At 37.7% G+C, this 115,343-nt stretch carries 102 protein-coding genes, 2 pseudogenes and 1 other annotated feature (1 of these 105 only partly in view); of the genes and pseudogenes, 73 read left to right on the forward strand and 31 right to left on the reverse strand.

Annotated features, from left to right (window positions below; genetic code table 11):
• The first annotated feature begins 281 nt into the window (after positions 1-281).
• The 4 genes from ACIQAA_RS23030 to ACIQAA_RS23045 all read left to right on the forward strand — a co-directional run bounded on the left by ACIQAA_RS23030 (position 282) and on the right by ACIQAA_RS23045 (position 2,828).
• Positions 282-572: a DUF5316 domain-containing protein gene (locus ACIQAA_RS23030; RefSeq protein ID WP_402624181.1), complete on the forward strand. Its 291-nt coding sequence runs from the start codon at positions 282-284 to the stop codon at positions 570-572.
• Between the two features lie 451 nt (positions 573-1,023).
• A complete protein-coding gene (locus ACIQAA_RS23035; RefSeq protein WP_402624183.1) occupies positions 1,024-1,344 on the forward strand; it encodes a hypothetical protein in 321 nt (106 codons plus the stop codon).
• A gap of 219 nt (positions 1,345-1,563) precedes the next feature.
• Positions 1,564-2,157, forward strand: coding sequence for a YdeI/OmpD-associated family protein (locus ACIQAA_RS23040; protein ID WP_402624186.1), 594 nt, complete (start codon positions 1,564-1,566; stop codon positions 2,155-2,157).
• A 155-nt stretch (positions 2,158-2,312) separates the two neighbouring features.
• The gene (locus ACIQAA_RS23045; RefSeq protein WP_402624188.1) at positions 2,313-2,828 is read left to right on the forward strand and encodes a hypothetical protein; all 516 of its coding nucleotides are present in this window, start codon (positions 2,313-2,315) and stop codon (positions 2,826-2,828) included.
• A 176-nt stretch (positions 2,829-3,004) separates the two neighbouring features.
• Here ACIQAA_RS23045 and ACIQAA_RS23050 read toward each other — a convergent pair whose 3' ends face one another.
• A complete protein-coding gene (locus ACIQAA_RS23050) occupies positions 3,005-3,460 on the reverse strand; it encodes a LysR substrate-binding domain-containing protein (protein ID WP_402624190.1) in 456 nt (151 codons plus the stop codon).
• A gap of 556 nt (positions 3,461-4,016) precedes the next feature.
• Between ACIQAA_RS23050 and ACIQAA_RS23055 the strand changes: the two genes are divergently transcribed.
• Positions 4,017-4,574, forward strand: a complete 558-nt coding sequence (locus ACIQAA_RS23055; protein WP_402624193.1) for a CBO0543 family protein — start codon at positions 4,017-4,019, stop codon at positions 4,572-4,574.
• 306 nt (positions 4,575-4,880) lie between these two features.
• Here the strand turns inward: ACIQAA_RS23055 and ACIQAA_RS23060 are convergent, their stop codons facing one another.
• Positions 4,881-5,849, reverse strand: coding sequence for a DMT family transporter (locus ACIQAA_RS23060; RefSeq protein WP_402624194.1), 969 nt, complete (start codon positions 5,847-5,849; stop codon positions 4,881-4,883).
• Positions 5,850-5,995: 146 nt separating this feature from the next.
• Between ACIQAA_RS23060 and ACIQAA_RS23065 the strand changes: the two genes are divergently transcribed.
• The 5 genes from ACIQAA_RS23065 to spo0A all read left to right on the forward strand — a co-directional run bounded on the left by ACIQAA_RS23065 (position 5,996) and on the right by spo0A (position 11,747).
• A complete protein-coding gene (locus tag ACIQAA_RS23065) occupies positions 5,996-6,847 on the forward strand; it encodes a LysR family transcriptional regulator (RefSeq protein WP_402624197.1) in 852 nt (283 codons plus the stop codon).
• A 417-nt stretch (positions 6,848-7,264) separates the two neighbouring features.
• Positions 7,265-8,407, forward strand: coding sequence for a formate-dependent phosphoribosylglycinamide formyltransferase (gene purT, locus ACIQAA_RS23070; RefSeq protein WP_402624481.1), 1,143 nt, complete (start codon positions 7,265-7,267; stop codon positions 8,405-8,407).
• A gap of 47 nt (positions 8,408-8,454) precedes the next feature.
• Positions 8,455-9,723 (forward strand): L-lactate MFS transporter, encoded by a 1,269-nt coding sequence (locus tag ACIQAA_RS23075; protein ID WP_402624199.1) that lies wholly within the window; start codon positions 8,455-8,457, stop codon positions 9,721-9,723.
• A 191-nt stretch (positions 9,724-9,914) separates the two neighbouring features.
• Positions 9,915-10,568, forward strand: coding sequence for a DsbA family oxidoreductase (locus ACIQAA_RS23080; RefSeq protein WP_402624484.1), 654 nt, complete (start codon positions 9,915-9,917; stop codon positions 10,566-10,568).
• 393 nt (positions 10,569-10,961) lie between these two features.
• A complete protein-coding gene (gene spo0A, locus ACIQAA_RS23085) occupies positions 10,962-11,747 on the forward strand; it encodes a sporulation transcription factor Spo0A (RefSeq protein ID WP_402624201.1) in 786 nt (261 codons plus the stop codon).
• 69 nt (positions 11,748-11,816) lie between these two features.
• Here spo0A and ACIQAA_RS23090 read toward each other — a convergent pair whose 3' ends face one another.
• On the reverse strand, positions 11,817-12,257 hold the full coding sequence (locus tag ACIQAA_RS23090; protein WP_402624204.1) for a DUF192 domain-containing protein: 441 nt from the start codon (positions 12,255-12,257) through the stop codon (positions 11,817-11,819).
• A 244-nt stretch (positions 12,258-12,501) separates the two neighbouring features.
• Between ACIQAA_RS23090 and ACIQAA_RS23095 the strand changes: the two genes are divergently transcribed.
• Positions 12,502-12,804, forward strand: coding sequence for an MTH1187 family thiamine-binding protein (locus tag ACIQAA_RS23095; protein WP_402624206.1), 303 nt, complete (start codon positions 12,502-12,504; stop codon positions 12,802-12,804).
• A gap of 155 nt (positions 12,805-12,959) precedes the next feature.
• Positions 12,960-13,871, forward strand: a complete 912-nt coding sequence (locus ACIQAA_RS23100) for a WD40/YVTN/BNR-like repeat-containing protein (RefSeq protein ID WP_402624209.1) — start codon at positions 12,960-12,962, stop codon at positions 13,869-13,871.
• A gap of 83 nt (positions 13,872-13,954) precedes the next feature.
• Here ACIQAA_RS23100 and ACIQAA_RS23105 read toward each other — a convergent pair whose 3' ends face one another.
• Entirely contained in the window at positions 13,955-14,776 is an 822-nt protein-coding gene (locus tag ACIQAA_RS23105; protein WP_402624211.1) for an MBL fold metallo-hydrolase, read from the reverse strand.
• Positions 14,777-14,986: 210 nt separating this feature from the next.
• Here ACIQAA_RS23105 and ACIQAA_RS23110 point away from each other — a divergent pair, with 210 nt between their 5' ends.
• Positions 14,987-15,856 carry a glycoside hydrolase domain-containing protein gene (locus ACIQAA_RS23110; RefSeq protein WP_402624214.1) on the forward strand — a complete coding sequence of 290 codons (870 nt, stop codon included), beginning with the start codon at positions 14,987-14,989 and terminating at the stop codon, positions 15,854-15,856.
• A 773-nt stretch (positions 15,857-16,629) separates the two neighbouring features.
• Here ACIQAA_RS23110 and ACIQAA_RS23115 read toward each other — a convergent pair.
• The 5 genes from ACIQAA_RS23115 to ACIQAA_RS23135 all read right to left on the reverse strand — a co-directional run bounded on the left by ACIQAA_RS23115 (position 16,630) and on the right by ACIQAA_RS23135 (position 23,002).
• The gene (locus tag ACIQAA_RS23115) at positions 16,630-17,904 is read right to left on the reverse strand and encodes an IS110 family RNA-guided transposase (RefSeq protein WP_402624217.1); all 1,275 of its coding nucleotides are present in this window, start codon (positions 17,902-17,904) and stop codon (positions 16,630-16,632) included.
• Between the two features lie 139 nt (positions 17,905-18,043).
• Positions 18,044-19,135, reverse strand: coding sequence for a Ger(x)C family spore germination protein (locus tag ACIQAA_RS23120; protein ID WP_402624219.1), 1,092 nt, complete (start codon positions 19,133-19,135; stop codon positions 18,044-18,046).
• Positions 19,132-20,217 (reverse strand): GerAB/ArcD/ProY family transporter, encoded by a 1,086-nt coding sequence (locus ACIQAA_RS23125; RefSeq protein WP_402624222.1) that lies wholly within the window; start codon positions 20,215-20,217, stop codon positions 19,132-19,134. Before ACIQAA_RS23125 ends, ACIQAA_RS23120 begins: the two co-directional genes overlap by 4 nt.
• A gap of 13 nt (positions 20,218-20,230) precedes the next feature.
• A complete protein-coding gene (locus ACIQAA_RS23130; protein ID WP_402624224.1) occupies positions 20,231-21,727 on the reverse strand; it encodes a spore germination protein in 1,497 nt (498 codons plus the stop codon).
• A gap of 375 nt (positions 21,728-22,102) precedes the next feature.
• Positions 22,103-23,002 (reverse strand): LysR family transcriptional regulator, encoded by a 900-nt coding sequence (locus ACIQAA_RS23135; RefSeq protein ID WP_402624227.1) that lies wholly within the window; start codon positions 23,000-23,002, stop codon positions 22,103-22,105.
• A gap of 396 nt (positions 23,003-23,398) precedes the next feature.
• On the opposite strand from ACIQAA_RS23135, the gene ACIQAA_RS23140 reads away from it, so the two are divergent.
• The 5 genes from ACIQAA_RS23140 to ACIQAA_RS23160 all read left to right on the forward strand — a co-directional run bounded on the left by ACIQAA_RS23140 (position 23,399) and on the right by ACIQAA_RS23160 (position 28,136).
• Positions 23,399-24,343 carry a M15 family metallopeptidase gene (locus ACIQAA_RS23140; RefSeq protein ID WP_402624230.1) on the forward strand — a complete coding sequence of 315 codons (945 nt, stop codon included), beginning with the start codon at positions 23,399-23,401 and terminating at the stop codon, positions 24,341-24,343.
• Positions 24,344-24,427: 84 nt separating this feature from the next.
• Positions 24,428-24,934, forward strand: a complete 507-nt coding sequence (locus ACIQAA_RS23145) for an RNA polymerase sigma factor SigV (RefSeq protein WP_402624233.1) — start codon at positions 24,428-24,430, stop codon at positions 24,932-24,934.
• A 1-nt stretch (position 24,935) separates the two neighbouring features.
• Positions 24,936-25,811 carry an anti-sigma-V factor RsiV gene (gene rsiV, locus ACIQAA_RS23150; RefSeq protein ID WP_402624235.1) on the forward strand — a complete coding sequence of 292 codons (876 nt, stop codon included), beginning with the start codon at positions 24,936-24,938 and terminating at the stop codon, positions 25,809-25,811.
• Positions 25,812-26,028: 217 nt separating this feature from the next.
• A complete protein-coding gene (locus ACIQAA_RS23155) occupies positions 26,029-27,354 on the forward strand; it encodes a D-alanyl-D-alanine carboxypeptidase family protein (RefSeq protein ID WP_402624237.1) in 1,326 nt (441 codons plus the stop codon).
• A gap of 242 nt (positions 27,355-27,596) precedes the next feature.
• Positions 27,597-28,136: a helix-turn-helix domain-containing protein gene (locus tag ACIQAA_RS23160; RefSeq protein WP_402624238.1), complete on the forward strand. Its 540-nt coding sequence runs from the start codon at positions 27,597-27,599 to the stop codon at positions 28,134-28,136.
• A gap of 203 nt (positions 28,137-28,339) precedes the next feature.
• On the opposite strand, the gene ACIQAA_RS23165 is transcribed toward ACIQAA_RS23160, so the two are convergent.
• Positions 28,340-29,560 carry a helix-turn-helix domain-containing protein gene (locus tag ACIQAA_RS23165; RefSeq protein ID WP_402624241.1) on the reverse strand — a complete coding sequence of 407 codons (1,221 nt, stop codon included), beginning with the start codon at positions 29,558-29,560 and terminating at the stop codon, positions 28,340-28,342.
• Positions 29,561-30,014: 454 nt separating this feature from the next.
• Between ACIQAA_RS23165 and ACIQAA_RS23170 the strand changes: the two genes are divergently transcribed.
• From ACIQAA_RS23170 to ACIQAA_RS23180, 3 genes are all read left to right on the forward strand, one after another.
• Positions 30,015-34,157: a S8 family serine peptidase gene (locus ACIQAA_RS23170; protein WP_402624244.1), complete on the forward strand. Its 4,143-nt coding sequence runs from the start codon at positions 30,015-30,017 to the stop codon at positions 34,155-34,157.
• 373 nt (positions 34,158-34,530) lie between these two features.
• Positions 34,531-34,809, forward strand: a complete 279-nt coding sequence (locus ACIQAA_RS23175) for an ArsR/SmtB family transcription factor (RefSeq protein WP_402624487.1) — start codon at positions 34,531-34,533, stop codon at positions 34,807-34,809.
• A 71-nt stretch (positions 34,810-34,880) separates the two neighbouring features.
• The gene (locus tag ACIQAA_RS23180; protein ID WP_402624245.1) at positions 34,881-35,264 is read left to right on the forward strand and encodes a VOC family protein; all 384 of its coding nucleotides are present in this window, start codon (positions 34,881-34,883) and stop codon (positions 35,262-35,264) included.
• Positions 35,265-35,651: 387 nt separating this feature from the next.
• Here ACIQAA_RS23180 and ACIQAA_RS23185 read toward each other — a convergent pair whose 3' ends face one another.
• The 3 genes and pseudogenes from ACIQAA_RS23185 to ACIQAA_RS23195 form a co-directional block, all read right to left on the reverse strand.
• Positions 35,652-35,924: a hypothetical protein gene (locus ACIQAA_RS23185; protein ID WP_402624248.1), complete on the reverse strand. Its 273-nt coding sequence runs from the start codon at positions 35,922-35,924 to the stop codon at positions 35,652-35,654.
• Between the two features lie 269 nt (positions 35,925-36,193).
• A pseudogene (locus ACIQAA_RS23190) lies at positions 36,194-36,670 on the reverse strand (CBO0543 family protein).
• 205 nt (positions 36,671-36,875) lie between these two features.
• A complete protein-coding gene (locus tag ACIQAA_RS23195) occupies positions 36,876-37,793 on the reverse strand; it encodes an AraC family transcriptional regulator (RefSeq protein ID WP_402624249.1) in 918 nt (305 codons plus the stop codon).
• A gap of 176 nt (positions 37,794-37,969) precedes the next feature.
• On the opposite strand from ACIQAA_RS23195, the gene ACIQAA_RS23200 reads away from it, so the two are divergent.
• The 3 genes from ACIQAA_RS23200 to ACIQAA_RS23210 all read left to right on the forward strand — a co-directional run bounded on the left by ACIQAA_RS23200 (position 37,970) and on the right by ACIQAA_RS23210 (position 40,146).
• A complete protein-coding gene (locus ACIQAA_RS23200; protein WP_402624251.1) occupies positions 37,970-38,251 on the forward strand; it encodes an HPr family phosphocarrier protein in 282 nt (93 codons plus the stop codon).
• Positions 38,252-38,288: 37 nt separating this feature from the next.
• Positions 38,289-39,269, forward strand: a complete 981-nt coding sequence (locus ACIQAA_RS23205) for an aldo/keto reductase (RefSeq protein WP_402624254.1) — start codon at positions 38,289-38,291, stop codon at positions 39,267-39,269.
• Positions 39,270-39,582: 313 nt separating this feature from the next.
• Positions 39,583-40,146 (forward strand): class I SAM-dependent methyltransferase, encoded by a 564-nt coding sequence (locus tag ACIQAA_RS23210; protein ID WP_402624256.1) that lies wholly within the window; start codon positions 39,583-39,585, stop codon positions 40,144-40,146.
• A 257-nt stretch (positions 40,147-40,403) separates the two neighbouring features.
• On the opposite strand, the gene ACIQAA_RS23215 is transcribed toward ACIQAA_RS23210, so the two are convergent.
• The gene (locus tag ACIQAA_RS23215) at positions 40,404-40,796 is read right to left on the reverse strand and encodes a YybH family protein (RefSeq protein WP_402624259.1); all 393 of its coding nucleotides are present in this window, start codon (positions 40,794-40,796) and stop codon (positions 40,404-40,406) included.
• A gap of 206 nt (positions 40,797-41,002) precedes the next feature.
• Here ACIQAA_RS23215 and ACIQAA_RS23220 point away from each other — a divergent pair, with 206 nt between their 5' ends.
• Both ACIQAA_RS23220 and ACIQAA_RS23225 read left to right on the forward strand, forming a co-directional pair.
• On the forward strand, positions 41,003-41,410 hold the full coding sequence (locus ACIQAA_RS23220; RefSeq protein ID WP_402624262.1) for an HIT family protein: 408 nt from the start codon (positions 41,003-41,005) through the stop codon (positions 41,408-41,410).
• 108 nt (positions 41,411-41,518) lie between these two features.
• Positions 41,519-42,145, forward strand: coding sequence for an RraA family protein (locus tag ACIQAA_RS23225; protein ID WP_402624490.1), 627 nt, complete (start codon positions 41,519-41,521; stop codon positions 42,143-42,145).
• A gap of 157 nt (positions 42,146-42,302) precedes the next feature.
• Here ACIQAA_RS23225 and ACIQAA_RS23230 read toward each other — a convergent pair whose 3' ends face one another.
• Entirely contained in the window at positions 42,303-44,804 is a 2,502-nt protein-coding gene (locus ACIQAA_RS23230; RefSeq protein WP_402624264.1) for an NEW3 domain-containing protein, read from the reverse strand.
• Between the two features lie 379 nt (positions 44,805-45,183).
• Between ACIQAA_RS23230 and ACIQAA_RS23235 the strand changes: the two genes are divergently transcribed.
• From ACIQAA_RS23235 to ACIQAA_RS23280, 10 genes are all read left to right on the forward strand, one after another.
• Entirely contained in the window at positions 45,184-46,389 is a 1,206-nt protein-coding gene (locus ACIQAA_RS23235) for an ROK family transcriptional regulator (RefSeq protein WP_402624267.1), read from the forward strand.
• Between the two features lie 102 nt (positions 46,390-46,491).
• Positions 46,492-47,580 carry an extracellular solute-binding protein gene (locus ACIQAA_RS23240; RefSeq protein WP_402624270.1) on the forward strand — a complete coding sequence of 363 codons (1,089 nt, stop codon included), beginning with the start codon at positions 46,492-46,494 and terminating at the stop codon, positions 47,578-47,580.
• A 148-nt stretch (positions 47,581-47,728) separates the two neighbouring features.
• On the forward strand, positions 47,729-48,799 hold the full coding sequence (locus ACIQAA_RS23245) for an ABC transporter ATP-binding protein (RefSeq protein WP_402624272.1): 1,071 nt from the start codon (positions 47,729-47,731) through the stop codon (positions 48,797-48,799).
• Positions 48,800-48,809: 10 nt separating this feature from the next.
• Complete coding sequence (locus ACIQAA_RS23250; RefSeq protein WP_402624275.1) at positions 48,810-50,537, forward strand: ABC transporter permease; 1,728 nt, start codon at positions 48,810-48,812, stop codon at positions 50,535-50,537.
• Positions 50,538-50,550: 13 nt separating this feature from the next.
• Positions 50,551-51,279, forward strand: coding sequence for a creatininase family protein (locus ACIQAA_RS23255; RefSeq protein ID WP_402624278.1), 729 nt, complete (start codon positions 50,551-50,553; stop codon positions 51,277-51,279).
• A 25-nt stretch (positions 51,280-51,304) separates the two neighbouring features.
• Positions 51,305-52,828, forward strand: coding sequence for an argininosuccinate lyase (gene argH / locus ACIQAA_RS23260; RefSeq protein ID WP_402624280.1), 1,524 nt, complete (start codon positions 51,305-51,307; stop codon positions 52,826-52,828).
• A complete protein-coding gene (locus tag ACIQAA_RS23265) occupies positions 52,821-53,762 on the forward strand; it encodes an N-acetylglucosamine kinase (RefSeq protein ID WP_402624283.1) in 942 nt (313 codons plus the stop codon). Before argH ends, ACIQAA_RS23265 begins: the two co-directional genes overlap by 8 nt.
• Before the next feature lie 155 nt (positions 53,763-53,917).
• Positions 53,918-54,301, forward strand: coding sequence for a VOC family protein (locus ACIQAA_RS23270; RefSeq protein ID WP_402624286.1), 384 nt, complete (start codon positions 53,918-53,920; stop codon positions 54,299-54,301).
• 313 nt (positions 54,302-54,614) lie between these two features.
• Positions 54,615-56,114, forward strand: coding sequence for a malate:quinone oxidoreductase (locus ACIQAA_RS23275; protein WP_402624289.1), 1,500 nt, complete (start codon positions 54,615-54,617; stop codon positions 56,112-56,114).
• 186 nt (positions 56,115-56,300) lie between these two features.
• Positions 56,301-57,269: an NAD(P)-dependent alcohol dehydrogenase gene (locus ACIQAA_RS23280; RefSeq protein ID WP_402624291.1), complete on the forward strand. Its 969-nt coding sequence runs from the start codon at positions 56,301-56,303 to the stop codon at positions 57,267-57,269.
• Between the two features lie 147 nt (positions 57,270-57,416).
• On the opposite strand, the gene ACIQAA_RS23285 is transcribed toward ACIQAA_RS23280, so the two are convergent.
• Complete coding sequence (locus tag ACIQAA_RS23285) at positions 57,417-57,680, reverse strand: hypothetical protein (protein WP_402624294.1); 264 nt, start codon at positions 57,678-57,680, stop codon at positions 57,417-57,419.
• 107 nt (positions 57,681-57,787) lie between these two features.
• Here ACIQAA_RS23285 and ACIQAA_RS23290 point away from each other — a divergent pair, with 107 nt between their 5' ends.
• The 6 genes and pseudogenes from ACIQAA_RS23290 (at position 57,788) to ACIQAA_RS23315 (ending at position 61,562) form a co-directional block, all read left to right on the forward strand.
• Positions 57,788-58,543, forward strand: coding sequence for a class I SAM-dependent methyltransferase (locus ACIQAA_RS23290; protein ID WP_402624297.1), 756 nt, complete (start codon positions 57,788-57,790; stop codon positions 58,541-58,543).
• A gap of 238 nt (positions 58,544-58,781) precedes the next feature.
• Positions 58,782-60,050 (forward strand): MFS transporter, encoded by a 1,269-nt coding sequence (locus tag ACIQAA_RS23295; RefSeq protein WP_402624299.1) that lies wholly within the window; start codon positions 58,782-58,784, stop codon positions 60,048-60,050.
• 56 nt (positions 60,051-60,106) lie between these two features.
• Positions 60,107-60,565, forward strand: a complete 459-nt coding sequence (locus ACIQAA_RS23300; RefSeq protein ID WP_402624302.1) for a GNAT family N-acetyltransferase — start codon at positions 60,107-60,109, stop codon at positions 60,563-60,565.
• Positions 60,566-60,603: 38 nt separating this feature from the next.
• Positions 60,604-60,723: pseudogene (locus tag ACIQAA_RS23305) on the forward strand (GNAT family N-acetyltransferase); the annotation flags it as partial.
• 16 nt (positions 60,724-60,739) lie between these two features.
• A complete protein-coding gene (locus ACIQAA_RS23310) occupies positions 60,740-61,216 on the forward strand; it encodes a GNAT family N-acetyltransferase (protein WP_402624305.1) in 477 nt (158 codons plus the stop codon).
• 208 nt (positions 61,217-61,424) lie between these two features.
• Positions 61,425-61,562 carry a hypothetical protein gene (locus ACIQAA_RS23315; RefSeq protein ID WP_402624308.1) on the forward strand — a complete coding sequence of 46 codons (138 nt, stop codon included), beginning with the start codon at positions 61,425-61,427 and terminating at the stop codon, positions 61,560-61,562.
• Between the two features lie 90 nt (positions 61,563-61,652).
• Here the strand turns inward: ACIQAA_RS23315 and ACIQAA_RS23320 are convergent, their stop codons facing one another.
• Positions 61,653-62,006: a DUF1516 family protein gene (locus ACIQAA_RS23320; RefSeq protein ID WP_402624310.1), complete on the reverse strand. Its 354-nt coding sequence runs from the start codon at positions 62,004-62,006 to the stop codon at positions 61,653-61,655.
• 208 nt (positions 62,007-62,214) lie between these two features.
• Positions 62,215-62,435: a binding site (T-box leader), on the forward strand.
• 55 nt (positions 62,436-62,490) lie between these two features.
• Between ACIQAA_RS23320 and ACIQAA_RS23325 the strand changes: the two genes are divergently transcribed.
• From ACIQAA_RS23325 to ACIQAA_RS23335, 3 genes are all read left to right on the forward strand, one after another.
• Positions 62,491-64,197 carry a 2-isopropylmalate synthase gene (locus ACIQAA_RS23325; protein WP_402624312.1) on the forward strand — a complete coding sequence of 569 codons (1,707 nt, stop codon included), beginning with the start codon at positions 62,491-62,493 and terminating at the stop codon, positions 64,195-64,197.
• 200 nt (positions 64,198-64,397) lie between these two features.
• On the forward strand, positions 64,398-66,212 hold the full coding sequence (locus ACIQAA_RS23330; RefSeq protein ID WP_402624314.1) for a LysM peptidoglycan-binding domain-containing protein: 1,815 nt from the start codon (positions 64,398-64,400) through the stop codon (positions 66,210-66,212).
• Between the two features lie 173 nt (positions 66,213-66,385).
• Complete coding sequence (locus ACIQAA_RS23335) at positions 66,386-67,156, forward strand: NADPH-dependent oxidoreductase (protein WP_402624317.1); 771 nt, start codon at positions 66,386-66,388, stop codon at positions 67,154-67,156.
• Between the two features lie 67 nt (positions 67,157-67,223).
• On the opposite strand, the gene ACIQAA_RS23340 is transcribed toward ACIQAA_RS23335, so the two are convergent.
• On the reverse strand, positions 67,224-67,925 hold the full coding sequence (locus ACIQAA_RS23340) for an AIM24 family protein (RefSeq protein ID WP_402624318.1): 702 nt from the start codon (positions 67,923-67,925) through the stop codon (positions 67,224-67,226).
• A gap of 134 nt (positions 67,926-68,059) precedes the next feature.
• Positions 68,060-68,302: a hypothetical protein gene (locus tag ACIQAA_RS23345; RefSeq protein WP_402624321.1), complete on the reverse strand. Its 243-nt coding sequence runs from the start codon at positions 68,300-68,302 to the stop codon at positions 68,060-68,062.
• A gap of 178 nt (positions 68,303-68,480) precedes the next feature.
• On the opposite strand from ACIQAA_RS23345, the gene ACIQAA_RS23350 reads away from it, so the two are divergent.
• From ACIQAA_RS23350 to ACIQAA_RS23375, 6 genes are all read left to right on the forward strand, one after another.
• Positions 68,481-69,233, forward strand: a complete 753-nt coding sequence (locus ACIQAA_RS23350) for a hypothetical protein (RefSeq protein WP_402624323.1) — start codon at positions 68,481-68,483, stop codon at positions 69,231-69,233.
• Positions 69,234-69,494: 261 nt separating this feature from the next.
• Entirely contained in the window at positions 69,495-71,717 is a 2,223-nt protein-coding gene (locus tag ACIQAA_RS23355; protein ID WP_402624325.1) for a vWA domain-containing protein, read from the forward strand.
• Positions 71,718-71,743: 26 nt separating this feature from the next.
• Entirely contained in the window at positions 71,744-75,103 is a 3,360-nt protein-coding gene (locus tag ACIQAA_RS23360; RefSeq protein ID WP_402624327.1) for a tubulin-like doman-containing protein, read from the forward strand.
• 25 nt (positions 75,104-75,128) lie between these two features.
• Positions 75,129-77,297 (forward strand): hypothetical protein, encoded by a 2,169-nt coding sequence (locus tag ACIQAA_RS23365; protein WP_402624330.1) that lies wholly within the window; start codon positions 75,129-75,131, stop codon positions 77,295-77,297.
• Entirely contained in the window at positions 77,294-81,127 is a 3,834-nt protein-coding gene (locus tag ACIQAA_RS23370; RefSeq protein WP_402624333.1) for a hypothetical protein, read from the forward strand. The genes ACIQAA_RS23365 and ACIQAA_RS23370 overlap by 4 nt, the downstream gene beginning before the upstream one ends.
• A 191-nt stretch (positions 81,128-81,318) precedes the next feature.
• Positions 81,319-82,269, forward strand: a complete 951-nt coding sequence (locus ACIQAA_RS23375; protein ID WP_402624335.1) for a ribose-phosphate diphosphokinase — start codon at positions 81,319-81,321, stop codon at positions 82,267-82,269.
• 50 nt (positions 82,270-82,319) lie between these two features.
• Here ACIQAA_RS23375 and ACIQAA_RS23380 read toward each other — a convergent pair whose 3' ends face one another.
• Positions 82,320-83,147 (reverse strand): formate/nitrite transporter family protein, encoded by an 828-nt coding sequence (locus ACIQAA_RS23380; protein ID WP_402624338.1) that lies wholly within the window; start codon positions 83,145-83,147, stop codon positions 82,320-82,322.
• A 196-nt stretch (positions 83,148-83,343) separates the two neighbouring features.
• Here ACIQAA_RS23380 and ACIQAA_RS23385 point away from each other — a divergent pair, with 196 nt between their 5' ends.
• The 5 genes from ACIQAA_RS23385 to ACIQAA_RS23405 all read left to right on the forward strand — a co-directional run bounded on the left by ACIQAA_RS23385 (position 83,344) and on the right by ACIQAA_RS23405 (position 88,033).
• Positions 83,344-84,489 (forward strand): glycosyltransferase family 4 protein, encoded by a 1,146-nt coding sequence (locus tag ACIQAA_RS23385; protein ID WP_402624341.1) that lies wholly within the window; start codon positions 83,344-83,346, stop codon positions 84,487-84,489.
• 239 nt (positions 84,490-84,728) lie between these two features.
• On the forward strand, positions 84,729-85,226 hold the full coding sequence (locus ACIQAA_RS23390; protein WP_402624344.1) for a hypothetical protein: 498 nt from the start codon (positions 84,729-84,731) through the stop codon (positions 85,224-85,226).
• 87 nt (positions 85,227-85,313) lie between these two features.
• A complete protein-coding gene (locus ACIQAA_RS23395) occupies positions 85,314-85,994 on the forward strand; it encodes an NUDIX hydrolase (RefSeq protein WP_402624346.1) in 681 nt (226 codons plus the stop codon).
• A gap of 38 nt (positions 85,995-86,032) precedes the next feature.
• Positions 86,033-86,785, forward strand: a complete 753-nt coding sequence (locus tag ACIQAA_RS23400) for a GNAT family N-acetyltransferase (RefSeq protein ID WP_402624348.1) — start codon at positions 86,033-86,035, stop codon at positions 86,783-86,785.
• A gap of 135 nt (positions 86,786-86,920) precedes the next feature.
• Positions 86,921-88,033, forward strand: coding sequence for a phosphatidylglycerol lysyltransferase domain-containing protein (locus tag ACIQAA_RS23405; RefSeq protein ID WP_402624349.1), 1,113 nt, complete (start codon positions 86,921-86,923; stop codon positions 88,031-88,033).
• A 137-nt stretch (positions 88,034-88,170) separates the two neighbouring features.
• Here ACIQAA_RS23405 and ACIQAA_RS23410 read toward each other — a convergent pair whose 3' ends face one another.
• Together ACIQAA_RS23410 and ACIQAA_RS23415 are read right to left on the reverse strand one after the other, a co-directional pair.
• Positions 88,171-88,407 (reverse strand): hypothetical protein, encoded by a 237-nt coding sequence (locus ACIQAA_RS23410; protein WP_402624351.1) that lies wholly within the window; start codon positions 88,405-88,407, stop codon positions 88,171-88,173.
• Between the two features lie 100 nt (positions 88,408-88,507).
• Entirely contained in the window at positions 88,508-89,659 is a 1,152-nt protein-coding gene (locus ACIQAA_RS23415; protein ID WP_402624353.1) for an SLC13 family permease, read from the reverse strand.
• A 188-nt stretch (positions 89,660-89,847) separates the two neighbouring features.
• Here ACIQAA_RS23415 and ACIQAA_RS23420 point away from each other — a divergent pair, with 188 nt between their 5' ends.
• The 5 genes from ACIQAA_RS23420 to ACIQAA_RS23440 all read left to right on the forward strand — a co-directional run bounded on the left by ACIQAA_RS23420 (position 89,848) and on the right by ACIQAA_RS23440 (position 94,612).
• The gene (locus ACIQAA_RS23420; protein WP_402624354.1) at positions 89,848-90,351 is read left to right on the forward strand and encodes a DinB family protein; all 504 of its coding nucleotides are present in this window, start codon (positions 89,848-89,850) and stop codon (positions 90,349-90,351) included.
• Positions 90,352-90,587: 236 nt separating this feature from the next.
• Positions 90,588-90,968: a hypothetical protein gene (locus ACIQAA_RS23425; protein WP_063251846.1), complete on the forward strand. Its 381-nt coding sequence runs from the start codon at positions 90,588-90,590 to the stop codon at positions 90,966-90,968.
• Entirely contained in the window at positions 90,958-91,431 is a 474-nt protein-coding gene (locus ACIQAA_RS23430) for an aminodeoxychorismate lyase (protein ID WP_402624357.1), read from the forward strand. Before ACIQAA_RS23425 ends, ACIQAA_RS23430 begins: the two co-directional genes overlap by 11 nt.
• A gap of 115 nt (positions 91,432-91,546) precedes the next feature.
• Complete coding sequence (locus tag ACIQAA_RS23435) at positions 91,547-93,100, forward strand: DUF4145 domain-containing protein (protein ID WP_402624360.1); 1,554 nt, start codon at positions 91,547-91,549, stop codon at positions 93,098-93,100.
• A 165-nt stretch (positions 93,101-93,265) separates the two neighbouring features.
• Positions 93,266-94,612, forward strand: coding sequence for a multi antimicrobial extrusion protein MatE (locus ACIQAA_RS23440; protein WP_402624362.1), 1,347 nt, complete (start codon positions 93,266-93,268; stop codon positions 94,610-94,612).
• Between the two features lie 150 nt (positions 94,613-94,762).
• On the opposite strand, the gene ACIQAA_RS23445 is transcribed toward ACIQAA_RS23440, so the two are convergent.
• Together ACIQAA_RS23445 and ACIQAA_RS23450 are read right to left on the reverse strand one after the other, a co-directional pair.
• Positions 94,763-95,596 carry an aldo/keto reductase gene (locus ACIQAA_RS23445; protein ID WP_402624492.1) on the reverse strand — a complete coding sequence of 278 codons (834 nt, stop codon included), beginning with the start codon at positions 95,594-95,596 and terminating at the stop codon, positions 94,763-94,765.
• A 78-nt stretch (positions 95,597-95,674) separates the two neighbouring features.
• Positions 95,675-96,490, reverse strand: a complete 816-nt coding sequence (locus ACIQAA_RS23450) for a S1C family serine protease (protein ID WP_402624365.1) — start codon at positions 96,488-96,490, stop codon at positions 95,675-95,677.
• 114 nt (positions 96,491-96,604) lie between these two features.
• Here ACIQAA_RS23450 and ACIQAA_RS23455 point away from each other — a divergent pair, with 114 nt between their 5' ends.
• Positions 96,605-97,528, forward strand: coding sequence for a ketopantoate reductase family protein (locus tag ACIQAA_RS23455; RefSeq protein ID WP_402624368.1), 924 nt, complete (start codon positions 96,605-96,607; stop codon positions 97,526-97,528).
• 333 nt (positions 97,529-97,861) lie between these two features.
• Positions 97,862-99,106 carry an MFS transporter gene (locus ACIQAA_RS23460; RefSeq protein ID WP_402624495.1) on the forward strand — a complete coding sequence of 415 codons (1,245 nt, stop codon included), beginning with the start codon at positions 97,862-97,864 and terminating at the stop codon, positions 99,104-99,106.
• A gap of 79 nt (positions 99,107-99,185) precedes the next feature.
• On the opposite strand, the gene ACIQAA_RS23465 is transcribed toward ACIQAA_RS23460, so the two are convergent.
• The 3 genes from ACIQAA_RS23465 to ACIQAA_RS23475 all read right to left on the reverse strand — a co-directional run bounded on the left by ACIQAA_RS23465 (position 99,186) and on the right by ACIQAA_RS23475 (position 102,696).
• Positions 99,186-100,661 carry an alanine/glycine:cation symporter family protein gene (locus ACIQAA_RS23465; protein ID WP_402624370.1) on the reverse strand — a complete coding sequence of 492 codons (1,476 nt, stop codon included), beginning with the start codon at positions 100,659-100,661 and terminating at the stop codon, positions 99,186-99,188.
• Between the two features lie 229 nt (positions 100,662-100,890).
• The gene (locus tag ACIQAA_RS23470; RefSeq protein ID WP_402624372.1) at positions 100,891-102,216 is read right to left on the reverse strand and encodes an NAD(P)/FAD-dependent oxidoreductase; all 1,326 of its coding nucleotides are present in this window, start codon (positions 102,214-102,216) and stop codon (positions 100,891-100,893) included.
• 84 nt (positions 102,217-102,300) lie between these two features.
• The gene (locus tag ACIQAA_RS23475; RefSeq protein ID WP_402624374.1) at positions 102,301-102,696 is read right to left on the reverse strand and encodes a hypothetical protein; all 396 of its coding nucleotides are present in this window, start codon (positions 102,694-102,696) and stop codon (positions 102,301-102,303) included.
• Positions 102,697-102,920: 224 nt separating this feature from the next.
• Between ACIQAA_RS23475 and desA the strand changes: the two genes are divergently transcribed.
• The gene (gene desA / locus ACIQAA_RS23480; RefSeq protein WP_402624377.1) at positions 102,921-103,955 is read left to right on the forward strand and encodes a Delta(5) desaturase DesA; all 1,035 of its coding nucleotides are present in this window, start codon (positions 102,921-102,923) and stop codon (positions 103,953-103,955) included.
• A 78-nt stretch (positions 103,956-104,033) separates the two neighbouring features.
• A complete protein-coding gene (locus tag ACIQAA_RS23485) occupies positions 104,034-104,543 on the forward strand; it encodes a response regulator (protein ID WP_402624379.1) in 510 nt (169 codons plus the stop codon).
• Positions 104,544-104,616: 73 nt separating this feature from the next.
• Here ACIQAA_RS23485 and ACIQAA_RS23490 read toward each other — a convergent pair whose 3' ends face one another.
• A complete protein-coding gene (locus ACIQAA_RS23490; RefSeq protein ID WP_402624382.1) occupies positions 104,617-104,985 on the reverse strand; it encodes an SET domain-containing protein in 369 nt (122 codons plus the stop codon).
• Between the two features lie 108 nt (positions 104,986-105,093).
• On the opposite strand from ACIQAA_RS23490, the gene ACIQAA_RS23495 reads away from it, so the two are divergent.
• The gene (locus ACIQAA_RS23495; protein ID WP_402624385.1) at positions 105,094-105,936 is read left to right on the forward strand and encodes a dimethylarginine dimethylaminohydrolase family protein; all 843 of its coding nucleotides are present in this window, start codon (positions 105,094-105,096) and stop codon (positions 105,934-105,936) included.
• Positions 105,937-105,986: 50 nt separating this feature from the next.
• Here the strand turns inward: ACIQAA_RS23495 and ACIQAA_RS23500 are convergent, their stop codons facing one another.
• The 3 genes from ACIQAA_RS23500 to ACIQAA_RS23510 form a co-directional block, all read right to left on the reverse strand.
• The gene (locus ACIQAA_RS23500; RefSeq protein ID WP_063251859.1) at positions 105,987-106,181 is read right to left on the reverse strand and encodes an alpha/beta-type small acid-soluble spore protein; all 195 of its coding nucleotides are present in this window, start codon (positions 106,179-106,181) and stop codon (positions 105,987-105,989) included.
• Between the two features lie 86 nt (positions 106,182-106,267).
• Positions 106,268-107,395, reverse strand: coding sequence for a CAP-associated domain-containing protein (locus ACIQAA_RS23505; protein ID WP_402624388.1), 1,128 nt, complete (start codon positions 107,393-107,395; stop codon positions 106,268-106,270).
• A 199-nt stretch (positions 107,396-107,594) separates the two neighbouring features.
• Positions 107,595-109,265, reverse strand: a complete 1,671-nt coding sequence (locus ACIQAA_RS23510) for a ribonuclease J (protein ID WP_402624390.1) — start codon at positions 109,263-109,265, stop codon at positions 107,595-107,597.
• Positions 109,266-109,634: 369 nt separating this feature from the next.
• On the opposite strand from ACIQAA_RS23510, the gene ACIQAA_RS23515 reads away from it, so the two are divergent.
• The 7 genes from ACIQAA_RS23515 to ACIQAA_RS23545 form a co-directional block, all read left to right on the forward strand.
• A complete protein-coding gene (locus ACIQAA_RS23515) occupies positions 109,635-110,117 on the forward strand; it encodes an RrF2 family transcriptional regulator (RefSeq protein ID WP_402624393.1) in 483 nt (160 codons plus the stop codon).
• Complete coding sequence (locus tag ACIQAA_RS23520) at positions 110,068-110,262, forward strand: YezD family protein (protein WP_402624396.1); 195 nt, start codon at positions 110,068-110,070, stop codon at positions 110,260-110,262. Before ACIQAA_RS23515 ends, ACIQAA_RS23520 begins: the two co-directional genes overlap by 50 nt.
• Positions 110,263-110,400: 138 nt before the next feature.
• Positions 110,401-111,444, forward strand: coding sequence for a sulfate ABC transporter substrate-binding protein (locus tag ACIQAA_RS23525; RefSeq protein ID WP_402624398.1), 1,044 nt, complete (start codon positions 110,401-110,403; stop codon positions 111,442-111,444).
• Positions 111,445-111,463: 19 nt separating this feature from the next.
• Entirely contained in the window at positions 111,464-112,300 is an 837-nt protein-coding gene (cysT, locus tag ACIQAA_RS23530; RefSeq protein WP_402624400.1) for a sulfate ABC transporter permease subunit CysT, read from the forward strand.
• A gap of 45 nt (positions 112,301-112,345) precedes the next feature.
• Positions 112,346-113,164, forward strand: coding sequence for a sulfate ABC transporter permease subunit CysW (gene cysW, locus ACIQAA_RS23535; protein ID WP_402624498.1), 819 nt, complete (start codon positions 112,346-112,348; stop codon positions 113,162-113,164).
• Between the two features lie 36 nt (positions 113,165-113,200).
• Positions 113,201-114,265: a sulfate/molybdate ABC transporter ATP-binding protein gene (locus ACIQAA_RS23540; RefSeq protein WP_402624403.1), complete on the forward strand. Its 1,065-nt coding sequence runs from the start codon at positions 113,201-113,203 to the stop codon at positions 114,263-114,265.
• Positions 114,266-114,395: 130 nt separating this feature from the next.
• Positions 114,396-115,343, forward strand: partial view of a MalY/PatB family protein gene (locus ACIQAA_RS23545; protein ID WP_402624406.1) — the 5' portion only. 246 nt of this gene lie beyond the right edge of the window; the window shows 948 of its 1,194 coding nt (coding positions 1-948); the start codon lies at positions 114,396-114,398; the stop codon falls past the right edge of the window.

Here is a 115,343-nt window from a genome sequence, read left to right on the forward strand (position 1 = left end):
GAAAGGCTGAAGCAGTTGTTTTATCAGGCAGACAAGCCTATCATCCCCACAGACCCAGAAAGGACTATGTTTGTTAACGTTAATGACTATAAATACTTACTGTAGATAATGCTTCTACAAAGATAGTAAACTGACATTTTTCGTATCTTTGCTTGTTGTGCAAACGGGCCGGTTTTTAACGAAGTTATGAAGGAATTCTGTATTTATAAAATTTTGGAAATGTTATAATAAAAATGTAACTAATTGGAATTTTACAAAAAACACATAGGGACGTGTTAATTATGAAGAATTTAATTATCGGACTTAGTATCGTGGTGATCGCTTTTTTAATTTCTATGTTTTCAAGCAATTACACTTTATTTTATAAAATAACAGGGGCTGTCGGAATTATCTCACTGATATTAGGTGCTTTGTTATCTGGAGCATTCTTGGATGGGGATAGGTTAGGTAGAAATCTACAATCTGAATCAAAAGAAGATAGAAAACAAAGATTTTCACAAACTAATTCTATATTGTTAATAGGATTACCTAATTTATTAATTGCAGCGGTTTGCTTTTTTCTAATGAAATAGATTAATGAAAAACAGTTAAATAAATCTTTCGTTATGGACCAAGAGTTAATTGTATATTAATCGTAAAGGGAGTGGAGAAATATAAAAAAGAATTTTACAGTAATGTTTTTGTTCCTATTTATGGCATTTATTGCTGGTGGATTAGCATTAAAGAATACTTTTGACTATTCAATGATAGTTGGAGTTGGGTTAGGAACCATCTTTCTATTATCCTCCGCATTTTTTGCAGGAAAAAGTAAAAGCCAATTAAAGGCACAGTAATTCAAATCGCTGTGTCTTTTAGTTTGTTGTGATCCACTCTGTAAAATTTTTACGTGTGTATAAATAAATTCCCTAAAGCCTGGAAATAAAGAGAAGGAGCTTTAACTAATCAAGAAGGTTAATGGAATAATAATATTTCAAGTCAATTAAAGATAATTCAATTTAAGGAATTCAATAGGGAGATTAATATATGATTGATTTCGGTTGGCTTAACATAGGCAGTCTCGTGCTTGGACTAATTGCTTGGGTACTTCCTGTTGTGAATCTTCTGCGAAACAAAAAGCAGGAGAATAAGAAATGGGTTGTTCTTTCCTTCATAAGCAGCAGTGCTTGCGCTATTGCGATATGTTTTCAGATTTTCTACAACTATTATTTGGTGAAAATTGAGGATTGGTCTGCTCTTATGGACACAATAGGTGCTGTGGCATTCGCCTCAGCAGTGCTTATTATCGTAACAATCTTTTTAAATGCACTTACTTTTACTTTAAATCGTGAAAGAACTGCAAAGTAAGTTCTCATACATGTGAATGCAGGCTATTGTTGATTTCACTCCTTCATCTATTTAGGGTAATACTAAATATACATTTGGGTTTGGAGTAACCTCTTCCAATTTAGGCAAAAGTCTGATGAATATTCAGTAATGGGGAAAAATGACAGAGAGGATTGAAAAAATTAAAAATCATATTCTTGACTGTCAATTGGTTGGAAATGAAAAGAGAGGGGTCCCTATTTGATAAATAGTAGAATAAATCTAAAGGTTGATGAATTTTTAAGTAATGCAAAAAAGTGGCAGGAAGAAATGGAAAAATTGAGGACGATCATTCTTGACTGTGGGCTGACAGAAGAATTGAAATGGCGCAAACCATGTTATACGTTTCAGGAAAGTAACATTGTTATCATCCAAGATTTTAAAGAATATTGTGCGCTTATGTTTTTCAAAGGTGTCTTATTAAAGGACACAAAAGCGATTTTAACCAAACCTGGGGAGAATTCGCAGACGCAACGCCAGATTCGGTTCACCAATGTTCGAGATATAGATGAGATGGAACCCATTTTGAAAGACTATATTTATGAAGCCATTGAAGTGGAAAAAGCCGGTTTGGATGTGAATGTTAAAAAGAGCACAGAATTAATAATTCCTGACGAACTTCAACATAAATTCGCTGAAATCCCTGCCTTGAAAACTGCTTTTGAAGCATTAACACCTGGACGGAAAAGAGCATACATTCTTTATTTTTCGCAAGCCAAACAATCCAAAACTCGAGAGTCCAGGGTAGAAAAATATATGCAGCAGATTCTCGATGGAAAGGGATTAAATGATTAGTAACGCGTTCGGTTATTATCGGGAAAATATTAAATAACTACATAATCGTGGGCAAGTGTTGTGATTCTAAGGTAGTTTGCAATATAGCTAGTTACCTATTTAAGCGAAGGGAATTGGAAAATTTATGCTATAACATTTTAAGGGGGAGAGTTATTTTGAAAAAAAGAATGTATACATTTTTAGCAGCAGTTTTATTCGCTTCGCTTTTTTTAGTTAGCTGTACGGAAAAAACAGGAACGAAAACTCAAGATGAAAATATACGGACCATTGAAGCTGTATTACAGAATAGTCTAAACGGCCCAAGTGATGAATTGAATCGAATGTTGGAAGGTGAGGGGTTTGGAGATTTAATAAAATATGAGGAAGACCTGTATAAAGATTATTTTGCAAATGAGGCGTCTTACCTGGAGTTCGTAAATAATTACGCTTCAACATTAATGATTGAACCGAGGAGAAATGATTACAAACTAAAGGTCAAAAACATCGAATATGAGAAAACGGAATCAAAAGAAATCATTTATAATTTCTCAGTAGTATTACAGTACAAAAAAGAAGGCAGTGAAAAATCACAAGTTGAAATAGTGACTGGGCAAGCGAATTTAAATGAAGAACATAAAATAGAAGATATGTTAATTCGGATTAACGACTTTTTGGGTTCTTTGGATAATTAGGTAAATTCTAAAGTCAGTCAAAAAACGCTCAGATTCAATTCTGAGCGTTTTTATATTAGATTGATAATTCGCTGTTGAAATATTGTTTTTGAGGAATTATTGCCGGCTTGACCAAATCAAAAACCACGAAATTTTTATTCGTTATATACATATACCTCTTCCTGGAATCTTTTTTTTTATAATTTAATAGGTAATTGTGCTGAAATATACTGGATAAATTCACGTACTGCAGGTGAAGCATGTTTTCTTTTTTTTGATATAAATCCTAAATTCCAAGGGATGCTAGGATTTTTAATGGAAATCACTTTGATCAAATCTTGATTCATTTTTTTTGCGATGGGTTTTGGACAAATCGAAATGCCTATGTTTTCGCCAATCATTTCACTAATAAAACCCCACTCTGCAATTTCATAGGCAATTTTCGGACGAAAACCTGCTTGCAGGCACTCTTGAATAATGAGGTTATAAATAAGTTCTTGGTTAAATAATATAAAATTTTCATTTTTTAATTCTCTCAATTCAACTTTTTCCCTTTGTGCGAATGGATGGGTAGTATGGACGAAAAGCGACAGTTCTTCATAAACAAAGGGAGTCACATCAAACTCCTTTTCATCCACCGGCAGCATGACCACACCAAAATCCTATATTCCGTCTCTGACATCCCGTTTAACACTATTTGAATCATCTTCAAAGATATTTAGTTTTATATCAGGGTACAGATTATTGAACCCTTTAATGAACAAGAGATATTAAACTTATTAAAAGTAAGTACTGGTGATAGCTGGGTAGTTAGAAATTGGAGTGATGTTTCTGAGTGGACCGTAGACACTGCCTTGGCTGTTTTACTTAAAGACTTAAAAGCAGCTTACAACGAAGGGCTTAAACACAATGTAAACTTACCATTCAATGCCTTATCATCTACACAATTATTTGACTCTATGGGTAAAGAGAAACCAAAAGCCTGGTAATGGAATAAAAATTCATTATACAATCTCTCTAATAGGAAAGTGTTCTGTGTTGAACAGAATGCTTTCCTTGTTTATTTTGCGTGAACTTTCATGAAGGGAGAGGTGATATTGACGTCCTCTCTTCAGATTGTGAAAATAACTAAAATGAAAGAACAGTAAAAAACTCCAACTTCACATAAGTTCATTTTGTTGAAGCATACTGAAATAGAAAGGAGGCGACATGGATAAGTTTCAAGAAATAGAAAAGCACTATGTACAGTTACGAAAGTTGTGGTTAGATTACTGGACTCAAGAAGTTGTTTTTACTTATCAATGGTGGATTATGATTTTTACTGTAATTATTCCTTTTTTCCTGTGGTGGAAATTGGTAGATAAAACTCGAATAAGAGAAATAAGTTTGGTTGGACTCATTGTATCTTGTATTGCATTCACATTAGACCAAGTTGGTTCCTCACTAGGTTTTTGGACTTATCCATTCACCTTAACACCTTTAGAAAGAGACTTATGGGCAGTTGCTGATTTTTCTGTGATGCCATTTTTTTATATGATGCTTTATCAGTGGTTCCCAAAGTGGAAAACATACATAGTAGGGTTGATCATATTTTCATTTTTCGCTGCATTTGTCGGGGAAACAATTTTCCAATGGCTGGGGATTTATGAATTGTTAAAGTGGAAGCACATATACTCTGTGCCACCCTATATTTTACTGGGCGTTTTTGTAAAAGCCATACTACAAAAGCTCAAAACCATTGAGACAATTTCGAAAGGTAAAGAATAACATCCTTGTTTGAATAAAGGGCAGCTATAATACGTTAAGGGATATAATGAATGAGCCGAAACTATGCAAGTATTTTTTGCATAGTTTCGGTTTTGAAATTCATTTAATGGCCAATTATAGACAATAGAAGAGGGAAGTAATTTTGAAAAATTTAGAGGCAATAATACTGAAAAAGACATGATTAGATATAAAGATATGGTACTACAGAGATAAATATCATCTCTATTCGCAAAAAGACCAAAGCCGTGTAAGCCTTGGTCTCTTTAAGTTTGTTTAATTAGCAAATTGGCATATCCAAACTTTCCGTTATGATGCACGTTGATGTAAATATGTTTGAAAATGATGATTAGATTCTTTCCTTTGTAACATCCGTACAAAAATATTATTAGCCAAAAGTGAAACGATGATAAATACCGTACCAAAGAGATCAAACATGGTGACAGGATTCCCTTGAAAAATCGAAATTAAAAGTGTTGTAACGGGAACAAAGTTAATGAACAACAGTCCATTTAATGGTGATAATATACTCACACCGATATTCCAACCAAGCAGCGCAATGACGCCAGGGAATATAATCATAAACAATAAATGCGGGCTTACTGCTTTAATGTTACTTTCTAATGGAAGTGATATATATCCGAAGAGCGTTGCCCCTACTACAAGAACAACGGCAGTAATTGTTCCAAGTAAACAGCTTAATGTAGAATACCGTAAAACGGACCAACCGCTAAACTCACTACCACCCATCGTGTAAATCACCCATCCAATAACTGCCATTAATATGAGTATGAAAGGTATAATATGATCTGTTGCACCAAGAAATGCTTGAATATTACCCTTCGTAATCACTAACATGGCACCTATAAATGACACGAGCACACAGATTAATGTGAATAAATGGGGGCGTTTTTTTAAAATCGCCCATACAATCACAATGGAAATCATAGGCATAAGTGACTCCATTATGGAGGCCACCATCACTCCTGATTCACCTAATAAATCTTCTCCCCAGAAGATGAATAGATTATAGACTGTAAACGCCATTGTACCAAAAAACCACAACTTAAGACCTTTTCCTTCCAATCGAAAAGCCTTCTTTCCTTCTTTCCAAAGCAGTATTGGCAGTAAGATAAGTGTTACAGCTCCATAACGAATGATTGTAAAATAAAAAGGATCAATATATTTAAAAGCTGCATGTGCGACAGGAAACATTGCTCCCCATGAAGCTGCAGCAATAAAACATAATATAGCTCCTACTAATACATTGTTTTTCAATTTCTATTACCTCTCCTTCGCCAAAAATAACTTATTTATCATCTATCTTTTTGGTAATCTTGTAAAATGAATGTTTATAATGATTTCCATCATTTTTTTTGATATCATAATAATGAGTATGAATACGTTAAAGGCGTTGAGGAATAGTGGAATTTAAGGACTTAGAGATTTTTCAGATGGTGGCGGAAAAAGGAACAATCACAGAAGTGGCAAAAGAGTTTAGATATGTGCAATCCAATATTACCTCGAGAATTCAAAAACTCGAAACTGAGTTAAATACCCCGTTGTTTAACCGGCATCGCCGTGGTATGAGTTTGACACCTGAAGGAAAGAAACTCCTAACTTATAGTAAAAAAATATTATTGTTAACAGATGAAATGAAAAAAGCCGTTCAAAATAAAGAGGAACCGCATGGGAAATTAGAAATTGGAACGATTGAAACAGTCATTCATTTACCTGATATATTATCCAGGTACATTAAGAAATATAAGAATGTTGATTTATCACTATTTACTGGAGTCACCGAAACATTAGAGGAAGAAGTATTAAATCATAAGTTGGACGGAGCGTTTGTGACAGAATCAGAGTTTCATCCCGATCTTGTATCGCATGAAGTGTTTCAAGAGGAGCTTGTCTTAATCTCCGATATGCGCGCCTCCACATTAGAAGAGTTAAATGGGCAGCCTATTTTATGTTTTAGCGAGGGTTGTGGATACCGTGCACGTCTTAAAGCGTGGTATAAAGACCAAAACATAACACCTCAAAAAATAATGGAGTTCGGTACATTAGAAACTATCTTGCGTAGTGTTGCGATGGGTCTTGGTATTACATTTGTTCCAAAGTCAACTGTCACCCATATGGAACAAAGTGGACTCATCCAATGTCATTCACTTCCGGATCAATACAGTAAGATTAAAACCGTTTTTATAAGAAGAGCCGATACGTACTTAACTTCAACCATTGAAAAATTCATCGAAACAATTGAAACGAATAAATAAGCATTGAATAACTGAAAAAATAGGAATGTTTAATAAATCCCTAAATTTTCCACACACATACGAATGGTATCATTTAACAACGATTAAGGTGACAGGCACCGTCCAGCAAAATGGATGGTGCCTGTCACTTTTTATGCTAAATGGTGGATAATCGGGGGGGTTTTTCCAGGTGTTTAAAAAGATATGGACCATTATTTTTAAATACTATTAAGTTGGACGTGTTCAGCGAATCTGTCAACAAATAACCATTACGATATCGCTTTCATTCAAAATACGAATAATAAATAAATATTTATATAAATTGTTCGTATTTTGGTGAAAATATTTGCTTGTCACCGGTAAAAATATAGGATATTATAATCAAAAGACAAACGATAGGGGTTGTGTTAGGTGTTTGGTACCCAGACAAAAAAGATTATGTTACTTGGTTCAGGAGAACTTGGAAAAGAAACGATTATTGAGGCTCAGCGTCTTGGACTTGAGACGATTGCTGTTGACCGTTATGAAAATGCTCCGGCCATGCAGGTGGCCCATCGTTTTTATGTGGTGGACATGCTTGATGGCGAAAAACTTCGTAGAGTGATAGAACAAGAGAAACCAGATTTGGTGGTTCCTGAAATTGAGGCGATTGCAACAGAAACACTAGTGGAACTCGAAAAAGAAGGTTTCCGTATCGTTCCGACAGCGAATGCCGTGAACTTAACGATGGATAGGGAAGGCATCCGCCGATTGGCTAGCGAGGAACTGGGGCTTCCAACCGCGAAGTACGCTTTTGCGGACACACTTTACGACCTAAGGAATGCCGTACAGAAAATTGGGACTCCCTGCGTTATAAAACCCATTATGAGTTCTTCTGGAAAAGGGCAAACGATTTGCCGTTCCATGGAGGATGTAGAATGGTCTTGGAATGAGGCGATGGCAGGTGGAAGAGGTAAGAAAGCCCGTATGATTGTGGAGGAATTTATCCATTTTGAATCTGAAATCACGCTGTTAACTGTACGCTCCGCTTCCGGCACAACCTTTTGTGCACCTATTGGACACGTGCAAAAAGATGGTGACTATATTGAATCCTGGCAGCCGCATGACATGTCAGAGGCACAAATCCTAGAGGCGCAGGATATCGCCAAAAAAATCACCGATGCGCTTGGCGGCTACGGAGTTTTTGGAGTGGAATTATTCCTTTCGGCTCAAGGTGTCTATTTTAGTGAAGTGTCCCCACGGCCGCATGACACGGGGATGGTTACAATGGTAACCCAAGATTTATCGGAGTTTGCCTTACATGTAAGGGCGATTTTAGGCTATCCGATTCCAGATGTTCAGCTAGTGAAACCAGGTGCAAGTCATACGATTAAGGCCACACAAGAAAGTAAGACGTACCAACTAACTGGAATCGCGAACAGCTTAGCTGTTCCACATACTCAGGTTCGGGTATTTGGAAAACCAGAAACAAAAGTGGGACGACGGATGGCGGTTGTGTTAAGCAACGGAGAATCTCCAAATGAGGCTAGAGAACGAGCGCAGATAGCAGCTTCTAAATTGATGTTAACCTATGAAGAATAACTTTTTAGAATCAACAAGACAATACAATATGGAAAGAGGGATGGTTGATGCATACAAAAAATCGTTGGTTAATCGCTCTTTCAGCGGTTGGCATACATATTTCGATTGGTTCGGTTTATGCATGGAGTGTTTTCACAAAACCACTTCAACAAGAAATGGGCTGGGGATTAAAGCAAATATCCTTTACATTTAGCTTGGCTATTCTTTTCTTAGGATTATCTGCAGCCTTTTTAGGGCATTTTGTCGAGAAGTTTGGTCCAAGAGCAGCCGGAACACTAAGTGCTGTGTTTTTTGGAACTGGAGTAGCTGGGGCAGGTTTTGCGATACAAGTAGAATCATTGCTATTACTGTATTTATTTTATGGAATGATCGCAGGTATTGGGTTGGGAGTTGGATACATTACACCGGTTTCTACGCTGGTAAAATGGTTCCCAGATAGAAGAGGTCTTGCTACTGGACTAGCGATTATGGGATTTGGATTTGCTGCCTTACTCAGCAGTCCGATTATGAATCATTTAATCGTACAATATGGAATTTCTAACACCTTCTATTTACTAGGAGCGGCTTACTTCATTATTATATTTTGTTCTGCCCAATATCTTGCACCTCCGAAAGCGGGCTGGGTACCTAAAGGGATGGAGGCAGCTCAAAAATCAGGTGGTATGAAAGTAAAAGAGGATTTGCGTCAGTTAACCGCCAATCAGGCAGTCAAAACAAGACAGTTTTGGGCTTTATGGTTGATGTTGTTTATCAATGTTACCTGTGGAATTGCGATTCTTTCTGTTGCATCGCCGATGGCTCAAGAACTAGTAGGAATGTCTGCAGCAGGGGCAGCAACAATGGTTGGGATTATGGGGTTATTTAATGGAGGCGGAAGGATTGTTTGGGCGACCATCTCTGATTATATCGGAAGACCAAATGTCTACACATTATTCTTTGCTTTTCAAATTGTTGCCTTTTTTATGCTTCCAAATATAACAGTGGGAATCCTGTTTTCAATAATTGTTTATATGATTATGACCTGTTACGGAGGAGGTTTTTCCTCGATACCTGCCTATATCGGCGATTTGTTTGGAACCAAGCAGCTTGGGGCGATTCATGGGTATATTTTGACTGCATGGGCAGCAGCCGGTTTAGCGGGACCGATCTTTGTATCCTGGGTCAGGGAAACAACCGGAAGCTATCAGGGGACATTGGTCATTTTTTCAGGAATCTTTATTGTCGCTCTAACGGTTTCGCTCCTTATCCGTCTTGATATCAGGAAAATAAGGGCTATGAGCGAAAATCAACTGATGAAAAATGCGGGGAATTTTTAGGAAGTGATGTTAGCAAAAAGCTGCCAATTAAGGCAGCTTTTTCTGTACAACTAGGAAATTTGAAGCGGCAGACTCTGAAGCATATTACGTGTAAAATACACGCATAACTCCTATACTATACGAGAAAACGAATTGGAGGGACTAGTATGCATATAGAAATGTGGACTGACTTTGCTTGACCATTTTGCTATATTGGCAAAAGGCGTCTGGAGGACGCCATTAAACAGGTTGACCATCCGATTGAAGTGACGTATCGATGCTACGAATTGGATCCTACAATGGGCCGTGATAGTAAAGAAAACATGTATGAATTATTAGCCAAGAAATATGGCATGAGTATTGCTCAAGCCAAAGCAAACACGGAAAGAGTTGTACAAATGGCAAAGGAAGTTGGATTGGATTATCAAATGGATACCGTAATCTTAACCAACACTTTCGATGCGCATCGCTTGACCATGTATGCGAAAACACAGGGGCTCATGAAAGAGATGACGGAAAGGATTTTACGTGCGTATTTTACCGAATCCAAACATATTGGGGACCACGAAACCTTAACGGAGCTTGCCGTAGAAGTAGGGTTGAATAGGGAAGAAGTGGAAAAAATGCTCGAAAGTGATGACATGAGTGACGTTGTTCGTACCGATGAGCAAACAGCCAAACAATATGGGGTAACAGGTGTCCCATTCTTCCTGATTAATAAAAAATATGCCCTTACGGGTGCCCAGCCTGCTGAGACGTTTGTTCAGGTATTGAAAAAAGTAATGGCTGAGAATGAAATCACCGTTTTAAACAGCGAAGATGGACTAAATTGTGATGAGGGTGGCTGTGAAATTCCTAAAAAGTAAATAGTCGATTGTGTGAGTTTTCGATAAACACTATCCTTATTTTTTCATGTTTTTTACAATCATCTTGATTTATATGAAAAGGTGAGGTAATATTTACCTTGGAAAAGGTAAACATAGTAATTAAATATTCCCTTTTGGAAGATGATTTAGACAATATTTTATTGAGCTCATACATAAGCCAAAATAGATTCACCCTTGCAATAGGGTTATTCTATTTTGGCTTTTTTTTATTATCGAACTAATGTTGAATCATATTCCACTTAAACTATATCAAAACATTGTGGAGCTGGGAATTGAACCGTACGAAAAAGCAGCTACAAAGGGTAAATTAAAACAGGCAATCCATGATGACAACCAGAAGCAATTCTGATAATAAAAAGGAGGATTAGTAATATGATAAAAATCGGAATAATTGATGATAATGTACAATTCACAGAAATACTGAAAGATTTTCTCTCGACGTTCAATGATATGGATGTGATTGGAGTTGCGCATAATGGCATGGAGGGGATGGAGTTAATAGAGAATCAGAAACCAGACCTTATCATATTAGATTTGATTATGCCATATTCCGATGGTCTGTCTTTATTAAAAAATATTTATGAGGAAAACATAACTACAAAAGTTATAATACTTACCGCTATAGGAACAGAGGATATCATAACACGAGCAAAGGAGTTAGGCGCATCCTACTTTTTGATGAAACCTATTGAACTAAGCAATTTATCAAACATGATCATGTCTATTTGTTCAGAAAGTGTTTCAATGAAAACAATTTTAGAAAAGAAAATACATAACACAAATAATGATGAAAAATTAGAATTAAAAATTTCCGATATTTTACGTTCTATGGGAATTCCGGCAAATCTAAAGGGATATTTTTTTTTAAGAGAAGCTATTCAAATGATAAATAATGGCTGTGAAAGTAGTTTTTCAAAAGTAATTTATCCGGCTATTGCATCCAAATATCATACCACACCAAGCCGCGTAGAAAGAGCTATAAGACATGCAATTGAAGTGGGATGGAATCGAGGGAATATTGAGCAGTTAGATTTTGTATTTGGAAACACAGTAAGTCCATTAAAAGGGAAACCAACTAACGGTGAATTCATAGTTTTAATTGCTGAGCATTTAAGGCTGCAAAAAGGGATGGAAATCGGAAGTTTCACCTCTGTATAATTCGTACAGATACATTTTGTCCTAACAATAGCTCAGTCCTATTTCGACTGAGCTACTTCAAGAATTTATTTAAAAGCTTCTTTCAAGCAATATAAAATCACCTTCTTTGATTTGATTCTTTTTAAACCATCCAAGATTGACTTCTAGAGCATAATGATAAGAAAGTTCCGGATCGTAAGTAGGGCAGATATCCTCTTTACAAGGCAACATATCTAGTATTTTTAGAATCTTACCATCTGAATCAAGAAAAGCAATCGATAAAGGAATTAACGTGTTTTTCATCCAAAAACCACCATATGTTTCTCCTGAAAACACAAATAGCATGCCCTCGTTTTCGGGTAAGTTTTCAACAAACATTAAGCCCTTGTCTCTTTTTTGGGGAGTATCCGCAACTTGCACGGTTAAGTGGATTGCCCTTTCTCCACTGAACACTTTAATCATTTTTGTTTGAAGACTGGTTTCTTTTTTTTGACGAAACAGAAAACCGATAAATTTTAATCCTTTTATCATTCTACTCACTCACCTTGTCTTTTCCCTTCAACACAATAAAAATGATTAGTAAATTAGTTTACTATTATATAGTCACTTTGGTTACATTTTTTATGTTTGCGATAGGGAAGGACTTCGTTGGTTGGTTCTGTTTATTTTGGTATCTGTACCGGTAACAACTAGTGTTTAATCATTTCCATAAGATTTTTGTCTTTCTAATTTTCATGATATCCTTATGAAGAATGTAGAAGGAGGAGGATATAAAATGGCAATTGTTGATATTACGGTGATTCCAGTTGGGACAGGGACACCTAGTGTAAGTGAGTATGTCGCTGAAATACATAAAGTACTGCAACAATATGAAGGTCAGGTGAAGTATCAATTAACCCCGATGAGCACGTTAATCGAAGGTGATTTAAAACTATTGCTGGAGATTGTTCACGAACTACATGAAGTTCCGTATAAGAAAGGATTACAGAGAGTATGTACGAACGTTCGAATTGATGACCGGCGCGACAAGGAAAACACCATGGAACGGAAGTTACAATCGGTGCAATCAAAATTATAGGCATACCAATCGTGTTGTATGTAATAATATTATGTTAACTAAAAACCAAAGTCAGGAACTATCCTAATAAAAATGGTTCCTGGCTTTTTTATGTCTTATTCTCTCATTTCTAGTAGAATGGTAAGAGGATGAGCATGAAAAAGGAGTAATTCAGCGTGAAAAATTATATCATTCGTACAATAATTATGTTTATTATTTGTGTAACGGTGGCCACATATTTTCTTGAAAAGCACCCAGAATTAACTACGCCAGGTCAGAGTCAACCCATTGAGAAGCAGGAAGCCCACGAACCAGAACCACCACTACCGAGTCCATTGCAGCCAATCTATGAAGACGATTCAATAGTATACTCGCTTCAAAACGACCAATTACAGGTTACCTTCAATAAAGGAAGAGATTGGATCCTGGTCCCGGTTGAAAAAGTGAAATTATTTGCAGGAGAATACAATGGGAACGAACAAGAACTTATAGAGAATAGCTATATCCTGACGCAAAATCGTGCTGCCTTTTTATATTCAGAAGGAGAGAGCATCAAATTGAAATATTCTCTAAATCAAGGAAAAACATGGGAAGATAGTGTAGTTAGTGCTCAATATCCGCCCATCCGTTTTCGTAAGGTTGAATTTTTAAATGACAGGTTTGGTTATGCGATCATCTCAGGTGATCGAACCATGTCACAAGAATGGACAACCGTTTATATTACCAATGATGGCGGTAAGCAATGGAAAGAGACAACTCATTCTGGTGTTACTCGATTAATTTATGAAGGAGGTTTTGTTGATGAAAACACAGGCTTCTTATCATTCGGAATCCTTAATCCTGTAGGACCTGATCTATACGTCACACAAGATGGAGGGAACTCCTGGAGTAAAGCAACTGTTGTGATTCCAGAGAAGTATCATGAAATCTTTGTGATGGCTGAAGTCCCTTTTAAAGAAGCAAATCACTTGGCTGTTTTTATCAATCAAGGACCTAATGGCGACTACGAAGGCGGGAAAGTGAAGGGGAAATTTATTTCAAATGATAACGGGAAGAATTGGGAGTTTTCCTTGGAGGTACGCTTCTGATTATTCTGTTCCTATTTAATAGTAGTTGAGAAATATGAGATTGTCAGCAGCCGAAATCGTATGTGGATTTCGGCTTTTTTTTATTAATTTATAAACTTATGTTCTTGAATAATTGAGTTAATAATATGCAAAGATTCCCATTCTCCTGAAGAAAGAAAGGTGATGGGATATTTTTTTGGAAAAAGGGCTTTGCTAATTTGACTAGGGGACAAGCCACCTTCGTAGAGCTTGATAATTTTTCCTTGGAGTTCTAACAAATAATTTAGCTTTCTCTGTAAAGCAGCACGTCCATCCTTTAAAAAGCCAGCATGGCAGCAAAATACATCTCCAAAATCATAGGTTAATACTCTTCTTAACGATTCGATAATGGTTGGAATGCTTTCTTCTCGTAAAATAACCTTTGTTTTTTCCTGGCAATACAAATCCCCAGTAAATAGCTGTCCCGTTTCACGATTTAAAAAAGCTACATGATCGATGGCATGACCTGGTGTGTCAATTACGTCCCAAGTGGCATTTCGGGATGTAAAAGTTTTTCCAATGGCGTTTGCTTGAAATGGCCGGCGCTTCCCCCAGAAAACCTTTCGATACATTGGATAATCAGGCTTCTTTTTACAATAATCCAGCTTCAAATCATTCATATAAATAGGAAGATTCAGCTCTTTTTGTAAAAAAGCTGCACACCCTGTATGATCTTCATGAAAATGTGTGATGACCACTTGATCGATATCTTGTTGTCTAAAAAATGGTTGAAACTCCTTTTCTAATGAAGCGGAACCCGTATCAATGAGAACACCGTCCACAACAAAGCAATGAACATTTAATTTTACCCCTTGAAATGCTACCGTACCGTTTCCAGCTTGAACACCATTTATCGTCTGCTGGCTGAAATTCTTCTTAAGCAACATAAAATAAAACCTCCCCAAACCTTCCTTTGTCAAATTTTAACACAAAATGAATAGTTATTCATTAAATTTAATAATTAAAAATAATAATATTATGTTAACTAAAAAACAAATAGGCGTTTTTCATTCAAAAGGCGGGGGTACAAATCCTCACGCTTCCATACGACTGTCCGAATAAATTGACATAGAAGTCAGTCGTATGGAGGCGAAAAAATGAAAACAGGAAAGTTGTTTTGGGTTATATTGTTAAGTGCTTTTCTAGTTCTTTCAATCCTCCTTGTTTTTATCCGTCACGATTCCACGCCAACAACTACAGAACCTGTGAAAGAACCACAAACTGTAACAGAGACCGGTAAAGATGGGGAGGCGTCAGATAAACCACCTCAGCCACAACCAGAACCAGAGCCTCAACCTGCACCGCCGCCACAAGAGCCGCCTCAAATCTTATGGGGAGTCGATACCGCTAGTCCTCTAGACCAAGCTTTTTTACAATGTGTAGTGGATAACTATGGGAAGCCTTCAGTCTTTGGAAGATATCTTGAGACCAAAGAAGGGGTATCGGCTGGTTTGACACCTGAAGAAGTGGAGCTTCTTCATCAACAAGGGATTAAGATTATCCCCATTTACAACCACTTCACAAACGCTACAACTTATGAAGCCGGGGCACAAGAGGCACAAGCGGCCATTGCATATGCACAACAGATAGGAATCCCGGAGGGGAAGGCGATTTTCGCAGATATCGAACCGACTTACCCAGTGGATGAAGCGTTTATCCGTGGTTGGGTAGACACTTTACTTGGTTCACCTTATAAGCCTGGTATCTACGGGGTGTTTACCAACGAAAGTGCCCTTACTGCCGCATACCAAGCCGCTATCTCTTCCAATCAGAATGTTCAATCCCAGACGATCATCTGGAGTAGTAACCCGGATCCTGGCGTAACTCCCCAGGCCGATGCCCCAGAATTCCAGCCAGGAGCACCCGAAAACGTACCAGTCTCGATTTGGCAATATGGAATTGATGGAGAAACCTGTAACATCGATACGAATCTTATACAATCCAATATCTTAGATTTTTTATGGTAGTGAATGGTGGTTAAAAGAGAGTCTTAGACCCAAAAGACAAATAGGAAATTTCATTAATGGTAAAAATAATTCCGGAGTTATTTTGGTCTTGAGGCAAATGTAGAATTTCGATTGGGAAAGATGGTTGGAGATACATTATTTCAACCAAATCTAAAAGGAGAATTGTTTGTCTCTATACGTACATGTAAGAGTTATTTCACATGCAAACGAAATAAGATTTGTAGTTAAACAAGACCGTAATGAGGTTTTAAGAACTACTTCTTTCGTATTAAAGCAAAAATAAACCTAAACATATACCAATCAAATATTGGGTGCCTTAATCCAGAAGGATTAGGGCACTTCTTGTTGAACTTCTTGAACTCCCTCAGTTTAATACGAATATCTCTCGAATGCTCACTTATTCGCAGGATTCCATAACCCTTGTAATTGGATTTACGGTTAATTGAAATGAGTTCTGATCATCTTGGCTTCGTGAAGGCATAGTTAAATAAAGGAGTCAGCTACCACTCCATATTTTACCATATAATGCACATCTCCACGCCGCCCCTGGAGGCTTTCCCTCCCATGTCTCAACGGGTCAATTGCCCTCTCATTCCTTCGTCATGCCTATCCAAGGGGTGGAGGCCAGTTATGCTAACCTGATGGGTCACAGTGCCCTTTTGTTCAAGAAACCTGGTACTCCGTACATATTTGAAATCCTACGAATAAGACAACATTCAAAATTTAAAGTTAACTATTTTAGATAGTACATCCATTTAACTAATGTTTTATTTCTATGCTGCTAAAGGGATCGATACTTGGATTTTACTTGGACAATAGGACTCATTTCGTCGTGCTATACCTACAAAAATCCTTGCTAGTTTACCGATCAGTTTCATTATTGATTTCATTTTCTTTATCTTTTTAACCTTCACATTATGGTAATGTAGGGCTTTAAATTCGGGGTTATTCATCACTAGGCTCATAGTTGCTAAGTAGAGGAAGCGTCGTAGTCTTGACCTTCCACGCTTTGAAATCACAATCTGACCTTTCCATTTTCCTGAACTTGCTTCAGCTAGATGTAATCCCGCATGTCGTAATAGAGAGTTTCCGTGAGAGAATCCACTTAGATCTCCTGACTCGCCTAGTATCCCAGCTAATGAAATTTCACTTATTCCTTTAATCATAAGTAGTTTTTTTGCAAAAGGTATTTTGTTGAGAACTTCTTTTACTTGTTGTTCAACTCTTTCGAGTTGTTTTACAGCGAGGTCATATTCTTCTAATAATTGCTCTAGGTGGAATTTATAAGCATCAAGTGCTTGTCCAGTTCCAATAGAAGATTTTGCTAGATTGATCAATAAATGAGCTTTTCTAGGTCCTGGTTGTCTTTTCATTAATGACTTCCATCCCCTCTGGACATCCAGTGAATCCAATAAAGATATTTCATCTGGAGTTGGAAACAAACGAAGGGTTGCGATGGCTCCTTTGCACGAAACATCGTTAAACACTTGTCGCAACTCAGGAAAGACAACATCCACCCATCGATTTATTTGATTTATTGACATTACGAGACGTTTTACAATAGCATCACGGTTAGACATTAGAACTCTAAGTTTTTCAAATGATTCTGAAGATGGACGAATATAAGAATAGTAGCCGTTTTTGACCATATCTGCGATAACTAGTGCATCTTTTTTATCACTCTTAGATTGAGTATTATCACGATTCTCTTTATTCCTTTTTACTAAGTAGGGATTGACTGTTACTACCTCAATGTTTTGGTTATATAACCAAGTTGATAGGTTAATCCAGTAATGGCCTGTAGGCTCCATACCTACTATTGCTTCATTTAAGTTTTTTAATCTTTTTAAACCTTGTATCCAGTTTAATAGTTTAAAGAACCCTTCTTCATTATTTTCAAATGAAATAGGATCTCCGACTACAATTCCACGAAAATTAACTGCTCTTGCAACATGTAGTTGTTGAGCAATATCTACACCCACAATTAGATGTGTATCGGAAATTCTTTCTATTAGTTGATTTTGTTTGTCTTGCATTTTAAAATTCATAGTAGGGTTCCTCCTAATGTTGTGAGTTAGAGTGGTGTCTATACTCATATCTTACTGAGGAGCCCTATTTTTTTCAAAGTTGAAATATAGCGATCTACAGGAATGCTAAAGGGGCAGGATAGTTTATTTATCTGGTTTTTTATTCACTGATTCCGGTTTGGATAACGTGTACCTTTACATCCAATTGAACAGGAACATTGGGATAGATGCCCTTCCATTTATCTGAGTCAAACGCTCTGTAATGTGCTTCATATTTGGCGCCAAGCCCTAAGGGATCAACCATTTCTTTCTGAAATTGGGTGATAAGTCTTAATCCGTCCCTTTTTAGTTGGGATTCCAATTGTTTTTCAATATTCTCTACAGAAAGAAGACGTGATCCGTGAGCATGAGAAGAATACTCCATAATTCTCACTTTCATATTTATGGAAATAGTAAATGTAGGATCTTTGCCATTCATTTTAATTTGATAAGCCGGTTTTGACTTGATGCTCTCAAGAGAAATTTTATCTCCATTTGCCATGGTTGCTTGGTGAAAACCGTTTTTCTGTTTTTCAACCAAACTTAGAAAGATAAAAGTGTCGGCTTTGCTTACTTCCATTACCAATTTGTCATCTTTCATAATCCCTAAGCTAGAAATGATAATTTCATCCCCTTTTACAGAGATGATGGGCAGATATGGGTCATAGCCGTCCTGATAATATTGATACATGAACGAATTAAAATCAATGTTCGGAATGGTCTCACTTCTAATGCTCTGTTCCACCATTTCCTGCAGATGTAACGCGATATTTTCTACTTCCTTAAATGGCTTATTGAACACTTCTTTCGTTTTACCATCCACGATGGCTAATTGAGAAATCCTCCCAATGGACGGGTCACGATTGTAGGTGTCAAGAATAGGAAATATCCCTTTTTCGGAAAGACTTTTGCTGAAAAGTATTATCCGGATTTGTCCGCTGACCAGATGAAAACGTGTTTTTCGGCTTGCATCCTGCCTAGATTCCTTGCTGCTATCTCCGATTCCCGAGATAGTCTTTGCTGTAGGAGGCTCTTTTCCGCCTTTGAAAATGGGAAAGACAAAATAGCTTTGAATTAAATCACCTTCGCCTTCATCATACCCTGCTCCCTGAATGATATCCAATTCATTCAGTTCTTTAGTCGGAAGAAGTGGTTCACATCCTCCAAGCAAGAACAATGTTATGACAAAGACGTATATTTTATGCCTTTTCATGCTACCTTGCTCCTTTTCCATATTAAAAAAATCAACCATAATATGGGGATATATACATAAAAGAGCCCTAAATGAACATAGCTCACCCATTTCTGATAGGCAGTAATACTCTCGCTATCTGTTAGAAATTGACACCCTGCAATGTTAAATAAAAGCAAAAACAAAAGCGGATACTTTTGTTTGACTCCGAATACCAATTTCAACCCCCTGCTGCCGCACCATAAAAATGTAGCAAGAATGGCTATTATGACGAGCATATACATTGAAATATATATATATTCAAAACGTTCAAGAAATGAATAATGGATGAGTTTCGATAGAGTCAGCTCCGGCCATATCAGCTTACGAATCTGATTTTCACTGAAAAACAGGAAATTGTTGAGAACAGACATTGTATACAACACTGTTGTCAGAAGAATACCTAAATGAGCATATCTTTGAGATACTTGATTTTTTCGTATAAAAGGATAAATCATTAAAATTACTTCAAACCCCGCCATCGTATAAATGCTCGCTTTTATTCCACTGATGATGTCCGAAAAGGAATGATCCAAGACCGGAAGCAGATTATCGATGTGGTAATAAGGAATTGGAAAAATAAACAGAGGTAATTGGCCAAGCATCGGAAAAATTACCGACAAGAAGCAGATCCCGACTACTACTCGAAAACCTCTTGAAATTATATAATAGACAAGTAGCATTAATATGCTGGAGATTATCCAGCTGGGAAGGGAGGGAAACATCCATACCTGAACAATTTCAATATACGAGCGTAAAACTGAAAGACTGATTAACGCGAAATAGAATATGATAATTAAACTAAACAATCCCCCCAAATATTTTCCCCATACTTTTTGATGAATATGAATGATATCCCCATCTGCAGCACTGACCAGTTTATACATTACAAACATCAATATTTGTATTCCCATACCGGCAAGCAGTACAGAAATCCATCCGTCGTAACCGGCTTCTTTTGCTACGTTGCGTTGAAAACTTAACATTCCTACTCCTACCTGAGATGCAATAATAATAAATAATAATAAATAAGGAGACACCTGAAATTTTGTATCTATTTGCATGGAATCCTCCTTACTATTCATTAAAATCAGTTATCTTTTTTGGGTAAGTGATATTTCGTGTTGACTTCTTTTTCTTTTCTGGCTTCAGGTTCTGAGGATTTTGCTGCTGTCTAGAAAAGGGGAGCCTAAACCATAAATCTTGAAAAGATGTTTTACGAATCGGGTACATTCCCGCAAACGGACTCCCGAAGGAAGATAAACTAATCACATGAACGAGCGTAAACAAAAAACCGATATAGACTCCAAAAAGTCCTAAAAACTGGGCTAATAACAAAAGGGGAAATTTGATAAAGCGAACACTGTTTCCTGTTTTGTAAATAGGTGTAATATAATTGGATAGAGTGCTAAAGCACACTAAGATAACGAGAATATTACTCGTTAAACCTGCCTCCACAATAGCCTGTCCAATGACAATCCCGCCTACAATCCCCAGTGTTTGTGCCACTCTGAAGGGTAGATGGGCTCCAGCTTCTTTAATTAATTCAATTATTATTTCCAACAGTAAGACTTCCAAAAATGGAGGAAATGGAACCGTAAACCTTGAGGAAGCCAAAGTTCCAAGAAGCCGTGAAGGAATTAGCTCATAATGGTAGGTTAATATCGCAACATATAAAGGCGTAATGAATATGGCTAGGTAAAATGTAAAAAAACGCAAAAAACGATAAACACTGGCAATAATCCATGGATAACTGTAATCCTCCATAGAAATAAAGGCTTCAATTAAAGTAACCGGCAGGATAATTACATCAGGTGAGCCATCTACAACCAGGACGATTTTACCCTCCGATAACCCTCCGACCACCCTGTCGCATCTTTCTGATATAATTGTTAATGGAAATATAGTGGCAGTATGATCACTAATCATACTCTCAATATAAGAGCTGTCAGATATATGATCGTATTTGATATTACTAACCCGTTCTATTATTTCATTTACTAATTCGGTATTAGCGGTTCCATCCATATATAAGATCGCAACCTTGGTTTTAGATAAGTCTCCAACCGTAATTTCCGTAGAGCACAATTCCGGTACGGGAAGACGTTTTCTAATTAGGTTGACATTAGTATCGAGTTCTTCCACAAATCCAACCTGTGGTCCTAATACCGAAGGCTCTTTTTGTGGAGGACCAACTGTTCGAAATTCCGCGTTAGCAACATTCACCAAAAGACATTGTTTGTCCTGTTTTTGCAATCGAATGGCAACATGACCATTTAGTATCTTTTCAATTATTTTTTTTTCATCGTCCGTTGATACAATTTCTTGAATTGGAATCTTAGTAACTAATTGTGCGAGAGATAGTGCAGTATCCAGATATGGAAGAACATCTCTGTTTAAAATCTCAGTCTTTATTAGTGTGCGATAATAAGCAATCCAGAATGGTTGGGATGACTTTAGCGATGAATGATAGTCAACAAAATCATTTGACTTAGATAGTTGGAAACTCCAGTGATGTTTATCAAGTAAATGACCTTTAGGTTCATCTTTATTTTTCATGCCAATTTTTAGCATAATTATATTCCTCAGTTACTTTTTTACATTATTTTTTTCGTTAATTGAAAATTTATTCATAGAAGAGATCAAAAAGGTAAATTATTAAACAACAACAGGATTAACTTTCTTGATAAGTCTCAGATAAAAACTATCGGTAAGAAATAATTGAATATAAGAGTGTAAATAAACTAAAGTGCATTACTCCAAGAAGGAGTAATGCACTTTAGTTTATTTTACAGATAACTTTGAAGAGTTGAGCAAGTTGAGCTTTCTAGGTTCAAGTTAACACAAAATCCTACCCGAGCCATATCGTAAATCAAACGCTTAAGTTGAATGAACATGGTGAGAATGAAAGAATTATTTTCTGGCCCAACCCTTTGTAGACTCTCCTTTCTAATAATCTGTTGAGACGGTTTGCAAATATTTAATAAATTCCTTTTCTAGATAGCTAAAATATTGATTATTTAATCGAATCCATCCGAATGGAATTGTTGTAATTCCACAATCTATTAATGGAATAAGAACAATGCTTCCATTCTTTACATAGATATCATCATTTAATGCCAAATCAATAATAAAGGTAATCGCTATGCCATCAACAACCGCTCTTTTTACGGTCTCTGAATTATTCGACATAAACAGAACTTCCATTTCCCCATAATCATTGAAAAACTGTTCAATAAATTTTTTCATATTAACCCCATTAAACATGGCAAGGGGTTGATCTAAGATTTCCTTTGGAGATAACGTGTGATGTAAAGATAAAGGGGAGTTTTTATTGACACAGACATTTAATTTTCCAGATACTAAGGTCCCATATTTTAAATCATTCGAGTTTTGAATATTTTCATTAATGTAGACTAAACCAATATCGATCCTATTATTTCTAATATCATCAATAATTTCATTTTCTGGTTGTTCCGTTATTTCCAGTTTAACCCCGGGATAATCTTTTTTAAAAAGCGGAATTACTTTTAATAATAGGGTCATTACACTCGGACTTGATGAGATTTTTAATTTCCCATGGATACTGGTCGTTATTTCTTGAGCCTCTTCTTTTAACAGTTGAAGCTTGGAAACAATTTCAAAAGCTATTTTTACAATTTTTTCACCATCTTCTGTGAGTAGGGTTCCTGATTTTGATCTGTTAAATAGTTTCATACCTAATTCATTTTCTAAATTACTAATGGATCGGCTAATTCCAGACTGTGATATCTTTAGATTTTCAGAAGCAATGGAGATGGATTTCGTTTTCGCAACTTCGACAACATACTCTAATTGCTCAATATTCATAGTAAACTCCTTTGTATGAGTTTTAATCAAGTATACATGACTAAGGGATGTTTTACATGCTATAGAATCAATAATAAAATATAAAAAGTTGAGTCAAAAGCTAGTTATTAGAAGGAGGCTATATAAAAAAACTAAGCTCATAATCAAATGATTGTCAAAGAAATAGATGAGACTACTCTTTTTCAGGTGAAAAGGAATCAAAAAATAATGAACTCATATATTTTTCATTTCTTGTTCTGAATTATTAATGATTATGTTTACTAACCCATGGTTTCATCTTCTAATGAAATAGTAATCAAATCATTAGAATATCCTCTCAGGTAAAAATTATTATGCATTTATTATTTACTTGTATGATAAATAGAAAAAGGAGTGTCTGTTCTGAGAAACCTATCAATGAAAAAATACACTATCATCGTTCTAGCATTATTAATCATTTCAGGTTGTCAGGGTCGATACTATGTTGTTGAAGAAAGTACAAAAATTTCAAATCAGCAAACTAAAAAAGATGATAAAGAAATGAACACCCATCATAATCTAGATGATCAAAAAACTTCAAGAGATAAAGTTTCAACTAACGAAAAGCAATCCAATACGAAAAAACCCGAACAAATTAAACAACCAAACATCGAGATTTCACAAAATCCATCTTCATCTGTAAAAGAATCACCAATTGTTGTTAAAAAGGAACCATCTAAATCAATCAAAAAACCAGTAGAAAAACCAGTCGAAAATAAAGATTCTATACAAGTAGTTGCTCAACCGAATAGTATTCCGGTAGTGGTTAATAAATCATTATCTTTGCCTGAAAATTTTGTGCCACAAAATCTCATGTACCTTAATGTTCCTTTTATCTTTTCAGGTAATAGTGAAAAACGAATGATGAGAAAAGAAGCAGCTATTGAGCTAGAACGTCTATTTGCAGGGGCAAAAAAAGATGGAGTGACTCTTTTAGGAGTTTCAGCATATCGCTCTTATCGAACTCAAAAAGCTCTTTTTGAACGTTATGTAGCAATTGATGGGTATGAAAAAGCAAGGACATACAGTGCAGTTCCTGGTACAAGTGAACATCAGACAGGACTAGCTATTGATGTAACAGGAGGAAATGGCAAGTGTCCTGCAGAAGATTGCTTTGCTGGAACGATAGAGGCTGCCTGGTTAGAGCAAAATGCAGCTAAGTACGGTTTTATTATCCGATATCCAAAAGGAAAAGATATGATTACAGGGTATAAATATGAACCCTGGCATTTGAGATATGTAGGTAAAGATGTTGCGGTAGATGTTTCAACTAAAGGGATTACTCTTGAAGAATATTTTAATACACTTCCAGTCTCTAAATAACGAAAAGTCCTGGATCACCAGGGCTTTTTTATATGTTTACTGATAGTAAGACAAAGGATTCGTATAGAAAAGGAGTTCTAAGCTATGAAGAATCATATTAAAGAACAAGCGCTTGTTCAATTAATCATAGAAAATAAGGAGAATTTTTATAGGTTAGCTTTTAGTTATGTGAAGAATAAAGATGATGCATTAGATATTGTACAGGAATCTATTCATAAGGCGCTTTTATCAATTGGCAATTTAAAAGAAGAACAGAAACTAAAAAGCTGGTTTTATAGGATTGTTGTAAATAAATCTTTAGACTTCTTAAGAAAACACAGAAGAGTCAATGTGATGGATGATACAATTCTGGAGCTTTATAGTAATGGAAATTATGATGACTATCAGAATATTGATCTTGAAAGATGTTTAGACGATTTACCAGAGAAGTTTCGAACAGTGATAGTACTTCGCTATTTTGAGGATTTAAAAATTGAGGAAATTGCTGAGATATTGAAGGAAAATCAAAATACTGTAAAAACTCGATTATATAAAGCATTATCTATGTTAAGAATTCAGCTGGAACAAACCAAGTTATTAAAGGAGAGATAGAATGGATAAAAATCTAGAAAGGTTAAAATCTAAATATATGGATATAGAAATTCCTTCAGATCTCGATGATGTAGTTAATAAAGCTTTAAATAGTCCTCGCAAAAAGAACAGAACACCAATAAAATTACTTGTCGGCTCAGGAGCTGCTGCACTACTATGGGTAGTATTAAATACCAATCCAGTACTAGCTAAAAGTTTATCAGATGTTCCAGTGATTGGGAATGTAATTAATGTCATGACTTTCGTAGAATTTAAGGTGGACGAAGAAAAACATCATGCAAACATAAAAGTGCCGATTATTTCGAATTTAAAGGATAAAGATTTAGAAATAAGCCTAAGTGAAAAATATTTAAAAGAGAACAAACAGCTTTATCAAGAATTTATGCAAGAAGTGGAACCCTTGAAGAAACAAGGAGATGGCCATATTGGAGTGGAAAGCGGCTATGTAGTAAAGACAGACAATGAAAAAATATTGTCTATAGGCAGATATGTCGTAAATACTGTAGGATCTTCTTCAACCACATTTAAATACGATACAATTGATAAGAAGAAACAAGTGATATTAACATTACCTATTTTATTTAAAAATCAAAATTACATTGAAACTATTAGCGAAAATATTAAAGATCAAATGAAACAGCAAATGAAGGAAGATAAAACTAAGGTATACTGGATCCTTGATGAAGGAGTGGAAAATCCTATAGACCCGTTTGAAAAAATAACAGCAAACCATAACTTTTATATAAACCAGGATAACAAATTAGTTATTTCCTTTGATAAATATGAGGTGGCACCAGGGTATATGGGGGTTGTAGAATTTATTATTCCTACTGAATTACTTTCTGATGATTTATTAGGTAGTGAGTATATAAAGTGAAAATATTGGTTTTTAAATTTATTTTAATAAGGGAAAAGGAAGGAAGTTAACTTTTCTTGTAATTTATCTTGTAAAGCAATCATGATTTCTTGAATGAAAAATAAGGATTTCCGAAACTGAGTTAAAGAATTGAAATATTACTCATTTATTGCAAACTTTTCTCATCCTTTAGTACGTCTTAGTATGGTGAGACAACAACAAAAGGGGAGAATTAGGGATGCAACAATTTAAAAAGAAGGTTTCTATATTATTCATTGTTTTTATTCTATCGTACGCCGGGTTTAGTGAAACGTCCTTTATTCAAAAAGCAATCGCAGGAGAAAACAACTATGTAACAACCGCTAATTTGAATGTACGAACAGGACCTTCCACGAAATACGTCATTTTAGGGGTTATCCAAAAAGGTGAACGAGTAGACGTAAAGAGTGCAGCAGGTACAGGATGGTACCAAATCCTTTATAAAGAGAAAATAGCGTATGTAAGCAGTCAGTACGTGAAAATCATGATAAACGAACAATCGGAAGAAAAAAACTATGAAACAACCGCTAATTTGAATGTAAGAACAGGACCTTCCACGAAATACGCCATTTTAGGAGTTATCAAGAAAGGTGAACGAGTAGACGTAGTGAGTGCAGCAGGAACAGGATGGTACCAAATCCTTTATAAGGAGAAAAAAGCGTATGTAAGCAGTCAGTACGTGAAAATCATGATTAACGAACAATCGGAAGAAAAAAACTATGCATCAACCGCTAATTTGAATGTACGAACAGGACCTTCCACGAAATTCGCCATCTTAGGGGTTATCCAAAAAGGCGAACGAGTTGACGTAAAAAGTGCAACAGGGACAGGATGGTATCAAATCCTCTATAAAGAGAAAAAAGCGTATGTAAGCGGTCAGTACGTGAAAATTATGAATAAGGAACAATGGAAAGAAGAAGTGATTCCTGTGGTGGCAAAACCGGATGATCTTGCCGTATTAATTAATAAACTGAACAAATTGCCGGAAAATTTTGTGCCGAAAAACTTAATTGATTCAGGAATCTCATTTCCGTTTACGAATAGCACAGAAAAACAGAAATTACGAAAAGAAGCGGCCCTTGCTATTCAAACATTAGTGCGTGATGCAAAAGAAGCAGGGTATACGATTGTTGGTGTTTCTGGTTACCGTTCGCACAAGACACAAGTCTCGGTATTTGAATCATACGTAAAACAAGATGGGTATGAAAAAGCTCGTATGTATAGTGCGATCCCTGGCACAAGTGAACATCAAACCGGACTCGCAATTGACGTGGGAAACAGTAGTGCAACATGTGCAGCAACATCTTGTTTTCAGAACACACAAGAAGCGAAATGGTTGCAACTTCATGTAGCTGAATATGGGTTCATTATTCGGTATCCAAAAGGAAAAGAATCCATAACTGGGTATCAATATGAACCATGGCATCTTCGATATGTCGGAAAAGTTGTCGCAACAGAAATTATGAAACAGGGAATCACATTAGAAGAGTTCCACAAGGGACTATTGGTAAAACAAGGTTCATAAAAAGTCCCTTCAATCGCTAAATAATATTGGAAAAAGCCGACTTTTTAATCAATTGTTAAGACGACAGACGTGCGAAACAGGTTTTCATTGAAATGAGTTGTTTCCATTCTTCTGCATAGCCAGGTGGTGAATGTGAATAATTAACTTAAACTACCGGGTGCTTTAGTTAAAATAAGTTTTAGGTATTCCTAATAAAAAAACTCGCCCAATTTGATCTGCCCCGTAAATGTTAGACACCATTCATGGCTAAATTTAGTACGGAGGATAAATTTGCGGCTGTTCAGTGCTATTTACAAGGCAATGATAGTTATCGTACGATAGGGGCTTCCATTGGAGCACACTCTTCACTAGTAAAAACTTGGGTGAAGCAATACGAGAAAAACGGTGTAGAAGCGTTTCAAAAATCCTATACAAGTTTGTCAACAGAGTTTAAACTAAACGTACTAAAATATATGAATGATTACGGGACGTCACCGAATGAAACAGGTGCTATTTTTAAGATAGCTGATCCTTCTACAATTCGAAAATGGAGAAGGCAGTTAGAAGAACATGGAATTGATGCCCTTAAATCAAAGAAAAAGGGGCGTCCATCCATGAAAAAAGATACAACGAAAACAGAAACACAAAAACCAAAAACCAACCAACCAATACCGGGCCAAGAATCTGTGGAGGCTTTACAATCAAAAGTTGAACGTTTAGAAATGGAGATTGCCTACTTAAAAAAGTTGAATGCTTTAGTTCAAATGCAGGAAAAATTACAAACAAAATCAAAGCGCAAGTAATTTTTGAACTAAAGCATAAGTATGAGATTGTGGACCTAGTTGAAGTCGCTGACATGAAACGCAGCACTTATTATTATTGGGAAAAACGATTAAATCAAGCTGATAAATATGACAAGGTAAAAGAGGCTATTAAAGAGATTTTCACCTTGTTACAATAATTTGATAAAAGAGGCATGTCTCTAAATGAGACATGCCATTTCTATTTATTGATTAATTAATGTATGTGCCATCTTTAATGCCCTACGAGTTTTTTTCTGATTAAAACAATAATTAAATAATTCTTTTTCGGAACGTTTAACTAAATAAACAAAACCAAATTTTTTAAACAAAGGTAATGAATATTCGGACAGGTATTGATGGTATTCCTGTTCTTTATTTTGAATTAAATAACGGAGTAAGGTAAATAAGTTTATATATAATAGTTCACTATTCTTTTGAGCTTTTTCAAGTCCTTCATTCGTAAGCTGCAATAATTCATCTTTTGGAAGTAAACTCCCATAGTATGCACTGCGTATATACCCTTCTAAAGAAAGTGAATAAGGGATTGAATCACTATTTTTCAGACTCATAGACTCTTTATAGTATTTATTGGCTAGTTCATAATTTTTTCTTCTAAAGTATTCAAAAGCCAAGTTGTGTAATACCTTAGCCTTTCGATCAGGTGAATGACAAATTTCACAGCTTTTAATTAAGCTTTTAAACCTCTGAATGGTTTCTTTAAAATCTCCATCATCTTTTACTTGAATCGCCATAAGCATTTCTGCATCGATAACTCTAAGATAGTTATTAATTTCTTTAAAAAATTGTCGCGATTTATCTGCAAAAAAATAAGCCATAACTGGTGATTCATTTAAATGATACGCGACAGCTAAATGATATGTATATTCCTTGTTATTGTAATCTGTATCATTTATTGATTTTAATACTTGAATGGCTTTGAGATTTTCATGTTTCGCTAAATAGTAAACTCCTAAAACATGTTTGAATAGATTAGTTTCATAGGATGATAATTTAGGTTCTTTCTTTTGGAGTTCATTGATGATTTGTAATGCTTCCTCGGTCAAATTATGCATAAGTAAATACCTAACCCGAAGTAATTTGTAAAGATTGATATAATCAGAGATTTGAATAAAATCTTCTTGCTCAAGTTCATGATTAATAAGATTCATTTCATCAAATAATTGCATAACAATAACATCATGCCAATGATTTAAACGATTTTTAATATTATTCAGCTTAATTAATTCAGTTTCGATATTTATCCCTAGTCTCTTGGATAAAAGAGTGATAATTTCAGGAGCATATTCAGTATGTAAACGCTCAATTTTACTAATATGTGTTCCAGAACAAATCCCTTTTCCTAATTGCTCCTGAGTCATTTTGTATTTTTCTCGATAAAACTTAATGATTTTCCCCTCATTCATATTGAATTTCTCCTTTTAGAATAATAGTTGGAAGTGATTGAGTATTAGGAAAACCAAGATTCCCCCAAGTACAAAATGATTTTTTCGATATAGTTTAACAAACATCATTTGCTAGAAATCTAACGGCTAAAGATTTTACAAAAAATCGTTCACATTCTTCTTGGTTTGACAATATTCTACAAGGATTTAGACGCATTCTGCAGTGGAAGTAGGACAACTTGGAGAACAATTCCCCCAATTTACCGCAAATAAAAGCTCCAGTACAATATGAATTAATAGAGTTGTCTAATTATTCATACTCTTATTTTACACTATCTATCTTTCGGGAGGAATGAGGTGCTCATAGGAATATGTAATCATTTTAAAAAGGGAAAATTTGCTGGATTATTATTGTTAAAAAGTAATAGATTTAAAATTTGCAGCAGAAATCAAATAGTAGAAGGAGCGTTACTTAATGAAAAATCGAAAGAAACAATGTCTAAATGTTATGGTATCAGGTGTAATAGCCTCTGGCCTTCTTACATCTTATTTAATGCCTCAGCAAAAATCTTATGCGATTTCAAATTCTGCTGAATCAATCTTAAAAGGACTATCTGAAGAGCAACGACAGTCTATAAAACGATTAACCCCACAAGAAGGATTCATCATTGATCCAAGTTTGTTGTCACTTAAAGATAAAACCGCCAATGTCATTGTTGAGTTCAAAACAACTCCGGTCGAAAATGCTCAGCAATCAAAAACAAAAGGTACATCAAAAAATAAAGCAGAAAAGATAAAAGGGGAACAAGAACATTTTAAACAACGATTAACGGAAATTTTTAAGAAGAAGGAGGAGTTAAACCAAACATTAAAAGAAAATTCGATTCAATATCAAATTAAACAAACTTATCAGAATGTATTTAATGGAATGGCTATGACGATTCCTACAAGTGAAATTAATACCTTGCTTGAGACTGGTGTAGTCAAAAGGATATGGAAAGACAATGTCGTAAGGTTACCGAAAAATGAATCGACTACTACACAAGAACCAACAACGGCAAAAGTAATTCCACCAGCGCTTCCTCATATAGGAGTTGATCGTTTACATAATGAGGGCTTAAAAGGACAAGGAATAAAAGTTGGAGTACTTGATACAGGGATTGACTATAATCACCCTGATTTAAAAGATGTTTATAAAGGCGGATATGATTTTGTTGAAAATGATTCTGACCCAATGGAAACAACTAGAGCCGAGTGGCTTGCATCTGGTCAACCTGAATCGATAAATGGAAGTGCATACTATACAGAACACGGAACTCATGTTGCTGGAACCATCGCAAGTAACCCTAAAAATGATGTTGAATATGCAATGACAGGTGTAGCTCCGAATGTTGACTTGTATGCATATCGAGTATTAGGAGAATATGGATCAGGATATGATTCATCGGTTATCGCAGGTATAGAAAGAGCGGTAGAAGATGGAATGGATGTGATTAATCTATCATTAGGTAATGGTAATAATCATTCCTTAGACGCTACATCTGTAGCAATCAATAATGCAGCATTAAAAGGGGTCATACCCGTTATAGCCGGAGGAAATGCAGGGCCAAATCCTGGTACGTTAGGTTCACCAGGTGCTTCTCCACTAGCGATCACTGTTGGTGCTAGTGATGTGCCGACTGATATTCCAACCGTAAAAGCAAGTTTAGCAGACGTTACAGTTCAAAATACATTAATGGGGCATGGACTTGGTAAGGATTATCTACAGTTAATAGATAAAGAGTATGATGTTGTTGAAGTAGGAATTGGTACAGAAGAGGATTATACGGACAAAGACGTTAAAGGGAAAGTAGCATTAATTTCTCGTGGCACGATTTCATTTGATGAAAAAATTCGACGTGCTCATGAAAAAGGTGCTTCAGCTGTTTTACTTTACAATAATGAAGATGGCGAAATTCCATTTTTCTTAGGTGAAAATCATGGTTATATCCCAACCTTTAAAATGTTACATGCCGACGGAGTAAAGATAGTAGAAAAATTAAATGCAGATACTACAGCGAAACTTAAATTAACAAACCTACAGTCAAATATGACAACAGGTGATGTGTTAGCTGATTTTAGCTCACGTGGTCCAGTTAGTAATAACTTTGATATTAAGCCAGATGTAGTAGCACCTGGGGTATCTACATTCTCTACTGTACCAGAATATATTAATAGTCCTGGAGATGGTGTCGATTATTCAAGTGGTTATGCGAGTTTAAGTGGAACATCCATGGCAACACCACATGTTGCTGGAATTGCAGCATTATTATTACAATCACATCCAGATTATACAGTTGCGGATGTAAAGGCAGCACTAATGAATACGGCCGATCCTTTAAAAGGTCGTACGTACAACGTGAATGAAGTTGGGGCAGGACGTGTTGATGCTTATGAGGCAGTCCATAATACAACTTTATTTGAAGTACAAAATAAGGCGACTTCCTTAGATGAAAATGGAATAAAAATAGAAATCGATGACATATCGGGATCTCTTCCTTTTGGTAGTATTGCAAAATCAAGTGAGACGCAAAATAGAGCAACCTCGATTTCTATTAAGAATTTAAGTAGTGAACTAGAAACATATTATACGAGAGTTGAATTTTTAACAATCAATGGTGTCTCAAAGGATGCTGCAAAGAGTGGTGTGACGCTTCAATTACCATCGACTTTTGAGGTGAATGGTAATGAGAGTAAAAATATTAATGCAGAAATATCCATTCCAGCTAATGCAGAATTTGGTGTATATGAGGGATATATTTATATAGAAAATGAGTCAAAAACTGCAGAATATCAAATTCCTTTCCATGTTCGTTATGCTAAACCTGGATTCGAAAAACTAACATTTTATAAACATGCAATAACAAATGACCTTAGTAACTTTCATCCATACATCGAGCCGTTTACACCAGTCGATTTCAAGTTAAATAGTCATATGAAAACGATTGATGTAGTGGTTAGCGATCTAGCTGGACAACCAATTGGTTTTTATGGCACGTTTAATTTAGAAAATGCGGCAGTTGATACGGATTACTTCATTTTCTTCGGATTTTCAGGTGAAGTAAAGCATTTTACAGGTGATCCAAATAAACCTTTAGCACTTGAATATGAACCACTTAAAGAAGGAAAATACATTGTTTCATATATTGGCACAGGGGTAGATGGTAAAACATATAAAATCGATAATGACATGGTGATCGATAATACAGCTCCAACACTGGAATTTGATAAGAAAACAGGTATCAAAGAACTTACAAGTTCAGATTTAACAACTGAAAGTTATGACGGGCAAGATTATACAGCCTATTGGGTGCATGGAAAATTGTATGATGATACAATTGATTATTTAAAAAGTAGAGGACATGACATCACTCAAGAAGCAAATACCGCCTACGCTTATCAAGATTCTTTTTGGCCAACAGCTGAATTTTTCCCCAATGCAAATGGTGAATTTAAATTTGGTGTCTTACCAGAAGAATATGCAAACTATCCAACAAATGTAAGAATCTATACGTATGATTACGCTACAGCAGGAAATCCGATTTTCCCAGACTTTACTTTTATTAATAAAGGGGATAAATATTCGACAATTAAACCAAATATAAAAGCTGTAAGTCTTGGATCGGAGTTTGTAAATACATTTACGGTTCAAAACGCGAAAGATTTAACAAGTGCATCTGTAACAATTGATGTCCCTAATTTCTATAAAGTTGTAGACGTTAAGCCATCAAAACAGCTAGAAGATCTTGCAAAGAAAAATAATTGGACTATTCGTGTTGCAAAGCCACAAATTACAGAAAGCATGTGGTCTAATCTTTCAGCATTTGCTGTAGATATTTCAGACAAAAAGACACAATTACCTGTTTCAATTAATGATGATATTGATTTATTGAATATCACATTTAAAGTAGTAGATGACCATAATTACATGGTAGAAAGTACATTCAATTATCAAGAATCTTCCTATCAAACAAGCTCTGGCAGTAAGTCTTCTTTACCAACATTTGCTGAAAAGTTTAAATTCACTTCCCAGCACTCATGGGTAGAAGGTTACTATCATGGTGAAGCAGTTAATTTTGACAACTATGATTTAGATTATTCAAAGATTGGGACAAAAGCTTATCTGGTTGATAAAAACGGTAAAAAGTACCCTGCGGATATTTCAGAAAATGGATATATGACGTATACGGATATTCCTGCAACGAAAGATGAATATACGTTAATCGTAGATATTCCTGGGCATTTCCTATATAGTAAAAAATTAACTTTAAGCAGAACAATTGATGGAAAAGTCCAAGGCAATTTCTATACTGTCTATACGGATACGGCAGCTGCTGGAGATGTCAACGGAGATCATGTAATCGATATTTATGACGCAAAGCTTGTTGCAAACAACGCTGGAGTTTCAGGGGAAAGATTGAAAGAAGATCTTAACAAAGATGGAGTCGTTGACATTATTGACTTCAATTATATCGAAAAGAATTTCATGTCCATCAATCCATACTTCCCAACGTCCAATAAACCAGTTGAAAAAACAGGAAAACTAACATTAGAAGGATTGAAAAAGAGTTTTAATTAAAAAATGAGGGTGCCTTTTTAACAAAGGCATCCTTTATACTAGAATCACTTAAACCTGTGTGTTTTTATTAATGGGGATTAACTAACGGGTAGCAATAGGTAAAAAGGCAGCGGAAAATATCCGTTGCCCAGAAACAAAAATCGCTGGGTCTTTATCTTGGCGAAGGTCTAAGTATCGCTTGAGCTAGATTTAACACCGTATATAAAAGTAGACCTCCCTTTCCTTATCACCTTTCCAAGCATATTTATTTACCGTTTAAAACTAAATGATGTGACTTTAACTTGTTATGATTGCATGATAGGGTTCCTTGTTCATGCAACCCTATGGTTACTTGTTCTTGACAAGCAACCGTAGGGTTGCGTATACTCGATATATGAATTGGGACAAAGACGCCATATTCAAAGCACTTAGTGACTCGACTCGGCGGCTCATTTTAGACGAACTAACCGAACGCAACGAGTTGACGTTGTATGAACTAACGGTACGGCTTATTATGAAGCACGACCTTGCCATTTCTAGACAAGCAATAGCTAAACATCTTTCTGTATTGGAAGATGCAGGTCTCGTAACATCAAAAAGAAAGGGAAAATATCGAGTAATTATATTTAACAATGAACCACTTAAAAATTTGCTAAAAGGATGGATCGAGTAATTTTAAAAATCGGAATAGGACTTTTGACTTTAGTACAGTAGCATGAGCTTATCAAAGGAGGCAAATACATTATGAAAATCGTTGTTACCAGTTTATTCGTTGAAGATCAAGAAAAGGCATTGAAGTTTTATACAGAAAAGCTGGGCTTTGTAAAAAAGCATGACGTTCCCACCGGAGAATATAGGTGGATCACACTTGTTTCTCCAGATGAACAAAACGGTACCGAACTTTTGCTCGAACCGAATGTCCATCCTGCCGCAAAGGAGTATCAAAAAAGGATAACTTCTGAAGGCATCCCAGCAACAATGTTTGGCGTTGCAGATATTCATAAGGAGTATAACCGATTATTGGAAAACGGCGTGAAGTTTACTATGGAACCGACAAAAATGGGCGATGTGACAATAGCTGTCTTCGACGATACTTGCGGCAACCTTATACAGATCATTCAACAGTAATTTTATGACGAAGAATCCTAGTCCTACCGACTTTATGGATATGTTTTAAGTTCGGTGAAGTGTATTTATAAAAAACACACTATGTAACCCTGTCCTATTTTATGGACGGGGTTTTGCATTTTTCGGTATATTACGAATAAATAAAGCTTGGGTTAGGTACATTAGGTGAAGAACACGAACAAAATATTAGTTTTTTTTAAAAACGTTCATGGTGATAGTAAAAGAAAAAGAACCCATTATTGAGTTCTTCCTCAAGACAATTTCACCCGTTAGCCACCCCATGTACAGTTCATCAACATCTGAGGTTAACGGAAAATTTATATTTCCTTGTTATATTAATTTGAATCCTTAGGAATATCGCTTCACTACTTATTTATACTGTTAATATTATTGCGCATCATGATTATTGGAATCTGTTTTGTCATCTGCTTCAGTCCCCTCCACCATCTGGTTACCAATAGCACCGCCTGTAACACCGCCTATAACTGTACCAATTAGTCCAAATGGAGAACCTATCATAGCACCTGCAATAGCTCCATTAAAAGCTCCTGCTGTTTCACCATAGTCATTGGTACCTTGAATATCATTACTACCATCTTGATTGTTGCCGTTTTCTTCTGTATTTCCACCAAAGTTATTGCGTTCGTTACTCTGATTCATTTATTCACTTCCTTGTTTATTAATGGGGAATATTAGCTAAGCACACCGTCCCAAACATATACTACCCAGTTGAAGCAGTTTTACTCGCTATCTGTTTAATAGGAGATTTCTAATTTCTATTATTAGGCTGTACCAATTCTGGTCTGTTATTAAAGAAAAATTATTAATGTGGGAAAATATGTATAGTAGTACAAGCTAGTTAAATATTTGAGAGGATGTCATAATTTTCACTTTTGAGTAAATTGCGAATAAAAAAAGCCAAACCAGAATTATTCTGATTGTTTCTCAGCGCTTTTCCTAATTGGTATCATCAGAAACCTAACAATTAAAAAAGTGGAGGCAATAGAAAAAAAACTATGTATAGTAGTCCATGACTTTTTATATTTAACTAATTTTGTGTTCTTTTCTATCCAATGTTCTGCAATGCTAGAGGGAATACTAAATAATAAACACTGTGCTAAAATGCCTTTTAAATTTGAATTTCTCGTTGTTTGGTTGAAATAAACACAGCTAATCGAAAATCAGATAACTATAACACTTATGTCAAAGTTTTTAATTAATTTATAAGGGTACTCTATATAACCTTTTTTTACAGTTAAGTTATCAAGAACCGAGGCAATATAGCTTTTTAATAAGAAAACAATTAACCAATCCTTAATTGGAGGCTTTCTAATTAAGTTAAAAAAAGAGGCAATACCTATGGTAATTAATAATATTAGAAAATTTTTTTCGAATTTTTTACCCATCTTCACTCCTCCTTCTAATTAAGCCTATTTACCCAAAGGGATAATTAATATTTTATAAATTATTACACAGTTCGATTCTAATGCAAAGCAACGCACTAAAGCTATCGGCTGAGTGGTTAGAAGGGGATGGATTGTTCATTCAACCATATGACTGTAATCCAAAAAAAGCCGTTCTTTGAAATTGAAGATTGGCTTTTTCTATAACTTATGCTTTGATTCTTTGGTCGAATTTCTCCTTCATGCGATTTAGATCATCTCTTGGCGGGCAACCAAACGTGCGGGAATATTCCCGACTGAATTGTGATTGACTTTCATAGCCTACTCGAAATGCGACATCAGCGATATCAGTTGAATCCGCTAGTAACATGCGCCTAGCTTCCTGGAGTCTCAATTGTTTTTGGAACTGAATGGGGCTCATAGCTGTAACCTCTTTAAAGTGCCGATGAAGAGAAGCAACACTCATATTCGCTATTTCTGCAAGCTCCTCGATTTTAAAAGCGACGTCAAAGTTTTTAATGATATGTTCTATAACCTCTCTTATTCGATCCCCGTTGCCGCCCTTTATGGCCATTTGTTCTAGAGACTCACCATGAGGGCCTTGTAAAATCCAATATAGAATTTCCTTCGTGATTAAAGGAGCTAGTACCGGTATATGTTTCGGATTTTCTAGCAGACGGGCTAACCTTATGACAGCATCCAATAGAGTTGGCTCTACTTTGCTGACAAACATCGCACGTTTGGCATTTTTTTTCTGTCCTGATCGAATTTCAGAATCACTTAAAACTTCTAAGATTTGATTCGGCGTAAACTCAAGTTTAAGAGCCAAATAAGGACTGTCAGCTGAGGCTTTTATCACTTGGCCGGTAACCGGCAAGTCAACAGACGCCACAATGTAATGAGCGGGACCGTACCTAAAGCATTCCTCTGCTAACCATACTTCCTTCTCCCCTTGGACGATTATGCAAAAGGATGTTTCGTTCACTCTTGCAATGGGTTCGGTAACAATCGATTCACGGATTAAAAATAAAGATGGTATAGCAGTAGGATGAACCCCGTCCTGCTCTGAATAACGTTCAATAAGTTTGGCAAGCTCAAGCTGCTGTTTGTTGATTTCTACTGACATATTGGTTTCTCCTGTATCAATGTAGTTACATTCTAACTCGTATTTGTCGATTATGTAAATGCCTTTGATAGGATTAGGCAAAAACTTGATAGGAATGAGCTAACGATTTCTCTTTAAATTGTTGCATAATTTACATAGTCCGATGTATTTCAAGAAATCTATAGGAGTATGTGCACATGATTGAAAAACAATATAACATTATGCCTAATACAGGATTTGCCCGTCCAGCACGTATGTTAGTAAGTATTTCTGCTAAATATTTATCGAAACTTGTTCTCGAATATGAGGGGATTGCTGTTAAATTAAATTACTCAGCACAGTCTATAATGGATGTTATGTCGTTGGGAATTAGACCTAGTGCTCCATTTTATATAAGGGCTGAAGGGATTGACGAGCATCAAGTATTACAATCAATAGAAGACCATTTTAGTAAAATGAAAGTAATTAGCAACGTTTAACTATATTACATTATTGGAAAAGGTGAGGTTGAATAGAATGGAATATGTAAAACTTGGAAACACAGGCTTAGATGTATCTCGATTATGTCTGGGTTGCATGGGTTTTGGGGACGCTAGTAAATGGATTCACCAATGGGTACTTAATGAACAGGACTCTCGCCCCGTTATAAAAAAAGCACTCGAGCTGGGAATTAACTTTTTTGATACAGCAAATGTGTACTCTCTAGGGACAAGTGAGGAATACCTTGGACGGGCTCTTAAGGAATATGCAAATCGTGATGATGTTGTCATCGCAACCAAAGTACACGGTCAAATGCATAAGGGTCCGAACGGTTCTGGTCTTTCCCGGAAAGCGATTATGAGTGAAATCGATAAAAGTCTTAAGAGGCTGGATACAGATTATGTGGACCTTTATATCATCCACCGCTGGGATTACCATACTCCAATTGAAGAGACAATGGAAGCATTGCATGATGTGGTGAAAGCTGGTAAAGCAAGATACATTGGTGCATCATCCATGTACGCATGGCAGTTCCAAAAGGCAATACATGTAGCTAATAAAAATGGATGGACTAAATTTGTATCGATGCAGAATCATTTAAACCTCATTTACCGTGAAGAGGAGAGAGAAATGCTGCCACTTTGCAGGGATGAAGGGATTGGGGTAACTCCATATAGTCCACTTGCTTCAGGAAGATTGACGCGTGATTGGTCTGAAACAACACATCGTTCAGAAACAGACCAAATTCAAAAATTTAAATATGATTCGACCGCTAATGCTGATCGAGTGGTTGTAGAACGAGTTGCAGCCCTAGCAGAAAAATATGGTGTTCCACGTACCCATATCGCACTTGCCTGGCTGCTGCAGAAAGAACCAGTAACATCTCCTATTATCGGAGCTACAAAACTATCTCATCTCGAAGACGCGGCAGGTGCTCTATCCATTAAGTTAACAACCGAAGAAGTCGCCTTTCTAGAAGAGCCATATGTACCACACCCAATAATTGGACATAACTAATCAAAGATTATACCTTTATCAAGGAGTTTGTTATACAGCTAAAGAATAGTAAATGTTCCACCTAAAGCAGTAAATTAGGGCGATTCTTCAACATGAAGGTCGCCATTTTTGCTATAACAAAAAAATACTAGATTTTACTTAAACAAAATGAAGGTACAGCTGTAGTCCAGCTGTTTTTTTCATTTCCAGTGAGCGCACGAGATTTATATAATTAAAATAGTTTGAATTTTACATAGAATTAAGTAGAATTATGTTAAAATCTAGTAAAATAGGAAAAGTGTTAACCCAGGATGATACATAGGAGGTTTTTTGTATGAACACGAAAGACAAATGGAATCTGAAACATCTCGATCGAATCACTCAGCTAAAGGAACCTCAACCCAATCCAAGATTAAAGAAGTTGGCCTCTTATTTTAAGGAAGGCGGTACGGCCTTGGATATAGCTTGTGGACTTGGTGGAAACAGTTTGTTCCTTGCAGGAATGAACAATCAAGTCGAGGCCATTGATATTTCAGACGTTGCTATCAACTATATCCAAGAACAGGCAGCCAAGGATAATCTAAGTGTTCAGCCTCGAGTAACGGATCTAACAGATTTGGATACGTTAAATTGGCCGAATAATCCCTTTGACTTTATTGTTATGTCCTATTACTTAGATCGCTCACTGTTTCCAATTGTAAAGAACGTTTTAAAAGATGGGGGATATTTCTTTATGGAGACCTATTATCAGTCACCTTACTCAGAGGAACAAGGAGTATCGGACCAATTTAAACTAAAGTCAAATGAGTTGTTAACAGAATTTGGAGATTGGAAGGTTCTTTATTTTGAAGAGAACGAACAAGAAGGATGGCAATCAATCTTTTGTCAGAAACGGTAATAGCTTGTTCGTTGATAAATAGGCGGAGAAATTACGCTTAATTCGTAATTAGTATTAAAAAAAGCTTCAATAGACGGAGATATTCCGCCTATTGACTTGAAAAATTCGAAAATGGGAGATTTTTCTTTGATTAAGCGGAAAACTTCCGCTTAATTTCCCCGTAACGCGCTCCATTCTGTATTTAACCGGAAAATCTCCGCTTATCTTACCTTTGCTTGTTAATCTATTACAAACCAGACAGCTCATTAGAAAATATATTAATCTGTGTCAATTAATTCTGTACCATATGAGTTATCAATGGCACACAGCCATTTGCCTTGGGAATTTTTCTTAAATACATATGTTGCCTTTCTATCCATGGAATATTCCGAATCCTCTTTATCAGCTTCAAGGAATGTATGTGATAAAACCAAAGCGGTATCACCTGCTTCTAAGATCATCATCTTTCCCTGTGTTGGTACGATACTGTTATTAAAGTATTTTGCAATTGCGATAAATGCTTTTTTAATTTCATCCTTACCTTTTGCAACCATTCCAGGTTTTACAACTAAAACCGCATCATCTGTATAGTAATCCATTAATGTATCAAAATCTTCGTTTTTTATTGCAAGGTCACACTTCTTGATTAACGCTTTTAATTCGTGTTCCATTTTCTGTCATCACCCGCCTATATTATGTGGATAAATTTTACATTATCACTATCTGTTTAACAACCTTTTTGGAACGATTATTCTAATGTTAACCTTCATATCCTAGGCTTATGTGTCGGCCATTTCTAATTAGGCTGACAAGGCAGGATTTTTAAAAAACGTAGTGGAATTAAGTACTATAAAAGGAGTTTCAAGGGAGTTTTACTATGGTAGATTGTATTTTTTGTAATCTAGATTTAGAGCCTAAACAACAAGTAATTTTTCGTAATGAATATTGTATGTTTTTACAGCTGGAACAATCGGATATAAAAGGTAGTCAACTAGAAGGTGCAGGTCTTATTGTTCCGATTAAACATAGAGAAACTGCATTTGATTTGACTCGTGAAGAATGGGATGCAACCTATACTCTTCTGAAAGATGTAAAGAAATATTTAGATGAAAAATACCAACCGCAAGGATATAACCTTGGTTGGAATTGTGGTGAAGTTGGCAGGCAGCATATTTTCCACGCACATTTTCACGTTTTACCAAGGTATGCAGACGAAGCCCTGGCAGGTAAAGGAATTCGTTATATGTTTAAAGGTAAAGAGAACAAAAGAAACAAAGCACTTTGAAATCGATAGTTAGGTTAGTAATGTAGTCACTACCAAGCAAAAACAAATTTCCAACGGGGTATGTCATAAATATAAAATAGGGTAGAGCGGAGGTAATGAAAAGTGGAAATGAGTACTCTCCCACAATTATTATCAGATCATATTATTGAACGAGCGGAGAAATTAAACACAACCCTATTAAGTGATGCCATGGGCGGTACAGGAGATATGGATTATCGCATCAATCGTGTTGCCAAAGGGATGAAAGTTGTCGGTACGGCGACGAAATTATCCCTTAAGCCTAGTGATAACGTGTCGTTACACGATGCGATTTACGCTGCAAAGGAAGATTACGTTCTCGTCATCGACGGAAAGGGTGAAACATCACGTGCTTATCTGGGAGAACTACTAACCAGAGCAGCTATAGCGATCGGTTTGAAAGGAATCGTGATTGATGGGGCTGTCAGGGATAGGGAAGAGCTGGAGGCATTAGGCTTCCCCGTTTTCGTAAAGGTATTTGTTCCCAATGGTCCATTGAAACTAGGCGGTGGAGAAATCAATGTAACCATAACATGTGGAAACGTCACGGTTAACCCAGGTGATTTGGTGGTAGGCGACGCAGATGGTGTCACAATCGTACCAAGAGAACAAATTGAAGAAGTATTTAGTAAGGCTGAAAAAAAGTTAGAATATGAGAAAAATAGAATTCTGGAATCTACATTTTACGAAGAAAAAAGAAAGCGAGGAGAAACTTAAGAGCCACTTAAAAGGAAATAAAAAGTAATAAATAAGAAAATGACGTGTGCAGCATCACGTCATTTTCTTTATTTATAAGGTTTGTTGAAGGGTAGAGGTCCACCAAATACTACAATTGCTTTCAAGTAGTTTTGGGAAAGCCCCCTAGTTAATTGCTCTAGTTATTTGAACCGTAACTAATTAAGTTTGTGAAAATTCGATATCCTCCTGGAACTTGTGCATTGATTTGACGGTAGAATACAAGGTTGGTGTAAAGGAAGGTTCCTTCACCGGATTTAGCCATTAGGATTCCGCTGTTGAAAGGCGCTTCGCCAGGGTCTGCCATGGAAACGAATGTCTCATAATTTGTATCCCATGCAGTCGGGAAGTAGAGAGCCCTCTCTTGGACCCAGCCATCCCAATCACTATCGGTAATCTTGTTTGGCTTGTTAAACAGTTCATGTTCTGGTTGAGTTACTGTCACCTTTGCATTTTCGTCTGTCACACGGACACGAATGGAAGGTGATCCGATGATTAATGGATATGGTGGTGTGAATCGATTGTTATTCCATGGATCTCCGGAAGTAACATACTGCATTACTAAATGTCCACCATCATTCACATAATCAAGTAATCTTAGATTATTTGACAAGACGTCAGGTCTTCCAAGTGTTGATCTGATTCCGGCAACGATTGTATCATATTGCGAAAGATCACCAGTTGCTAGGTCTTCAGGTGTTAGCTTCTTAATATCAAATCCAGCATTTAGCAATGAATCTGCAATTGTGTCAAAGCCGCTATCAATATAACCAACCTTCAAATTGTCGGGTTTTAATAACTCAAAGGCCACCCCATTAATAGTAGAAGGGTACATAAAGAAAGCGTCATTAATATGGTCATATTTAATTTCTTGAACCGTAGTATCGAATGTCTTGCCATCTGATGCGGCAACCGCTCCAATTGCAAAATTACCTTCCGCAACTGTAGAAGGAGGGACTAATGTGAATGATACTTCTTTTACCTGATTTCTTTCCGTAAAGCTGACATCTGCTGCTGCTGGTTGACTTACCCATCCTTCAGGAAGATTCAACGAAACGGTACCATTTTTAGAACCATTGAAATAGTTTTTCACCTTAACATGAACCGGAATTTCCTTTTGTACATTTGCAGTGTTAACTGTGATATTTACAGGGTCAGGTGTAACACTGAATTCAGGCAGCACACTGACAGTATTATCTAAATCAATGACAGAGGTTGTTTCCACACCGTTTTCCTTAAATGTTAGTTGTGCTTTAAGAACTGCATCGCCGTATGGGTTGTAATATTCAGCATTTGCAGGCACAGTGACATTAAAGGTAACCGTTTTTGATTCACCTGGTTTCAGATGTTTTACTTCACTAACACCTTCATGTTTCCAATTTTCAGGAGTTAGAATAGCTGCTTTAATGTGTTGAATTTTTTGCTGTCCATCATTCGTTACCTTTAAAGTCACTTGAGTTTTTTCACCTTGTGTTAATACATAAGACCCGATTTCAAGATCAACATTAAGGTTAGAAGAAACAAAGCTTACCTGTTGTAGTTGCTCTGCTTTTTGTTCTAGCTTATGGAGCAAATCATTTTTAACATTAGCAGCCAAGTTCTCTGATTGTGTACTAGAAATTAATTTTTGAACGGCACCTAATGCTTTTTGAGATTGAGGTAATATCGAGGTGCGGTCTGGATAAAGCTTAATAATTTCTTCTAATTGGTTTTGTAATGAGTCTAATTGTTCGCTTACATTAGCAGCAGGTACGATATCTGCCCATGCATGGAAGTCATATGGCACACCCGAGAAAAGGTCATGTGAATCCGTTTTGACTGCAGATTCGACTAATTTTAGATGTGCTTGTCTTGGAGAAACTGGAATATCATTTCCCATTCCTTGGCTTTTGTGCAAATAACGAGATGCCTCACCAATTTGTGGATAACTCATTCCGTAGATTGGGTCAAAGTCACCAATTTCGATAGAGGTTGTCGCAGTTGCATTATCAGCTGGTAAATAGAACTTTTTGATTTGCCAAGGCTGTAATCCATTCTTCAATTGTTCAGGGAAAATGTTCGGATCAGCAGCATCTTTAAATGCTTTCTCAGATAAAATTGCCATCAAACGGTGATGTCCATGCTGGCTGTCAACATTTTCAAAAGAAGGCATCACAATATCTGGCTGATAGGTTCTAATAAATTTGATTAAACGTTCATATGTTACTTCTTCACCCCACTTTGATAGGGTTTCATCTGGTGATTTTGAAAAACCAAAATCATATATAGCATCTGATGGTGTTTCGCTTAAATGATAGGCTTTAACACCAAAAATCTTGGCTGCTTCAATCATTTCATTGGAGCGAATAATTCCAAGGGCATTTCCTAATTCATTTCCAATGGCATTTTGACCGCCTTCACCACGGTTTGCAATTAAACTAGCTGTTTTAACTCCTAACCCACGTGATAAATAGGCAAGTAAATCACTGCGTTCATCGTCTGGATGTGCTCCTGTGTTTAAGAAAGTAACGGTAGTATCAAGAGGTTTTACAACATTCCAAAGCTCAACATCGGCTTTACTTTGTTCTTGTGCAAGACTATTCGGAGGTAGTAAGGAAGCAAGTAATAGAATGGACATCAATAAACAGAAAAGTTTCTTCAATTTTTGAAACCCCTTTCATAGTTAACTGAATTAATCTACCCAATTCTCCTTTCCTTTATGTATATTAGTTAGTAAGGATTACTAACTAATGAGACAAAAGCATTTACAACTATGATTATATTGCCTTTTTAAATATTGTAAATATTACCAAATGACTATCTAAATTTTGGAAATAGTTCTATCGGTGGGGTAATAAAGTAATAGGTTCCAGTATTCATAAAGGTTTGAGATTACTAGCTTTTACCCCATTTATATCTGATTAATCACAATTGTCTAAATATTTTAAATTGTGTATTGAGAACATTTCCAAATTAAGGTATAGTGTAGTTAAATTAGTTAAACTTACTAACTAACAAATAGAATTAAGGCCGTGATGTTGATGAAAAAGAAACTATCTAATGCAGAAATACGGATGAATAATAAAAAGATTGTTTTGCAATGTATTAAAAATCATCAACCTATTTCTAGAGCTGAGATCGCGGAAAAGGTCCTTTTTAGTAAGCCAACTGTTTCCTTGCTGGTCGATGAATTAGTAAGAGAGAACTGGGTTCATGAAAAAGGCATCGGAGAGTCCTCTTCACAGGGTGGCAGGAGACCGATTCATCTTTATTTCAATGAAAAGGCTGCCTATGTCATCGGGGTGGATATCGGTGGCACGAAAGTAAAAACGATTATTTCTGACCTTGGGGGAACGATTATTTGTGCAAGTAGTTTTCATACTAAAAAACATTTAGAAAATGGGTTATTTAAACAAATTCATAAAGAAGTGCAAGAGATGATTTATAAGAATCAGTTGGATAAAAGTTTGATTCTCGGGATGGGAGTAGGGGTTCCTGGCATCACAGAAACGAACACGGGGGTTGTTGTGGAAGCTCCAAGCTTAAAATGGGTTCGTTATCCGTTTTTGACAGAAGCTGAACGATTCTTTTCCTATCCTGTTTATGTTGATAATGATGTCAATATAGCGGTTCTAGGTGAACAATGGTTAGGCAGGGCTAAAAATAAAGAGAATGTACTGTTTATATCCGTGGGAACAGGGATTGGCAGTGGAATTATTATTCATAATCAGCTTTATAGAGGTTCCTCTTATGCGTCTGGTGAGCTGGGATATATGGTTACAGATAAAAATGATATGAAAAATGAATTTAAACCAATCTTTCATCGATATGGTTACCTTGAAAGTGTTGCGGGTGGAAAAGCTATTGGGAGAAAATTTACACAGCTTGTCCAGCAAAACATGAGTCATCCTTTCTTTAAAGAAGCGACAGAAACAGAGTTGACGGGAGAGCAGGCTTTCTCGTTAGCGAAAGCAGGAGATGGAACTGCTCTTTCTGTTGTAGAAGACGCCATTGACCATTTAGCTTATGGAGTGATCAATGCGGCTTCTCTGTTAAATCCAGAGGTTATTATTCTTGACGGAGGAGTGATGAAATCTGCTGATTTCATTCTTCCAAGATTACAAAAAATTGTTCATCAATACCTGCCTAGTTCGGTAGAAATACATCGTTCGCACTTAGGGGAAAATGCAGGAGTATTGGGAGCTGTTTCTTTGTTCCTGCGCGAATACGATAGTATCTTGAATTAGGTTTAAATGGGTAACATTTTGGGTGGCTGTCCTACTTTGATTCTTAGTGGGTGATGTTTGCCTGCTTAAAGAATAAATAAATTCTATTATAGGGGGAGTAGTATGTTTAAGAAGAAAAATTTATTGGTGTTCTTACTAGCTGTACTGATGCTTTTTGTTTCAGCATGTTCGAATAGTTCCTCGGGCGGGGAACAACCTGCGAAAAATAATGATAAAGGTAATACTGAGGACAAAGCTGAAGCTAGTGGCAACCTAGTTATTTATACAGCCCGTGACCAAACGATTGTCGATAAAGTGGTTGATATGTTCAATGAAAAATACCCTGATGTTCAGGTTGATGTATTAACCATGGGAGCACAGCAAGTTCTTGAGCGTGTTCGTGGGGAAAAGGCGAATCCTCAAGCCGACTTTTGGTGGGGAGGAACACAATCTGCTTTTATGACAGCGGCCAATGAAGATTTGTTAGAACCGTTCAAACCAAGCTTTGACGCAAGTATTTTACCAGAACATAAGGATTCCGAAGGACGTTGGTATGGAGAAATGCTGCTGCCAGAAGTCATCATGTACAACTCTGACATGCTGAAGAAAAACGAAGCCCCACAGGATTGGGATGATCTTCTTGATTCGAAATGGAAAGACCAAATCATCATTCGTGGTGTATTAGCTTCAGGTACGATGAGAACCATCTACTCTGCTATGATCCATGAACAAGGTGCAGATAATCCTGAAGCAGGTTATGAGTGGCTTAAAAAGCTTGATGCCAATACAAAAGAATATGCGCAAGATCCAACAAACCTATACTTAAAGCTTGCTCGTCAAGAAGGTTCTATTTCTCTTTGGAATCTACAAGATATTCTAATTCAAAAAAATCAGCACAATCAACCATTTGATTTTGTGTATCCAGAAAGCGGTGCACCAATTCTAGTAGATGCTGTTGGTCTTGTTAAAGATGCGAAAAACCTGGAGAACGCAAAGTTATTCTATGAATTCTTGTTTGATCCAGAAACTCGTACAACATTAGCGGAAGATTTATACCAAATTCCTACACGTACAGACATCGACAAATCCACTATGCCAGATTGGTATCAAGAGCTTGATTTGAAGGCATTAGATCTTGATTGGGAAGTAATGGCTGAAAAAGAAGCTGAGTGGATGCAGCAATGGGATGAGAATATTAAGGGTAAAAATTAATAGATTACGATAAAAGGGGTGAAGGCGTTTATTCACCCTCTTTTACAAGGTCTGAAGGTAAGGAGTTACTTTCTTACCTTGTAAAAGAATTAGCCCTCATAAAGGCTTTTCTTTTTGGCTCATTTTTAAGAACAGCGAGGTGTTTGTGGTGAAAAGTGTAAGGCTTGACAACGTTAGTAAAATGTTTGGAACCGCCATTGGAGTAGAAAACGTTGATATCGATGTTAAACCTGGAGAGTTTTTTACCTTTTTAGGTCCATCGGGATGTGGAAAAACAACGACGTTACGGATGATTGCGGGATTCTATTATCCTTCAAAAGGGAAGATTCTTTTTGACAACAAGGATGTTACTACCCTGCAGCCTAACAAACGGAATATCGGAATGGTCTTTCAAAACTATGCCCTTTTTCCCCATATGACCGTCTTTGAAAATATTGCATTTGGGCTTGAAGTTCGTAAAATGTCAAAAGCAGTGATAAAAGAAAAGGTCGAACGTGCCCAAAAATTGGTTCATCTTGAAAAATATGGGACTCGTAAGATTAATGAGCTTTCAGGTGGTCAACAGCAGCGTGTTGCCTTAGCACGTGCTTTAGTCATTGAACCAGATATTCTTCTCCTTGATGAACCGTTGTCCAACTTAGATGCGAAATTGCGTGAGGAAACAAGACTTGAGATTAAAAGACTTCAAGTTGAATTAGGAGTGACGACCATTTATGTGACCCACGATCAGACAGAAGCGATGACGATGTCGGACCGAATTATGGTGATGAAGGAAGGGGTCGTTCAACAAATTGGAACGCCGCAAGAAATTTATAACCAGCCTATCAATCATTTTGTTGCCTCCTTTATTGGAGAATCGAACATCCTAGATGCTGAAGTGGTTGAAGTAAATGTTGATGCCGTCAAAGTGAAATTGGATGACAACATCTTCGTTCAAGGAAGTATGACACAATCAGCGAATGGGAAAAAGCTTTTCTCAGGTGAAAAAATTAAAGTTTCGATTCGTCCTGAAGCGGTATATGAAGGTAACGGTCCAAACCAGGTGACAGGCACCATTCAACTTGTGGAATTTACCGGGGTGAGTATCAATTATGTAGTTAAAGTAGGCTCTAACATCATGAAGGTCATGATTATCAATAAAGGAAATGAAATTCTTAAGCGCGGTGATTCTATTACCCTTCACGTACCTGAAAAAGGAATCTACTTAATCGGAGAATAGAGGTGAAAGAATGAGTGCGAATCAAACTACAGCCGTGCATGAAAACTGGTGGGCTCGGCTTACACGTTCAAAATATTTTGTATATGTGTTAATTTCACCACTTTTTTTAGTTCTTTTAGCGTATGTTATCTATCCGTTTTACCAAACCTTCCTTCAAAGTGTTGTAGGCGAGGAAGGAGCAACTCTCGAAAATTACCAACGCTTCTTTGGTTTAACAAGTACAGCCAACCTTGAAGCGCTGTGGACAAGTGTATATATTTCTGTCATCAGTGTCATTACCTGTGCGATTGTTGGTGTCACCATGGCGTTCTTAATGGAGCGATATGAGTTTCCAGCAAGAAAACTTCTATCTGTTTTAATTTTGGTACCGATGGCATTGCCGCCACTCGTAGGTGTGTTATCTTTTACCTTTCTCTATGGAGAGAGCGGAATTATCCCAAGGGCATTTCAGGTACTATTTGATCTTGAAAAAGTACCGTTTTCCTTAAAGGGGGTAATGGGTGTCATCGTCGTTCATACGTTTACCATGTACACGTACTTTTATCTAACCGCAGCAGCGGCGATTAAAGGTCTCGATCCTTCCTTAGAGGAAGCGGCAACAAGCCTTGGATCAGGAAGAATTCGTATTTTGTTGAAGGTTATCCTTCCTATGTTAACTCCGGCGTTAATTGCTTCTTCCTTACTTGTATTTATGATTTCAATGGCGTCATACACGGCTCCATTAATGTTTGGTGTGGAACGGACAATGACGATGCAAATCTATTTATCTCGCACCAACGGTAGTCTTGATATGGCAGCAACACAATCTACCATTCTTTCGATTGTTTCAATTTCCTTTTTAATTTTGATGAGATGGTACCAAGGACGACGGAATTATCAAAACCAAAGTAAGGGAATTAGTGTTCATCGCACCGAATTACGTTCCCAATTCGCGAAATACATGTCTATGCTTCTTTCATTTATAGGCGTCATTATTTTAATGCTTCCAATTCTCGTCCTTGTTTTGATTTCTTTTTCAGTAGACGGGGAATGGACGATTCAAGTAATCCCGACCGCTTATACTTTGCAGCACTATATTGATTTATTTACTGATGAACGAACGTGGCGTCCAATCTGGAACAGTTTACAGATGAGTTTTGTGGCAACCGCCGGAAATATCTTGTTTGGTGTTGCGGCTGCATATGCAATGGTACGTACTAAGTTTAAAGGTAAAGCCTTATTGGATATTTTAATCATGGTTCCATGGGCACTGCCTGGTACCGTTGTAGCCGTTAACTTGATTGCTGCCTTTAGCGAACCAAGTGTATTCAGCTTTAATCAAGTGCTAATCGGGACATTCTGGATTTTACCATTAGCGTATTTTGTACGCCATTTACCGCTTATTTTCCGGTCTACATCTGCTGCGTTAATGCAAATGGATGAATCCGTAGAGGAAGCGGCACGAAGCTTAGGTGCGAATTGGTGGTATACGTTTAGAAGAGTGGTTGTTCCAATGGCTTTCTCGGGTATTTTGGCAGGAACCTTGCTGGCTTTGGTTCAAGGGATAGGGGAATTCGTTGCCTCGATTTTAATTTATAGTACCTCTACTATGCCGTTATCTGTCGCGATATTTCAAAAAATGTATGCATTCCAATTTGGAACAGCCTGCGCCTACGGTGTGCTGCAAATCATTCTGATTATTACAGTACTTTTTGTTTCACAAAAAGTAACCGATGGAAAGGCAGGATCTGCCATTTAAGGAGGAGTTGCTTTTGAACGCATGCGATATTCATGGAAGAGACCTAAAAATGTTAGAGCAGGCACCCTTTGCTGTTGTTCCATTAGGGAGCTTTGAGTATCACGGTCCACATTCACCTTTAGGGACTGATATCGTGTTAGCAGATGGATTTGCGAACGTGATTGATCCTATCCTAGGTGGAGCACTGTTCCCAACTGTTCCTTATACAGCCTGTCCGGGAAAAACCAACAAATATAAAGGAACCATTTCGATTCGGCCAAGCATTATTCAAGAATACTTGATTGATATTACGATCGGGATTATTGAACAAGGCATTAAGAAAATACTTCTATTAAATGCCCATGATGGCAATATGGGTGTTTCTCGAACCGTAGCAGAATATGTAACGGGTAAGCATCCTGACGCAAGTTTCTTGTTAGTGAACTGGTGGCAAATGGTGGCCATCGAAGCTGCAGAAGAAATTGGTTTTGAAGGTACCAAAGGAAGAGGGCATGGCGGGCCATACGAAATGTCTGCTGTTAAAGCATTTCGTCCAGATTTGGTACATGTACGAGTAGGGGATGAAGAGTTTAAAGAGGTGCCGCAACTATCTTCCTACCCATATATCCTTGTGGAGGGAACTCCAAAAGCATGGGATGGTTATACAGGGCTTATTCAACAAATCTCCTCTAAAAAAGGGAAGAAAATTGTTGAACAAGCAAGTGCAAATATGAATGAATTAATCAAAAAATGGCTTGAATAATAAGCGTCAGAAGGGATGGACCAATTTGAAAACCTCACTTCGAGAGCAAGTCTTAAAAAAGGAAGGTACAACTTTTCCTTCTAAATCCTATACATCCATGGTACTTGAACCGGCCTATGATGAGGCAAAGCAACAATTCATTGACTCAATGATAGAAATTCATCACGCCCATTTAATCATGCTTGCAGAGCAAGGGCTTGTTGGAAAAGAGGAAGCAGAAAAAATTGCGAAAGCAGTTTCTAACTTAGATATAGAAGATGTTCAAAGAAGAAGCTATACCGGTGAATTCGAGGATTTATTTTTTGAAGTCGAACATTCTTTAATACTTGATGCAGGCGATATTGCAGGAAACCTTCATATCGCAAGAAGTCGAAATGATATGGGAATTGCCATTTATCGCATGACAATGAGGAAGAAACTATTAATCTTAATAGAAAAAGCGTTAACACTTCGCGAAGGGCTTATCGAATTGACCGACGAGCATAAAGAAACCGTGATGATTGGATATACGCATACTCAACAGGCGCAGCCTACCACATTAAGCCATTACTTAAATGCAATGACTGATATGCTTACACGTGATATCTATCGACTTCAAGCATCTTATAAAACGGTGAATCGCAGCAGTATGGGAGCAGCAGCATTAACAACTTCAGGTTTTCCGATTAATCGGGAACGTATGAAAGAACTTCTTGGGTTCGAGGACTTGATTGATAATGCCTGGGATGCGGTTGCAGGTGCTGATTATATAGCCGAGACAGCCACTGCTGTTCAGTTGTCCGCACTAAATTTAGGAAGATCGATGCAAGACTTCTTATTGTGGGGTACACAAGAGTATGGTGCATTTCTTCTTGCCGCACCATATGTCCAAATAAGTTCCATTATGCCGCAGAAACGAAATCCTGTTTCAATCGAGCATATGAGAGCTCTCTTATCTAGTGTCGCAGGAGATTGCCAGACCGTTTTACTGATGCTCCATAATACACCGTTTGGAGATATTGTTGACACGGAGGATGATATGCAGCCGTATATCTGGAAAGCGATGGAAAGACTCGGCGGCATTTACGATTTATTAATGTCTGTTTTACTCACGATGGAGGTCAATAAAGAAACCCTTTTAAAAAGAGCAAAAGATAGCTTTGCGAATGTGACTGAATTGGCCGATACTATTGTCCGAAAAGATCGTCTTTCATTCCGTCAGGCTCACCATGTGGTAAGTTCAACGGTTAAGGAATTAATGAAAAATGGAAAAATTTCATTAGAATCCTTAACATTGGAGCTTTTAAACGAGCAATCGAAAAAGGTTGTAGGGAAGGAATCTGTTTTAACTGAAGAAGAACTAAAACAATGCTTGAGTCCTGAATATTTTGTTCAAATACGGGATCTGCAAGGGGGACCAAGTCCAACTAGAATGGAAAAAACAATCCAAGTTCGATTAAAGGAACAGGAAGAATTGGCAAACTGGTTAATTGAAAGACAAAATCACCTTACCACATCAGCTTCAAAGGTTAAGGAGATTATTGCGAAATGGACTGGAGCACATGAATAAGGACGCTATCAAACTGCTCGCGGTTGATGGTGGCGGCACGAAAACATTGGCTGTCCTTGTGAATGAAGATGGAACCATCCTTGGCGAAGGAAAAGCAGGGGCTTCTAATTATCAAGTAGTAGGGGCAGAAGCTGCCAAAGAGGCCTTAGTAGAGGCGATTCTTGCTGCCTTTCACCATGCTGGTGGTTTGGTGGATGTGGAAAAAGCAGTATTTGCACTAGCTGGAATTGATACTACAAAGGACGAAAAAATTGTAGAAGGTGTCGTTCAACGAGCAGTTCATGCATTGTCAATCAAGATTGGAAGTTTAGTAGTAGAAAATGATTGTCTATCCGCCTTATTAGGTGCTACCCAACATAAAGCCGGCATCCTCTTAATCGCCGGAACAGGCTCCATTGTGTACGCTCACGATGGGAACAAACAAATTGTTCGCTCAGGCGGGTGGGGACACCGAGTCGGTGATGAAGGAAGCGGCTATTGGATTGGCAAACAGGCCATCCAGGCTGTCCTGAAAATGCAAGATGGACGTGGGGAAAAAACGCTTTTGTCTCAACTTGTGTTGGATAAATTTCGTTTCAGTAAAATTGAAGATTTATATAATTGGACATACAGTGATGCTTATTCTGTTGATGATGTGGGAGCCCTTGCTGCTGTAGTGGATGAGGCTTATCGATTAGGTGATGCCGTTAGTAAACGTATCTTAGATCATGCAGTGAATGAACTAATACTCCTCCTCAAAACTGCTATTGTAAAAGCTGGTATCCAAAATGACGGATTTGAATTAATTTTACAAGGCGGTGTTTTCCATCACAATGCTTATATAAAAGAACAAGTTTTAGAAAAAATTCAACAAATCACTCCAAACGTTAAAATTATAACGACTGCCGAAGAACCTATTTGCTACATTATTAAGCGTGGCTTGGAATTAAAATAGAAGGTTATTGCAACACGTCAGATGTGTGGATTGACACACATCTTTTTTATACAAGGATTTTATTACTTGATGTGGAATAATAGATAGGTATGTTTTAATTATGATCATAAGTGGTCAAAATGATTAATGGCATTATAGGTGTAGGAGGTTTTTAAATGGAAGAAGATCAGTATACATACCGTCCAGGTACGATACTTTCTGCGGATGTAACGGTTCACAATTCTGAGGCCGTGCGTGATTTTTATAAGAAAGTTATCGGTTGGGACCATAGTGATTACAAAAGAGGGGAATTTACAGACTATTTTATGACCACTTCCGATGGAGTGCCCGTGGCGGGTATTTGCGAAAGAGCAGGAAGTCTTGCTGAACTTCCACCAGTTTGGCTTGTTTATTTTGGGGTGAAGGATTTAAAAGCAAGTTTAGAAGAATGTCGTAATCTGGGCGGCAAAGTTCTCTCTGAGCCTAAAGGTGAAGGCCGTGGGAGTTATGCGATTATTGAATATCCGCTGGGAGCTATTTGTGCACTCAGCCAAATATGAATTGATTTAACAAAAAAGGAAAAAAGTATTGCATATCCTTAGAAATGGCAAGCCGAAGCCTTAACCATTGCAACAGATGGCTTAAGACTTTGGTTTTTCTATGTTCTAGACCGTGTACGGGCAATTCTTACTTTTTATAAGCTTTTAAATAATTTATAATTATCATATAATAGTATATAGTTAAACTATAATAATATAATAGACTTTGAAATAGTGTTAATTGATACAGAAAAGGTGTGTGTGAATTGGTTGCGCTTAACTTGGCGTTCCCCTGCATCTTTCTTCAAATTTTTAAAAGAAAAGGTTGGTAAAAATGAGCAACGGAGAAACTAAAACAGACGTCATATTAATTGGCGCCGGAATCATGAGTGCCACTTTAGGGACGATCTTAAAAGAATTAGTACCGGAATGGGAAATAAAAGTGTTTGAGAAGCTTGAAAACGCGGGAGAAGAAAGCTCTAACGAATGGAATAATGCAGGAACGGGGCATGCGGCACTGTGCGAGCTTAATTACACAACCGAAAGACCGGATGGATCTGTAGATATTAGTAAAGCGATAAGCATCAATGAACAGTTCCAGGTTTCCATGCAGTTTTGGTCTTACCTTGTTAACAGCGGCCTGATTCATAATCCGCAGGAATTTATCAGACAATTGCCTCATATGAGTTTGGTACAAGGGGAACAAAATGTAAGTTTTTTAAAGAGACGTTTTGAAGCGCTCACAAAAAATCCTCTTTTCCAAGGGATGGAGTTTTCTGAAGATCCGGAAAAACTGATGGAATGGATACCGCTTATTATGGAAGGCAGAAAATGGAATGAACCTATTGCTGCAACAAAAATTGACACGGGAACCGACGTCAACTTTGGTGCCTTAACGCGTATGTTGTTTAACCATTTAGAAAATAAAAATGTAGCTGTTAAGTACAATCATAGTGTTACTGACATTAAACGAAACAGCGATGGCTTATGGGAACTGAAGGTTCAAAATCAGTTTAGCGGAAATGTGAAACGTCACACTGCAAAATTCGTCTTCATCGGAGGCGGAGGCGGAAGCCTGCATTTACTGCAAAAATCCGGTATACCTGAGGGGAAAAATATTGGGGGTTTCCCGGTAAGCGGAATATTTATGGTATGTAACAATCCTTATGTTGTTGAGCAGCATCATGCGAAAGTATACGGAAAAGCGAAGGTTGGCGCTCCGCCAATGTCTGTTCCGCATCTTGACACAAGATTTATCGACAATAAGAAATCATTGTTATTTGGACCATTTGCCGGATTCTCACCAAAATTCCTAAAAACCGGTTCAATGCTGGACTTAGTAACCTCTGTAAAGCCGAATAATGTTTTAACGATGTTAGCGGCAGGTGCTAAAGAAATGCCTTTGACCAAATACCTGATCCAGCAAGTGTTGTTATCAAAAGAACAGCGTATGGAAGAGCTGCGTGAATTTATCCCGAGCGCTAAAAGTGAGGATTGGGATTTAGTAGTAGCGGGCCAGCGCGTACAAGTTATTAAAGATACTGAGGCCGGAAAAGGCACGCTTCAATTTGGTACAGAAGTCATTACTGCTGCTGATGGTTCGATCGCAGCATTACTAGGAGCTTCTCCAGGTGCTTCTACTGCCGTTCACGTTATGCTTCAGGTAATCAAAAAATGCTTCCCGGAATATATCAATGAGTGGGAACCGAAAATTAAGGAAATGATCCCTTCTTACGGTATGTCACTAATGAAAAATCCAGATCTGCTTCGCGAAGTACATTCATCGACTGAGCAGTCGCTCGGTCTAACTGAAAAAGAGCTGGCTTATAATTAGTTCATTAAATGCAGAAAACAGTAAGCAAAATAATCAAAGAGCAGAAGGTTTGCAAGTTTTTATTCACAACTTGTAAATTTTCTGCTTTTTTGCATTTTTTCCTTGCCTAATTTCGTCAAACTGTGTTCTAAGAAATAGTAGATACTGATATTAATAACTTATATAACGAGAGTAGGAGGCATAAGAATGAAAGCCATTGTCTACACAAAGTATGGTCCCCCTGATGTGCTTCAACTGAAAGAGATAGAAAAACCAATTCCTAAGGAAAATGAAATATTGGTAAAAGTAAAAGCGACAACTGTAACAGTAGCAGATATTCGGTCACGAAGTTTTACCGTGCCTCCTGTCTTTTGGCTGCCGGCCCGTATTACTCTAGGATTCAAACAACCGAAAAAAGAGATATTGGGGATGGAGTTAGCTGGAGAGGTTGAGTCAGTTGGGAAAGATGTCAAAAGATTTAAGGTAGGTGACCAGGTTTTTGCTGCCTCTTTAACGGGTTTTGGTGCTTATGCGGAATATAAGTGTCTGCCGGAAGATGGTCCTGTAACGTTTAAACCTTCCAATATCACGTACGAGGAAGCTGCTGCCATTCCAATTGGAGCACGCACAGCCTTATTTTTTCTTAGAAAAGCTAAGATTCAGAGAGGCCAAAATGTTCTGGTCTATGGTGCTTCAGGTAGTGTAGGAAGTTATACTGTACAGCTTGCCAAGTATCTTGGAGCAGAAGTTACAGGGGTCTGTAGTACATCGAATTTAGAGTTGGTAAAATCACTGGGCGCTGATTATGTAATAGATTACACGACAGAAGATTTTTCAAGTATAGACGAGGCGTATGATGTGATCTTTGAAGCGGTAAACAAGAGTTCCTTTACAGAATGTATGAAATTGTTAAAAAAGGATGGTACCTATATTAATGTTACTGAACCGCTGCCAAATGCTAGAATGCTATGGACTCAATTGACAACCGGCAAGAAATTACTATTAAGTCGAAATTCACCTGAAACGCCAGAAGCTCTAAACTTTCTAAAGGAACTTGTGGAGTCAGGGAAGTTAAAAGTGGTCATTGACCGAGCTTATGCGTTTGATGAAATTGTTGAAGCTCATCGATACGTTGAAAAGGGGCACAAAAAGGGAAATGTGGTGATAACGTGGTGAAGAAGTTAGCTTAAATTATGGCATGCTTTACTTCAATACGAAGTAGAGCTTTTTCTCCATCCAAAGTAAGAGAAGTTTTTTCCATTTTATGTTAATATAAGATTGCATTAGAGGTGGAGTTTAAAGAAAAAAGGAGATGATTTAGGTCTATTCTCCAGCGTCATCGTCGCCAGGATCTCCATGATCATCATCCATCTGTACATCGTTATCATCCTTAAAGAAATCATTTATTGTGTCTATAAATGACTTCTTTTGCTCATTTGGTTCATCTTCAAATGAATTGGAGCTGCTGCCTAAAAAAGTTTGGAGCGAGTAGATTTGGATAGCTTGTTTTTTATTTTTTATAAGTATAATAAGTAGAATAGAAAAGATTAATAGGATTAAAATTGCAAACAATAAAATTTTTAACATAACACACCCCTCAACTTGTCCTTTTTTATTGTATTTTTGTCATTACATAGGTATTCCGTTTTATTCAAATGAAGATGGAACCGATATTGTAAAAGGAGGCATTTCTTATGAAACCAACAGATAAATTCAGCGGGAAGGCAGAAGTGTATTCAAAATCTCGGCCAAGTTATCCAAATGAATATATCGATTATTTACTATCAGTAAATTCCTTGAATGAGACTAGCAGGGTTGCAGATATTGGTTCAGGGACAGGCATTCTAACCCGGCAGCTACTGGAAAGAGGAGTAAGCGTTTTAGCTGTGGAACCAAATGATGATATGAGAACAAAAGCGGAACAAGACTTACAACCATTTGAACATTTTATTTCTATTAAAGGTTCAGCAGAAGAAACTTCTTTACCGGACAAATGTATCGACCTGGTCATTGCAGCTCAGGCATTTCATTGGTTTGACCAGGATAAGTTCAAATTAGAATGTAAACGCATTTTGAAGCAGGACGCGAAGGTGGCACTAGTTTGGAATAGTAGAGATTTCAACAGCCCTCTAATAAAGGAAAATGCCGAGATCTTTAAAAAATATTGTCCGAATTTTTATGGGTTTAGCGGTGGAATTGGAGAGGGTGAAGAAGTATTTATTCCATTTTTTCGGAGTGGAGAATTTGAATTTAAAAGGTTTCCTAATGATTTAGTCATGGATTTTGAAGGATTCTTGGGCAGGAACCTCTCAGCGTCTTATTCACTAAAAAAGTCCGACAAGGAATATGAATTCTTTGTTGGTGCCATCACAAATCTTTTTTATAAATACAGCCATAATGGAAAAATCGTCATGCCGAATTATACCCGAAGTTATCTAGGTAACGTGTAAGGGTATAATAACTATCAATCCATAAAAAATATTTATGCAGAGTAATTCACGTATCTGAATTTGCTCTGCTTTTTTATTGAAAATAGAATAAAGATTCTTCTTTAATAAAATCATCAATTATAGACAGATTTTAACAAGTAGAATATTGTTTAGTTTATAATGTTATTATCGGCTGGGCAGCGATATTTCCAGTATTGCTTGGGTTAAACCAAAATACAAATAGAAGAGGATTTTTTAAATGAACAAACAGGGAAGCAGCTATAGATGGGTTGTTTTTAGTACCGTCTTATTGGCTTACTTTATCATAATAAGCCAAAGAACTGCTCCAGGACTTATAACTGACCAATTGATGAATGATTTTCATGTTTCCGCGGCTGTTATAGGTCTTATGAGTAGTTTTCAATTTTTTGCTTATGCAGGATTTCAAATTCCGGTCGGTTTATTATCAAACAGGTATGGTCCCAATCGATTTCTTATTTTGGGCACCATTCTTACTGGAATAGGCTGCATTATTTACAATTTTTCGCCAAATGAATATGTTTTGATTTTCTCCCGGTTTTTGGTTGGTATAGGAGATTCAATGATTTTTGTCAATCTAGTTATCATATTAAGCCAGTGGTTTAAAGCAAATGAATTTGTAAAATTATTGGGTGTGATCTCGCTCTTTTCAAGCCTAGGCTCATTAATGGCTACTGTTCCCTTTTCTGTGTGGATTTCATTCGCAGGTTGGAGAACACCTTTCCTCACAATAGGTATCATTTTAGTTTTATTATCTTATTTTCTATATACTGTCCTTGTCTTGAAACCTAAAAGAATCTTTAAAGATGATTTCGAATTGAATAAGAAAAGTGCCAAAAATCGAGAAAGTGTTTGGGTGATTCTGCGCCGAACGATTGCCGCACGTCAGGCTTGGGCAACGTTTCTATGTCACTTTGGGCTAGTTGGGGCGTATGTAGGATTTATCGGTTCATGGGGAGTACCGTATGGAATCCATGTACTGGATTTATCCCGTTCAGAAGCGAGTCAGCTAATGATGTATGGTCTTTTTGGAGCCATTCTTGGCGGCCCTTTGATTAGCTGGATTACAAGCAGACTAGGGGCTATGAAAAAAGTTTATACCTTTGTTCACATCATTACCTTTTTAAGTTGGGGAGGATTGGTTCTATCAGGTGTGAACCCTTCATTTATACTAGTAGTCATTTTATTTTTCATCATAGGTTTTGGAAATGGTGCAAGTGCATTGACATTTGCAGTGGTGCGGAAATCCTTTCCTATTGAAGAGGTAGGGGTTGTGACAGGATTCTCCAATATGGGTGGATTTATAAGTGCTGTTTTGTTACCGATTGTTTTCGGAAAGGTACTAGATTTCTTTCCTCAAGATTCTATCAATATTGGATATCATTATGGATTTATCATTCCTGTTCTGTTTTCTTTGATGGGAGTGGCAGGAGCCATTATGATCAAAGAGGAAAAAACGGAAGAAAAAATCGTTTTAAATGCTTTATAATGAATGACGTAATTCGTACTTCTCACAATGAAGAAAGGTACAAGGGGGATATGTTTATGAAAATTGTTGAGCTTCATAAGGGGAATGAATTTTTGGAGGAAGGTATTGAGGTATTTTGGAACGTTTGGGGAACTGAAGATAATTATAAGTTTTACGAGGATTGTATTCTTCATTCCGCTAAAACTTCAGAAGACCTTCCAAGATTCTATGTTGCAACAGAGAATGGAAATATTATTGGAACGTATGCCATCTTGAGAAATGATATTAATAGCCGTCAGGATTTATGCCCGTGGCTTGCGTGCCTATTCGTTGAAAAAGAATATCGGGGGCAAGAATTGGGCGCGAAGCTTCTGGAACACGGTTTGAGTGAGGCTGCTAAAAAAGGGTATAAGAAGCTTTATTTGACTACTGATTTGGAAAATTATTATGAAAAATATGGATGGAAACATAACGGAGTTGCCTATGGTCCAAGCGGCGGGCATTTAAAAATTTATGAAAAAAGTACTGGTATTTAAGCCATAAACAGTATGATAAAAGTAGACTCAGGCACCATACATCCGTATCTGCCGAAACGAATCGCGACGCGGTTGAATTCTATCGCAAATATGGTTTCAAGATAACGAGCTTAGGAGAAAAGTATCCTGGTGTCGAAAGATTTTTATGTGAATACTAGGGGGGAGTTTTTTGATATGAAAAAAATGAAAACAGTTGGACTAGTGCATTTTTCTAAGGAGTTTGAAACTCAATTAAATTCTTTCGAACTACCTAAGGAGCAAGAGCAATTTACGGCTTTACCAAAAAAGATAACAGAAGTTGCCGATGGACAGTACCGGATTGTTATTCTCAGCGGAAATGTGCCTGTTGGTTTCTTTCTATTACACGCCACCGACCGGGTAAAGGATTACTCCGATAATCCAAAAGCGATGCTGCTTACCGCATTTTCGATTAATCATGCTCACCAAGGAAAAGGCTATGCCAAGCAAGGGATGTCGTTATTAAGGGAATTTGTCCAAAAAGAATTTCCTGATTGCAATGAAATTGTGTTAGCTGTTAATCACAAAAATATCCCAGCACAAAAGCTCTATATGAAGGTTGGTTTTCAAGATACAAGGAGAAGAAAGATTGGAAAAATTGGGGAGCAATACATAATGGCATTGTCTTTGTAGAGGTAACCACACTCAGGTTTTTCATATTTTCAAGATACGCATTTCTTCATACAGGAGAAATGCTGTTTTAATGGGATGAACGGACATTTTAAAATCTTATCATGGAAAAAACATATACTTTTATAAGTGTGAAAAAAATATGCACATTATTTTTCTTCCAGCATATACTAACTTCTGTGAGTATTTTGTTAGGAAGGAAGTAAGAGAGATGAATATGAATCCAATGATCAAAACAAGCAAAAATGAAACTACTACTAACGGAACTGGATTTAAAATTATTGAAATCAATGTAACCGATCCAGCACAAAGTTTGTTTTCCGTGGTAACTCCTATTAAAATGAAATAAATTTCAAGAGTGTGTGCCCCACTATAAATTTGCCTTAAATAAGAAAGAGTGTTTCATAGGTGACAGGCACCAGTGAAACACTCCTTTTTATTATTTCAATAAATCAAATCCCATTGGGAGGGTAAACCCTAGAGCAAAGAGGATAACAAGAACGAGAGAGAATGCAATCCAGATTACGTCTGTTTTCTTTCCTTTTTGTTTCCGGACGATCACCATTTCAAACAGACCAATCATGATGATACCAAGTATTGCTTTCAAATAGTAAGATAACGGAATGGAATAGGCTGCAAAAAAGAGCATACCTCCCGTTACGATAATAAGAATGTATGTAGCCCGAAAAACCATATGCCATATTTTAATATTTTTTCCTTTGTTCTGAAGCACGGCAATAATGATTAGAAATATTAACGACAAGACAAGTGATGTTAAGTGAGCATGTGTCATTTAAAATTACTCCTTTAATATAATGAATGATCTTTTCCATAAACCTAGTCTAATAGGAAAATATAAAAGGAATCTAAAGTAAGTATTAAATTTTTCTTAAATAGATCAGCGCAAACAAGGATTGAGATAAATTCAAAAAGTTGAACAATAGGTCTTGGAAATTATCAGAATTTAGTATAGAATAGAGAAAATATAAAATTCAAATGATAAAAACACGATGATTGGGAGTATTAAGGAATATTTATTGCTAAGAGAGCTGTCGGCTGGTGAAAGACAGTCAATAAATTCCCCAACTCGCCCAGGAGTGGTAAGGCTGATATGTAGGTCTTAACGGTTGACCACCGTCATTAAGTCTTAAAGTGGGTTCGTTTGTATCCTAAACGAACCAAAAAGAGTGGTACCACGAAGGCAAAGCCTGTCGTCTCTTATGAGATGATAGGCTTTTTTACGTTTATAAAACTAAATGAAAAGGTGGTTGTTTTGAATGAGAAATATTGAAAAGTATTCTAGAGGATATTTTATGCCCCCAGTCAAAAGTTTGAAATGGACAGAGAAGGAGTACATAACGGAGGCTCCAACTTGGTGCAGTGTCGATTTACGAGATGGTAATCAAGCATTAGTCGTGCCGATGAGCCTAGAGGAGAAACTAGAATACTTTCAGTTGCTGTTGGAAGTAGGGTTCAAGGAAATAGAAGTGGGCTTTCCTGCTGCATCCGAAACAGAATTTCAGTTTTTACGTACATTGATCGAACAGGATTTGATCCCAGAGGATGTTACCGTCCAAGTGTTAACACAATCTAGAGAGGCTATCATTAAAAAGACGTTTGAAGCGCTTGAAGGTGTAAACAAAGCGGTGGTGCACCTCTATAATTCTACTTCAGTCGCACAGCGTGAGCAGGTATTTAAAAAATCCAATGAAGAAATCATCGATATTGCCGTAACAGGTGCGAAATTGCTTAAAAAATATGCAGCGGAGACTGAAGGGAACTTCCAGTTCCAGTATTCACCAGAAAGCTTTACGGGTACAGAGATGGAGTTTGCACTGGAGATTTGTAACGCCGTTCTTGATATTTGGCAGCCGACTGCTGAGAACAAGGTGATTATTAATCTTCCAGCGACTGTATCCATGTCAATGCCTCACGTATACGCGAGCCAAATAGAATTTATGGGAGATCACCTAAATTACCGGGACAATGTCACCCTTTCCCTGCATCCACACAATGATAGAGGAACGGGAGTTGCGGATGCAGAGCTGGGAATGCTTGCTGGAGCGCAGAGGGTCGAAGGAACACTGTTTGGAAATGGGGAAAGAACAGGTAACGTTGATATCGTCACGCTTGCATTAAACATGTATTCACATGGGGTGGATCCTCAGCTTAATTTTGAAAATATCCGTGAAATTATAGCACGGTGTGAAAAGTTGACAAAAATGAAGGTTCATGAACGACATCCATATGGCGGCGACCTCGTCTTTACTGCATTCTCAGGTTCCCATCAGGATGCTATTTCCAAGGGGATGAAATGGCGTGAGGAAGAAGAACGTCAGTACTGGACAGTACCTTATCTATTGATTGATCCAAAGGATATTGGCAGAGAGTATGAAGGAGATATCATCCGAATTAACAGCCAATCTGGTAAAGGGGGTATTGGCTATATCCTTGAGCAGCATTATGGGCTTGATATGCCTGCAAAAATGCGTGAGAACTTCGGATATAAGGTGAAAGATGAATCTGACCGAATGCACAAAGAAATTAAGCCAGATGAAATCTATGAAATTTTCACTCAACAATATGTGAATATTAGTGCTCCGCTCACGTTTATGAATTACCGTCCTACCCAAGGCAATCATTACGAAACCATTGTATCCATCCGTATAGATAACGAATTGCATGAATTTACGGGTACCGGGAATGGAAGACTTGACGCTATTAGCAATGTTCTTCAAACCCAGCTCGATATCCAATTTAAAGATTTAGTTTATAAGGAGCATGCGCTTGAGAGTGGGTCCAGGTCTAACGCTGTTTCTTATGTGGGTATTACTTCAGCGGATGGTGCTGAATATTGGGGCTGCGGGATTGACGCAGATATTATGACGTCCTCTGTAAAAGCTTTGTTTAGTGCCGTTAACAACATGGTTTCAACTGTAAATGCACCAATAGGAAAAGGATTTTCTCTAAATAAAAGAAGCTAAAACTTGGGTTATACAAGAACCAACAGCAAGATATAAATGCTGTTGGTTTTTTTAGTGCAGTTTACTCGCATATAATACGAAACTTTAACACTAAAGGTGAATAGCATGTAGGCAAAAGGGATTGCCCATGTTATTCAGTTAGCAGAACTGGAAATGAGGTGAGTCCATCTAAAAGTAATGAATAGATTGGAGGTAAGTTAATGCAGATATTTTACACAGTCCGTCCCGGAGATACACTTTACCAGATAGCGAGACGATGGGAGCTCCCGTTAGAGTCGCTGATTGCGGCGAATAATCTGACTTCGCCAAACTCGATTTTTGTGGGGCAGCAGCTTTCCGTTCCTCCTGGTGTAGATGTCATTCGTGTGAAACCAGGAGATACAGTCTATCAAATTTCTCAAAATTTTGGGGTTCCTGCTTCGGTGATTATCCAAAATAATCAGCTTCAGCCGCCTTATGTGATCCAAGCGGGTCAGCTGTTGAAAGTACCACCTGGTGTCCCTTACTATGTGGTCCAGCCGGGAGATACCTTATTCCAAATCGCAAGCCGTTTTAATGTCATAACAGGGGGCAATAACAATTTCGAGTTAATCATGAAAGTTAATAACCTGTCCTCTGCCGTTATTACACCAGGTGTGAACCTCATCATTCCATACGCTCCTCCTGGAGACAGAGGTTTACTTGCTTATACCTCCAATCGAAGTGGCAGCTATGATATTTGGATATATAATCCTAGTAACGGTGTGAACCAACAGATCACGAATGGATTAGCAGAATCTTATTCCACTCCATTTTGGTCACCTGACAGCACAAAGATTGCCTTTGTTGGAAAAAATGGAATCCTAAACATTTTTAATTTAGTTGATAACAGTACTGCGCAAATCGACCAGTTTGCAGACGGATCGGCTGTTTATCTAGACTGGTCTCCGAATAGCCAAGAAATTGTGTATACAAGAACAAATGGACTCGTCATTTACAATGTAATCACTCATCGAGCCCGTATTCTAAATGCTTCTGGCGCAACCGACGCACAATGGTTTCCGAGCGGGACGGAATTACTTTTTCAACAAGCAGATAACAGGGGTGTAAGCCAGCTTTTTCGCATCAAAACCAATGGAACGGGTAAGGTGCAAGTCACTCGAAATACAGGTGGACGACTTAATAATGTTCGTCTTTCTCCTGATGGAACCTATGCTTTATATACGACCCCAGGTGCTAGTATCTCGATCATATACAGTGTAAACCTTGCAACTGGAAACGTAATAGAAGTAAAAGGAGGTCCATTAGCGAAAAATTACTTCCCAGCCTGGTCACCTGATTCTTCAAGCATCGCATATAGTGCAACTGCTTTCGAAAACCTTGGGTATTTCTCGCTGATTAGAACAGCTGGAAGACAGGGAATGAACGAAGTAACGAGAGCCATTTCCGATTGCTTTGCCACCCCTGTGACCTGGTCGCCAGATAGCAGGAAAATTGCCTATCTTTCTGGATGTAAGCAGCAAGGCAGTTCCAGTGAGATCTGGCTTGTGGACTTAACTCATCCCGTTCCGATCCAACTTGTAGAAGGCGGTTCAATTACCGCATTGCAATGGTCACCACTGCCAATCACTTTTCTCAAAAAAACATACTCCAATTCAGTCTATAAAGCTCGTTTTCAATATCCATCCCATTGGCAGCGAGTAAACGATGAAAGATACGAGGGAGAAGATGGTTTCTTTCAAATTGCAGCCATAGCCTCTGACCAACCGATTGACGTGGTATGTCAAAATGAAGCCTTCCACCAGCTGAACCCATATGGCACCAAGCCTCGCATCCAGCACACTCGTATCGGAAATCAACCAGCTTGCTTGATTTTCCCGTCCCAAGACCAACCAGTCGAAATGAGAAAACAAGCAGCATTGATTGTGCGGTATCCAACTCCGGTTGTAATAGAAGGAACAGAATATCATTACTTTATCCTGTGGGCCGACCAGAACCACATAATGGGAATGAGTAATACATTTACATTTCAGTGACTTTATATAATCTACAAATCCAGTTGCTCTTCCTTTAGGGCAACTTTTTTGATAGTGTAAGAACTGGAAATATTCGTCTGAATCCCGTACAAGTAAAAAATCAGGCAAGCGGAATCAGAAAAGGCACTTGATTACCCTCCAAGTAGAATAAATACAAATAAGGATGATTACATATGAAAAAAGAGGAACAAAAAATGAACCAAGTGGTGGAAACCATGTTGACACATCGTTCAATCAGGAAATACTCTAATCAACCAGTTTCAAATGAAGATTTGGATAAGATTATTCGCTCTGCCCAAGCAGCCCCATCCTGGGTCAATGGTCAGCACGTTACGATCATTTTAATTCAAGATCCTGAGCGAAGAAAGAAAATGGCGGAGCTTGCAGGAAACCAAAAACATATTATTGAAGCACCCGTTTTTCTTGTGTTTTGTGCAGATTTCCACCGAATTAAGGTGGCTTGTGAAATGGAAGGAATTGAGTTTAAGGCTGCTGTCAATCCTGATTTATTACTAGTTGGAACGGTTGATGTTGGTATTGCACTTGGAAATGCCATTACAGCTGCCGAATCGCTCGGGTTAGGGACAGTGCCAATCGGCGGAATCCGGAGAAGTCCACTTGAATACATTGAACTTCTGAATTTACCAGATTATGTAATTCCAGTTTCAGGTTTATGTATTGGTTACCCAAGTGAAATACCAGATTTGGTACCTAGATTACCAAAGGAAGCTATCTATCATGAAGAAAAATACAATGAGAATATTCATGAAGAAATCGAGAAGTTTAATCACATCCACCGTGAAGCAACAAAAGGAAGACAAAGCGGAGGATCTACCTGGACACAAAGAATGGCTAATTTTTATAAGGATCCATTCTATATAAATGATGGTTATAAGGACGTAGGAAAAATGCTGAAACAACAAGGTTTTCGAAAAGGAGATTAAATTCTATTTTTCTTATATCGACCCTAAAAAGTCCTCGATGTCTTAAGACAAGAGGACTTAAAATCTATTATGACATGTTTTGCTTCGCTCTCATGTAGACCTCCTCGAAAGGCTGAATCACCACAAAGCCGTCACCTTCAAATTTCATTTGAATCGATTCACCGCTGCCTCTTCCTAGAAGTGTTTTTAACGTAATATCCGTTTGAAAGGTTGGCATCAGATTACCTGACCAGGCGACCGTTGCATTTGGATCCGTAATGACAGGATTACCCGGTGTCACTCTTAATGTGATAGGTTCATAGTGAGCAGTAAAGGCAATCATTCCAGTTCCTTCACAGCGGACATTAAACAGCCCGCCAGCAAGCATACCGGCAATTTTCTTCATTAGTTTAATCTCCCACTTAATACTAGGTTCAAATGCTAATAGATCATTCCCGTTAATAAAAATAGCATCATTACTTAAATTGAGGATAATAATTTTCTTTCCGCTATCCGCAAGATATAATTTCCCTTTCCCATTGGCCTTCATGAGAGAAGCGCCTTCTCCTGTAAAAGCCTTTTTTAACGCAGTCCCAAGACCATGCTCTAATATTCCTTCACGGACAAACTTTATTTCCCCGTGATACGCAACCATGGACCCAGCTTTAGCCCAAACCTGCCCGTCTAAGTTTACCTCCAGCATCCGAGGTGTCTCTAATTCAAAAAATCCCTCACCTTTATCCTTTTGCTCTGTTTGTTTGATAAATTCTTCAATTGAATATCTGCTCAATATTCCCACATCCTTCCATTCCTTATTATGAATCTCATCATGCTGTGTTTCAATAATTTTATAAAAAGAAAACCCACTGCATGGGTCCCATCAGACCATGTAGTGGGCTAGTTATTATTTAGAAAAATTGGTTATTAACGATTTGATTGTCTCTTTCGAACCAGAAGGGAGTGGGCGTTACCGACTTTTTCTTCTAGATAACTCAAAGAAAAGTTACCTGAAGGATCGGTTAAATCACCAACTGCACGTGATAGATTATCGATTACCATGGTCAGGAGTTCTGGCGGCATTTGCACGTTTCTGAGATTTACCTCATCCATAATTTCATGAGCCAGCCTTTGAATTTTTCGTAAACGCATACCCTCTGATGTCATCATCCATTTGTCCTCCTTTATTGTCATCCTGCAAAAAATATATGAAGCAGAACAAGATTCTTGACAACAAATTAACAATTCCAATAATTTAGCAGCTAAATTAGAAATAACAATTGACATTGATAATCATTATCAATTATTATCAAATTAACTGCAAATGTTTTCATGGGAGGGTTGGAAAATGAATCAAATACAGTCGATAACAGAAGAAAACTTAAAAGACTTTATCATTTGTCCTTACAAATTTTACTTTAAGTTTTATGAAAAGAAAAAACGTGCGATCAACTGGAGACAAGTGGTACAACACGTGGTGAATAAAGTTGTGTATTCTTTTTATCAGCTCCCTGCGGAACACCGTCATTCAGGAAAAGTACTTATGTTAGTGGATGAATATTGGAGTAAGGTTTCACCTCAACTATTTGAATCGAGGATTCAATATTATAAGGTGATTGCCAAAATAACAGATTATCTACTAACACATATTCAGGCGGAATCCAAGGAATCTCCACCTTTGTTTTTGTTTGAAAAACTAACTACATATATTGAAGAACTGGATGTTGATTTATCCTTAACTTTTGATGTTGCCGAGTGGTCTGACTCTTCCTTTGTGATAAAAAAGTACTTAGTCGACGCAACGCCAGAAATGTTAACGCTCTACTATCATCTGACGATTGTATTTTCTGAAAAGGTATTGAACAGAACTCCGAAGAAAGTAGAAGTCGTTACACTTCTCGATGGAAAGAAGCATGTCTTTACACCGACCCCTGAAGATTTACAGGAAGGTCTTAATTATCTGCAAGTCATGAAATATTCCATTGAGGATCCTTCCAACTACTTTAAGACCAGCAACTTTCATGAATGCAATCTATGTCCGTTTGTGAAGGATTGTGATCACGATACTCAAGAATTTAACCCAAAAAAATATTTGTCATAAAAGGTCACATAAAAAATAAATAAAGGGTCGCAAATTTTGTATACTTGAGCCCTAGTTTAATAGCCAATTGAGAACTCCCATTGCAGGGAGTTTTCTTTGTTTATGGCTGGATATATAGTAGAGGCCCCATGATATGTACAGGTTTTTTGCTAAACTTTTACAATTGGGTCATGCGTTATAAATGTTTTGAATAGGATAGGAGTAATTATTCAAAACGTGTTATTTTACCGTGCTCGCTCGTTCGTGAAAGGAGTTCAAAGAATGATAGCTAAGTATAAACATCTTGTTATCATGCAAGTTCTGTTTATTGTTTCCTTTTGCATTTTAGCTTCAGCGACGGAAGCAAAAAGTGATTCAAGTATTCCTAAAAATAAAATAGTTGCACTTGTATATGATGATTCTGGGAGTATGTGGGAACAGTCTGGCAATATTCCTATCGATAATTGGAAGTATGCAAATTACGCTCTTCAAAGCTTTGTTGCGCTTTTAGAAAAACAGGACCAGTTAAGGGTCGTTTCTATGAGCACACCAACCGTACCGGAGCCGATTGAATTAGATGAAAGAATCCGTCAGCACGAAATTGATCAAATTCAAGCATGGACGGGGAAAAAAAGTACACCGCTAGAGTCAGTACATACAGCGATCAATGAATTGAAAAAAGCTGCCGATAGTAATAAAAACTCGGAATTCTGGTTAATTGTTCTAACGGATGGAATTTTTAATGAACTTAACCATCTTGAACAAAAGCTTACAACAGCGCAAATTGAAGAAAACAAGAATGCCCTTTTCACTAGTTTGAGAGAACTAAAGGAGAAAATGGATCAAAACGGTGCTAGTTTTCAAAGCACCTTGATTCCCATTGAGTCCTATTTGAGTACGGAAGAATTAGATATTATGGCTGATTTTAAACGTCAATGGACAGAAAGTTCTGCAGGGAATGTATTAGTGAGCAATGGTGAGCAGGATATCATCCAACGCATAAATGAGGTTGCAGCGCTTATGACGAACCGCGACCCGAGTGAACAGGAGAAGTTTGACTTACATCCAGTTTGGAACGGAAATCAATTAGTCTTAGAATCTCCTTTCCCGTTAAGAAGAATTACTCTCATTGAACAGTCGGCTGAAGAGAATGCCTTGTTCAAAGAATTTTATATGAACAACCAGCGTATCGAACAAGGAATGGAGGGTCCATACAAAGTTATTACCCCCAATGACCCGGCAAACTTACAACCACCGATTCAAGGAACATTCACGCATTTTAAAAACGTGAATGGTGACGGAGTGATCGAAAGAGGCACATACAAGATTGTCTTTGATAAGCCGCTATCCGACGAACAACAAAAATCCATCCAAATTTTAGCGGAACCGGCGATTGATTTTAGAGTTGATTTTAAAAAACACAATGGCGGCGGGAAACTGACTAATGATCCTGCGGTTTTCTTTGCAGGCAGTAAGATGAGGCTTGAAGCGACTCTGTTGAAAAGTGAGAGTAATGATAAAGAAATCGATTTACGCGATATTGATGTGAAAAGTTTGTTTGAAGTAGAAGCAGATATTGGTGGAGTGAAGTTCCCCCTTAACTATGATGCTAAGGTTAATAAATTCATTGGGGATTTCACATTACCACAAAAGCAAGAAATTCCTGTAAACGTAAAAGTTAATATTAAAGGATTCTATCAAAAAGTAAAGGAATCAAGCCTTCAAGTTAACCCCGCTCGAAAGTTGAGCCTTGTGGCCAATACTGATACGTGGAGGACGCCATTAGATGAGTTAAACGAAGCAGCTCCCTTTGTGATTACTCCCATGGTGAATGGAGACGAAATGAGTTCAGAAGAGCTTAAAAAGGTCTTCAAGCAGCTCAAAATTGAAACTCCCAGCAATATAAAAATTGAAAAAGAACAAAAAGGGAATCAAATTCACATCTATCCTAAGAGTTTATCGCCGATCTTCCGAACATCGACAGGTGACGTGCCCCTTCATGTTACACTTCCCGGTCAGTATCCTAATGAAATCGCTGAAGAGACGTTTACACTCACGATTGAAGATATCTCACTACTTAAGAAATATGGCAAGGACGCTGTAAAAGCATTACTTTGGCTGGCTCTGCTTGTGTATATCGTTGGAATTATCATAAAACCAAGGTTTGACAAAAATCGTATTTCGATAGAATACAAGCAAAGCAGGAAGCGAAGTAGGCTCCGCGACGCGCGCGGGATGACAGAAAACTTTCACACCAATTGGGTTAAAAGATGGCTTGTCCCTTATTTAGCGGAAAAAAAGACCATTGGTGATTTAACATTTAAAGCAGATCGAAAAAAGGACCGTGTATTACTTGTGAAAGAATCACAGGACCCAAACCTTATTGTGAGACATGAAAAGCTTGAGGGAAGAAGTAAAAAAGCAGATATACCAATCTATCATAACGATGAGATTCAAATTGAGAGGAGTAACTACCATTCAGTTTATATAATTAAATCCCATTAAAAGTACTTTAAGAGGTGGTAACCAAGATGAGTTTTAATGTTCCAACGATATTAATCGGTCTAGGCGGAATAGGGAGTAATATTGCCAATATGGTATATGGACGCGTTCCCCCTGAGCAGCGGGGAAGGGTCGCGATCCATGCGTTTGATACGGATGCCAATAGCATTTCTAAATTAGAGCACCTAAGAAACAGCGCTACACAAACAAGCACAAGCCATTCGGTAAATGAATACCTTCAGGCGAATAAAGAAGTACTAAAATGGTTTCCAAATAATCCCCAGATCAAACGGAAGACGATGACTGATGGAGCCGGTCAAGTTCGGGCGGTATCAAGACTTGCTTTTCGTTCATCGATGTCACAAGGGAAATTAAATGCCATGTGGGATGGGATTGAACGAATTTTCCCTGTCGACAGCCATACCCAATCGTATAATGTCCGAGTGATTATTATTAGTTCCTTAGTGGGCGGTACAGGATCAGGGATTTTTCTTCAAATCGCTCTCTATCTGCGGGAAATGCTGGAACGTAAGTTGAACTCGGAAAGTGTACTCATTCGAGGTGTATTTTTACTTCCGGATATTTTAGTGAGAAGTAATACAGTTGACCAAACAGAGTGGGAAGCGGTCCAAGGTAATGGATACGCAAGTTTAAAAGAACTGAACGCCATTACGCTGAGCGCCTCGGGTAATCATAAACAGAATGTAACAATAGAACTAGAGTACCGGCCGAATCAAATAGATTTAGAGGGCAGAACGGCACATGCGATTACAGATAAACATCTTCCCTACGATTTTTGCTTTCTTTTTGATTATGAAAACACAAAAGGGCAGCATTTAACCAATGTCTCGGAGTATATGGACCAGGTTGCCCGATCTGTTTATCTCCAGCTCTTTAGCCCGATTTCAGCAAGAAGTTTTTCACAGGAAGATAACCAAATCAGAAGTTTGGTCGAATCTAACGGCCAAGCACGGTACTGTGGTGCTGGTGTTGCTTCGTTAACGTATCCATACGAAGAGATTGTTGAATATTGTGCGCTAAACTGGTCTATTAGTGGATTAGATGACTCTTGGCTGCGGCTGGATAAGTTATTTAATGATGAAAAGAAGCGGCATGATGATGACTTAAGAAATGGGATTCATAATGAAAAACCAAAGATAAGAGAACTTTATGTTAAATACTTTGAGCAGATTGTGAATGACCAAGAAAAACCGAACCCGTTTTTCCGTCAGCTTGATTTCCAAGTTCATGAAATCGAGGATAAAGGTAAAAAAGGCGCTTCAAAAGCCGATATTTTCTTGGCCGAGGTAGAGGAATATGCAAAAAAAGTGCTGAGAGATGATGTCGAATTAAAAGAGGATTATGAAGACCATTGTGTGCTTGATGGAGGAAAACTGAAAATAAAAGACCGGGCAAAACAAGAAATTAATCGAATGGAATCCGCCCTAGAAGACTATGCCAAAGAAATTAACAAAAAAATTAATGAATATAGTCATTTCATTGCCTACCAGATTATTGACTCGGATTATCATTCTCAGGATGGCGGGAATGGCAGCAGGTACCAGTTAAATACCTGGATTCTGAAAAAAGATTCACCTATACATCCTGTTGGGGTGCGCTATCTTCTCTACAGTATTCACAATAAACTTATAAAGAAAATAGCCCAATTAAAAGAGGAGAATCGCAGATTTAAAGAACAGATGGAACGCTATCAAGACATTTATGATTTAGATCGTAATGATGGTGATGTGGATGATGCGGTTCGCCGGGTGGATAAAGCGTTAAAACAAGGTTTCATTTCCAGTGTTTTTCGAAATCAATTTAAAGATTTTATTGATGAGTATACAGAAAAGGCCACACATCAACTGAGCACCCTTAATCGCTATAAATACTCCATGTTGTTAGAATTAGTCTACTCAGCACTCAATCAATCGATCAAGGAAATGATCGAGGACTGGCAAAGATTTTTTGATCATTTAATTGAAACCAGAGAAACGTTATTGATGGAAATTAATCAATTAGCAAGGAGGTTTGATGGCGTCAGTGATCCGACGAAAAGATATGTTCTAGCAAACAAGGGAATGCTGGAGCTAACGTGGGAACGAATTCGCCGATCGGTTGATCATGGTTTCCTGCCAGACAATATCTCTCAGAAAATTTATCAGAGTCTCTATAACCGTTTTATCGAACGGAAAAACAATCGAGGGTCTGAGGAATTTTATAAAGAAACAAAGGTGGAAGTATTTTTTAGAGACAATGTTTTAAACTTTTGCCGAAAAGAGTTGGCGAGTAAGCACCATGATCATTTAGATTTAACGATTACGCAAGCAATTAAAATAGAGGCTGGCCGATTAGGGCTGGACCCAGATGATTATCTTTATAAAAGAATGAAGGCGATAGAAGAATTGGCACAGCCTTATGTTCCGATTACAAATGATTATCGAAGTTTGAAATATTGGGGTCTCCATACGGAAAGTTTTAACCTGCTCTCGGAGCAGCTGCAAAATGAATTATTTAACGAAAAACAAATTGTCGATGATGCCTTTAAACGGAATGAAATCGTTTGTTACCGTGCCCATTATGGATTATCTGTCAGTGATTTTACGAAATTTTCCGCAGGGAAAAACGGGAAACCCCCAGGTGTTTATTATGAGGCCTATCATCGTTTAGTGAGTAAGCTAAATGAGGATGAAAATCGAACCATTACACCGCATTTGGACCGAAATTGGCATCTGCCTGCGTATATGCCAGACTTAAATCCAGAACGCGCTGAGCTTGAAACGAACCGTACGGACCGTGCTTTATTACTCGGGGTGATCTATGGCTGGCTTCAGTTAGTCAATTCTGACGGGAAGAGAGTCTATCAATATAGTGGAAATCAAGGCACAAAATTATTATTGAAATTTGGGGAAAAGGTAGAAGAAGATACCTTTTCACTTCATGAAGCCTTACCTCATAATCCTGTTATCTACGATGAAATACTAGAAAGATTCCAAGAAACACAGGAAACTCAAATCAGAAATAACCGAAATATCGATGAACATGATTTTATTAGTGGAGCGATAGAAATTTCGAGAGTAAGAAAAGATGGAATTCGTAATATCTTAGATTTGGTGCTGGCTTATGACCAAGAGTTTATTTCCAATCCTTCCTTAACAGAGAGAGCCGACCGTTTACGACAATGTCTGTTAACCGAGATCTGTGAATACTTCAAAAAGGTAAAGAGAACGGAGTCTGCCAAACGGGGTGCTGCCCATTTGATTTACCAGCTTTGGAAGGAATCCGAAATCAGACAAAGAACACCACAGGATTCAGAAGAGTACCACAAGTGGTTAAATGATATTAATAATAAACTGAACGCACTAAATCAAGAACGAGTTTTAGTATAGCTTTTTTAAAAAGGAGTGATCATTGATGCACTCAATTGTTATACATTTTGGCAAAAAATATGAGGACTGGCATTTAGTGGAGCCATTCTTTTATAAGCTGCAGAATAGTAACGAATTAACGTTTTACTGGGAGGAGGAGGCCCCGGCCTCTAATCCTCTTTTTTTATCGGTAGTGGATCGAATGATTGAACATCTCGACCGTCATCGAATTAAGGATTGGCAGTTGATTATTCTATTGAACTTAGATGATGAGCTTAATAGAAGGTTACGACTCACAACGCATCTTTCGGAAATAAGAACAGACTTGCTTGACCCTTTAAAGGACAAAGGATTCTATCCATCTCAAAGCATTTTACATTTAGTCGATATGATCCAGAGAACTTCTAATTATGCGCCAATAGAGGAAGGGTTAAAACGTTATTGGGAACTTGACCATTATGGCTATCTGCTGAAAAGCACGGAGTGGCCGATAGTGGGCAATGCCTTCTGCGAGGAGGAAATTAATCAACTCGATGAAGAATGGGGGGAACCCATTCAACTTCAAGATATTATCTTAGACCAGCCCGGTGCAGAATTCATGGAGGCCTTAGAGCTGAAATGTGAGCGGGTCACCACCTGCCTGGCTAAAAAGATCGACAAAAAGAAAGATCTTTTGTTGTTACGCCGAGAGAAAATGAGTAATGATGAATGGATGACCAAGGATCAGCTTGATATCGTCATGGAAGATTTTGAGAAAAAGATTAAACAAATACGCACGCTGCCATTAACCCCTTCTTTAACGTATTTTACTCCTTCAAGAGAGCTTTCAAGCAGTTTGAAGTTTCATGTGGGCATCCAAAGTGAAATCGGCGATATTCGCCTCATTCGTCACGAAATTATTCAAAGTTCTCATCGGGAAAGAATGAAAGGTTTCTTGGAACTCACCTATTTTCTTCTTACGATCAGCCACCATCCGAAACTAATTGAACGTCTGGATAAGGGAAGTACAAGTGTGATACAGATTTCATTAGAAAAAGAGAGGCTGGAAACATTACTCAATCATTATTTTATAAGTTTGTTAAAGGCGAAAAGGCAATTAGAGGATCAATTATTGCTGCAAAACCAGTATCATACCAATCGATTCCGTGACGATGATTTTTCCCCTTATACGGCAGCAAGTATTGAAAAAAGAAGAGATATCAATCACCCACTGTCGAATCGTTCAAAAATTACCTATCAATTCTATGATCAATGGCAGGATCAGCTTTATAAAGCTGAAACCATTCTCATTGACCGCGAAAATGAACTGCTAAAAAAATCAAGAGAAGCGATAAAAAAATTGAATGTGTTAAAAAGAAGAAATGATTTTCTGGAAGAGGAAGAATTGATTGAGATTAATGACTATAGAAAGGACATCCTTCAAAAAATCGGGGTGGTGCAAAGAGATGTCATTGATTCAGCTCCTGGAATATCCGAAGCTCTTTCTAAATGGAAAGGTTTTGTGACCCAAGCGAAAAACCAAATGCATTTTCTCCTGCAGTTACTGCCGAATCAGCGGCAGTTCCTGATGATGAGTATCCTGATTTTTATGATTCTAATCATTCCTTTCCTGCATATGCTGGGGTCAAATGACTCTGCTGAGGTACCAGCCTATTATTTTGGTATTGGTTCTGTTGTCACGCTTCTTGTTACGTATTGCGGGTATTTTTTTACCAAACGAAAATCCTATTATCACATATGGAAGTTTCAAGAAAAAACCTATGAGTATACCGAGAATATTTATCAAATGCAAGTCGATGCCCAGCACAAATATAATGACTATTTAAACCATTTATTCAAGCTTTTTTCGTTACGTAAATATTTCGAAAAATTATCACTGCTCGGAGAAGAAAAGAAAATACAGAATCTTCTTTACCGCTACCACCTTATTAAATTAGAAGAATTCGTTCAGATGACGAATCGATTGCTCCATATCCTCCAGATGAATAAAGAACCGTTTGCTGCTAAGCACGAAATTAGAGTACCAGGAATTAAATTTGAAAAGAGTATCATCGAGAATCCTATTTATTCTCCGTTTCAACAGCAAGGGGTACAGGGCGTAAACGGACATGGGATTGAAGTGTATCTCGGCAGTGCCATCGAACAATATCAATCAACCTATTTTCATGAACTTGACCAAATTCGAATCCAAGAAGATAAGGTGTATAAACTATGAACGTATACCTTGAATTATTGGGAAGTTTTGTCGTCTTAGGTATCAGTTTCTCTCTTCTCTATACCGCCAACTTTTCCCAGGAGCAGCGCTATAAACAACTTGTCTTTCCGCTAGTGGCATTATTTATTTGTTTATCCTGGCTGCTTCTGGATGAATGGCTTACGGGTATATACCAAGAGTTTCTTAAGGAAAAAATGCCTTCTCTATTGCCGAAAGTCCAGCTGTTGATAAATGTAACGATTTTGTTCTCGGTATTGAGTGTAAAATGGTGTTGGAAAATCGCCGGAAGTTTGCCGTATAAGACTCTTGAAAATAAGCGAATATTGAAACCCTTAGTGAAAGTAGTAAAAAAGAGTGCTTCTATTCTTTATCCGAAAGAACTCGTGGACAGATCGAAAACGAAGCTATCTGAGCAGGGCGCCGTTTCGCTCGTATATTTTAAAAGCCGGGGAAAAATCTATTTAAAAAAGGAGTGGACCTATCTTTCTGCCTTTTTCAATTTAGCAGCTATATTCCCGCTGCTACTTCTCGTGCTTCTTATTATTGCCAATGTATACGAACTTTCGATTATTACGTACTTGCCTACTTATCCTGTTATCTCCTTTGTTCTTTTAATGGAAATTGCTTGGTTTTTAAATGGTACACAGTTTCCTTATAGTGAAGGTGTTATTGCTGGTAATGATGCCGTATCTAGAAGACTCGCAGACTATGAGGAATTGTTTGAACAATACAAGGAATTATGGGAAGAACGATTGCTTGCTGCAGGGATTGTAAGGGAGAGTGAGCATTTTCATCTTCGAAAAAATCATTTTGCCTATGAGAATATCTCGCCAGATCCAGAACATCAGTTGATTATTCATTCTATTTGCGAAGAATTTAAGAAAAAGAATATCATCATCGATGAAAGCTATACAACGATGATGTCTGAAATCATTCAAGAACATGATGTGATGATAGAGGATGTCAATTACAATGATTTCTCTTCCTATTTCTTTCCAGCTTTGTATCATTTACTAGCCAAAAATAAGAAGATGTTGATCATTGCCCACAGCCAAGGTGCGGCAGCAGAAGCGGTAGAATGGGTATCTAAGGGAATTAGAGAAGTGTCAGGGGTGGACCAGTTATGGAAGGTGAGTACCTATTTAGATGCACTCGAACAAAACATTAATTCTGATGTATTAGTTGTTTCGCCAGATACGGTGAAGGAGAAACGATTTTTGCACTACTTGCGTCAGTTAGAAAACACAAAGTTTTTGGAAGGAATATTGTTGTTCCAGGCAGAAAAGCTGATTCCAACCTATTCCACGATCATTCATGCGTTTAACCTAAATGTTAGAGAGCTAATCGGAAAGAAACCACAATATATCATTTTAACAGAGTGGTATGAAGGAATAGAACATACCGTCCGTTCACTCCTGCAATGTGAGCCTAGAGATATCGCTGCACCGTCCAGCACCAGTCAAAATTTTTATTATATGGTTTGGAAAAAAGAAGGTGAAAAATGGTTTCAGCAAAAGATCCTGCCAAAAATTTCGCATCGTCAATTAGAAGCGGAAGTAGTCTTATCCTTGCCTGCATTAAAGGCAAATATTGAACCTATACACTTCATCAACCAACAAAACACCAATGTTAATGAAAGTATTCAAGAAATCATGGATATGAAGAAGGCGTTATTTGACCTTGGTTTTGATTTAGAAACATTGGATCAAATGGCAAAAATGATTCAGGTACAGGGCAGTAACCGTACGATTCCGATCGATGATTTCACACTTCTTCTCATTCGAGATGATCAACACAATATAGTGAGGCATTTAAATTTGTGGAAAGGAACCGGCAAAGCAGCTTCCTTCGTCCACATCGTCAGCCCTCCTTACTTACTTCGAGATTACTTAGCAGATCAGCTGGATTTCTATATGAGTACCAATCGAACCATTGCACCTATAGCTCCACGTTTATCCCAATCACTTTGGAGCATTGCTTATACTCTAGTAGAGCGGTTATGTCATTTTTATATCATGGAAGAGGAAGTAGAGAGCTATTTAAGAAGAGCGAAAATTAGCTCTTACCGCTCGGTTGTCGAGGGTGTTCACGAATTGTTCTCGAACGCTTTTGGTCCTAAATTAGCATACCGATACAGTATTGAATCAGAGGAATACGTAACCTTTGACCGATTCAAAAAGGATTTTGTGAAGAAAACTCGATATAAGATGCCTTATACAGCTCAGGAAAAGATTTTACCTAAAGGGTTCGGTTTCATTCAGATTACGCATAACGACAAGTGTCTTGCTGAGATTTTTGAAGGACACCTTTATCAACAATACCTGCCTGGCCAATACCATTCCTTTAATGGAGAGCTATATAAAATTGATAAAGTCGATGTCGAGCATGGAATAGTGGAGGTCACCTTTGAACACATATTTGAGCAGAAATATTACCGTCCTATCACGGAATATAGAATAAGCAGATTGTCAGAAGAACGCAATTTTAAAAAGAAAACTATTTCATTTGAACAATTTGACGTCTCTATTGGAGCAAAGCAGGCCGATGTGAGGATTAATACAAGCGGCTATGCAGAATTCAGTCAAATGCTGAATTTGAAATCGATGAAGGTTCATTCTTATCATCAAGAAGAACAGATAAAAAGGCATTATGAGAACGGACATCTTTTATGCTTTGAGATTTGTTCCAAAGAGGGGAAATTTGAACATGCCGCTAAAATTGAATTCACTCTAGCGCTTTTACTCAATGAGTTGTTTCTATCCTTATTCCCGGATACCCACCATTTTGTAAAGGCATGTGCCCGTTTGGATGAATCATTCTTTGACCAGAGAGATTCCCAGTCGGAAAATTTACAATTGATTATTCCTTCCTTTCAAGTAGAGGATGACCCTGAGGAAGAAGGGAAGATCACGCTTTACATGATTGAAGATTCTCCTGTCCACCTGGGGATAGTAGAATCCATTCATCATAATTGGGAAAAAATCTTTGATATTTTAAATGACTATTTATTTTGGTTGTTAAATGAAAGTAATGGGAATAGTGACTATCTCTATTTTGGTTACGACCAGTATCCTGCGGAACTTGCCTTATGGGAAACGTTAGCTGTTTTAGAAAAGTTGTTAACGAGGAAAAAACTAAGGGAGGTTCGAACAGACTATCTTGGACATGTGGGAGATGAAGATATCATAAAAATCAGCACAAGTGAAACGCAATGTGTGTTCTGTGGTAATACCGTTTCTGCGGCACAAATCCATCAACTCAATGATGGCAGACAAAGGTGCTTTACTTGTAATGAATCGGCTATCGACCATGTGCTAGGAGTTGAGCCGCTTTATAGAGAAGTTCGTCAATTTTTTAAAAATGTATATTTAGTAAACTTACCTGAAGATATAGCATTATCTGTGTTAAGTGCAGCAGACATTCACAAGATGAACGGGTTGCCTTTTATACCAGAAGCAGGAAATTCTCGTTTAACCGGTAAGGCAAGTGTGGATGGTGATGGCAAACTCACGGTTTTAGTTGAAAACGGGTCACCACGAAATCATACACTTTCCACCTTAGCCCATGAACTAACGCATATTTGGCAATTTGAGAATTTACAAGTGGATCAGCTGCAAATCGATGAACTTGAGGGATTTGCCTCTTGGGTAGAAGTACACATGATGACCCAAATGGGAGAAGTTCCATACGCCAGCATGCTGAAAGAACAACTCGAAAACCGGCAAGACCCATATGGCCGGGGTTACCGGCTCATAGAAGAGAAATTATCGATCCTCCCATACAACGCCACTCCATTTGACTTGTATGTACCTGATGAGGTCGGGATGTGAACGTGTGAAATAGCTTAGTGTAAAAGACTTTACACTAAGCTATTTTTTTATTGGCAAAAAAATATTTTGGTAAGGCTGCCTTAAGTTCGAAGGTTCCAATATGAAATATTGTTCTAATGACCTCATTTCATGTAAAATAGGTAAATGAGACGTTAAGGAATTGTAAATAAACAAAGCATGGGGGACATAAAGTGCCGTATCAATTACAAAAAGGGTTTAAATTGTTTGCATTAAATTCAAATCAAAGTCTGGCAAAGGAAATGGCTGAGCATTTAGGCTGCGAGGTGGGAAAAAGTTCGGTCAATCAATTCAGTGATGGAGAAATTCAAGTGAACATTGAAGAAAGTGTGCGCGGATGCGACGTTTATATTGTTCAATCCACTTCACACCCGAATAATGACCATATCATGGAGCTGCTGATTGTGATTGATGCGTTGAAAAGAGCTTCAGCGAAAATGATCAATGTCGTTATTCCTTACTACAGCTATGCCCGTCAGGATCGAAAAGCTAGATCCCGCGAGCCGATTACTGCTAAATTAATTGCAAACCTACTAGAAAAATCTGGTGCTACCAGGATACTGACAATGGATTTTCATTCACCACAGGTACAGGGCTTTTTCGATATTCCAGTGGATCATTTAATTGGTATCCCAATTCTATCAGAGTATTATGAGAAAAAGGGACTTGAGGATGTGGTTGTGGTTGCACCACATAACGGTGCTGTTGGGAGAGCGAGAAAAATGGCCAAGTACTTAAATGCTCCGATTGCCCTCATTGATCGACGACGTCCTGAACCGAATGTTTCGGAGATTTTTGAAATCATTGGGAATGTTGAAGGGAAAAACGTCATAATTGTGGATGACTTAATTAATACAGCAACCACGCAGACATTAGCGGCCAATGCACTAGTAGAGAATGGAGCAAAGGCAGTCTATGCTTGCTGTACGCATGCTGTCCTCTCACAATCGGCTGTTCAAAAAATTGAATCATCACCGATTCAAGAATTAGTGATTACGAACACGATTGAGCAGACTGAAGAAAAGAGATTGAATAAAATTACCATGCTGTCTGTAGCCCCATTACTAGCAGAGGCTATTGACCGCATTCATAATGAAAGAGCAGTAAGTCCGTTGTTTGAATAAATAAAAATGGAAGAGCCGTGATGACCACGGCTCTTTTACTGTGAAAATTTTTATAATCCAATTTTTTTATCTAAAATTCCCGTTTTCTTAGCCCCTTCAATGACAGTGTATTCATTCTTTTTGTAAGCAAACCAATACGCCATTCCGATAAAGAGTGCTCCGCCAACGGCATTCCCTAAGAAAACCGGAATAAAGTTTCCTAGATAATCCATCCATGTGAGGTGTCCAGCAAATATGACTGCTGGAATGACAAACATATTGGCAACAACGTGTTGGAATCCAATCGCGACAAAAGCCATGGTTGGGAACCAAATCCCCGCGATTTTTCCCATCATATCTTCACTTCCATACGATAACCACACAGCTGCAGCGACAAGCCAGTTGCACCCGACTCCTGAGACAAAAGCTTGAAGAAAGGAAGCATCAACTTTATGTTCAGCAATATGTAAGGTACTTTCCAAATAGACGCCTGTTTCTGTTAATCCGACAATATGCCCAAAAAAGTAGGCTACGAATATAGCGCCTAAAAAGTTGCTTACCGTGATGAGCAGCCAATTTTTCAAAACTTGTTTTGTTTGTATTTTGTTTGCAAATTTTGCTAATGGAACCACCATCATATTTCCTGTGAGAAGTTCCCCGCCTGCGATTAATGTAAGGATGAGCCCAATCGGAAAGACAGAGGCACCTAAAATCGCACTAAGTCCAGATAAACCTTCGGATAAGGGAGCTGTAACGCGTATATATAATAGGAATCCTAATGAAATAAATGCACCTGCCTGGAAACCTAACAGCATCGTTGTTAATAATGGGTAACTTGTCTTTTTCATTCCATTTTTAATTGAAATGTCTAATATTTGATCGGGTTTGTATAATGACATAACAGTCTTTCCTTCTTTCTAACGGCATATATGTGAAGAACATCACATATTGATTCGTTTTTATTTTAACGCAATACAGCAAAAGAAGCTGTGAACATTTCATTAACTTTTTGTATATAGAAGAGACCTGTCCACACGTTTCTATCCCCGGTGCGTAAGCTAGTATAATAAGGGTTTCGAAAGGGGATGAAATGAGGTGCCGAGGCTCAAAATAGCTATCATTACTCCAGGCGTTTATCCGATTCCTGGTAGAAAATCCACTTCTGTTGAGTTAGTGGTACACAAAACATCCAATCTTCTTCAAAAAGATGTAGATGTGATTATATTTGGAAAGAAGACTAAAAACCAATCTTTCATTGAAAGACAAGGAAATTTAACGTATTATCGATATTACTTTAATTCTAAAACTTATATACAAAATGTAGTGAAACAGCTAAAGATAGATAATCCCGATATCATTCAAATTGAGAATCGGCCTAAATTTGTAAAATTCATTCGTCAGGCCATTCCCACTGCTAAAATTATCCTTACCCTTCATTCGGTAACTTTTATCTCCCCTCCATACATGCGGAAGCGTTACCTGAACAACTATTTAACTCAGCCAAATGTAATTGTTGTAAATAGCCAATTTTTAAAGAATTACGTAATTGAAAAATCCAATTTGGATGGAAAAAAAATAGTTGTTAATCATTTGGGTGTCAATACTGACCAATTTAAACCAAAATGGCAGCTAGACAGTACCTCATCATTAGAGATATTAAGAAAAAAACTAGGAGTATCCGATCATAGAATTCTACTATATGCAGGCAGATTGGTTAAAATAAAAGGCGTGCATCATATTTTAGAAGCTATGCCAGAGATCGTTAAGGCTGACCCCTCTATTCGGCTGATTATTGCTGGAAGCTCTTTTGGACATAGAGCATATTTTAACCATTTAAAAAAGCTAGCTGAAAGTGTAAAGGACCACGTTGTTTTTACTTCTTTTATCCCGAATAATAAGATTCACGAATTGTTTCAAATAGCAGATTTACTATTGGTTCCTTCCGCCCCAAATGAAGCTTTTGGACTTGTAAATCTAGAAGCCATGTCAACAGGTACCCCTGTCATCGCTACGAAATCTGGTGGTATACCTGAAATTATTGAACACGGAAAAACCGGATATTTAATAGATCCATCTAATATCCGAGAAGACTTGACTAAACACATCCTCTACTTACTATCAAATCCTGTAAAACTAAAGCGAATGGGCAAGAAATGTGTTTTGCGGGTAAGAAACAATTTTACCTGGCAGCATACGGTTGATAGACAGTTAAAGCTTTACCGACAAATGCAGGAAGAATGAATGAAAAAACAAAAGTCACAGGCATTGCTGTGGCTTTTTTTCTGACTTTTACAGTCACTTTTTTGGGTATATATATAATGGCTTCATACCAGTCTTATGAATGATAAATTAATCATTTATTTAGGGTTTTGTTATTTTAAGAAAAAATACTAAAATAGATAATAAGTCTGTTTGTATTTTAATAGGTTATAATCATTATTATTAGTATTGTGTGGAACATTGTATGGGGGAATGGTTTAATGGCTGCAGTGAAGTCGGTAAAAATTGATGGTGAAAATATACATATCTTTAATAGCGTGATCTATATCTTTGAATCCCAATCGGGGTATACGCTTGAATTAGATTTAATTGTCAGCGAAGTTACTGTAAGAAAATATAAACAAGAGCAAACACTAATTATTGAGATTGAGCTTGAGGACGGTAGAATCATAAATTCGATTATGCACCTAAAAACACTTCCTGGAGGATTACCACAGCTTAATCTATTTTGTGATTTAGGTGATATTGATGAATATGAAGATTTTGAAAGAGTCGATGAAAATAGTTCATGGTTTCCGAATGTAGAAGAGGGAATTACATTAGAAGAGATTAGAAAAGTTGAAATGCCGAATGAGAACATTAGCCTAAAATTAAATCTGCCTATCGATCAGGTTGAGTGGTTAAAAAAGCAAAAAAGAGCTAGTTTAAATGAAATGGTAAAAGAGTTTATATCTGAATATTGGAAAAAACTAGAATAAAAGATTAATAAAGGAGTTATCTTGTAAGAAGTGGAATAAATATATTATCGGATTATACTATTTTTATAATAAAGGGGTGGTACTCCATTGGCTGCAACTCCAAAACCGGCCTCAACCGTAGTATTGATGGACGAATTATCAAGGGTGTATTTAACAAAACGACCAGTGACCATGAAGTTTATGGGTGGATTTCACGTTTTCCCGGGAGGAGCCTTAGAAAGTCATGATCTATTGGTTGAAAATGACTATGTGAATAGTGATGAAGCACCACTTTCCATTTGTCTTTCCCATTATATTGCTGCGGCTAGAGAATTGTTTGAAGAAGTTGGGATACTGTTGGCTAATACGATAGATGGTTTACCGGTTCTATTGCCAAAGGAAAAAGAAATGAAATATCGAAATGATCTTGTAAAAGGTGAAATACCTTTTGTTCGAGTATTAGAGCAGGAAAGAGTTTATTTTGATCCTCGATGTTTAACTTATATCGGACAAATTATTACACCTGAGGAAAGTCCGATTCGTTTTGATACCCGATTTTTTCTAGCGAAACTACCACCAGGACAAAGCCCAGAACCAGATGTAAAGGAAATTGATGGAGCGAGCTGGTTTAAGCCGGAAGAAGCATTAACAGCGTTTCAACATAAAAAAATAAAACTTGCACCACCGACTATTCTTACCCTCCAAGCTATCATTGATTTTCAAAAAAGCGGTGTCTTAAAGATGTCAGTAACAAGAGAGGATTTAATGAAATTGCTTAAGGATTTATAAAAAATTACTAGTTAAACATGCAAAAGGGGAACGCATTCATGCAAATTACATTTGAAAATATTTTTATTCATAGTCATGTCGCTGCTGAAAATAGTCTATACAAACACTACCATTTTCCTGAAATGTTATCGCGATATGATAGTAATTATATTGAGTTTAAAACCTTTCCTGCACTAGAAGAATTTAAAGAGGCGGAACGTTATTTACGAGATTTCCATCAAAAAAATGGTCAAAAGCATGTGAAGTTTAAATTTCCTGTCGATGAAGAGATCCCTGCTGAGTTTGTGAATTACTTAAATCAGAAAAATTATGATATTGGTTTTCTAGAATTATATGGTATTGAGCCAAATCAATTTCCTAAGGTAAAGGATCACCCTGATATTGAGGTTCAAATTGTAACAGAACAAAATTTAAAAGCTTTTCTTGCTTTACAGTATCAGCAGGATATCGTATTTGGCAGTAATTTTGCCCAACAAAAGGTAGAGTTAAATAAGATGATTTTTGAGGACCCAAAATTCATGCAGCTGCTTGCGTTATATAAAGGAACGCCAGCGGGAGCAGTGGATGTCATTATTTCAGAAGATACAGCTGAAATTGATAACTTAGGTGTGGATGAAGCTTTTCAAAGAAAAGGAATCGGCAGCAGAATTCAAAAATTTGTAATGGATACCTTCCACGATAAGACCGTTATTCTAGTTGCAGATGGTCAAGACACCCCAAAAGAAATGTACAAGAGACAAAACTATCAATACCTTGGCTATCAATATTACACCCAAAAAGTTGAAGATTAAAATAGAACATTAAAAATGCTTGGATTCCGTAAAAAATCCAAGCATTTTGTGTTTATTGGAAAAAATCAATATTCATATCAATCTATAATTATGGTATCTTTATTTAGGTGAACTATACTAGGGGGTAGTGCCTGCATGTTTGATACCGCATTATGGTATTTTTTAATCCTGATTTTTGCTTTTGTAACTTTAATAAAATTAAAATCTAAAAATAGATTCACTCCGGGTAATATTGACTCTCAACTAGACCGAGTGATAGCTTTCTTAGAAGAAAATGGCGGCAATCATATATCCCATCTAATTTTATTACAGGATAAGGATGTATATTGGGCGGCGGAAGAAAATGTGCTAATTGTCTATAAGAGAATAGGTAATAAAATTGTCGTATTAGGAGACCCAATCGGTCCAGAGTCATTGATTCCGAGGTCTATTAAAGAATTTCAAGAATACAGTGTAAGCAAAGGGCTTAAGCCGATTTTCTATCAAATCAGTCCGCGTTTCATGCATTTGTATCATGATACTGGCTATCGTTTTTTAAAGTTAGGGGAAGAAGCAATTGTAAATCTTCCTAACTTTTCCATCGAGGGCAAGCAGGGAGCTAAATTACGAACGAGGGTTAACAAATTTACCCGTAATTCTTATACGTTTAGCGTTATTATGCCGCCATATTCAAAGGCTGTCCTTTCTGAGTTAAAGGGAATATCAGATGCTTGGCTTGGAAATCAGAAGGAGAAGGGATTCTCGGTCGTTTCTTTTAGTGAGGAATATGTTTCTTGTTTTCCAGTTGCTCTTTTAAAGGATCCAGAAGGGGAAATTCTTGCTTTTGCGACACTTGCAAGCGACCACAAAAAGTCGATTACGATTGACCTAATGAGAAAATTACCAGATAGCCCACATGGAACGATGGATGTTTTATTCATTCATATCTTTAAATGGGCGAAAGAAAATGGGTACCAGAATTGTAGTTTGGGGATGGCGCCACTTTCAAATGTAGGAGATTGCAAATACTCCTTCCAAAGTGAAAAGTTCTTTAGATTAGCCTACCTGCATGGGAATTCAATGTATAACTTCAAAGGACTCAAAGAATTCAAAAGCAAATTCGCCTGTGGATGGGAACCTAAGTACCTGGCATACAGAAAAACATTCCTGCCAGTAGTCATCATCCAACTGCTGCTGCTCATCAACAGCACACCACATCCAAAAAACGTAGTAGACAAAATCAAATACCTTATGAAAAAAACAGGATAAATGGCGCCATTCGGCGCCTTTTTTTGTGGTGCCTTTTTGTGGTGCCTGTCACCGCTCGTGGACAAAACAGCCTATTTGTCCGTCTGGGGTGGACAGTAGTTGTTGGTATGGTTTTGTTTTATGAATATATGGAGGTTTTATCTTCTTTTTTGATCTTTTTTCTCAGGGGTTTCATCCTGTACGTCGAGTCTGTCATCTTGGTTTTTATAATCGTTATTGCTTTCGTTACTATTCGGTTTACGTTCATAACGAACAGGACGGAAGTTTACATCATTTTCCTGATTTAATGATTCTCTTTTTTCAGTATTACATGCTGTTAACAATCCTACTGAAAGTAACGTAATCAAAATAGTTATTTTCCATTTTACGTTCATACGATTACTCCTTGATTTTATATTTTTGTTTTATTTTTACTATGTACGTTGGTGAAATTTTTAGTCGTAAAGTAAAAAAAACCGCTATTCCAATAGCGGGTTAAAATATGTTAAGGATTTTAAAAATGCAGTATGGGATAATGGTTAAAAATGCTAAAAATGAAAAATTGTATATACTAAATTTTAGCAGATATTTTTTACCATCGTTTGGATGGTTTTGAATATACAATTTATAGGAAATTACACTAGCCATTGAAGCAATAATGGTTCCAAGTCCCCCAATATTCACTCCTAATAATAAAGGTTTCCAATTGGTTGTGAATTCCGCTAAAAGGATAGAAGCCGGGACATTGCTGATAAATTGGCTAACTAGAATCGAGTTGAAATAGACGGAATCCGCGTCCTTCAAACTTGCACTGGCCATCATATGCACGGCGTTTGTATTCGAGATATTTCCTACAAAGATGAAAAAACAAATAAAAGTTAAAAGCAGAAAATAATCAATTTTAAACAATAGCTTGCGATTTATAATGGCAGCTGTCATTAAAGTAATGATTAACGCAGCTTGGTAAGGAATGACCCCAAAAATGGATGCAATGATAACAACTAAAACGATTCCCCAAACCATTGTTCTCTTCGGATCGTTAAACTGTATCGGAGGAATCTCTACCTTCAATTCTTTCTTATCCAGTCTTTGAAGGAAGAAATATAAAGAAATGATACCAAGAATAGCGAGTAAAAGAACAGTCATGAAAAAGGGCTCCGGCGTTAGTCCATAAAATGAATAGATAAACAGATTTTGCGGATTTCCCATTGGCGTTAGACTGCTGCCGATATTTGCAGCTATCGTTTGCAGGATTATCGTTTCCAGCATAGGGATTTTCGTTTTCCTGCTAATCACGAGGGTCAGGGGTACGAATGTAAGCAATGCCACATCGTTGGTAACGATCATCGAACTAAAAAAACATAACAATATGAGAATCGCTGATACCGATTTACTATTATTGCATTTATTTAAAATTGAAATAGCGATTTTATCTAATACTTTTAGTTCCTCAAAAGCCTTGATGGCAAGCATTAGGTTAAATAAACTAATCAATACCGGAAAATTTAGATACTCTATTTTAGGAGTTTGAACTATACAGCTTCCAGCAGCTAGAACAAGAGAGATGGTAAAAACCATGTCCTTTTTTAGAAAGCTTAGATCTAGCTTCGTTCTATTCTTATTTTGAATTAATACAGACTCTTTCACAACACACCACCGATAATCTATGTTTACTAGACTTATTTTACAACGTTTAGATTCTATCATGGTGAAAGCGATTTGGAAATAATAAATCACACCAGGAATTGTTTGTGTGGGAAATTTTGTATTATCGGCAAAAATGGTATATTATGCTACTGTAGTCAAAAAAAATATATGGTAATGGAGGAAATACAATGTATGCAGCTGTCGCTCATTTTATCACCGAATGGAATCAAGAAGCACTTTCAACCCAAAAAGTTTTGGATGCTTTAACAGATGAGTCGCTTCAACAAAGAGTTTCTCCGGAAGATCGCACACTAGGAGAAATTGCCTGGCATATTGTTGCGAGTACACCTGGTATGTTAATGGAGTTTGGTGTAAAAGTAAAAAGTTCGTTAAACGAAGCTGACCTTCCAACCTCAGCTAGGGAAATTGCTGAGACGTTCCGGAGTGTAAGTGCAGAAACAAGTGAAGCTATAAGTGAACAGTGGACAGACCAATCCTTAAGTGAAACAAAAAATGTATTTGGAATGGACCTGCCAAGAGCTGTTATGCTTAATATGCTTAATAAGCATATCATTCATCATCGTGGACAGATGACCGTTCTTATGCGCCAAGCTGGATTAAAGGTCCCAGGTGTATATGGGCCTTCTCGAGAAGAGTGGAGCCAAATGGGGATGGATGCAAACTCTCTATAGAGAAGAACTTTGTAAGGTTAAAGCCGTTTTTCACTTTTGTGAAGCGGCTTTTTTGTTGGGTAAATAGTTACTCCTTCACCAAAAAAAATACAATTTGGATGCAAGATGAATTACCTGCTTTTTGACAAATCTCTCAGACTTTTGATGTATTTTGTAGAATAAAATCGAAATTTATTTATTTTGGATGTATAATAGATTCTTGTGTTGGTCTATTAAAAAGAAGGAGGTAGATTTCGATGGAATGGACTTTATTCGGATTGTTTCTTCTTTCCGCATTATTGCTTGTTTTTTCAATAGTTAAGACATACCGTGACTCAAAGCTTGAAAAAAAGCAAATTGATTTAGTACATGTATCCATGATGAAAGAAATCAATAGCATACAAGACTCAATCCGAGATATCGAGCTTGATATAGAAGTTGTAACAAAAGAAGCTGGAATTCAACTTTCTGCAGAAGAGAAGCTTTTTATGCGTGAAGTAATAGACTTATATAGACGTAATTACTCGATTGAAAGCATCGCTGAGATGAAAGAAGTACCAGTAACAGAAATTGAACAGCTGCTAACACCTTATCTGAAAATAAAGGATGAAGGGGGACTAGTTGCCAATGCGAATTAATTTATTGAGCAGCTTTGCAGCAGGAATTCTTATTGCCACAACGATTTGTGGTGTGGTTTACTTTACTGAGGATAACACCACTCAAAAAGCGTCAGCTAAATCTTCCGAAAGTGTTCAATTAACGAAGGCGCAGATGAAGGAAGAGCTGGAATCTGCCGGTTATGTTGTTCAAACGAAAGAAGAGTTAGAAAAGACTTTGCAAGCAGCAAAAGGCGTTGAAACGAAGCCTGCCGATGCAGAAAAGGATAAACCCGTAACCCAAGTCGTAGTCAATGTGGCAGATGGGATGACTAGTATCGATGTTGCGAATGTGCTTGTTCAAGCGAGTTTGATTCCAGATGCGTTTGTCTTCACGCAGGATATTGAGGCTAGAGGGCTACAAAACGCTTTGCGTCCAGGTTCCTATACAGTCAATAGTGGAATGTCATACGACGAAATCATTGGTACTATATTTGCAAATTAACACAAAAGCCGTTCTCTTTTCGAGGCGGCTTTTCTTCATGGAACAATCTACTAGTATATTCCAAGTGTGCCTCGATATGATAAAATAAGAGTAATATATTTAGAGGAGCTTTTACATGGACAAACAATCCTACTTCTATCAATTTATTGAGCCGCTTTCTAAAGAACTGGCGTTAGTTGCACGTGAATTGGAAAATAGTATTTTTACCAGCCCAAGAACGATGCTGACACACGCTCGTGTGTTTGTGGAGAATATTTTACAGCAGGTGATTCGAGCTGAGGAATTGCCTGAAGATCCTCGAGCCACTTTAAAAGACTTGCTTGATTTGCTTAACGACAAAGGCTATTTAATTCCTGAGATACGAGATGCTCTCCATTTTGTCAGGCAAATTGGAAATCAAGCGGCCCATAATTCAAGAATGTTCAGGTATTCTGAGGCGCTATTGTCTTGGGAAGCATTATACAAAATTGTTAAATGGTATGTAGAGGTATATGGACCAGTAGATATTATCGTTCCGGATTATCAGGATCCATCCCCCATTATGGAAAAAAGATATGATATGTCTGAGCTGGAAATTAGACTCAAGTCACTTGAAGAGCTTCTTTCTCATTCGGTGGAAAAGCTCTCTACTGAATCTGCACTGGCAGAAAGTGCAGCAGCTGTTGAAACACTGGAAGCAGAAGTACCTGTAGTGGAAGAGGGAATTCCAGGCGTGACGACGATTCGTACGCTTACCTTTAATGGCAGACAATTAGAAGTTCCCTATTTTCTTCGCGATGCTTTCCTATTGCCGCAGCGATTTGATAAATCCGAAACGTTTCTCATTCGATTAGGAGCAGAGCAGCAAGCAAGGATCATGAGTGAGCTGCCAAAGAATCTGGCAGGCCTTCACAAGCATGTAAAACGTTACAGTGAAAAAAATGATGAGATTCTGTTTGAGGAATTAAAGATCTTTATTGAAGAAGAAAAAATTAGAAGGAAGCTTTCGCTTGAACGACCAGGGGAACTGTTCTTCTTTTACAAGGCTGACCATATCATTGTCACAGAGGAACTTTCTAAGGTTCCGCTTACCTCGGAGGAATTTACGGGAATTCCAAGTCTGTTAAGACAACTTAACGAAGATCAAGTTGAAAGTGTCGGGCAGCTGCCGAAGGAGCTTGTGATTCTCGCAAAATATGAAAATGTCGGGATTGGCACGGTAGAAAAGTTATTTGAGCAGTTGAAGAAAAAAGTGAATGAAAAAGCATCTGCCGTTGTTCCAGAGGTTGAGGAGTATATTCGGACAAGTTATAAAAAGTGGGATTCCTTATATATCAATGTAAAGCTTGGAAAAGCCAACACCGTTATTCGTGGTGAAAGTGTGCCGGCACTTTGGAAAGAAGGGTTAAATTGGATTGAGGATCATCATCTTCCTCTTCACGAAAAGATAAAAGAGGGTGTGGTTTTGGGTTCCACTGATACGGGAAAACGCTATGCCATGGCGCTTGAACCTGTTCATAAAGATAAACGGAATTTTACCCAATTGCATACCTATAAATCGAAACTTACAGGTACTACCTATTACCTTGAAACGAAAATCAATCCGAAATCTGGCCTTGAAACCCTGGCTAAGTTACTGACACGTTTAGGGATAGAGGTTAAGATTCCATTATTGGAGAGTAATGATTAAAAACGTTTCTAACACCGGCACTCGTCCAAAGAGGTCGGTGTTATTTTCATTTTAGTAAAAATAATTATATCCATGATAAACGATAGGATTTATAATAATATGGAATAAATTTAGTGTACCGAAATAAATTTAGGAAGATAGTCTAATTAAAAGGTGTTGGAGAGAGTGAAAAAAACAGAAAAAGAACTGAATATGAAAACGTTGTTCATTTTCTTTATTCCCTTAGCATTATCTGCGAGTCTTGTTACGATATCCCATATTATTATCAACAGTACGTTAGTTAGAGCAGATAATTCTGAATTTATTTTGGCAAGTTATGCGATCGCTATGAGTCTATTTGGAATTACGGAGCGGCTGGGAAATTTACTTCGTCAAACTTGTTCTTCATTGGTTCGGGATAAAGGTTCGTATAAATTAATGTCCCATTTTTCCTTTTATCTCATCGGAAGTCTGATGATCGTTGCATTTGCAGTCGCTTATACACCGGCTGGAGATTTTATTTTTGCAAAAATCTTTGGAGCCAACGCGAATATGGTAGATGATATAAAGGCTATCTACCAAGTACTTATAATCGTCACGATTTTTTCTGCACTTCGATGTTTAGCCCAGGGAGTTATTATTTTTAACCGACAAACCAAATGGTTAACCATTGGCATGGTCATTAGGCTTGCCGCCATGTATTTGTTGTCATTATATTTCATTCGCACTGGTCACATTACAGGCGTATCCGGTGCGATGATTTTTTTAATCGGAATGATTGTCGAATGTATCATCAGCTTCATAGAAGCAAGGTCCTTAGTACGGAAAATGCCCGAGAAGCATGAGCTGAAAATAGAGTCTAAGAAAAGTATCTTTAAATTTTATAGTCCGCTTATGTTATCTTCTGTGATTGTTGTTATGATTGGTCCTGCCATCAACATTGCTTTAGGTAAAACCGTTGATATTGAGCTGGCGATTGCAAGTTATGCCATTGCCATGAGTGTAACTCAATTGATTTTAAGCTTTTTCACCTATATCCATCAAATCGTTATCAATTTCTATGGAGAACATAACGCCATCGTAAAAAAGTTTTTACTTTTGGTCGGTTTTGTCCCGTGTATTTTGGTAGCTGTTTTATCGTATAGTCCGTTCGGGGAATGGTTCTTTGAACATGTAATCGGGGTCAGCGGAAGGTTGTTGGAGGCAAGCATCCAGGTATTCAAAGTTACAATGTTAATGGCGCTTGTGTTTCCATTTGTAGATTTCTTTAACGGTTTATTAATGGTGTACAAACGAACAAAGGTCACGATTATTTCTCAGTCTGCTAATTTTGTCGTTACATTGATTGCTTTACTCATTGGCGTGAATTTCGCTTCGCAATGGAATGGTTCGATCGGGGCGATAGCCCTTTCGCTCGGAATATTAGCAGAATTAATTGTCGTTAGCAGCTTCGTTCAAGCAATAGAGCGTAAACAAGGCAAAGTGGCAATGTTTCAAATAAAAGGGCTTTTGAAAGCAGGAAAAAATCGTTAAGGTTTATACTTGAAAGAGGAAACTACCGCTTTATGAGGCTTGTTTTTTTCGAAATGGTACGATAAAGGGCTTCATGAACACTTCTTGAGCCCTCATATAAAATTAGACCTCATGACTAAATCATGAGGTCCGGTTTTTTCTAAGAATGGATTAGAAATTAAAGTTATCAGGATCTGCACCAAATCGTTTGTTTTCGTTTAAGGCGTTAATTTTTTGGATATCACCTTCAGTTAACGAAAAATCAAAGATATTGGCATTTTCGATGATACGGGCTTCTTTCACTGATTTTGGAATCGTAACAATTTGGTTTTGAATATCCCAGCGTAAGATAACTTGCGCAGTGGTTTTGTTATACTGTGCTGCGATTTCTTGTAAAACAGGGTGCTCTAGAAGTCTTCCTTGGCCAAGTGGAGCCCATGCTTCTATTTGAATTTCCTGTTTTTTGCAATAGTCACGTAGCTCAGGCTGTGCTAAAAGCGGATGTAATTCCACTTGATTTACCATTGGTTTAATCTCAGCCACGGATAGTAAGTCTTCTAGATGGTGAATTTGGAAGTTGCTGACGCCAATTGCCCGCACACGACCTTCTTTATAAAGTTGTTCAAGAACCTTCCAGCTTTGCTTATACTTTTCCTTTACAGGCCAATGGATTAAATATAGATCAACATAATCGAGTCCAAGTTTTTGCAGGCTCGTTTCAAACGCTTCTAACACGGAATCATTTCGCTGGTCTTCGTTCCACACCTTAGTGGTAATGAATAACTCTTCACGAGCTACACCAGATTCCTTAATCGCTTGACCTACACTTTCCTCATTTTGATAAAGAGCAGCGGTATCAATACTTCTGTAACCAGCTTTAATCGCCGCCTTCACAGAGTGGAGAGATTCTTCACCCTCCTGAACCTTATATACACCAAGGCCAAACCAAGGCATTTTGACTCCATTATGTAGGGTTGTGGTATCTTGTAAACTATTCAACTTAATCTCCTCCTTCTTGGTATCGAACCACCTTTAAGTATAGTACGTTTAAATAGATAGAATCAAATAATTGGCCGCTGGGCATTATTCTGATAGGTTATCTACGATTTCCTTTATGTGATATGAGGGGATGGCGGCTCCAACAATTTCCTTCGAATCTATTTGAGGATTTTGCAAGGTTGCAAAAATCACTCCAACGACCTCGCCATTTTGATTCAGTACCGGGCTGCCACTATTCCCCTTATAAATGGGGGCTGCAATCATCATAACCGGCACATCCCAGTCCTCTAACTGAGCCTTCCCTATGATTTTGCCTTGATTGGCTATTTGGGTAAAAGCTAATGGATTTCCGATAAAGATGATTTCCTCGCCCACCCATCTTTCCCAATCCTTTTCGATAGCTAATGGAAGAGAAGGGAGGTTTTCTGCGTCAATTTCTACAATCGCAACATCTAGTTCCGGGTATTTCGCGATTACCTTGCCAGCGTATGACTCACCTGATTTAAAATGGACATTTACTCTATTTGTACGCTCTACCACATGTTCATTGGTGACAATTAATCCAGCAGGAGAGACCGTAAAACCAGTTCCTTTGACTCCATCCCATTCAATCGACACAACCGATTTTTTGTATTCTTTCACGTCAGGCTGTTTTGATAATTGATTAGATACTTTAACAAAGTTGACCGCAGGGAGGTTGAAAATGTTAATCCACACCTCTAATCCGCTAATCAAAAGTGCAAGCACAAGCAGGGTACTAACGATTTTCACCAAAAACTTTTTCCGCTTTTTCTTTTGAAGTTTCTCTTTTTCCCATTCCTGCTTATCGTCTGGATTAAAAAATGCCTCCCAGTCGAATTCGTCTTCTGAATGTATTGGATCGTTTTTTTCGTTATCCACGTTTTATCCCTCATTACGAATTTTCTATATCCCTATTATATCGAAAAACGAATCATTATTAATCACCCAAAATTTCATGGTAGAATTTAATAAAAAGCGGAGAGGACTTACAGGATGGAAATAAAAAAAGTATCTATTATCGGATTAGGAGCACTAGGGATATTATTCGGGAACTATTTAGTCAAGAGATTGCCAAAGGAAGATGTAAGGATTATTGCGGACCGCGACCGTATCGAAAAATATAAAAAAGAACAAGTGTATTGCAATGGTGAACCTTGCGGCTTCCACTATGTAACGCCTAAAGAACTCTGTGAACCAGCAGATTTACTGATTTTTACTGTGAAATACGAAGGTTTACATGATGCAATCCAAGCTGTTCACCATCATGTGGGGAAGGACACAATCATTTTATCCGCCTTAAATGGCATTACAAGTGAGGGGATTATTGGTCAAGTTCACGGGATGGATAAGATCCTTTATAGTGTGGCCCAAGGGATGGACGCGGTAAAAGTAGGAAATAAGCTTACATATGACCATATGGGACTGCTTTGCTTTGGTGATCAAAAGCCTGGAATGATTTCTGATAAGGTTAAGAGGGTTGCGGATTTTTTTGATAAAATTGATTTCCCATACGAGGTAGATACGAATATGAATAAGCGTCTATGGGGGAAATTCATGCTCAATGTTGGAGTGAATCAAACTGTTGCTGTCTATAAAGGCAATTACGGTGAAATTCAACAGGAAGGTGAAGCAAGGGAGACCATGATTGCAGCGATGAGAGAGGTCATTACGTTATCTGAATACGAAGGCATCAATCTAACAGAGGCAGATTTGAGTTATTGGTTAAGTGTGCTAGCCACATTAAGTCCTGAAGGGAAACCTTCCATGGCGCAGGATTTGGAAGCAAGGCGATATAGCGAGGTGGCTTTGTTTGCCGGAGCAGTATTAGAAATGGGTGAAAAACATCAAGTACCTACCCCTGTAAACAAAAACCTCTATGATACCATTAAATCCATTGAAAGTACTTATCCTCTTTGATATAAGTAAACGAGTATGTTAAACTAAAGCTAACTTATAAGAAATGGAGGTTTTCCCTTTGACTGCGTCTATGAGACTACGATTCCCAGCTTTGAACTGTTAATTGAATAGGTTCAAGGACTTTGCACACGTGCAGAGTAACGGGAGTGGTCTGTCTATTTTTAGGGAAACCTTTATTTTACGGTATTGTAAAACAAGAGGGACGATTCTGCCCTCTTTTTTGCTGTCTTTTTTTAGATTCAATTTCAGTTTCTATAAAAATGTCCTTGACCACATACCAAGCTAAAAAATACTTTATAGGACGTGATATATATGGAAACACCTAAGCACGAAATGAATCATTGGAAACGAAATACGATTCTCTTTTTGGGAAGTCAAACGATATCGCTTTTTGGATCTGCGTTAGTTCAATATGCGATTATGTGGTATATCACCTTGAACACACAATCAGGTGTCATGATGACGATCTCCATCATATGCGGCTTTGTCCCAACTTTTTTTCTTTCTCCATTTGCAGGGGTTTGGGCAGATCGCTACAATCGAAAAATACTCATTATCCTATCAGATTCCTTGATCGCGATTTCAACTCTTGTTTTAGCGATTCTGTTTTTAATGGGGTATGAGGCACTTTGGTTATTATTTCTAATGTCAGCGATTCGGGCAATAGGAACAGGTATTCAAGGTCCAGCGGTTGGAGCTATTCTTCCTCAGATGGTTCCAGAAGATAAACTGACAAAAGTGAACGGGACGAACGGCAGTATCCAAGCACTAATTATGTTGGTAGCGCCAATGGTCAGTGCAGCGTTACTGACAATGGCTTCCATGGAAGCAATCTTCTTTATCGATGTCATCACGGCTGCGATTGCTGTTTTTATCTTACTGACCTTTTTGCATATTCCCATCCATGCAAAAGCCGCAGAAAAGCAAACAACCAGCTATTTCAGCGACTTGAAACAAGGTTTTATCTATATCCAGAATCATGCTTTTGTTAAGACGTTTTTTGTCTTTTTTGCGTTTTTCTTTGTATTAGCGGCCCCGGTGGCATTCCTAACCCCGCTGCAGGTTACTCGCAGTTTCGGTGATGATGTCTGGCGGTTAACCGCGATTGAAATTACTTTTTCGATTGGAATGATAATTGGTGGCGGGTTCATGGCATCTTGGGGCGGTTTTAAAAACAAAATTCATACGATGACACTCGCTGCGCTTGTGATGGGAGCTTGTACATTCGCACTTGGTATTACCCCGAATTTTTGGATTTATTTAGTTTTCATGGGGTTAGTAGGGGTAGCGATGCCAATTTTTAACACACCATCGACTGTCTTGCTGCAAGAGAAGGTGGAGGGAGATTATCTCGGTAGAGTTTTTGGTGTCTTGGGGATGATTTCTACCTCGATGATGCCACTGGGAATGCTCATATTCGGACCGATTGCAGATATTATTGAAATTGAGTGGCTGCTAATCGGTACTGGATTATTAATGTTTATCCAGGGATTCTTTTTAATTGGCAGTAAGATGCTGCTAGAAGCAGGAAAACCAGTTGTAAAAGAAAGCAACGAATTAAACCATACAAAGATCTAATAAGGCTGCTAAAAATAAGAAAAAGTGACAGGCACCTTCCACATGATTGGAAGGTGCCTGTCACTTTGTGTAAAAATTATTAGTTTGCAGCACGTTTTCTTTCATCTTTTTTATCTGTTTGATAACCGTCAGCCCAGAATTCTGCATTCTTAATACCTAATTTAGTAGAATTAAATTCAGGGTCCAGGCCTTGCTTCAGCTGTGCTTCATAATCTTTTAGAGCGATATTCGCTGGTTTGAATAATAAAAGAATAGCAATTAAATTCAACCATACCATGATTCCAAGTCCGATATCCCCCATTGCCCATGCTGTCTCTGCAGTCTTTACTGATCCATAGAAAGTAGAACCTAAGAGAATAAATTTTAATAGCGTCATCGCTAATTTTCTTTGTTTTCCTTTAATTAGATAAGCCAGATTGGTTTCTGCAATATAGTAATAAGCAAATATCGTCGTGAAGGCAAAGAAGAATAGAGCAATCGCAATAAATCCGGAACCAAACCCTGGCAGAATCGTATCAACGGCCGCTTGAGTGTAAGCAGGACCACTGTCTACTCCTTTAAGATTCTCTACTAAGACTTCCCCAGTTTTTTCATTTACCGTATTGTACGAATTTGTAAATAAAATCATGAAAGCAGTGGCTGTAACGATTAAGAACACATCCAAATAAATTGAAAATGCTTGGACTAGTCCTTGTTTAGCCGGGTGTGATACTTCAGCTGCTGCTGCAGGGTGAGCGCCTGTTCCTTGTCCTGCTTCATTCGCATATAGACCACGTTTTACACCCCACATAATAGTTGAGCCAAGAATACCACCGAACATTTCCTCAGCGCCAAACGCACTTTTAAAAATCAGGGTAAATACTTCTGGAATTCTTTCAAAATTAACCGCAATAATCGCTATAGCTACGAGTAAATATCCAGCGGCCATAAAAGGCACGAGGAATTCCGCAACTCTTGCAATACGCTTTACTCCGCCAAAAATAATAAGTCCCATTAGTAAAATAAGTACTAAACCGGTAATGGTACTTTCAATGCCAAAAGCATTGCTAACGCCCTCTGCAATAGAATTCGCCTGAATACCTGGCATTAGTACAGCCATTGCCAGGAGTGTTGCAACTGCAAAAATAACGGCGAACCATTTCCAGCCAAGTCCCTTTTCAATATAAAAGGCAGGACCTCCTCGATACTCTCCATCTTGCTTTTCTTTATAGATTTGGGCAAGAGTCGACTCAACAAAAGCAGATGCTGCACCAATAAAGGTGATTACCCACATCCAAAATACTGCTCCTGGACCCCCAAAAGCAATTCCCGTCGCCGTTCCGGCAATATTCCCGACTCCAATACGGCCGGATAATGACATAGCCAATGCTTGAAAGGAAGAGACCCCCTCATTGGAGCTCTTACCAGAAAATAAAAGACGCACCATTTCTTTTACATGGCGAATCTGCAGAAATCTTGTCTGCAGACTAAAGTAGATTCCTACGGCACAAATAAAGATAATGAGTGGCGGGCTCCATAAATAACTGTTAATGCTAGAAACTAGTTGCTCAAACATAAAATTCCTCCTTTGTTATGTATTAATTGGTTTACAATTCTATATGTTGTATAACAAGTTGACATTAAAAGTATAAAATAATATAGGATGATATTTCAATAGAATATTCAATAAATTCTTTATATTATGACTTTGAAACATATAAAAAGTATAAAAAGGGAGGTGGGTAATAGGGACTAAAAAGGACAACCTGCATTTTTATGAGGGTTGTCCTTTACCTACGTACCTACTATTTATGGATTCTAGAAAATGCATGACTCAAAACACTTTTGATGATACTCGGCGTCATCAAGGTTGTGATCGGACGTACAAGGTTCATGACTTTGACAAACGCGTCGTAGACTTCTTGATTTTGCGATGATAAAAGAAAGATATTTTTCGCGTACCATTGCTGTATAGAAAGACCGAATGGTCTTTTTCCGGTGGTAGCGGAATATCGGAAATCTTCTGTAATGACCATATTCCATATCGGGGAAATGATTTTCGCAGCCTTTTTATGAAATGCAGCTGAAACTTTTTGTCGTGCACCTGTTTGTAACAGTTTTTGCAAAGAAAGAGCCTCTAAAATAGCTATACTCATTCCTTGGCCAAAGACAGGATCAATTCTGCAGATGGTATCTCCGATGAGCAAAAGTCCATTTGGTAATTCCATCTTATCAAATCTTCTCCAAACCATATGTGGAATACGATAGAAGCTTGTTTTCGTAAGGGGAGTGGCATATTCTATTTCTTGATAGATATCAAGTCTTGGCAATTTCTTGGAAAGTTCAATAAAGCCGCTCTCATCTTTTAAAACCTCTTTCTCATTAACGGCTTTATGATAACCCATAATGGTGACAATATGACGATTTCCCTCTACCCTCGAGATTGTGCCCCCGATTTTTTCTTGAGGAGGGTTAGGATACACCATCTTTATCCTCCAGTCTCTTTCATGATTTTCAGCCAGCTGAAATTGTTTACTGATATAACTTAAGTTGATTTCAACTTTTTCCTCAGGAATAGGTGTTCTTCGTTTATGTAACCATTTTGATGTAAGACTGCTTACACCGCTGGCATCCACGACTAAATCTGCTTTTAATGAACCATTTTTAAGTTGTACACCTGTGATCCGATTTTCTGCTTTATTATATAAAAAATCCTCGACCACTTGATTGTAACGCAATATAACATTTGGAATTCGTTTTATGTATTGTTCTATATGCCATTCTAAATGCGGACGCGTTTGGAGTGTGGTACTGTACCCGCCATCGTATCGAACCTTCCAGGCTCCATGGTGAAACCATGCAAGATCAATGGTTGAATTAATTTTTACAGCCCCGCTATCATAAAATTTCTCCGTAATACCAGGGAACAGCTCCTCGAGACCGTGCTCGCCAGCATGGAGGAGGGCGTGTAAATGTTCACCCTGCGAGGCACCTTTTCGTGCAATCGGTCCTGCATGTTCGCTGTCACGTTCCAGGATGATTACCTCTTTATAAACATCCGACAATACACGTGCCGCCAATTTACCCGAAATACCTCCGCCAATAATAATTGCTTTTTCCGTTGAGGACATGAGATGAAACACCTGCCAAAGTAAAAATTTTCATAGAAAAAAGTAACCCGCTTCTAAGGCGGGTTACTTCCTTAAAACAATAAATTAGGCACCAAGCTTATCTAAAATGTATGAAGAATTTTGTTCATCCCAGCGAAAAATTCCTTCTTGGAGCTGGATAACTGAATCGAAAGGTCGTGGAATTGGCAGCTCGCCTAACTGCTCTAACAATTCCTCCCTTAATTGAAGGAGTTCCTTTTTGGAAGCAATGCGGATCACTTGATTTAACGAAAGACTCTTAACAGTTATGTTCTTACTGGTACAAATGCTATCTTGGAAAGGCTTGTTAAATTGAATCATCATTTCTAAATCATTTAGGCAAGCGACACCAAATACATCTTTTATAGTGTCTTCATATTTAAGCTGATACCCAGTTGCAAATTTAATTATTTTCTTTTCGGGATTTTCTAAAATATAAATCGTATCAATTTCATTTTTCATTTATTAGCACCCTTTTGAAGCGGCAGGCTAGTATTATCACTTACATCACCGCTTTAGTTTGTTAAAACACAACTATTTTATTATAGCATAACTTTCTGTTTTCGTGTAAGAGACAAGCTGTATATGACGTTTGTCATACTCTGCATATGACACCTGGTACTTACACGAATGATTTTATTTCCCTATACTTGATTTAACGACACAAACAGAAGGGAATTAAAATTATGTCAGTACAAGAAAATACCAAGAATTTACGAAAACAAGTTGCTCCTTTTGAAGGGTCAACAACAAAAGAAAGTGTATGGCAGATTATTAACACGGTTGGACCGTTTATCATATTGTGGTTCCTTGCCTATCAAAGCTTATCTGTTTCATATTGGTTAGCATTGGTTCCAATGATCGCTGCAGCGGGATTCTTAGTTCGAATTTTTATCATTTTTCACGATTGTACCCATCATTCGTTTTTTAAAAACAGAAAGGCGAATCGTGCAGTTGGTACCGCAATGGGAGTATTAACCTTGTTTCCGTTTGATCAATGGGGTCACGAACACTCTGTTCATCATGCAACAAGTGGTAATTTAGATAAGCGTGGAACAGGAGATATTTGGACATTAACAGTCGATGAATATTTGGCAGCACCACTTAGACTTCGATTTGCTTACCGTTTTTATCGTAATCCTATCGTGATGTTTGGCTTAGGACCAATTTATGTTTTCGCGCTTAAAAATCGTTTTAATCGTAAAGATGCACGTAAAAAAGAGCGAATGAACACCTATTTAACGAATGTCATTCTTGTTGCTTTAATTACTTTGTTTTGCGTTACAATTGGCTGGCAGTCATTCCTACTGATTCAAGGTACCATTTTCATGATTTCCGGTTCAACAGGTATTTGGCTGTTTTATGTGCAGCATACATTTGAAGATTCTTACTTTGAAGAAGATAAGGAATGGGAATATGTGAAAGCTGCGGTAGAGGGAAGTTCTTTTTACAAGCTGCCTAAACTTTTGCAATTCTTAACAGGTAATATTGGTTTCCACCATGTTCACCATTTAAGCCCAAGAGTTCCGAATTATAAATTAGAAGAAGCTCATAATCAGACAGAACCATTAAAAAACGTTCCAACCATTACACTGGCGACAAGCTTAAAGTCACTTCGTTTCCGTTTATGGGATGAAAATGCTAAAAACTTTGTTGCTTTTAAAGACGTGAAAGCTTTAGCAAAAAAACGTATTTCTGTTCAAGCAAAACCAGAATTGTAATATCACCCAACTTGGCTGACTCTCCTTTCAGGGGAGTCTCTGCATGAGTAGCAGCTGCCTGATAAGGAGAGATTGTAGATGATTCGAATTGTAATCGCAGAGGATCAGGCGCTGCTGTTAGAGGCCATGGGGAATCTGTTGAACTTGGAAGAGGATATTGAAGTCGTCGGTCAGGCAGGCAATGGGGAAGAGGCACTTACTCTGGTGCAAAATTTAAAGCCCGATGTTTGTATTATGGACATCGAAATGCCTGAAAAGACAGGCCTCGAGGCGGCAGAAGAATTACAGCATTTCAACTGTAAAGTGATTATTCTAACCACCTTTGCAAGACCAGGATATTATCAGCGTGCAATGAAGGCTGACGTAAGGGGATATTTACTGAAGGACAATCCCAGTGAGGAATTAGCTTCTTCCATTCGAAGCATTATGGATGGAAAGCGAATTTATTCCGATGAACTTATGGACGAAGATTCTGCTGAAGAAAATATCAATCATCTGGCAAAGGAATCCTCTCAAAGTAACAAAAGAGGATTAGTCAAAAATTATTTATCTTCCATTATGGATAAAATGAAATTACCAACAGGGTAAAGCATCCAATCTTCACTGGATGCTTTTTTATGTTTTTTTAGGCAGATAATGGATTATCATTTGACTATAAGTTTTAGAAAACATCAAACCACATGGGTTCATTATCATCAGGATCTCCATTGTAATTGATTAGAATTTCATCGCCTTTTTTGATAGTACGATAGGCGTAAATATCAATAGTTTGTTTTTTTAAATTAAGCTTATATAACGCATTAGGGGTGTAGGAGTGATTAAACAGTGAACCGTATCCAAGTGCTAATGCACATTCATCTAAATCTTCACCCCACCAGAATACATATTCAATCATGATGGTTTTTTTCAAATATTTATACTCATCTTTAGCGGAAATAATCACGGGTGCTTCATGAATGAGCTCACCTTTTTTAATGTCACGGGTTGCAAATATTCCTCTGCCATACTTTGATTTCTTCACTTCAAACATTGAATCATCACCACCATCATTAAATGAAATACTTTTTATTACTCTATGAATGAATGGGAGAATTTGTTTAAGTAATCCTATAAAAGAAGATTATTTAGGAGGAGCAGCATGACGATAAATCATAAAACATTTTGTGCAAACGAGTATGACCCATTGAAACGTGTAATCCTTTGTCAGCCCCAATACATGACCATCCGTGAAGTCATCAACGAAACACAAAAGGAATTTAAGGATGAAGGGATACATATAAAACGTGCGCTGGAACAACATAGAGAGTTTGTTAAAACCCTAGAGGCCAATGGAATAGAGGTTGTTTTATTACCTTATCATAAAAAATTTCCAGAGCAGGTGTTTACGCGTGATATTGGCTTCACCCTCGGACAAACCATATTTGTTGCGAAAATGGCTCACGATGTTCGTATCGGTGAGGAAGGTGTTTTAAAACAGTGGCTCGAAGATGAAGAAATGTCTTATTTCAATTTGGCAGAAGACAGGATTGAAGGCGGAGATGTAATTATTGATGGGGAGACCATTTACGTTGGATTAAGTAACCGGACGCACCAGGAGGCCATAGAACATTTGCAAGGCCTTCTAATCCAATACGATGTAAAGGCCATCCCTTTTAAGGAAAAATATCTCCATTTGGATTGTGTATTTAATGTTATATCTCCTGATACTGCCCTGATTTATCGGCCCGCCCTAACCGAGGAAGATATCGCCCTTTTTTCGTCTCGGTATGAATTAATTGAGGTTTCAGAGGACGAACAATTTACACTAGGAACAAATGTATTGTGTATAGGGAATAAGAAAATATTAAGTTTACCGATTAATAAACATGTGAATCAAAACCTGCGTAACCGTGGATTTGAGGTAATTGAAGTGGATATTTCAGAAATCATAAAATCCGGTGGATCCTTTCGCTGCTGTACACTGCCCATCTTAAGAAGTTAAGAAAAGGCTGTCCGAGTAATTCGGACAGCCCATTTTCGTGAAATCACAAGTTATATACCTTGTTGATTTCGTAATGTTTGTTCAGCCAACGCGACAAGACGTTTGGTCATTTCGCCGCCGACTGAGCCATTTGCTCGTGCGGTCGTATCAGCACCAAGTTGAACTCCAAACTCGTTGGCGATTTCTTCCTTCATTTGATTCAGAACATTGTCTGCACCAGGAACCAATAGTTTGTTTCTAGCCATGATACATCACTCCCGACGAAGTTTTTTGAGCAATGTAGAATTGCTCGTATTTAATTTACCCTTAATGTTATCCCAGATTCGTGACACTAATTGGCATAATAGTTCTGTGTATAATAAGGCTGTGATTTCTCATTAAAGGCTACACCGACTCCCAAGTACTCATAATCCTGACGAAGTATGTTTTCACGGTGTCCAAGTGAATTCATCAACCCTTCATGGGCAAAAATACTGCTTAATTGACCATAGGCCAGGTTTTCTCCAGCGGTATGGAAGGCAACCGCATCCTCTTTCATTCGATCAAATGGTGACTGTCCTTGAAGATTTTTATGGTCGAAGTAATCATTCGCTGCCATATCGGCACTATGCTCACGAGCTGTTTCTCGAACATGGTCATCCCATGTGAGGATAGGGAGCTGGTGATTTACTCGGGCTGCATTGGTTAAATCAAACATTTGATATTCGAAACCCTCTTTTAAGGTTGGCGATGCTTCCGTGTAAAAGTCTTTTTTGTTATCCTCCATCGTTTTGCTGACGATTTGTATTGCTGTTACCGTATTATTCTCATGCTTGTCATAAAAAATCGTCACATAAGCGTCATCGAGCAAAAATAAATCACTGTCACTATCCTCTTGAAGCTGATATATGACCATTCCCTTTTGCACTTTCGTTATCGGTTCGCCGAGAATACTGCGAACACTTTCTTTTGATGAAGTGCCAATTTTAATTCCATTGGTAGAAGTCAACAAATCCTGGTTGGTGTATAAACCGGCAGCTTGACTTTTGTTATCGTACATCACCATAAAAAAATTATGGTAATTGTCATGATACGCATGCCAATTTGTCCCATATTCATTCAGCGAAGTCCGTTTTGCTAATCCTAAATTATGCTCAATGTCAGTCTTTGCATTCCCGAGCTCGACATTGTGAATGGAAAACGTTTGTTGAGTGGGTGGTGTTAACTCTACCTTTTTCTGCGGCGCCTCATTCAATTTTTCTTGGGTTAACGGCATTTCATCTAGTTGAAAGCCAAGCTGTTTTAACATCTGCTGGATATCATCGTATAAAACACTAATCGTTTCCGGTACCTCAAGGTTTTCTTTTAACGACGTGACAAAATTAGCATGGATGTCGGAATTATCCAGCTGTTTTATGATAAAGGGCCAGGAAATATATAGTAAAAATAATAAGGCAATTAATCGTAGTAAACGAAACATCATCTTTCCTCCAATTCTATTAGGAGTATAGCCAATTTCGATTAACTGTAAAATAAATTAGTTCTGAAATCAAGATAAATTTTCGTTATTCTCATTATATCTGCGATAGACAGAAAATATCTGCGTTTAATGAAATATATCTGCGCTGCCCCAAAAAACGAAAATGTCAGGCACCATCTCAGGGTGCCTGACATTCTCTTTAGATCTCGAGGATAATCGGGAGAATCATCGGTTTTCTCTTCGTATGCTTGAACAAATACTGCCCGACCGATTTTTTAATATTTTGCTTCATCACATTCCACTGACGAATATTATCCGCTTCTAATTCAAGAATCACTTTCTTAACAAGGCGGTTAATTTCCCTTATCAAATCCTCGGATTCCTTTACATATACAAAACCACGGGTAATCGTGTCAGGACCTTGGATTATTTTTCGGTCGGATTTGCTAATCGTTAACACAATGACAAGCATCCCGTCTTCAGATAGCTGTCTGCGGTCTCGTAAAACAATTTCCCCAACATCGCCAACACTAATGCCATCTACATACGTATCTCCAGCTGGAATATTTCGTGTTTGACGAGCAACTGAATTTTCAATATCAACGACATCACCATTTTTAATAATGAATGTATTTCCTTTTTCAACCCCAACGGATTCAGCTAACTGCCTATGATGATGGAGCATTCTATATTCACCATGAATCGGGATAAAATAGGTTGGCTTCATCAGTGTCAGCATGAGTTTCAGGTCTTCCTGGTAGCCATGACCGGAAACGTGCATACCGGTTGAGCTGCCAGAGCCATAAATGACCTTAGCCCCAAGCTGAAATAAGTTGTCAATAATCTTAGAAACACCTTTTTCATTTCCTGGGATAGGCGACGCTGCTAAAACAACGGTGTCCCCAGGATAAATGGTGGCATCACGATAATTTCCTGTTGATAACCGTGCCAGTGCTGCATTAGGCTCACCCTGACTTCCAGTACAAAGAATCGCAACCTTATCAGGAGGGAATTGTTCAATCTCATTTGCACTGATGAGCATCCCTTCCGGCATATCTAAGTATCCGCGTTCAAGTGCCACATCCACGACGTTAACCATACTGCGTCCAAGGAGAGCAAGCTTACGATTTGTTTTAATTGCAGCCTCCACCACCTGTTGAACACGGTTTACGTTTGAGGCAAAAGTGGAAAGAATAATTTTTCCATCTGCTTTCATAAAGGCCTCTAATAAATGGTCACCAACCATTTGTTCAGATGGAGATAATCCCTTGCGTTCGGCATTGGTACTTTCCGAAATTAAGGCAATGACACCTTTTTGGCCAATCTCAGCCATCTTATGAATATCACTATATTGGTCATTTGACGGTGTCAAATCAAATTTGAAGTCACCGGTATGAACGACATTTCCTTCTGGTGTGTGGAACACAATACCTAAGCAGTCAGGGATACTATGACTCACCTTGAAGAAAGAAACACCAATTTTTCCGAACTCAAGGGTTGATTCAGAGTGAATGGTCACAAGCTCTGTATCGCGAAGAAGGCGATGCTCTTCTAACTTTAATTCAATTAACCCCAATGTAAAACGAGTAGCATATATAGGAACATCATTAAATTTTTTTAAAAAGAATGGAATACCGCCGATATGATCTTCATGTCCATGTGTGACAAGCATTGCACGGATCTTATCCTGATTTTCCTCTAAATACGTCATATCCGGGATAATCAGGTCAATACCCATCAAACTCTCGTCAGGAAACTTCCCGCCGCAATCGATAAGAAGGATATCGTCCTCATATTGAATTACATACATGTTTTTACCGATTTCATTAATGCCCCCTAAGGCAAAAATCGACAATGATCTTTCACTCATTTTTTAACATACCTCCCGATTTACATTTACATAGGGTTTAGTATTCCCGGAGATTAGATGACTATGAAGAGGAAGATAAAGTTCTTATCATAAATCAAATGAAAAGATAATTTTTTATTTTCAAAAAAATATATTGATTTTTGCAAAAAGAACAATTATTATATGATTTATATTAAACCTATAGAGTTAATCGGAATTAAAAAATTTGAGTACGAAAGACTCAGAAAAGGGCGCTATAGACAAGTGCCCTTTAACTAAACCTTGCATATATCTATAACTAACTTACATCCATTTTTTCAATACTCAAGTGGATTATTTTTAGGAGTGAATGTTGACTGAAATACTCAACATTAATGGAGGAGGGATGGAATGAAGGTCTCGAGCAAAGGCGAATATGCACTCAGAGCATTACTTCAGCTGGGAACCCATCAAGGAAATGTACTGGGCATTCAAGAAATTTCTGAAAAGACCCTTGTGAGCATTCATTACTTGGAACAAATCTTACTTCAATTAAAAAAGCTCGGATATGTTACGAGCAAACGCGGTGCCAAGGGTGGTTATATGCTTCAACGAGAACCAGCAGAAATCAATATCGGGGAAGTCATCCGAGATTTGGAAGGTCCTCTGTCACCAATGAGCTGTGCATCTATTACGAAATATGAGCCATGTCCATTAGAGGGGGGATGTCAATTAAAACCGTTGTGGTCGATGGTGCGTGATACCATTGCGTTTGTTTTAGAACGAACCACATTGGAGGATTTACTTTTAAACCGAATTACGAAGTTAGAAGGAGAGGATATCATTGTCGTCAAAAGCTCGTCTGGATCAACAGGTGATGGAAAAAATAGCTAGTTTATTAGAAGGATTGGAATTTGGCACCGTTCAAATCACTGTTCACGATTCACAAATCACCCAAATTGACCGCTTAGAAAAGCACCGTTTGCCGCTAAAAAGCAAACAAACAACGCCATTATCAAATCAATCTAAAAGCAGGTAATTAACATTATGAATAGCTGCCGATCGGACACACCGAAGGCCCTTTAGTATCTTGTACATGTGCTATGTACACGTATGAAACTAATGGGGCTTTTTTTATTGTAAAAAAAGCCTACTAAATAAAAGAGGGGTTAATAACATGATGAAAAAGATTTGGATTACACTATTTTCGCTAACTTTACTTTTAGTGTCCGCATGCTCGAACCAAAGCACCACAACTGAGAAAAATACAGAAGCTCCAGCTGCAAAAAAAGAAGTGGAACTATTAAACGTATCATACGATCCAACTAGAGAATTTTATGAGGAATTCAACAAAAGCTTTGCTGCTTATTGGGAAAAAGAAAAAGGGCAAAAAGTAACCATCAATCAATCTCATGGTGGTTCCGGTAAGCAGTCACGATCTGTTATTGACGGTTTAGAGGCTGATATTGTTACCCTGGCATTGGCTTATGATATCGATGTGATCGCAGAAGCAGGAAAGCTTCCAGTGAATTGGCAGGAACGACTAGATCATAACAGTTCTCCTTACACTTCTACGATTGTGTTTCTTGTTAGAAAAGGCAACCCAAAAGGCATTAAAGACTGGGATGATCTCGTGAAAAATGACGTATCCGTGATTACTCCAAATCCTAAAACGTCTGGCGGAGCGAGATGGAATTACCTGGCTGCCTGGGGATATGCACTAGAGCAAAATAACGGAGACGAAGCAAAAGCAAAAGAATTTGTTACCAAACTCTTTAAAAATGTTCCAGTTTTAGATTCTGGAGCACGCGGCTCTACCACCACCTTTGTTGAAAGAGGTATTGGTGATGTACTGATTGCGTGGGAAAACGAGGCATTTTTAGCCCTAAATGAGTTAGGCAAGGATGAATTCGAAATTGTCGTTCCATCTGTGAGTATTTTAGCAGAGCCACCCGTTACTGTTGTCGACGAAACAGCGAAGAAACATGGAACAGTAGAAGTTGCGAAAGCCTATTTAGACTATCTGTATACAGAGGAAGGGCAAGAAATTGCAGCTAAAAATTATTATCGTCCGCGTTCAGAAGAAGTAGCTAAAAAGTACGAAGCCCAATTCCCTGAAATAAACTTATTTACGATTGACGAAGTTTTTGGCGGTTGGAAAAATGCCCAAAAAATCCATTTTGATGATGGCGGAGTCTTTGACGAGATCTACAAACCGTAAGAATAAAGGAGAGTTTTAAGTGGCTAATAAGAGAAAGCGACATCGAGTTTTACCGGGATTTGGTCTTTCCATGGGATACACACTCATTTATCTAAGCTTAGTTGTGTTGATTCCAATTGCATTTCTATTTTTAAAAGCATCGACGATCAGCCTGGCAGAATTTTGGGAGACCGTTACGGATGACAGAGTGGTCGCTTCCTATAAATTGACGATTTATACATCGTTTATTGCAGCGTTGATTAATGCGGTATTCGGGACACTGATTGCCTGGGTATTGGTAAGGTACGATTTTTATGGGAAACGAATCATTGATGCCCTGGTAGATTTACCGTTTGCTCTTCCAACGGCGGTAGCAGGGATTGCACTTACCACCATTTATGCTCCTAATGGCTGGATAGGGCAATACTTTGAAGCCATGGGGATAAAGGTAGCTTATACGCCGCTCGGTATTATGGTTGCCTTAACTTTTATCGGACTTCCCTTTGTCGTACGGTCGGTGCAGCCAGTACTGCAGGATTTAGATCGTCAGTATGAGGAGGCAGCCTCTACACTTGGTGCCAGTTCGACTCAGATTTTCGTGAAAATTATCTTACCGGCGATTTTCCCCGCTATCCTAACAGGATTCTCCCTTGCCTTTGCAAGGGCTTTGGGGGAATATGGCTCTGTTGTATTCATATCCGGCAACATGCCGATGAAAACGGAAATTGTCCCTTTGCTAATCATAACGAAATTAGAGCAATTCAATTATGCCGGTGCTGCCGCGATCGCCGTGGTCATGCTTGTATTTTCATTCGTTCTATTGTTCTTAATCAATTTTTGGCAGTGGAGAACAACGAAAAAATATCAAATGAACTAGAGGAGATAGGGGAATATGATTGTTCAAGAGCTTCGAGAAAAAAATATAAAAGCCAATTCCGAGCCAGGTCTCCTAAAAAAATGGGCGTTAATCACGATTGCCTTGGGATTTCTAGGAATCTTCATTCTCGTGCCTTTAATCGCTGTTTTCTCTGAGGGACTAAATAAGGGAATTGAGCTGTACTTCGCATCATTGACAGAACATGACGCCTTATCAGCGATTAAATTAACGTTACTTACAGCTGCGATAACGATACCCGTTAACACGATTTTCGGCGTGCTCGCTGCTTGGGCGATAACAAAGTTTAATTTTAAAGGTAAAAATATTTTAATTACGTTAATTGACATCCCGTTTGCGGTTTCACCGGTCATTGCAGGCCTTGTTTTTGTTCTATTGTTTGGTTCACAGGGAGTATTGGGTCCGTTTTTAGAGGCAAATGATATCAAAATTATCTTTGCAGTTCCAGGAATCATTTTAGCGACTATATTTGTTACTTTTCCATTTGTGGTCAGAGAACTTATCCCAATCATGCAAGAACAAGGAACAGAGGAAGAACAAGCAGCCATCACACTTGGTGCAAGCGGCTGGCAAATGTTCTTTAGAGTAACATTGCCCAATATTAAGTGGGGTCTTCTTTACGGGATTATTCTTTGTAACGCTCGAGCCATGGGTGAATTTGGAGCGGTATCCGTTGTTTCCGGCCATATTAGAGGTTTAACCAATACGATTCCGCTTCATGTTGAAATTTTGTATAACGAATACAATTTCACGGCGGCTTTTGCGGCAGCTTCCTTACTCGCGCTTCTAGCCATACTGACGTTAATTTTAAAAAGCATCGTAGAGTGGAAAACGAAAAAACACTAAAAGAGTTCACGTGTCATTAAAATGGAGGATGTAGATATGGGGATTACAATCAAGGACGTATCAAAGGCGTTTGGAACATTTCCCGCGGTCAAAAATGTCGATCTTGAAATTCCAACAGGAGATTTTGTTGCTTTATTAGGACCATCGGGTTCCGGTAAAACCACTCTGCTTAGGCTCATCGCCGGTTTAGAGGGGTTAGATACTGGAGAAATTTTTTTCAATGATAGGGACTACACCTATAAAACCATTAAGGAACGGAATGTAGGATTTGTTTTTCAAAATTATGCGTTATTTAAGCATATGACGATATTTGATAATATCGCTTTTGGATTGAAGGTAAGACCAAGAAAAACTCGTCCCTCTAAAAATGAAGTTGCTGAAAAGGTAAATGAATTGTTGAAGCTCGTTCAATTAGAGCATCTCGCCAATCGCTACCCCTCGCAGCTTTCAGGGGGACAAAGGCAGCGGATTGCATTGGCAAGGGCGCTTGCTGTAGAACCGGAAGTCCTGCTGCTTGACGAACCATTTGGAGCACTCGATGCAAAGGTTCGTCAGGAACTGCGCCACTGGTTAAGGGAAATTCATCAAAAGCTAAACATTACCACCATTTTTGTCACCCATGACCAAGAAGAGGCATTAGAAATGGCTGATACCGTAGTCGTCATGAATCAAGGAAAAATCGAACAAATTGGCTCCCCGGAGGAAGTGTATCAAAAACCAGCAAACGCTTTTGTTTATAGTTTCTTAGGAAGAGTCAACGAGTTTCAGGATGCTGATGCATCGGGGGCAATCAGTTATATTCGGCCCCACGAAATTGTGCTGCGTAAATTTTCCCAAGGAAACAGCATTTTGTCCGAGGTTTCACATATTCATATTATCGGTTCTACTGTACGGATTGAATTAAGACGGCAGGATACGGGTGCTCTTTTTGAAGCAGAGATGAGTATTGATCAGTATCACAATTTGGGTCCTGTAAAAAAAGGGGATATTCTTTTTGCAGAATTTAAAAATATTGTCGTATTTGATTCTAGTTCAGAAAATAAAATAACACATGAAGCAAAAATTGGTATTAGAAACACTTTAAAAAGCAAATTAATATAGAAGGAAAAGGTGCCAGGAAATCCTGGCACTTATTTTTATTGGTGAATCGTTATGATTGAAATATACATATATTAAGCATACATTAGAAATAAGGAAGCTTTGCAAAATAACTATCGGAAGGGCGGATAAGATGAAATATAATTTTGATGAGATCGTTAATCGGAGGGGTACTTATTCTGTAAAGTGGGACGGAGGCCAACTCATAAAAAATATGGGTCTAACAGAAAGATATGATGAAGATACCATCCCGTTATTTACAGCTGACATGGATTTACCAGTTCCCCAACCGTTAATTGACGCCTTACATAAGACCGTTGATCATCGAATTTTCGGATATTCTGTATTTCCTGATGAGTATTTCGAGGCGGTACAGCATTGGTTTAAAAAGAGACATGATTGGGAGTTCAAGAAGGAAGAAATCGTCTACAGTCCAGGTACAGTCCACGCCTTGAATGTTGCGGTAAGGGCACTTACAAAACCAGGTGATGGAGTTATTATTCAACGGCCGGTTTATCCTCCTTTTACATCTTCAATCGAGGGAAATGGCCGAACGGTAGTAAATAATCCGCTCAAGAGTGATGAGGAAGGCTATTATTCGATTGATTTTGAAGATTTTGAAGCGAAGGCCAAAGATGAAAACACGAAAATGTTTATTTTATGTAATCCTCATAATCCAACTGGAAGAGTGTTTAGTAACGATGAGCTAAGAAAATTAGCAGATATTTGTACAAAAAATGATGTGCTGATTATTGCGGATGAAATTCATGGCGATATCGTCCGACGTAATCAAACCTTTATTCCGATTGCCAAAGCAGCACCTGAGCATGCTGACAAGATTATCACATTTACTGCGATTAACAAGACCTTCAATGTAGCAGGACTTCATTGTACCAATGTCATTATCACGAATCCTGAGCTCAAGAATACTTTCTATGGCGTCATGGGCATGCATCTGCCATCACCCTTTACCGTCTCAGCCCTTATGGCCGTTTACCATGAGGGAGAGGATTGGTTAGAACAGCTGAAAGAATACATCGACGGAACCATGGAATGGGCGGTAGGATTTTTAGCGGAGAAC

The organism is Neobacillus sp. NPDC093182 (assembly GCF_044754045.1).

What these genes read in the sequence shown, in the direction of transcription:
- ACIQAA_RS23455 (WP_402624368.1), top strand. Translation starts at nt 96,605, where the DNA reads ATGGAAATAAAAAAAGTATCTATTATCGGATTAGGAGCACTAGGGATA.
- ACIQAA_RS23160 (WP_402624238.1), top strand. Translation starts at nt 27,597, where the DNA reads ATGGCTAAATTTAGTACGGAGGATAAATTTGCGGCTGTTCAGTGCTAT.
- ACIQAA_RS23270 (WP_402624286.1), top strand. Translation starts at nt 53,918, where the DNA reads ATGGAAGAAGATCAGTATACATACCGTCCAGGTACGATACTTTCTGCG.
- ACIQAA_RS23420 (WP_402624354.1), top strand. Translation starts at nt 89,848, where the DNA reads ATGTATGCAGCTGTCGCTCATTTTATCACCGAATGGAATCAAGAAGCA.
- ACIQAA_RS23120 (WP_402624219.1), bottom strand. Translation starts at nt 19,135, where the DNA reads ATGAAAAGGCATAAAATATACGTCTTTGTCATAACATTGTTCTTGCTT.
- ACIQAA_RS23030 (WP_402624181.1), top strand. Translation starts at nt 282, where the DNA reads ATGAAGAATTTAATTATCGGACTTAGTATCGTGGTGATCGCTTTTTTA.
- ACIQAA_RS23265 (WP_402624283.1), top strand. Translation starts at nt 52,821, where the DNA reads ATGAATAAGGACGCTATCAAACTGCTCGCGGTTGATGGTGGCGGCACG.
- ACIQAA_RS23205 (WP_402624254.1), top strand. Translation starts at nt 38,289, where the DNA reads ATGGAATATGTAAAACTTGGAAACACAGGCTTAGATGTATCTCGATTA.
- ACIQAA_RS23330 (WP_402624314.1), top strand. Translation starts at nt 64,398, where the DNA reads ATGCAGATATTTTACACAGTCCGTCCCGGAGATACACTTTACCAGATA.
- ACIQAA_RS23430 (WP_402624357.1), top strand. Translation starts at nt 90,958, where the DNA reads ATGCGAATTAATTTATTGAGCAGCTTTGCAGCAGGAATTCTTATTGCC.
- ACIQAA_RS23485 (WP_402624379.1), top strand. Translation starts at nt 104,034, where the DNA reads ATGATTCGAATTGTAATCGCAGAGGATCAGGCGCTGCTGTTAGAGGCC.
- ACIQAA_RS23125 (WP_402624222.1), bottom strand. Translation starts at nt 20,217, where the DNA reads ATGCAAATAGATACAAAATTTCAGGTGTCTCCTTATTTATTATTATTT.
- ACIQAA_RS23115 (WP_402624217.1), bottom strand. Translation starts at nt 17,904, where the DNA reads ATGAATTTTAAAATGCAAGACAAACAAAATCAACTAATAGAAAGAATT.
- ACIQAA_RS23360 (WP_402624327.1), top strand. Translation starts at nt 71,744, where the DNA reads ATGAGTTTTAATGTTCCAACGATATTAATCGGTCTAGGCGGAATAGGG.
- ACIQAA_RS23175 (WP_402624487.1), top strand. Translation starts at nt 34,531, where the DNA reads ATGAATTGGGACAAAGACGCCATATTCAAAGCACTTAGTGACTCGACT.
- ACIQAA_RS23320 (WP_402624310.1), bottom strand. Translation starts at nt 62,006, where the DNA reads ATGACACATGCTCACTTAACATCACTTGTCTTGTCGTTAATATTTCTA.
- ACIQAA_RS23410 (WP_402624351.1), bottom strand. Translation starts at nt 88,407, where the DNA reads ATGAACGTAAAATGGAAAATAACTATTTTGATTACGTTACTTTCAGTA.
- ACIQAA_RS23350 (WP_402624323.1), top strand. Translation starts at nt 68,481, where the DNA reads ATGAATCAAATACAGTCGATAACAGAAGAAAACTTAAAAGACTTTATC.
- purT (WP_402624481.1), top strand. Translation starts at nt 7,265, where the DNA reads ATGTTACTTGGTTCAGGAGAACTTGGAAAAGAAACGATTATTGAGGCT.
- ACIQAA_RS23335 (WP_402624317.1), top strand. Translation starts at nt 66,386, where the DNA reads ATGAAAAAAGAGGAACAAAAAATGAACCAAGTGGTGGAAACCATGTTG.
- ACIQAA_RS23425 (WP_063251846.1), top strand. Translation starts at nt 90,588, where the DNA reads ATGGAATGGACTTTATTCGGATTGTTTCTTCTTTCCGCATTATTGCTT.
- ACIQAA_RS23315 (WP_402624308.1), top strand. Translation starts at nt 61,425, where the DNA reads ATGAATATGAATCCAATGATCAAAACAAGCAAAAATGAAACTACTACT.
- ACIQAA_RS23390 (WP_402624344.1), top strand. Translation starts at nt 84,729, where the DNA reads ATGGCTGCAGTGAAGTCGGTAAAAATTGATGGTGAAAATATACATATC.
- ACIQAA_RS23240 (WP_402624270.1), top strand. Translation starts at nt 46,492, where the DNA reads ATGTTTAAGAAGAAAAATTTATTGGTGTTCTTACTAGCTGTACTGATG.
- ACIQAA_RS23505 (WP_402624388.1), bottom strand. Translation starts at nt 107,395, where the DNA reads ATGTTTCGTTTACTACGATTAATTGCCTTATTATTTTTACTATATATT.
- ACIQAA_RS23035 (WP_402624183.1), top strand. Translation starts at nt 1,024, where the DNA reads ATGATTGATTTCGGTTGGCTTAACATAGGCAGTCTCGTGCTTGGACTA.
- ACIQAA_RS23365 (WP_402624330.1), top strand. Translation starts at nt 75,129, where the DNA reads ATGCACTCAATTGTTATACATTTTGGCAAAAAATATGAGGACTGGCAT.
- ACIQAA_RS23140 (WP_402624230.1), top strand. Translation starts at nt 23,399, where the DNA reads ATGAAAAAATACACTATCATCGTTCTAGCATTATTAATCATTTCAGGT.
- ACIQAA_RS23495 (WP_402624385.1), top strand. Translation starts at nt 105,094, where the DNA reads ATGACGATAAATCATAAAACATTTTGTGCAAACGAGTATGACCCATTG.
- ACIQAA_RS23380 (WP_402624338.1), bottom strand. Translation starts at nt 83,147, where the DNA reads ATGTCATTATACAAACCCGATCAAATATTAGACATTTCAATTAAAAAT.
- ACIQAA_RS23170 (WP_402624244.1), top strand. Translation starts at nt 30,015, where the DNA reads ATGAAAAATCGAAAGAAACAATGTCTAAATGTTATGGTATCAGGTGTA.
- ACIQAA_RS23285 (WP_402624294.1), bottom strand. Translation starts at nt 57,680, where the DNA reads ATGTTAAAAATTTTATTGTTTGCAATTTTAATCCTATTAATCTTTTCT.
- desA (WP_402624377.1), top strand. Translation starts at nt 102,921, where the DNA reads ATGTCAGTACAAGAAAATACCAAGAATTTACGAAAACAAGTTGCTCCT.
- ACIQAA_RS23510 (WP_402624390.1), bottom strand. Translation starts at nt 109,265, where the DNA reads ATGAGTGAAAGATCATTGTCGATTTTTGCCTTAGGGGGCATTAATGAA.
- ACIQAA_RS23105 (WP_402624211.1), bottom strand. Translation starts at nt 14,776, where the DNA reads ATGTTGCTTAAGAAGAATTTCAGCCAGCAGACGATAAATGGTGTTCAA.
- ACIQAA_RS23475 (WP_402624374.1), bottom strand. Translation starts at nt 102,696, where the DNA reads ATGAAAAATGAAATTGATACGATTTATATTTTAGAAAATCCCGAAAAG.
- ACIQAA_RS23465 (WP_402624370.1), bottom strand. Translation starts at nt 100,661, where the DNA reads ATGTTTGAGCAACTAGTTTCTAGCATTAACAGTTATTTATGGAGCCCG.
- ACIQAA_RS23090 (WP_402624204.1), bottom strand. Translation starts at nt 12,257, where the DNA reads ATGATAAAAGGATTAAAATTTATCGGTTTTCTGTTTCGTCAAAAAAAA.
- ACIQAA_RS23110 (WP_402624214.1), top strand. Translation starts at nt 14,987, where the DNA reads ATGAAAACAGGAAAGTTGTTTTGGGTTATATTGTTAAGTGCTTTTCTA.
- ACIQAA_RS23200 (WP_402624251.1), top strand. Translation starts at nt 37,970, where the DNA reads ATGATTGAAAAACAATATAACATTATGCCTAATACAGGATTTGCCCGT.
- ACIQAA_RS23055 (WP_402624193.1), top strand. Translation starts at nt 4,017, where the DNA reads ATGGATAAGTTTCAAGAAATAGAAAAGCACTATGTACAGTTACGAAAG.
- ACIQAA_RS23215 (WP_402624259.1), bottom strand. Translation starts at nt 40,796, where the DNA reads ATGGAACACGAATTAAAAGCGTTAATCAAGAAGTGTGACCTTGCAATA.
- ACIQAA_RS23185 (WP_402624248.1), bottom strand. Translation starts at nt 35,924, where the DNA reads ATGAATCAGAGTAACGAACGCAATAACTTTGGTGGAAATACAGAAGAA.
- ACIQAA_RS23515 (WP_402624393.1), top strand. Translation starts at nt 109,635, where the DNA reads ATGAAGGTCTCGAGCAAAGGCGAATATGCACTCAGAGCATTACTTCAG.
- ACIQAA_RS23220 (WP_402624262.1), top strand. Translation starts at nt 41,003, where the DNA reads ATGGTAGATTGTATTTTTTGTAATCTAGATTTAGAGCCTAAACAACAA.
- ACIQAA_RS23300 (WP_402624302.1), top strand. Translation starts at nt 60,107, where the DNA reads ATGAAAATTGTTGAGCTTCATAAGGGGAATGAATTTTTGGAGGAAGGT.
- rsiV (WP_402624235.1), top strand. Translation starts at nt 24,936, where the DNA reads ATGGATAAAAATCTAGAAAGGTTAAAATCTAAATATATGGATATAGAA.
- ACIQAA_RS23325 (WP_402624312.1), top strand. Translation starts at nt 62,491, where the DNA reads ATGAGAAATATTGAAAAGTATTCTAGAGGATATTTTATGCCCCCAGTC.
- ACIQAA_RS23180 (WP_402624245.1), top strand. Translation starts at nt 34,881, where the DNA reads ATGAAAATCGTTGTTACCAGTTTATTCGTTGAAGATCAAGAAAAGGCA.
- ACIQAA_RS23095 (WP_402624206.1), top strand. Translation starts at nt 12,502, where the DNA reads ATGGCAATTGTTGATATTACGGTGATTCCAGTTGGGACAGGGACACCT.
- ACIQAA_RS23370 (WP_402624333.1), top strand. Translation starts at nt 77,294, where the DNA reads ATGAACGTATACCTTGAATTATTGGGAAGTTTTGTCGTCTTAGGTATC.
- ACIQAA_RS23275 (WP_402624289.1), top strand. Translation starts at nt 54,615, where the DNA reads ATGAGCAACGGAGAAACTAAAACAGACGTCATATTAATTGGCGCCGGA.
- ACIQAA_RS23075 (WP_402624199.1), top strand. Translation starts at nt 8,455, where the DNA reads ATGCATACAAAAAATCGTTGGTTAATCGCTCTTTCAGCGGTTGGCATA.
- spo0A (WP_402624201.1), top strand. Translation starts at nt 10,962, where the DNA reads ATGATAAAAATCGGAATAATTGATGATAATGTACAATTCACAGAAATA.
- ACIQAA_RS23500 (WP_063251859.1), bottom strand. Translation starts at nt 106,181, where the DNA reads ATGGCTAGAAACAAACTATTGGTTCCTGGTGCAGACAATGTTCTGAAT.
- ACIQAA_RS23290 (WP_402624297.1), top strand. Translation starts at nt 57,788, where the DNA reads ATGAAACCAACAGATAAATTCAGCGGGAAGGCAGAAGTGTATTCAAAA.
- ACIQAA_RS23490 (WP_402624382.1), bottom strand. Translation starts at nt 104,985, where the DNA reads ATGTTTGAAGTGAAGAAATCAAAGTATGGCAGAGGAATATTTGCAACC.
- ACIQAA_RS23460 (WP_402624495.1), top strand. Translation starts at nt 97,862, where the DNA reads ATGAATCATTGGAAACGAAATACGATTCTCTTTTTGGGAAGTCAAACG.
- ACIQAA_RS23195 (WP_402624249.1), bottom strand. Translation starts at nt 37,793, where the DNA reads ATGTCAGTAGAAATCAACAAACAGCAGCTTGAGCTTGCCAAACTTATT.
- ACIQAA_RS23540 (WP_402624403.1), top strand. Translation starts at nt 113,201, where the DNA reads ATGGGGATTACAATCAAGGACGTATCAAAGGCGTTTGGAACATTTCCC.
- ACIQAA_RS23400 (WP_402624348.1), top strand. Translation starts at nt 86,033, where the DNA reads ATGCAAATTACATTTGAAAATATTTTTATTCATAGTCATGTCGCTGCT.
- ACIQAA_RS23280 (WP_402624291.1), top strand. Translation starts at nt 56,301, where the DNA reads ATGAAAGCCATTGTCTACACAAAGTATGGTCCCCCTGATGTGCTTCAA.
- ACIQAA_RS23250 (WP_402624275.1), top strand. Translation starts at nt 48,810, where the DNA reads ATGAGTGCGAATCAAACTACAGCCGTGCATGAAAACTGGTGGGCTCGG.
- ACIQAA_RS23435 (WP_402624360.1), top strand. Translation starts at nt 91,547, where the DNA reads ATGGACAAACAATCCTACTTCTATCAATTTATTGAGCCGCTTTCTAAA.
- ACIQAA_RS23235 (WP_402624267.1), top strand. Translation starts at nt 45,184, where the DNA reads ATGAAAAAGAAACTATCTAATGCAGAAATACGGATGAATAATAAAAAG.
- ACIQAA_RS23210 (WP_402624256.1), top strand. Translation starts at nt 39,583, where the DNA reads ATGAACACGAAAGACAAATGGAATCTGAAACATCTCGATCGAATCACT.
- ACIQAA_RS23130 (WP_402624224.1), bottom strand. Translation starts at nt 21,727, where the DNA reads ATGCTAAAAATTGGCATGAAAAATAAAGATGAACCTAAAGGTCATTTA.
- ACIQAA_RS23165 (WP_402624241.1), bottom strand. Translation starts at nt 29,560, where the DNA reads ATGAATGAGGGGAAAATCATTAAGTTTTATCGAGAAAAATACAAAATG.
- ACIQAA_RS23145 (WP_402624233.1), top strand. Translation starts at nt 24,428, where the DNA reads ATGAAGAATCATATTAAAGAACAAGCGCTTGTTCAATTAATCATAGAA.
- ACIQAA_RS23355 (WP_402624325.1), top strand. Translation starts at nt 69,495, where the DNA reads ATGATAGCTAAGTATAAACATCTTGTTATCATGCAAGTTCTGTTTATT.
- ACIQAA_RS23525 (WP_402624398.1), top strand. Translation starts at nt 110,401, where the DNA reads ATGATGAAAAAGATTTGGATTACACTATTTTCGCTAACTTTACTTTTA.
- ACIQAA_RS23295 (WP_402624299.1), top strand. Translation starts at nt 58,782, where the DNA reads ATGAACAAACAGGGAAGCAGCTATAGATGGGTTGTTTTTAGTACCGTC.
- ACIQAA_RS23225 (WP_402624490.1), top strand. Translation starts at nt 41,519, where the DNA reads ATGAGTACTCTCCCACAATTATTATCAGATCATATTATTGAACGAGCG.
- ACIQAA_RS23345 (WP_402624321.1), bottom strand. Translation starts at nt 68,302, where the DNA reads ATGATGACATCAGAGGGTATGCGTTTACGAAAAATTCAAAGGCTGGCT.
- ACIQAA_RS23155 (WP_402624237.1), top strand. Translation starts at nt 26,029, where the DNA reads ATGCAACAATTTAAAAAGAAGGTTTCTATATTATTCATTGTTTTTATT.
- ACIQAA_RS23405 (WP_402624349.1), top strand. Translation starts at nt 86,921, where the DNA reads ATGTTTGATACCGCATTATGGTATTTTTTAATCCTGATTTTTGCTTTT.
- ACIQAA_RS23470 (WP_402624372.1), bottom strand. Translation starts at nt 102,216, where the DNA reads ATGTCCTCAACGGAAAAAGCAATTATTATTGGCGGAGGTATTTCGGGT.
- ACIQAA_RS23310 (WP_402624305.1), top strand. Translation starts at nt 60,740, where the DNA reads ATGAAAAAAATGAAAACAGTTGGACTAGTGCATTTTTCTAAGGAGTTT.
- ACIQAA_RS23135 (WP_402624227.1), bottom strand. Translation starts at nt 23,002, where the DNA reads ATGAATATTGAGCAATTAGAGTATGTTGTCGAAGTTGCGAAAACGAAA.